Genomic DNA, 108,842 nt, shown 5'->3' on the forward strand with positions numbered 1-108,842 from the left:
TCCAGTCCGTCTCCAAGGACCTGTACGAGGCCGCCGAGGTCGACGGCGCCAGCCGCATCAAGCAGTTCTGGCACATCACGCTGCCGCACCTGAAGGACGCCATCATCCTGTCCACGCTGCTGCGCGCGGTGTGGGAGTTCAACAACGTCGACCTGCTCTACACCCTGACCGGCGGCGGACCCGCGGGCGAGACCACCACCCTGCCGCTGTACATCGCCAACACATCCGTCGACGCCCACAACTTCGGCTACGCGTCGGCCCTGACCACGGTGGCGTTCGTGATCCTGCTCTTCTGCTCGATGGTCTACCTGCGGCTGAGCAAGTTCGGAGGCGAGAGCAAGTGAGCGTCAAGGAAGCGACCAAGACGGCGCCCGCCCCCGTGCGCGCCACCCCCGAACCGCCCCGGCCCGCGCAGAGGAAGCGCGCCTGGGACGAGGCACCCCGCTGGCAGATCTACCTGCCCCTGGGCATCTACCTGCTCTTCACCCTCATCCCCTTCTACTGGATCCTGCTGTTCTCGCTGCGCCCGGCCGGCTCGACCTCGCTCGTGCCCTGGCCGATCACCTTCGACCACTTCGAGAAGGTCTGGACGGACCGCAGCTTCGGCACCTACTTCGCCAACAGCGTCCTCGTCGGCATCGCCACCCTGGTCATGACGACCCTCGTCGCCCTGGCCGGCGGCTACGCCCTCGCCCGGTTCGACTTCAAGATCAAGCGGGCGTTCATGCTCGCGCTGCTGTGCTCCCAGTTCGTGCCCGGGGCGCTGCTGCTGGTGCCGCTGTTCGAGATCTTCGCCGAACTGCAGATGATCAACTCGCTCGGCAGCGTCATCCTCGCCGAGACGGTCTTCCAGCTGCCGCTGTCGATGATCCTGATCAGCAACTTCATCAAGAACGTGCCGTACTCCCTGGAGGAGGCGGCCTGGGTGGACGGCTGCGGCCGCATGACGGCCTTCCGGATCGTGGTGCTGCCCCTGCTGCGGCCCGGCCTGATCGCCGTCGGCTCCTTCGCCTTCGTACACTCCTGGAACCACTTCCTGTTCGCCCTGATGTTCCTCAACGCCCAGGACAAGCAGACGATCCCGGTCGGCCTGAACTCGCTGATGAGCGCCGACAGCGTCGATCTGGGCGCGCTCGCCGCGGGCGGCATCATCGCGGCCGTGCCGGTCGTGATCGTCTTCGCCTTCATCCAGAAGTGGCTGATCACCGGCTTCAGCGCGGGGGCGGTGAAGGGATGAGAACGGGACGACCGGCCGTCGCGGCCGGCCCGCCGGGGGCGCTGCGCCTCCCCGCGCACGCGGAGGGCCGGGACACCGGCCGCGACACCCTGTACGGGCCGGTGGACGGCGCGGCCGCGGCCGACCGGGCGGTGGCCCGCGGTGCGGGAGCGGGGAGGATCCCGTGACCGGCCGCATGATCGACGCCATGACGACACCTGTGCCCCTCGTCCTCGCCGGCGCCCGCGGTCACGGCCGCTGGCACCTGGAGAACATCCGCCGCCTGCAGCGGCAGGGCCTCGTCCGGCTGGCCGGCGTCTGCGAGCTGACCCCGCTGACCGCGGACGAACTCGGCGGCCTGGGCGCCCCCGAGCAGTCCGCCGACTTCGGCGCCCTGCTGGACGCCACCGGCGCCCGGGCCGCGGTGATCTGCACGCCGATCCCCACCCACACCGACCTGGCGCTCACGGCGGCCGAGCGCGGTGTGCACCTGCTGCTGGAGAAGCCCCCGGCCCCCTCCTACGCGGAGTTCCGCCGGATGGCCGACGGGGTCGCCGCCGCCGGGGTCGTCTGCCAGATCGGCTTCCAGTCGCTGGGCTCGCACGCCCTGCCCGCCGTCCGCGCGCTGATCGCCGAGGGCGCGATCGGCACGCTGGTCGGGCTCGGCGGGGCCGGTGCCTGGGTGCGGGACGAGGACTACTTCCGCCGGGCGCCCTGGTCGGGCAAGCGGCGGCTGAACGGCGCCGACGTCATCGACGGGGCGCTGACCAACCCCCTCGCGCACGCCGTCGCCACGGCCCTCGCCCTCGGCGGCAGCACCCGCGCCGAGGACGTCCTCGCCATCGAGACCGAGCTGCTGCGCGCCAACGCCATCGAGTCCGACGACACCTCCTGCGTCCGGATCACCACCGCCCAGGGCCACCCGGTCACCGTCGCGGCGACCCTGTGCGCCGAGCGGGCGGACGAACCGTACGTCCTGGTGCACGGCAGCAGCGGCCGCATCACCTTCTGGTACAAGCAGGACCGCGTGCTGCTGCAGCGCGCGGGGCACGGCCCGCAGGAGTTCGAGCACGGCCGCACCGACCTGCTGGAGAACCTCGTCGAGCACCTCACCACCGGCGCGGCCCTGCTGGTCCCACCGGACGAGACCGGCGCCTTCATGCGGGTCGTGGAGGCCGTCCGCACCGCTCCCGACCCGGTACCGCTGCCCGACACCGCCTGGCACCGCGTCCCCGCCGAGAACCGCCGGGTGGTGCCCGGCATCGACGGCCTCGTCGCGGCCGCCGCCGACACCCTCTCCCTCTACTCCGAGCTGGGCGCCCCCTGGGCTGCGGCGGCGGAGCACCTGTCGAAAGAGGTGAGCACCCGATGACCAGCAACGACACCGCCGTCCTGCGTGTCGCGGGCCGGCCGGTCGGCCGGTACGTCACCCGGCCCGAGCTGCCCGCCCGGCTCTCCCCGCGCCCCTATCTGCATCCCGTCACCACCCTGGCCGGCACGGCGGTCACCGAGCTGAGCCCCGCCGACCACGCACACCACCTCGGCGTCGGTGTCGCCGTTCCCGACGTCGAGGGGTTCAACTTCTGGGGCGGGCGCACCTACGTCCGCGACCAGGGCCCGACCGAGCTGGACAACCACGGCTCCCAACGGCACGTCGCCTTCCAGCTGCGCGACCCCGACGGCTTCGTGGAGGAGCTGCGCTGGGTCGCCGCGGGCGGCGAGCTGCTGCGCGAGCGCCGCACGGTCGCGGCCACCGCACTCACCGACCGGGCCTGGGCGCTGGACCTCACCTTCTCGCTCACCAACGTCACCAAGGCCCCGCTGTCCATCGGCAGCCCGGCGACCAACGGCCGCCCGGGCGCGGCCTACGGCGGCTTCTTCTGGCGGGCCCGCAAGGAGGCCGCCGCGCCGGAGGTCTTCACCGCCGACGGCGAGGGCGAGGCGGCGGTGCACGGCGAGCGCGCCGACTGGCTCGCGCTGGCCGGGGCCGGCTGGACGCTGGTCTTCGCCGGGGCCACCGAACGGACCCGGCGCGACCGGTGGTTCGTGCGGACCGGGGAGTACCCCGGTGTCGGCTCCTCGCTGGCGTACGGCGAACGGCTGCCGGTCCCGCCGGGCGAGACCGTCGTCCGCCGGATCGTGACCGTCGTCGCCGACGGCCGCCTCGGCCGGGACACCGCGGCGTCCCTCGTCCGCAAGGCGGTGAGCCCGTGACCGCCGGGACGGCCGAAGAGACCTACACCAACCCCGTCCTCGACGCCGACTGGTCCGACCCGGACGTCGTCCGCGTCGGCGACGACTTCTACCTGACCGCCTCCAGCTTCGGCCGCGTCCCCGGGCTGCCTCTGCTGCACTCCCGCGACCTGGTCAACTGGACCCTGGTCGGGCACGCCCTGGAACGGCTGGAACCGGCGGCGGCGTTCGCCACGCCCCGGCACGACTGCGGAGTGTGGGCCCCGTCCCTGCGCCATCACGACGAACGCTTCTGGATCTTCTGGGGCGACCCCGACCAGGGCGTCTTCCAGATCAACGCCCCTTCGATCAGGGGCCCCTGGAGCCGTCCCCACCTGCTGAAGGCGGGCCAGGGCCTGATCGACGCCTGCCCGCTGTGGGACGAGGAGACCGGCGAGGCCTATCTGGTGCACGCCTGGGCCAAGTCCCGCTCCGGGGTCAAGAACCGCCTCACCGGCCACCGGATGCGCCCGGACGGCACCGGACTCCTCGACGAGGGCAAGGTGATCGTCGACGGCGACCGCATACCCGGCTGGTTCACCCTCGAAGGCCCCAAGCTCTACCGGCACGACGGCTGGTTCTGGATCCTCGCCCCCGCCGGGGGAGTGGAGACCGGCTGGCAGGGCGCCTTCCGCTCGCGCGGCTTCTTCGGGCCGTACGAGGAGCGGATCGTCCTGGAGCAGAAGGACACCGACGTCAACGGGCCCCACCAGGGCGGCTGGGTGCGCACCCCGTCCGGCGAGGACTGGTTCCTGCACTTCCAGCAGCGCGGCCCCTACGGCCGGGTCGTGCACCTGCAGCCGATGTCCTGGGGGCAGGACGGCTGGCCGGTGCTCGGGGACGACGGCGCCCCCGTCGCCGTGCACCGCCGCCCCGCCCTGCCGCCCCAGCCGCCCGCCGCCCCGGCCACCGGCGACGACTTCCCCGGCGGACGGTTCGGGCGCCAGTGGCAGTGGACGGCCAACCCGGGCGAGGGCTGGGCCACCCAGCACTCCGGCGACGGGCTGCGGCTGACCTGCGTCCGCTCGGCCGACGCCCACGACCTGCGGAAACTGCCTCATGTGCTCACCCAGCGGCTGCCCGGCAAGCCCTGCGCGGCCGAGGTGGAGCTGCGTCTCGACAGCGAGGAGCCCGGGGCGCGGGCCGGACTCGCGGTGCTCGGCGACGCGTTCTCCTGGATCGGCCTGCAACGGGGCACGGACGGCACCGTGCACCTGGTGCACCGGTTCGCCGAGGGCGTCGCGGAGGCCGAGCGGGACGCCGCCCACCCGCGGCTCGCCCCCGGCGGACGGGCCCGGCTGCGCGTCGAGATCGGCGCGGGCGCCCGCTGCCGCTTCTCGGCCGACACCGGCGACGGCTTCCGGCCCTCAGGTCCCGTCTTCGCCGCCACCCCGTGGCGCTGGGTCGGCGCCCTGCTCGGCCTCGTCGCCCTCGCGCCCGCCGGACCCGGGCACGCCGGTGCCGCGACCTTCACACGGTTCAGCGTCACGCCCTCGTAAGTCACCACGTCCGTCAGCCTGTTGGGAGCCGCAATGACGCACTTCCGTAGCAAGCGCTGGTCCGGACCGGGGCGGCCCGGCACGGTCGTGGCCGCCGTGTTCGGTCTCGTCGCCGCGCTGGGCCTCGGGGCGATCGGGGACGCCCGGGCGGCCGAGGCGCGGCGGACCGCGCCCGTGGCGGACCGCTGGAGCGACCGGCCGCACGGCTTCGCCTCCCTCGCCGGCGGCACCTCCGGCGGGGCGGGCGGCAAGGTCGTCACCGCCGCCTGCCCGAAGGGCACGGACGACCGGGCACCCCACGCCCACCACTGACCCCCCACACCTTCCGAGTTCCGCTGGATCCAGAAGAAGAAGAGAGCCGACCAATGAAGATCAGCAATCGCAGAAGCAGGCGCGCCGCCACGGCCGTCGCCCTGGGGGCCGTGCTCGCGCTGACCGCGACCGCCTGTGGCGACGACGGCAGCGGGGCGGGCGGCGACAAGGGCGCCGAGGGAAGCGGCAAGGGCAAGATCGTCTTCTGGGACAACAACGGCGGTGTCCGCACCGAGATCTGGAAGGAGATCATCGCCGACTTCGAGAAGGCCAACCCGGACATCGACGTCGAGTACGTCGGGATCGCCTCCACCGAGTACCAGTCGAAGGTCGACACCGCGCTCCAGGGCGGCGGCCTGCCGGACGTCGGCGGCGTGGGATCGGCGATGATCGCCGGTTTCGCCGCGCAGGGCGCGCTGGAGCCGCTCGACGAGCGGCTGGCCGAGTCGTCCCTGGACGGCAAGCTGAACAAGGACATGGTCGAGTCGCTGAAGGCGGCCGGCGGCGGCGACGACAAGCTGTACTCGATCCCGACCTCCGCGAACAACGGCGTGCTGTACTACCGCACCGACCTGTTCGAGAAGGCCGGGCTGGAGGAGCCCACGACCTGGGACCGGTTCTACGAGGCCGCGGACAAGCTGACCGACAGGGGCAAGAACGAGTTCGGCTACACCATCCGCGGTGGTGCCGGCTCGATCGCCCAGGCGCTGGACGCGATGTACGGGCAGTCCGGGATCACCTCGTTCTGGGACTCCAGCGGTGAGAAGACCACGCTCAACGACCCGAAGAACGTCGAGGCGCTGGAGAAGTACGCGGCGCTGTACAAGAAGGTCACACCGGCCGCCGACCTCAACAACGACTTCACGAAGATGGTCGCGCAGTGGGACTCCGGCACCATCGGGATGCTGAACCACAACCTCGGGTCGTACCAGGACCACGTGAAGGCGCTCGGGGTCGACAAGTTCCGCGGCATCCCGCAGCCGACCGGGCCCGGTGGCAAGCGGGTGCAGGTGTCCAACCCGGTGGACGGGCTGGGGCTGTTCAAGAGCGGCAAGAACAAGGAGGCCGCCTGGAAGTTCATCGAGTTCGCCACCTCCAAGGCGGAGAACTCGAAGTTCAACGAGGCGGCGGGGCAGGTGCCCTCGAACACCGACGCGGCGCAGGACGAGTGGATCTCGAAGGCGGAGCCGACGAAGCTGGCCGCGGGCGCGCTGTCGGACGGTTCCACGACGATCGTGCAGCTGCCGTACTACCTGCCGGACTGGAACACGATCTCCAAGGCCGACAACGAGCCGAACTTCCAGAAGGTGCTGCTCGGGAAGATGAGCGCGAAGGACTTCCTGGACACGATGGCGGAGCAGCTGAACACCGCGCAGGAGGAGTGGAACCAGCAGAACGGGTGAGTGGCTGCCGGGTTCCGCCGCGGGGCGGCCCGTGCGTCTGCACGGCGCGGGCCGCCCCTGGCCGATGGCGCAGTTCCCCGCGCCCCTCGGGCGTGGACCTCACCCCTTTCGAAAGGAACTCGCGTGTCTCTCAGCCGTAGACGAGTGGCTGCCGCCGGAATGGCCGCTGTTCCTCTCGCGCTGGCGTTCGGCGGTGGCGCGCAGGCGCATGGCCGCCGCACCCTCCATATCGCCGGCGACTCCACCGCCGCACAGAAGTACGCCGACGCCGCACCCGAGACCGGGTGGGGGATGGCGCTGCCGTTCTTCCTCCGCAAGGACCTGGTGGTCGCCAACCACGCCGTCAACGGGCGGAGTTCCAAGAGCTTCGCCGACGAGGGGCGCCTCGACGCCCTGCTCTCCGCGACACGGCCCGGCGATCTCCTCTTCATCCAGTTCGGGCACAACGATTCCAAGACGGCGGATCCCGCCCGTCACACCGAGCCCTGGTCGACGTATCAGGAGTATCTGCGGCTGTATGTCGACGGGGCCCGGGCCCGGGGAGCGCGGCCGGTGCTGGCCACGTCCGTGGAGCGGCGCAGGTTCGACGCGAGCGGGACGGCCCAGCCGACGCACGGGGAGTACCCGGCGGCAATGCGGGCGCTCGCCGGGCGGGAGGGGGTCGCGCTGCTGGACCTCCAGGCGCTGTCCCTGGCCCTGTGGCAGGAGCTGGGGCCCGAGGAGACGAAGAAGTACTTCAACTGGACCGCCACCGAGCAGGACAACACGCACTTCGACCCACCGGGAGCCATCGCCGTCGCACGGCTCGTGGCGCGCGAGGCGCTGCGCCGCCGGGTGCTCGGCCCCCGGGACGTGCGGCGGCTGGACGAGCCGGTCCCCGAGTCCTGGATCGGCTGGCCGGAACCCACCGCGTAACACCCCCGACCACGAAGGAAGAGAGCCGCACCATGAACATGCGGAAGTGTCATGATCATGCCATGGGGAGAGCGCTGGTGCTGACCGGCTGCACCGCGCTCGTCCTCGCCCTGACCGGCACCGGCGCGCAGGCCCAGCCCCGGGACCCGGCACGCCAGACCCTGGGGGCCGGCGACGGCTGGGGCTCCTACGGCACGGGCACCACGGGCGGGGCCGCCGCCGACGCCGCGCGCGTCCACACCGTCACCACCTGGGAGCAGTTCCGGGCCGCCCTGCAGGAGGGCGGCACGGCGCCCAGGATCATCAAGGTGAAGGGGATGATCGACGCCGTCTCCCAGGGCTGCGAGGCGTTCGCGGCCGAGGGGTACGACCTGCAGAAGTACCTCGCCGCCTACGACCCCGCCGTCTGGGGCCACGACCAGCCGGTCAGCGGCGAGCAGGAGGACCTGCGGGCGGCGTCCGCGGCGAGCCAGGACCGGGCCGTCAAGGCGAACGTCCCGGCCAACACCACGATCATCGGGGTCGGCAAGGGCGCGGGCATCCTCGGCGGCAGCCTGCAGATCAAGGGCGTCGACAACGTCATCGTCCGCAACCTCACCTTCGAGGCGCCGGTCGACTGCTTCCCGCAGTGGGACCCGACCGACGACAACAAGACCGGTGCCTGGAACTCCGAGTACGACGGCGTCGTCGTCCACGGCTCCACCCATGTGTGGATCGACCACAACACGCTCACCGACGGCCGCCACCCCGACAGCTCCCTGCCGTCGTACTTCGGCAAGACCTACCAGCAGCACGACGGGCTGCTCGACGTCGTGCGCGGCTCCGACCACGTGACCGTGTCCTGGAACTCGTTCCGCGACCACGACAAGACCATGCTGATCGGCAACAGCGACAGCGCCACCGCCGACGACGCCGGCAAGCTGAAGGTCACCCTCCACCACAACCGCTTCGAGGGGATCGTCGAGCGGGCCCCGCGGGTGCGGTTCGGGCAGGTCGACTCGTACAACAACCACTTCGTCGTCACCAAGGACCAGAAGTGGGGCTACGTGTACGGCATCGGCAAGGAGTCCCGGCTCGTCGCCGAGCACAACGCGTTCACGCTGGCGCAGGGCCTGAGCCCGGCGAAGATCCTCAAGAAGTGGAGCGAGGCGCCGGTCACCGCGAACGGCAACGTCGTCAACGGCAGGACCGTCGACCTGATCGCGGTGCACAACGCGGAGATCCCCGCCGAGACGCTCCAGCCGGACGCCGGCTGGACGCCGACGCTGCGCACCCGGGTCGATCCCGCCAAGGCCGTACCGGGCATCGTCGGCGCCCGCGCGGGCGCCGGACGCGTCTGCTGAACCGCCCCACCCGCACCGGCCGGGGCGGGCGCGCACCGCGTCCCCGCCCCGGCCCTTCCTCCCCGACCCGCCGCACCGCGTCAGGAGCAGCCGCATGCCCGCGCAGCCTCATCGTCCCGTCTCCCGCCGGGGGTTCCTCGCCGCGAGCGCCGCGGCCGGCGCCGCCCTCGGCCTCGCCCCCGGCCCGGCGCGGGCCGCCACCCGTCCGCGCCCCTTCGGCCGGTACGGCTCACCGGCCGCCCGCCTGCACCCCAGGACCCTGTACGTCCACCCGGGCGGCGCCGGCGACGTCACCACCGTGCGCGACGCGGTGGCCGCCGCGGACGGCAGCGGTCACACCCTCGTCATCGCCCCCGGCGTCTACCGGCAGACGGTGGCCGTCGACCCGTCCCGCACCGGGATGACCTGGATCGGGGCGAGCGAGGACCCCCGCGACGTCGTCATCGTCCACGACAACGCGGCCGGGACGCCCAAGCCGGACGGTGGCACCTACGGCACCAGCGGCTCCGCCACCGCCACCGTGCAGGCCGACGGGTTCACCGCTCACGCGATCACCTTCGCCAACGACTGGCTGCGCGCCGACCACCCCGGTGTGACCGGCACCCAGGCCGTCGCCCTGAAGGTCCAGGGCGACCGGTCCGCCTTCTTCCACTGCCGGTTCCTCGGCCACCAGGACACCCTGTACGCCGACTCCATGGCGCTCGGCACCGTCGCCCGCCAGTACTTCGCCCACTGCTACGCCGAGGGAGACGTCGACTTCGTCTTCGGGCGCGCCACGGCCGTGTTCGAGCGGTGCCACTTCCGCACCCTGGCGCGGACCGACCTGGCCGGAGCCCCGTGGGGGTTCGTCTTCGCGCCCTCGACCGCCGCGGCGAATCCGCACGGCTACCTCGTCACGCGCAGCCGCGTCAGCAGCGAGGCCCCCGACGGCTTCTACAAGCTCGCCCGGCCCTGGGTGCCCAGCTCCGACCCCACCGCCCGGCCCATGCTCACCGTGCGGGACACCTGGCTCGGCCCGGGCATCGACGCCCTCGCGCCCTACGCGAACATGCGCGACACCCACCCCTGGCAGAGCATGCGGTTCGCCGAGTACCGCAACACCGGGCCGGGGGCCGCCGTCCCCGTGCCGGAGAACCGGCCCCTGCTCACCCGGGACCAGGCCCGCTCGCACACCGTGCGGAGCCACCTCGGCGACTGGCGGCCCGCCGCGCCGGGTGCGGCCGGGCGGAACGCCGGAGCGGGGAGGCCGGATGGACGCCCGTGAGCGCCTGGGGCGGCGGACGTTCGTGGTCGGCGCCGGCACGGCGCTGCTCGGCGGTGCGGCGGTGAGCGGGGCGGAGGCGGCCGTCGTGGACGGTCCGCTGCCCGACTTCCACCCGGCGCTCAAGGACGCCCTGACCTTCCCGCTGGCCTGGGGCCGGTCCCCGGTCCGCGACCCCCGCGCCTGGCGGCGGGCCGCCCGCGCGACCGTCGAGGAGCACCTGCTCGTCGAGCGGCAGGACGGGGTGCCGTTCGCCCCCGTGTTCACCGGCCGCGCCCCGGGCGGCGGTTACGACCGCGAGCTGGTGACCGTCTCCCTCACCCGCTACGAACGCGTGCGCGGCGCCCTGCTCACCCCGCACGGCCGCGGGCCCTTCCCGGCCGTGCTGCTCCTGCACGACCACGGCGCCCGGTTCGACATCGGCAAGGAGAAGCTCGTCCGGCCCTGGTACGACGACACCCGCCTCGCCTCCGCCGCCGCTTGGGCGGACACGTACTTCAGCGGGCGGTTCGTCGGCGACGAACTGGCCCGGCGGGGCTATGTGGTGCTGTGCCTGGACGCGCTGGGCTGGGGCGACCGGGGGCCCCTCGCCTACGAGCAGCAGCAGGCCCTGGCGGCCAACTTCCTCAACCTCGGCTCCTCGCTCGCCGGGCTGATGGCCCGGGAGGACCAGCGCGCCGCCGCCTTCCTGGCCGGGCTCGACCGGGTCGACGCCCGGCGGGTCGCGGCCGCCGGCTTCTCCATGGGCGGCTACCGGGCCTGGCAGACCGCCGCCCTCAGCGACCACGTGGCGGCCGCGGCGAGCGTCTGCTGGATGACCGGGCTGAAGGAGATGATGGTGCCCGGCAACAACACGCTGCGCGGCCAGTCGGCGTACTACATGCTGCACCCCGGGCTCGCCCGGCATCTCGACATCCCGGACGTGGCGGGCATCGCCGCCCCCAAGCCGACGCTGTTCTTCCACGGCGGGCTGGACACGCTGTTCCCGGCCGAGGGCGTGCGCGTCGCCCGGGACAAGCTGCGCGCCGTCTGGCGGGCACACCACGCCGAGGACCGGCTGCGGACGAAGACGTGGCCGGAGCTCGGCCACGTCTTCACCGCCCCGATGCAGGACGAGGTCTTCGACTGGCTCGACGACGTCCTGTGAGGCTCACCGCCGTACCGGCCCGATCCCCTCCAGCGTCGGTGTCACCGGCTTGATGGTGCCGTCGGCCGCGAACTCCATGCGGTCGACGGTCGTCTCACGGTGCATGCCGTCGCCGCCCGGGCGGCCGGGGCCGTCGAGGGCGAAGCGGTGGTAGACGGCGTACCAGTCGTCGGTGCCGGGGGCGTTCACCACCGAGTGGTGACCGGTGCCGAGGATGCCGTACTCGGGCCGCTTCTGCAGGATCGTCCCGCGCCTGGTCCACGGGCCGAGCGGGGAGGGTCCGGTCGCGTACGCCACGTGGTAGTTCTCGCTGCGCGTGTCGTCCTCGGACCACATGAAGTAGTACGTGCCCTTCCGCTTGATCACGAAGGAGCCCTCGCGGAAGTCGTCCGGGGTGATGTCCCGCACCTTCGACGCGTCGTACGACACCATGTCGTCGTTCAGCGGCACCACGTACCCACGGCCGTTGCCCCAGTACAGGTAGGCCTGGCCGTCGTCGTCCGTGAAGACGGCCGGGTCGATCATCTGGCCCGGCAGCGAACCGCCCTTGGGGACCAGCGGCTTGCCGAGCGCGTCCCTGAACGGGCCCGCGGGGGAGTCCGCCACCGCCACGCCGATCTGCTGCTCGGCGCAGAAGTAGAAGTAGTACCTGCCGTTGCGCTCGGCGATCGCGGGCGCCCAGGCGTACGTGTCGGCCCAGCTCACGTCGGGCCCGAGGTCCAGGATCTCGCCGTGGTCCTTCCAGTGGACCAGGTCCTTCGACGAGTACGCCTTGAACGTGGTGCCGCTCCAGCCCTGGAAGCCGTCCGTCGTCGGGTAGATCCAGTACCGGCCGTCGAGAAAGTGCACGTCGGGGTCGGCGTTCAGGCCCGGCAGCACGGGGCTGCGGGTGCGGACCGCCTCGACCGTCCAGGTCCGCTCGGTGCCGTCGGCCGCCGTCACCGTGTACCTCTGCGGCGTGCGGAAGTCGCGGCGGGTACCGGACCTCGGGCTCAGCGTGGCGCCCTCACCGACCCACAGCTTCGGGGCGAGGCGCCGCAGATCGGTCCCGGGCTCCATCGGCAGGACGACCTTGGAGGCGCTGTCCGTGACGATCGCATAGCCCTTCTGGTGCCGCGCCGTCGCGTCCACCACCGAGGTGGGCGTCGACGGGTACGCGGCCAGCAGGCGGTCGTACTCCTCCTGCGTCACCGGCAGGACCGTGCCGTGCCGGGGGCTCGCCGGCAGCCGGTAGCCGGTCGACGGGGTCCACTTGCCGGAGGCGAGGTCGGTGGTCTCGAACGGGAGGTAACCGCGGCCGCCGTACTCGTCGATGAACAGGTACCACTTCTCCTCGGTGTTCGACTTGAACACCGTCGGGCCCTCGCCGCGGTCCATCGCGCCCTTGCCGATGCAGTCGGCCACGAACTCGTACGCCGTCGACGTCAGGGACGTCGACCTCTCCCCGGTGATGAACTTCGAGCAAGGGCCGGCCGAACCGGGGTCCCGCTCGTCCTTGGTATAGCGGTAGTACGTGCCCTCGTCCTTCACGACCGTGGAGTCGATCACCGAGTAGCCCGGGTCGTTCCAGACCTTCGGCTCGCTGAAGGTGCGGAAGTCCTTCGTGGTCGCGTACAGCATCTTGTTGTACGTGTCGCCCTTGTGCTCCGGGTCGTCGTCGGCGTACAGCTTCGACGCCCAGAAGACGACGTAGGCATCGAGCTCGTCGTCCCAGTAGGCCTCCGGCGCCCAGGTGTTGCCCGCGCTGTCCGGGGAGACCCGCACCAGGCGCTGGTCGGTCCAGTGGACCAGGTCGGTGGACTCCCACACCATGATCGACTTGCTGCCGTGCCGCTGGACCTGGTCCCAGCTGCCGCTGGAGTTCCGGTACATCCGCAGGTCGGTGGCGATCAGGTAGAACCTGTCGCCCCCGGGGGAGCGGATGACGAACGGGTCGCGCAGGCCCTTCTCGCCGATCGTGGAGGTCAGCACCGGCTTGCCGGCGTTCAGTTCGCGCCAGTGCAGCGGGTCGTTGCCCCGGCTGAGGGCGTAGCGGATCTGCTCGCCGTCGGCGGTGCCCTCGCCGGTGAAGTAGGCGAAGAGGTAGCCGGCGTAAGGGGAGTGCTGCACGGGTGGGGCTCCGGGGTCGGCGGTGCTGTGGGGTGCGGTGAGGAGGGTCAGCAGGAGGCCGGCCAGGGCGAGGAACGGGAGCAGGAGCGTGCGGGCGATGCGGGGGCGCATGACACTTCCTGTCGGAGTATGGGGGATTCTGTTGGATGGCGGCCCTCGGAGTCTCACCGCAGGGGGGCAGGGCGTCAACGGGTGTGCCGGGGGCCGGAGGTTCCGAAAATTTCGAAAGGCCCTCGCGGCCCGCGCACACGACGACGCCCCCGCCGGGTGCGAACCGGCGGGGGCGTCACGCGAACCGGCCGAGGGGGGCTCGACCGGTGCCGTCCGACCGTCCGGAGGGGGGCTCCGGAGGGTCGTGGTGCCGGGGCGGCCGGCTGGGGGGCCGGGCACCCGGCGTCCGGCTCGGCCCAGGGGGGACCGCGGCCGGCCGGGGTCACAACGGGACGGGCGCTACTGGTAGCTCACGTCCGAGGCGGTGAACTTGCAGGTCTTGCCGTCCGGACCGGCCGGCTTCAGCTCCTTGGGCTCCTTGCCGGTGTTGTTGCCCTCGAAGCGCACGCACGTCTTGATCTTCTTCTTGCTGTCGCCGTGGATGCGGATCCTCGACAGCGTGGCCGTGTCGCCGTAGTTGGCGTTCACACCGACGATCGAGTTCATCGGGGCCGTCACGTCGATGTCGTCCAGCACGATCGTGCGCTTGTACTGCGTCTTGCAGTTGCCGCAGGAGCGGACCAGCTTGCCGGCGTCCTGCACCTGGAAGCCCGAGACGTTCAGGGTGCCGGCGCCGTTGAACTGCAGCACCTTGTCGTCGGCGTTCCGCGCGCCGCCGCCGATCACCCTGTACACCGCCGAGGAGGACTTGCCCTTGAAGCTGGCCGCGTCCTCGCCGACATCCGTCCACCACACGTTCTGCAGTGTGCAACTGCCCTTGCAGTGCACGCCGTCGGCGGCCGGGGTGCCGATGATGACGTTCTTCAGGACCGCACCGTCGGCGAGCTCGAAGAGCGGGTCCTGGCCCTCGTCCTGGCTGTCCCCGCCGAGCGCGCCGGTGCCGTAGAACATCTTCATCCCGCCGTCGCGGACACCGGAGACCGCGATGGTCTTCGACACGGGCGTCTTGCCCTTGTCCGTGGGCCAGGAGGACGCGGCGCCCGCCGTCGACAGCATCGACGTCGTGATGATCGCCGCTCCCGTGATGCCGAGCGCCGAGACGCCGGCGATCACCGCGCGCCGCTTGGAGACCCGGCGGCGATGGCGGACGCGCTGTTCTGCTGGTGCAGTCATGTACCGATTCCTCAGATGGGTGGTGACTCTTGCGCGAAGTGGTCGCCACCGGTGCGGAAAGGGTTGCCGCGTCTTCCGATCTTTTTCACGAGTCGCCGTCGCCGTCGTCCACGGCGGCGAAACCGCCGCCCACGGACAGCTGCAGGGAACCGTTCGAGGCCGTCACCGTGTAGCGGTCCGCACCCGCGTCCCGGCCCCCGCGCTCGTGGTCGTACTGCCCCGCGAACACCCACTCGCCCGCCGGGACCGTACGGCCCTTCCTGAGCGTCCAGGTGTAGACGAGGAAGCCGTCCTCCTCGGCCACCGTGAGCCCGAAGTCGGCCTCGGGCAGGGAGCGCCAGGCGCCCGCCTCGGAGACACCGCCGGTCTGCGCGATCCGCAGCCGCACGGTCAGCGCGGTCAGCCGCTCGCGGTTCTTCACGGTGACGTTGCTCTGCGCCCAGAAGTCGTTGCTGTGCGGGTCGACCGAGCCGTCCGACCACAGCGGTCCGTCCTCGGTGGCGGCGCCCGGCGGCCGTTGCGCGGTGGAGGCGCTCGGCGTGCGCGAGGGCGGCGGGCTGCTCGACCCGCGCTCCTCGGGCGGGCTGCTCGGCGCCGGGTCCACCGGCGGCGCGGGCGCCCGGCTCGTCGCGTCCGGCGACGGCGTGGGCGTGGGTGTGGGCGACGTGGCCACCTCCCGCTCGCGCGGGGCGGCCTCCTCCTGCACCGCGGACGCGACCGCGTACCCGCCGACCGCGAGCACACCCGCCACCGCGGCCGTCGCGCCCGCCACCCGCACCCAGCCGAACACCGGCCCCCGCACCGCCCGGTGGCCGGAACCGGCCCCCGCGGCCATCCCGCGCTCGACCCGGGCCAGCATCCGCTCCCGGTCCGGCTCGTGTTCCCCGGCCGCCTCGTGCAGCCGGGCGCGCAGCTCCTCGTGCACGTCCCGCCGCATCGTCATCGGTCCCTTCCTCCGCCCTCGCCGGTGCGCAAGCCTTCCACGGCGGGCGAGCGGGGAGCGCCCAGCGCCGCGTGCATCCGCTGCGGTACCCCCCGCGTACCCAGCAACCGCTGGAGTTCGGCCATCCCCTTGGAGGTCTGGCTCTTCACCGTACCCACCGAGACGCCGAGGGCGAGCGCGGTGTCCTTCTCCGAGAGGTCGAAGGCGTGGCGCAGCACCACGCAGGCCCGTTTGCGGAACGGCAGCCTGCGCAGGGCCTCCCGGACGTCGACGACGCCCGCGACGTCCGGGTTCTCGGTGTTCTCCTCGCGCTGCGACCAGAACAGCGCGACCCGCCGCCGCTCGCGCACCGCGCTGCGGATGCGGGTGCGGGCCAGGTTGGCCACCACCCCGCGCGCGTACGCCGCCGGATGGTCGGCCGCGCGCACCCGGTCCCAGCGGTGCCACAGCGCCAGCAACGCGTCCGCCGCCAGGTCGTCGGCGATGTCCGGTTCGCCCGTCAGCAGGGAGGCCAGCCGGGCCAGTTCGGCGTAGTGGCGCTCGAAGAAGGCGTGGAACTCCACGGAGGCGGCGTCGTCGACGACTGTGCCCACGGGCGACCTCTCCTCGCAGCGGCGCGGGCACTCCCGGACGGGGGCGCCCTGTGAGTGTCATGTAGATGACATGTGATCATCCGGAGGTGGTCCGGACGAGATCCGGAAGCGTAGCAGCGTTCCCGGGATGGTTCGTACGGAGCTTCGAACGGCGTGTGACGGGCCGGACTTCCATTCCGTAACACGGAGAAAACCTGAACCGGGTTCGACACGGGCACAATCCGGCCAGCATCCGCACACCGATCACCCGGCACCGAGGAGCACGCACCATGTCCGAACCGCAGCAGGTCACCGGCCGGCCGGCCGCCGGCCCACCCCCGGCGCACGGCGTCGACCGCTTCTTCCGGATAACCGAGCGGGGCTCCACCCTCGGCCGGGAGATACGCGGCGGCTTCGCCACCTTCTTCACGATGGCCTACATCCTCGTCCTGAACCCCATCATCCTGGGCAGCGCGAAGGACAAGTTCGGGCACCAGCTGGACGCCGTGCAACTCACCACCGCCACCGCCCTGGTGGCCGCGGTCATGACGATCATCATGGGCGTCGCCGGCAACCTCCCCCTCGCGCTCGCCGCCGGACTCGGCCTGAACGCCGTGGTCGCCTTCCAGATCGCCCCCCTGATGAGCTGGGACGACGCGATGGGCCTGATCGTCCTCGAAGGCCTGCTGATCTGCGTGCTGGTGGTGACCGGGCTGCGCGAGGCCGTCATGCACGCCATACCCCAGCCGCTCAAGCAGGCGATCAGCGTCGGCATCGGCCTGTTCATCGCCTTCATCGGCTTCGTCGACGCCGGGTTCGTCAGCCGCATCCCGGACGCCGCGAACACCACCGTGCCCGTCCAGCTGGGCGGCACCGGCGCCCTCACCGGCTGGCCCATCCTCGTCTTCTGCCTCGGCGTGCTGCTGACGGTCGGCCTGCTCGCCCGCAAGGTCAAGGGCGCCATCCTGATCAGCATCGTCGCCATGACGGCCGTGGCGCTGGTGATCAACTCCGTGGCCGACGTCAAGACCTGGGGCCTGACCACACCCTCCTGGCCCGACAGCGTCGTCGACACCCCCGACTTCGGACTCCTCGGCGACTTCGACCTGTTCGGCGCGTTCAGCGCCCCCGGCGTCGGCGTCGTCACCGTCGTCCTGCTGGTCTTCACCCTGATCCTGTCCGACTTCTTCGACACCATGGGCACCGTCGTCGGCGTCAGCGCCGAGGCCGGACTGCTGGACGAGGACGGCAAGGTCCCCCACCTCGGCCGGGTGCTGCTCATCGACGGTGCCGCGGCCGTCGCGGGCGGAGCCGCCTCCGCCTCCTCCGCGACCTCCTACATCGAGTCCGCGGCCGGCGTCGGCGAGGGCGCGCGCACCGGCTTCTCCAACCTCGTCACCGGCGGCCTGTTCGGCCTCGCGCTGTTCCTGACGCCACTGCTCACCATCGTCCCGCTGCAGGCGGCCGCCCCGGCCCTGGTCGCCGTCGGCTTCCTGATGATGACCCAGGTCAAGCACATCGACTGGGACCGCTACGACATCGCGATCCCCGCGTTCCTCACCATCGCCGTGATGCCGTTCACCTACTCCATCACCAACGGCATCGGCGCCGGCTTCCTCGCCTACGTCGTCATCACGTCCGTCCTCGGCAGGGCCAGGGAGGTGCACTGGCTGCTGTGGGCGACCTCGGCGCTGTTCCTCGTGTACTTCGCCATCGACCCGATCGAGCAGCTCCTGGGAGCGAAGTGACGTACGACGGGCCGCCCCCGGGGGGAAGGGGGCGGCCCGTCGTACGTACAGACGGCTTTCACGCCGCCGGGGTTCAGTCCCGCAGCGCCGCTTCCATCATCGCCTTGGCGACCGGTGCCGCGAGGCCGTTGCCGCTGACCTCCGAGCGGGCCGCGTCCGACTGCTCCACGACCACCGCGACCGCGACCTGCTGGCCCGACGACGCGGACGTGCCGTAGGACGTGAACCAGGCGTACGGCACCTGGCTGTTGTTCTCGCCGTGCTGCGCCGTACCGGTCTTGCCGCCCACCGTCGCGCCCGGGACCCGGGCGTTGGTGCCCGTGCCCTTCTCCACGACCGTGCGCATCGCCGACCGCAGCTGCTCGGCGGTCGAGGAGGAGAGGATCTGCCGGGTGCCCGCCTCGTCGTCGTAGTCCTGCAGCACCGCGCCGTCGCTGCCGGTGATCTGCGACACCATGTGCGGCGAGACCAGCTTGCCGCCGTTGGCAATGGCCGCCGACACCATGGCCATCTGCAGCGGCGTCGCGGTGACGTCGAACTGGCCGATGCCCGTCAGGGCCGTCTCCGACGGGTACATGCCGGAGGGGTAGACGCTCGTGTACGCCCGGACCGGCACGTCCTGCGCGTCGTCGTTGAAGCCGAACTTCTCGGCCATCGCCCTGACCTTGTCCTGGCCGAGCTTCACCGCCATCTTCGCGAAGACGTTGTTGCACGAGTACTCCAGCGCCGTGCGGATCGTGGCGTCGGTGCAGGGCGCGGCGGGGTTCTCGTTGGTCAGCTGCCGCGAGGTGCCCGGCAGCGTGTACGGGTCCGGGCTGTCGGTCGGTTCGTCCACCGACGTGTACAGCCCGTCCTCCAGCGCCGCCGCGGCCACGACCAGCTTGAAGGTCGAGCCGGGCGGCAGCGGCTGCCGCAGGGCCCGGTTGGTCAGCGGCTTGTCCGGGTCCGCGTTGAGCTTCTTCCAGGCGGCCCCGGCCGTGTTGGCGTCGGTCAGCGCCGAGGGGTCGTACGACGGCGTCGACACGACCGCCAGGATCCGCCCGGTCGCCGGGTCGACGGCGACGGCCCCGCCCTTCTTGTCGCCGAGCGCCTCGTACGCCGCCTTCTGCACGTCCGGGTCGATCGTCGTCACCACGTCGCCCGGATCGGCCCGCTCGCCGGTGAGGGTGTCCAGCACCGACTTCAGCCGGGTGTCCGTGCCGTTGAGCAGGTCGGTGTAGATGCCCTCCAGCTGGGTCGGCGCGTAGGCCTGCGACGCGTATCCCGTCACCGCCGCGTACAGCTCGCCGTCCGTGTACGTGCGCTTGTACCTGAGGTCGCCCGTCTTCGTCGGCGCGGAGCCGGTGACCGAGCGGCCGCCCACGATGATGTTCCCGAGCGGCGCCGAGTACGTCAGAATCGCGTTCCGCCGGTTGTCCTTGTCGTCTGCGAGCGCCCGGCCCTCGTAGAACTGCACCCAGGTCGCCCTGCCCAGCAGGGCCAACACCAGCAGCAGCGTGAAGACCGATGCGCGCCTGATCGTCTTGTTCATGCCGCACATAAGGACGAGCCGCGCGGGACGGATCGTTCCCGTCCGTCCGTTTTCTCATCCGCCGTTCAGAAAGCCCGCCTCGTACGCCGCGATCACCGCCGCACCTCCGCCTCACGCGTGGTGAGCCTCGCCACCCAGGCGGGCGGGGCCGGGTGCGCGCGGGCGTGCTCGGTGGCCAGGGCGCGCACGGCCGCGGGGAACAGCAGGCTGTCGCTGCGCGCCACCAGCCGGACCGCGGCACCCGCAGGCCCCACGGCCGGGTCAGCGCCAGCGCCAGCACGATCACCGCGCTGTCCAGCAGCACGGAGACGCCGTTGATGACGGCCACGGCGAGGCGGTCGTCCAGCAGCGCGCTGCCCCGCGGGATCCAAAGGTGACTCCCCGCGATCCAGGCGGTCTTGAGCCCGAGGTAGGGCAGGCAGGACAGGACGGCGACGGCACGGAGGAACCGCCGGGGGCGGCTGAGGCCGGCGGCGGTGCGGGGAGCGGGCGACGGGGGCATGCGCCCAGGCTCCCGCGGCGGGACCGGGCGGCACCTCCTGCGCGGCGACGATCCGCCTCCGCCGGACGGGGGAGGGGTCCTCAGCCCCCCGGGGCCGGGCGGTGTCTGCCCGCGCTCAGGCCTCCAGGAGCAGCACGGTCTCGTCGATCTCGGCGCCCCGGGCGTGCGCGTACCCGCTGGCCGCGGCCACCACGCGGAACCCGCACTTCTCCAGCACCCGCAGCGACCCCACGTTGTCGGCGGCCGCCCTGGCGTACAGGGGACGCTCCGGCACCTGAGCCAGCAGGGCCCGCAGAGCGGCCGTGGCGAGGCCCTTGCCCCAGTACGCGCGGTCGATCCAGTACGTCACCTCGCGCTCGCCCGGCACCCCGTACACCGCGGCGCTGCCGACCACGTCGCCGTCGGCCAGCACCGTGCGGACCACGTCCGAGGAGGAGCGGATCCGGGCCCAGTGGGCGTCGAAGGCGTCCCGGTCGGACGGATCCGCCGGGGTGAAGGCCGCCATGTGGAGCGCCTCGGGGTCGTTCATCTGCCGGAAGAAGACCGGCAGATCGCTGTCGTGGACCGCGCGCAGCTCGACATTCATGCCTCAGAGCCTACGGGTGGCCAGGGTGAGCCGGTCCCGGGCGTCGAACAGCGCGTCCTTGACGAGCTGCTCGTGCGCCGGCGTCAGCCGGGCCACCGGCACCGAGCAGCTGATCGCGTCCCGCGCAGGCGTGCGGTACGGGATCGCCACGCCGAAGCAGCGCAGCCCGAGCGTGTTCTCCTCGCGGTCCACGGCGAAGCCCTGCTCGCGCACCTGGTGCAGCTCCTCGATGAGCTTCTCCCGGTCGGTGATCGTGTTCTCGGTCAGCGCGGGCAGCGTCTCCGGGAGCATCTTGCGGACCTGCTCGTCGGAGTACGTGCTCAGCAGGGCCTTGCCGAGGGACGTGGAGTGCGCGGGCAGCCGGCGGCCGACCCGGGTGAAGGGCCGCAGGTAGTGCTGCGACTGGCGGGTGGCCAGGTAGACGACGTTGGTGCCGTCGAGGCGGGCGAGGTGGATCGTCTCGGTCGTGTCGTCCGAGAGCCGGTCCAGGGTCGGGCGGGCCGCCGCGACGACCTCGTCGCCGTCGATGTAGGACGTGCCCACCAGCAGGGCCCGCACGCCGATGCCGTAGCGCGTGCCCGTCGCGTCCGTCTCCACCCAGCCCAGTTCGACGAGCGTGCGCAGCAGCATGTAGAGGCTGGACTTGGGGTAGCCGACGGCCTCCTGGACCGCCGCGAGCGAGTGCATACCGGGACGCCCGGCGAAGTATTCGAGCAGTTCAACCGTGCGTACCGCGGACTTGACCTGCGCCCCGCCGCCCGTCTCGCCAGCCGACATCGCCCTTGACCCCTTCGTTCGACGGGAAATAGTCTCCCCAGCATATTCACCATCGGAGACAGCGTTCAGTATATCGAACGCCCCTGGTGGGTGACCCAGTACTGCGGCATTACATGTGTGGAGGGACCCGCGGTGGCAGCAGCACCAGTCTGGAGTGTCGACCCCCGAACCGGGAAGCAGCGCGAGCAGGTTGCGGTGGAGGCCACAGCCCAGGAGGTGGACGCCGCCGTCCGGGCCGCGCACGAGGCGCGCGGCTCGCTCGCGGACCGCGCCGTCCGCGCGGCCTTCCTGCGCAGCGCCGCCGAGGAGCTCCAGGCGGCCGAGGACGGCCTCGTCGAGACCGCCGACGCCGAGACCGCGCTCGGCCCGGTCCGGCTGACCGGCGAGCTCGCGCGCACCCGCTACCAGCTGCGGGCCTTCGCCGACATCGTCGACGAGGGCGCCTTCCTCGACGTCGTCATCAACCACCCCGACGACACCGCCACCCCGCCGATCCCGGACCTGCGCCGCTACAAGGTGCCCCTCGGCGTCGTCGCCGTCTACTCGGCCTCGAACTTCCCCTTCGCCTTCTCCGTCGCCGGCGGCGACACCGCGAGCGCCCTCGCGGCCGGCTGCCCCGTCGTCGTCAAGGCCCACCCGGACCACCCGGCCCTGTCCGAGTACGTCGCCAAGGTGCTGCGCCGCGCCGCCGCCCGGCACGACATCCCCGAGGGCGTCGTGGGCCTGGTCCACGGCTTCGAGGCCGGCGTCGAACTCATCAGGCACCCGCTGGTCGCGGCGGCCGGCTTCACCGGCTCCGTGCGAGGCGGCCGGGCCCTGTTCGACGCGGCGGCCGCCCGCCCCGTGCCGATCCCGTTCCACGGCGAGCTGGGTTCGCTCAACCCGGTCGTCGTCACCGAGGCCGCGGCCGCCGAGCGCGCCGAGGCCATCGGCTCCGGCCTCGCCGGTTCGATGACGCTGGGCGTCGGCCAGTTCTGTGTGAAGCCCGGCCTCGTCCTCGCGCCGTCCGGCGCCGCCGGAGACGCCCTGCTCAAGTCGCTGACCGACGCCGTCAGCGACACCGACGCCGGGGTCCTGCTCGACCACCGCATGCGCGACAACTTCGTCGCCGGTGTCGCCGAACGGGCCGAGCTGCCCGACGTCGAGTCGCCGGTCACGCCCGGAGCGGGCGGCGAGCACACCGTCAGTGCGGGCTTCCTCACCGTCCCCGCCAGCAGGCTGGCCCGGGAGGGCGAGCACGACCTGCTGCTGGAGGAGTGCTTCGGACCGGTCACCGTGGTGGCCCGCTACGAGGACGAGGACGAGGTCAAGGCCGTGCTGTCGCGGCTGCCGGGCAACCTGACCGCCACGGTGCAGCTGTCCGAGGAGGAGGCCGCCGGCCAGGGCCGCGGCGCCGAGCTGCTGCAGGAACTGACGCCGCTGGCCGGGCGGGTGCTGGTGAACGGCTGGCCGACGGGGGTCGCGGTCGCGCCCGCGCAGCACCACGGCGGGCCGTACCCGGCGACGACGTCGACGTCCACGTCGGTGGGCGGCACGGCGATCGAGCGGTGGCTGCGGCCGGTCGCCTACCAGAACGCCCCGCAGGCGCTGCTCCCGGCGGAGCTGCGGGACGAGAACCCGCTGGGGCTGCCGCGGCGGTTCAACGGGCGGCTGGAGCGCTGAGCTCGGCGGGGGTGCGGGTGGAGCGCGGGCTGCCGGTGCGCCGTGGCCGTTCGCGCAGTTCCCCGCGCCCCCGAAGGGCGCGTCTGGAAGAGTGGGCCGAATGGATCTCGAACTTCCCGAACTGCCGTTCCCGCTGCGCTCCTACGGGCCCGAGGCGCACTGGTCCTACGAGGACGGCGTGCTCACCGGGTGGGCCGGGGCGCGGCAGGACCGGTTCGTGCCGCCCACCGGGGAGGGGCTGGACCCGGCCTCCGACGCGCCGCGGCTGCTGGGGGCGCCCGGCGGGGACTTCCAGCTGATCGCCAGGGTCACGGTCGGGTTCGCGGCGGCCTTCGACGCGGGGGTGCTCTACGTCCACGTGGGCGAGCGTGCCTGGGCCAAGCTCTGCCTGGAGTACTCCCCGGACGTCCCCACCGTCTGCACGGTGGTCACCCGCGGCCACTCGGACGACGCCAACTCCTTCACGGTGGAGGGCAGTTCCGTCTGGCTCCGGGTGAGCCGCACCGGCCGGGCCTTCGCCTTCCACGCCTCACGCGACGGGGAGCGCTGGACCTTCGTCCGCCTGTTCACCCTGGGCGACGAGAAGGAGACGGCCGCCGCCCTGGCCGGCTTCATGACGCAGTCGCCGATGGGGGCGGGCTGCGTGGTGACCTACGACCACATCGAGTTCAGGCCGCACTGGCCGGACGACCTGCGGGACGGCAGCTGAGGCCGGGCGGGGAACCGCCCTCCCGGCCGGGTACGTCCTTCGTTCCATGATCAGGGACAGAGTGACCTCCGGCCGCGTGATCCGCACGGTGCTGCCCTCCGAGGTGGAGCACGTCGTCGCGCTGCACGCCCGGGCCCGGGCGACGTACTACCCCGGCGGGGCGCCGCAGGACGGCACCGACTGGCACGCCTCCTGGCGCAGCGCCCTCACCCGGCCGGACGGGCGGGTGCTGTGCGTCGTGCAGGAGGGGCGCATCGTCGGCCTGGCGTCCTTCCGCACCCCCGAGGACGCCCCGCCGGACACGGTGAAGCTCTTCCAGTTCCACGTCGACCCCGGCCACTGGCGCCGGGGCGTGGGCAGCGCGCTGCACGCCGCCTGCGTCGAGGAGTGGCAGGCCGACCGCAGACACACCGCCGTGCTCGACGTGCACGTGGACAACCGGCGGGCGCAGGGCTTCTACCGGCGGCAGGGCTGGGTGCCCGAACCGGCGGAGCCGGGGGACCACCACCTGCGGATGCGGTTGGTCCTGGGCGGGGAATGAAACGTCCTGCTTGAACGTTCATGTACCCGGCGGAGGGAGCCTCCGTACCCCGAGAGCTGGAGAGAGCCGAAGTCATGCGCGTCGAGATCTGGAGCGACATCGCCTGCCCCTGGTGCTACGTGGGCAAGGCCCGCTTCGACAAGGCGCTGCGGGAGTTCCCGTACCGCGACCGGGTCGAGGTGGTGCACCGCTCCTTCGAGCTGGACCCGGGGCGCGCCAAGGACGATGTCCAGCCCGTGATCGACATGCTCACCAGCAAGTACGGGATGAGCCCCGCGCAGGCCGAGGCCGGTGAGGACAACCTGGGCGCCCAGGCCGCCGCCGAGGGGCTCGACTACCGCACGCGCGGCCGCGACCACGGCAGCACCTTCGACATGCACCGCCTGCTCCACTTCGCCAAGGAGCAGGGCCGCCAGGAGCGGCTGCTCGACCTGCTGTACCGGGCCAACTTCGCCGAGGAGCGCTCCGTCTTCGCCGACGACGAGCGGCTGGTGGAGCTCGCCCTCGCCGCGGGCCTTCCGGAGGAGGGCGTGCGGGCGGTGCTCGCCGACCCCGGCGCGTACGCCGACGACGTCCGCGCCGACGAGCGGGAGGCCGCGCAGCTCGGCGCGAACGGGGTGCCGTTCTTCGTCCTCGACCGCAAGTACGGCGTCTCCGGCGCCCAGCCCGCCGAGGTCTTCGCCCGGGCCCTCGCCCAGGCCTACGGCGAGCCCGCGCCGCTGGAGATCGTCGGCGGAGCGGACGCCGACGGTGCCTGCGGCCCGGTTGGATGCGCCGTGCCCCAGCGCTGAAACGCCCAGCTCGGAGCGGTTCCATAAGCGTTTCTTGGCCATATCACGCAGAAATCGGCAATGGACGGGGGGATCCGGGGGTCGCAGAGTGGTCCCATGGAGACCTTCGAGAACCTCGTCCGTGCCGAGTTCACCCCGAAGCACACCTACCTGAACACCGCGAGCAACGGGCTCCTGCCCGCCCGTACCGTCACCGCCGTGCAGCAGGCGGTGCGGATGCGGGCCGAGGGCACACCCCTGGGTCCCCTGTACGAGGACGTGGAGGCCGCCCGCGCCTCCTTCGCCCGGCTCGCCGGTGTGCCCGCCGAGCGGGTCGCGACCGGGACCTCGGTCGCCGAGTACGGCGCCCTGATCGCCGCCTCGCTGCCCGCCGGGGCCGAAGTCCTCACCGCCGAGGGCGACTTCGCCTCCCTGGTCAACCCGTTCCACGAGCGCGGCGACCTCAAGCTGCGGGCCGTGCCCCTGGAGCGGCTCGCCGAGTCCGTCCGGCCCGGCACCGCGCTGGTCGCGGTCAGCAGCGTCCAGTCCGCCGACGGCCGGCTCGCGGACCTGCCCGCGGTGCGCGACGCGGCCCGGACCCACGGGGCGCGCACCTACGTCGACGTCTCCCAGTCCGCCGGCTGGCTGCCGATGGACGGCGACGCCGACGACTTCCTCGCCTGCGTCGGCTTCAAGTGGCTCCTCGGGCCGCACGGCGCCGCGTTCTTCGTCGCCCCCCGGGACCTCGGCGGCCTCACCCCGCTGCTCGCCGGCTGGGTCGCCGGCGAGGTGCCCTGGGACAGCTGTTACGGACCGGTGCAGGAACACGCCCGCTCCGCGCGGCGGTTCGACGTCAGTCCGTCCCTGTTCAGCCACGCCGGGCTGCGCGCCTCCCTCGCCCTCGTCGAGGAGATCGGCGTCGACGTCCTGCACGCCCACGACGTCGGGCTCGCGGACCGCTTCCGGGCGGGGCTCGCCGAGCTGGGACACCGGCCGGTGCCCGCGCCGGGCTCGGCGATCGTGTCCGTTCCCGGTCTCGGCCACCGGCAGCGGGAGCTGAGCGCGGCGGGCATCGAGGTGTCCGACCGGGCGGGGAACCTGCGCGCCGCGTTCCACCTCTACAACACGGCGGCGGACGTCGACCGGCTGCTGGACGCCCTCAAGGGGTGAGGGCGTGGAAAAACCGGGTGGGGCCTCCCGTCCCACACGAGGAGGCCCCACCCGGCAGCTCGTTCACACGGCCAGTGCACCGCGACCCGCGCTCACTTCACCGGCGTGAAGTCCCGCGCCCCGATGAACTCCGGGCGTCGCACCGGTGCCGCGAACGGTTCCACCGCCGTGTTCTCGACGCTGTTGAACACGATGAACACGTTGCTGCGCGGGAACGGCGTGATGTTGTCGCCGGAGCCGTGCATGCAGTTGCAGTCGAACCAGGTCGCCGAACCGGCCTTGCCCGTGAACAACTTGATGCCGTGCTGGGCGGCGAACCCGGTCAGCGCCTCGTCCGAGGGCGTGCCCGCGTCCTGCATCTGCAGCGACTTCTTGTAGTTGTCCTTCGGCGTGGCCCCCGCGCACCCGAGGAACGTCTTGTGCGACCCCGGCATGATCATGAGACCGCCGTTGGTGTCGTGGTTCTCGGTCAGCGCGATCGAGACCGACACCGTGCGCATCCGCGGCAGACCGTCCTCGGCGTGCCACGTCTCGAAGTCCGAGTGCCAGTAGAAGCCGCTGGCGCCGAACCCGGGCTTGACGTTGATCCGCGACTGGTGGACGTAGACGTCCGAGCCGAGGATCTGCCGCGCCCGGCCCACGACCCGCTCGTCACGGACCAGCCGGGCGAAGACCTCGCTGATCTTGTGCACCTCGAAGACCGAGCGGATCTCCTTGGACTTCGGCTCGACGATCGACCGCTCGTCGGCACGGATGTCCGGGTCGTTCACCAGCCGGTTCAGCTCGTCGCGGTAGACGGCGACCTCGTCGTCCTCGATGAGCTGGTCGATGGCGAGGAAGCCGTCGCGCTCGAAGGACAGCAGGTCGGCCGGGACGATCGGCCCGGGCGCGTCGGGCGCGCCCCAGACGACCGGGTCCTGGCGCGGGGTGAGCACCTCGGTGGCCCCGCGCGTCGGATAGAGGTCCGGGATGCCGGTGGTGGTGGTCGTGTCGGTCGTGGCGGTCATGGAAACGTCACACCTCCTCGGTGAGCAGCGGGTAGACGCCGTTCTCGTCGTGGTCCTCCCGTCCGGTCACGGGCGGGTTGAACACGCAGAGGCAGCGGAAGTCCTGCTTGACCCGCAGCGTGTGCCTCTCGTGCCCGTCCAGGAGGTACATGGTGCCGGGCGTGATGATGTGCTTCTGCCCGGTCTCGTGGTCGGTCAGCTCGGCCTCGCCCTCGACGCAGACGACGGCCTCGATGTGGTTCGCGTACCACATCGACGTCTCCGTACCCGCGTACAGGATCGTCTCGTGCAGGGAGAAGCCGACCTTCTCCTTGGCGAGGACGATGCGTTTGCTCTCCCACGTGCCGGACGCCGCCTTCACGTGCCGGTCGGTACCTTCGATCTCCTTGAACGAACGGACAATCACGGTGCTGCGATGCCTCCTAGGTGGGTGGTGCTGTGTGGTCAGGCGGTCTCGCGGACGGCGCGGGCCAGCGTGCTGAGGCCCTCGTCCAGCTCCTCGGGCGTGATGGTGAGGGCGGGAAGCAGCTTCACGACCTCGCTCTCCGGGCCGGACGTCTCGATGAGCAGCCCGAGTTCGAAGGCGCGCTTGGCGATCATCCCCGCGCGGGCCTTGTCGTGGAACTCCATGCCCCACACCAGGCCGCGGCCCCGGTACTCCTTCACGTCGGCCAGGTTCTCCTCGGTGATGGAGATCAGCGCCTGCTCGACCTGCTCGCCGCGCGTGCGGGTCTGCTTCTCCATCGCGGAGCCGTCGGCCCAGTACGTCTCCAGGGCCGCGGTCGCCGTGACGAAGGCGGGGTTGTTGCCGCGGAAGGTGCCGTTGTGCTCGCCGGGCTCCCAGACGTCGAGCTCGGGCTTGAACAGGCACAGCGACATGGGCAGGCCGTAGCCGCTGATGGACTTGGAGACGGTGACGATGTCCGGCGTGATGCCCGCCTCCTCGAAGGAGAAGAACGCGCCGGTACGGCCGCAGCCCATCTGGATGTCGTCGACGATCAGCAGCATGTCCTGCCGCTCGCACAGGTCGGCCAGGGCGCGCAGCCACTCGGGCCGGGCCACGTTGATGCCGCCCTCGCCCTGCACGGTCTCCACGATCACGGCGGCCGGCTTGTTCAGGCCGGAGCCCTGATCCTCCAGGAGCCGCTCGAACCACAGGAAGTCCGGGACCTGGCCGTCGAAGTAGTTGTCGAACGGCATCGGCGTGCCGTGCACCAGCGGGATGCCGGCGCCGGCGCGCTTGAAGGCGTTGCCGGTGACGGCCAGCGAACCCAGCGACATGCCGTGGAAGGCGTTGGTGAACGACACGATCGCCTCGCGCCCCTTCACCTTCCGCGCCAGCTTCAGCGCGGACTCCACGGCGTTGGTGCCGGTCGGGCCCGGGAACATGACCTTGTACGGCAGGTCGCGCGGGCGCAGCAGCAGGTTCTGGAAGGTCTCCAGGAAGCGGCGCTTGGCGGTGGTCGACATGTCGAGGCCGTGCGTGACGCCGTCCCGCTCCAGGTAGTCGATCAGCGCGCGTTTGAGGACCGGGTTGTTGTGCCCGTAGTTCAGTGACCCGGCTCCGGCGAAGAAGTCGAGGTACTCGTGGCCGTCCTCGTCGTACATGCGGCTGCCCACCGCACGGTCGAAGACGGTGGGCCAGCCGCGGCAGTAGCTGCGCACCTCGGACTCCAGGGTCTCGAAGACGCTCAGGTCGGGCTGGGTGATGGTCACGACGAATCGCTCCTCGGTGCGTGGGGGAAGTCTGCGAAGTCTGTGAAGTCTGCGGGGTCGGGCGGGAGGTCTCAGCGGGGCAGAGGGCCGATGCGGTACAGGACCTCCGGGTCGTGCGGCCCGTCGGGGAACAGGCCCGTGTCGAACAGCACCTCGCGCTCCAGCGGCGCGCCGTGCCGCTCGGCGAAGGACGTGAACAGGCGCTCCGAGGCGGCGTTGCCCGGAGTGATGGTCGTCTCCACCGTCGTCACCGCGCGCTCGGCGACGGTCCGCGCGACCAGGCCGTCGAGCAGCGCCGCGGCCAGACCGCGGCCGCGGTGCGCCTCGTCCACCGCGACCTGCCACACCAGCAGGGTGCGCGGGCTGTCCGGTCGTACGTACCCGGTGATGAAGCCCATCGGCTCGCCGCGCTCGTCACGCGCGACGGCCGACGTGGCGGCGAAGTCGCGGCACCACAGCAGATAGCTGTAGGACGAGTTCACGTCGAGAACCTTCGAGTCCTTCGCCATCCGCCACAGTGCGGCTCCGTCGGCCACCGTGGGTCGGTCGATTTGCGGATCTGCTTGTACGGCGGTCATGCGAATTGAACTTACCCAGCGAAATTCAAAATTGCATCGCCGATCGGGGTTACATATGGGCTCGGCCTGTGTTATCACGCGAGCGCGAGACGTGGGGCACCCTGGCGGCGGGATGCCCTGTATTGTCCGGGTATTACCGGGCAAAATGGTCACTGTGTGTAACGCGTCACAGGCAGGTAACCCCCACGAGATCCGCCAGAATTACCTCGCGGAAGGTCCTCGAAATCTGCGCGTTTAGGACCAGGAAAAGCGGGCAGAAGAATACGGGAAGCTGTTCTTGAAAGAATTCTTAATTGTGTTCCGGCTTACATGTGGGACAATTCGAAAAGCGCATGGAATTCAGGCCCCGGTCATCCCGCCGACACGTTCCCGCGGGACCTCGGCGTGACCGTCGTGCCGCGCGAGGCCCGGGCGGGATCGGGCGGTGGTCAGCGCCACGCCTCCTCGGCGGAGCGGAGTGCCGCCTCCACGTTCACCGGCAGGCCCTGCTCCGACAGGGCCGCGCCGAGCGCCGCCAGGCTCGCGCGGACGGCGCCCGGTGTCGCGTCGGGGCCGTAGTGGTTGACCCGGATCATCTCCCCGGCCAGCGCGCCGCCGCCCGCGGCGACCGGCAGCGCCGGATCCGCCGCCAGGGCCCGCGCCACCAGCTGCGAGGCCACCACCCCGGCCGGGACGCGCAGGGTCGTGGCGACCGGGGCCGCGTCCCGGGCGTCGCGCACGTACGGCTCCAGGCCGCCGCCGAGCGCGACCGCCCCGGCGCGGGTCGCCGCCGCGGCCGCCGCGTGCCGCGCCATCACCGCGTCCGGACCGACCGCCTCGATCCGCTGCACGCACGCCTCCAGCGCGAGCATCTCCAGCTGCGCCGGCGCGTGCAGCAGCGCCTTGCGGCCGCCGTCGATCCAGCGCTCCTTCCAGTCGAGCAGCGACAGGTACGACCGCCGCGGCGCCCGCGGGTTCGCCGCCATCCGGGCCCAGGCCCGCTCGCTCACCGACACCGCCGACACCCCGGCCGGCCCGCCCATCGCCTTCTGCGCGCCGATCACGCACAGGTCGACGCCCCACGCGTCCGGCAGCACCGGCTCGGCGCCGATCGACGCCACCGCGTCCAGGTAGAACAGCGCCCCGTGCGCCCGCACCACCTCGCCGATCTCCGCGACCGGATTGGTGTTGCCGGTCGCGGCCTCCGCGTGCACCAGCGACACGAAGTCGATCTCCGGGTGCGCGGCGAAGGCCTCCCGGATCTGCTCGGCCCTCACCGCCGTGTGGAAGGGCACGGCCAGGTCGACGACCGTCGCGCCGCAGTCCCGCAGCCAGTCGCCGAAGGTCTGCCCGTAGGGACCCGTGATGACGTTCAGCGCCGTCGTCCCCGGACCGGCAGCGGCGCGGATCGCGCCCTCCAGCGGCAGCAGCGCCTCCCCCTGCATGATCACGACGTCCTGCTCGGTGTTCAGCAGCCGCGCCACACGGTCCTCGATCGCGGCGAAGCGGTCCGCGCCGAGCGGGGCCAGGTCCAGAAACGGATGCGTCACAGCAATGCTCTCTTCACTCACAGGTTCGACGGCAACGAGGGTAACCGGCGGGTCCCGCGGCCCCCGTACGCGCGGCCCGGGGCGACCGGCCCCCTTCGAGACGCCGCCCGCGGCTCACTAAGGTGCGGTGCATGAGCGATCACGCGGTGCTGCACGTGAAGGGACGGGTGCTCGTCGGGCCCGAGGACGTCCGGGACGAACTGTGGGTCGTCGACGGCCGTGTCTCCTACGACCGCCCCACCGGCGCCCGCGACGTCCGCACGGTCGAGGGCTGGGCCCTGCCCGGCCTCGTCGACGCGCACTGCCACGTCGGACTCGACCGGCACGGCGCGGTGCCGCGGGACGTCGCCGAGAAGCAGGCGCTGACCGACCGGGACGCGGGCACCCTGCTGATCCGTGACGCGGGCTCGCCGTCCGACACCCGCTGGGTCGACGACCGCGAGGACCTGCCCAAGATCATCCGCGCGGGGCGGCACATCGCCCGCACCCGCCGCTACATCCGCAACTACGCCTGGGAGATCGAACCGGACGACCTGGTCGCCTACGTCGCCCAGGAGGCCCGGCGCGGCGACGGCTGGGTCAAGCTCGTCGGCGACTGGATCGACCGCGACCTCGGCGACCTGTCGGCCTGCTGGCCGCGCGGCGCGGTGGAGGCGGCCATCGCGGAGGCGCACCGCCTGGGCGCCCGCGTCACCGCGCACTGCTTCGCCGAGAGCTCCCTGCGGGACCTCGTCGAGGCCGGCATCGACTGCATCGAACACGCGACGGGACTGACCGAGGACCTCGTCCCGCTCTTCGCCGAACGGGGCGTCGCCATCGTGCCGACCCTCGTCAACATTGCGACCTTCCCTCAGCTCGCCGACGGCGGCGAGGAGAAGTTCCCGCGCTGGTCGGCCCATATGCGGCGGCTCCACGCCCGCCGCTACGACACGGTCCGGGGCGCCTACGACGCCGGCATCCCCGTCTTCGTCGGCACCGACGCCGGCGGCGGGCTCGCCCACGGCCTCGCGGCGGCCGAGGTCGCCGAACTCGTCACCGCGGGCATCCCGCCCGTCGAGGCCCTGGCCGCCGGCACCTGGAGGGCGCGCGCCTGGCTCGGCCGGCCCGGCCTGGACGAGGGCGCCCCGGCCGACCTCGTCGTCTACGACGAGGACCCGCGCGCGGACGTGCGCGTCCTGGCGGCGCCGCGCCGCGTGGTGCTCAACGGGCGTGTGGTGGGCGGGGCGTGAGGGTGACGCCGGGGAACGCCTGTGCCGGGGGATTCGAATACAGCGGCGATTCCGCCACGTTGGGGTGAAGAGGCGTCGGATCGCTGACGGGGGGCGCGCGGCGGGGCGATTCTTTCCGGGTCCCGAGCCTGTCTCTTCTGGGAGTCCCCACCGTGAACAGCCCTTCCTTCCGCATGCCCGCACGCCGTCCGGCGGCCGTCGCCATGGCGGCGGCCCTCGCCGCCGGGCCCGCGGTCCTCGCCGGCGCGAGCCCGGCGCACGCCACCGGCGACCACGGGCGTGCGAGCGCCGTCGTCCTGCGCACCGGCCTCGACGTCTCGCTGCTGAACAAGACGGTCGAGGTCCCGCTCGCCGTCTCGCTCAACCAGGTCGAGGCCCCGGGCAGCGCCGAGAAGACCACGCTGACGGCCCGGCTGGACGCGGTGGACGGCGGCCGGCCCTTCAGCGTGCTGCGCGCGGACGTGGCCCGCGCGACGGCCACCACGACCGCCACGAAGGCCGAGGGGAGCACCACCCTGGCCCACGCCCGCCTGCACGTCCCGGGCCTGCCGCTGCTGTCGCTGATCGAGGTCGAGCAGGTCACCTCCACGGCCACCTGCGAGGTGGGCAGGAAGCCGGTCGCCACGACCGACCTGCCCGGCTCGGTCACCGTGCTCGGCAAGCGCGTGAACCTCACCGCGGGCGGCCCGACCGTCGTCACGGTGCCGGGCGTCGGCGAGGTGCGCCTGGACCTGTCGAACACCCGGACCACGGCCCGCTCGGCCGCCGCCACCGCCCTCGAACTGAAGGTGTCGGTCGACCCGTTGAAGCTGAACGTCGCCGAGGTCGACGGCACGCTCACCCTGGCCGAGGCGACGTGCAGGACACCCGTCCCCGCGACGGAAACCTCCGCCCCGCCCGCCGGCGTCGAACCCCAGGGCGCCCCCGCCGAGGCCAACCTGGCCGAGACGGGCGGCAGTTCGGCCACCCCCTATCTCGTGGGCGGCGCTGTGGCCCTGCTGGCCGGGGGTGGGGGAGCGGTGCTCCTGACCCGGCGCCGCGGCTGACCGAGAGGGCCCGGGCGGCGGGACGGGCCCAGGCACGGCGAGGTCCCGCGGGAGCCCGTCCCTCTCGTGGACGCGGGGCCGTCTCCCTCCGGTCGTCGGGCGGGGCAGTGGGGACCGGTCCCGCGTCGCCCCGGGGTGTCCGCAGGCGGCGGGTGAGCGCCAGGCCGGTCACGGCCCGGGGCGGCGGGACGGGCCCAGGCACGGTGAGGTCCCGCGGGAGCCCGTCCCTCTCCGGGACGCGGGGCCGTCTCCCTTCGGTCGTCGGGCGGGGCAGTGGGGGCCGGTCCCGCGCGGCTCGGGGTGTCGGGATGCGGCGGGTGAGCGCCGGGCCGGTCACGGCCCGGGGCGGCGGGACGGCGCCATGGCGAGGTCCCGCGGGAGCCCGGCCGTCTCCGGGACGCGGGGCCGTCTCTCTTCGGTCGTCGGGCGGGGCAGTGGGGGCCGGTCCCGCGTCGCCCCGGGGTGTCGGGATGCGGCGGGTGAGCGCCGGGCCGGTCACGGCCCGGGGCGGCGGGACGGCGCCATGGTGAGGTCCCGCGGGAGCCCGGCCGTCTCCGGGACGCGGGGCCGCCTTCCTCCGGTCGACGGGCGGGGCAGTGGGGGCCGGTCACGCGTCGCCCCGGAGTGTCCGCAGGCGGCGGGTGAGCGCCCAACCGGTCACGGCCCTGGGCAGCCCGCCAGCCCGGGGCAGCCCGTCGCCCTGAGGCTGCCATGCCAGCTCGGGGCTGCCCGTCGGCCCGGGGCTGTCCGCCGGTCCGGTGGCATGTGGGCCCGGCGGTATGCGGGACCGCTGTCCGCCGGTCCGGTGGCATGTGGGCCCGGCGGTATGCGGGACGCGACCGGGGCGGCGGTCCGTCAGTGCTCCAGGGCGCGCTCCAGGGCCTCCAGGAAGCCGTCCGCGGTCGCCCGGTCCCGCACCGCCAGGCGCAGCCAGTCCTCGTCGAGGCCGGGGAAGGTGTCCCCGCGGCGCACGGCGTAGCCGAGGTCGCGCAGGCGTCGGCGCACGACAGCCGCCCGCGGCAGGCGGATCAGGAGGAACGGGCCCTGCGCGGGCCCGGCCACCCGCAGCCCGGCCGGGGCGAAGCGGGCGAGACCCGCCAGCAGGTGCGCGCGGTCCGCAGCGACACGGTGCGCCACCTGCGCAGCCTCGGCCAGCGCTCGGGGCCCCACGCACGCCTCGGCCGCGGCCAGCGCCGGCGTCGACACCGGCCACAGCGGCTGGGCCCGCTCCAGGTCCTCCACGGTCTCCGGCGCAGCCAGCACGTACCCGATGCGCAGCCCCGCCAGCCCCCAGGTCTTGGTCAGGCTGCGCAGCACCACGAGACCGGGCACGTCGGCCCGCCCGGCCAGGGACTCCCGCTCACCGGGCACGGCGTCCATGAACGCCTCGTCCACCACCAGCACCCGCCCGGGCCGCGCGAGGGAGGCGACGGCGTCCGCCGGGTGCAGCACCGACGTCGGGTTCGTGGGGTTGCCGATCACCACCAGGTCCGCGTCCTCGGGGACGGCCGCCGGGTCCAGCCGGAAGCCGTCCTCCTCCCGCAGCAGCACCCGCCCGACCGTGTGCCCCGCGTCCCGCAGCGCCGCCTCCGGCTCCGTGAACTGCGGATGCACCACGACCGGCCGCCGCACCTTCAGCGCCCGGGCGAGCAGCACGAACGCCTCCGCCGCGCCCGCCGTCAGCAGCACCCGCTCCACCGGCAGACCGTGCCGGGCGGCGACCGCAGCGCGGGCGGCCCGCCCGTCCGGGTAGGCCGCGAGCCCGCCCAGCGACGCCGCGATGTGCTCGCGCAGCCACGCCGGCGGCGTGTCCGCGCGGACGTTCACGGCCAGGTCGACCAGCGAGTCGCCGTCGTCCCGGACCTCCGCGTCCCCGTGGTGGCGCAGGTCGTGCCCGGTCTCAGTGCGCATGCGAGTGCGCGCCGTGGTGGTGCCCGTGCCCGTGCCCGTGGTGGTGGTCGTCGTCGTCCGGGTGGAAGTGCGGCTGCTGCGGCATCCCCACCTTGTCCTCGAAGCCCGGCAGCGCGATGCGGTACACGCACGAGTCGCAGTTCATCCGCAGGTCACCCTTGACGGCCTCCTCGTACCGCTCCCACACCAGGTCGAGCAGCTCCGGCTCCGGCCCGATGACGTCGGCCGAGCGCACCTCGACCTCCGGGTGTGCCGCCGCCCAGCCCTCCGTCTGCTGCCGCACCCGGTCCGGCAGGATGCCCGTGAACAGGAAGTAGGGCAGCACCACGATCCGGCGCGCGCCCAGCCGCACGCACCGGTCGAGGCCGCTCGGCACGTCCGGCGCCGCCAGCGACACGAACGCCGTCTCGACCCCCGCGTAGCCGCGCCCCTCCCACAGCAGCCGCGCCGCCTTGTGCACCTCGGCGTTGGCGTCCGGGTCCGTCGACCCGCGCCCCACCAGCAGCACCGTCACGTCCGAGCGGTCCCCGGGCGTGCGCCCGGAGCCGGCGCCCAGCGCCTCCTCCAGCCGCCGCTCCAGCACGCTCAGCAGCGCCGGGTGCGGGCCCAGCGGGCGCCCGTAGGTGTAGGAGATGCCCGGGTGCCGCTCCTTCTCGCGGGCCAGCGCGGCCGGGATGTCGCCCTTGGCGTGCCCGGCCGACACCAGCATCAGCGGCACCGCGGCGAAGCGCCGGACGCCCTGCTCCACGAGCGCGGTCACGGCCTCGCCCAGCGGCGGCGGGGACAGCTCGATGAAGCCGCCCGCGACGGGCAGCTCGGGGTGGCGGGCCCCCAGTTCCCGTACGAAGTCGCGGAACGCCTCGGCTCCGGCGTCGTCCCGGGTGCCGTGGCCGGCGATGAGCAGGGCGGGCGGGGTGGTCACAGTTTCTCCTCGGCGGAAGTGGGGTGGTACAGCAGGGCGTTGAGCGCGGCGGCGGCGACCGCCGAACCGCCCTTCTCGGACACGTTGCTCACGGCGGGCAGCCCGCTCTCGCGCAGCGCGGCCTTCGATTCGACGGCGCCGACGAACCCGACGGGCAGGCCGATGACGAGCGCCGGGTCGGCGTCCAGGGTCAGCAGTTCCTCCAGCGCGGTGGGGGCGTTGCCGATCACCCACAGGGCGCCCGGGCCGACCTGCTCGTAGGCGAGCCTGATGGCGTGCGCGGACCGGGTCAGCCCGGGTCCGGCCTCGGCGTCCCGCAGCCGGCAGACGGTCTCGCGGCGGGTGATGCCGGCCCCGACCATCTCCACGTCCACGACGACGGGCGCCCCGGCGTGCAGAGCGGCGTGCGCCTTCTCCAGGTCGGCCTCGGCCATGACGAGGTCGGTGGCGTAGTCGAGGTCGGCGGCGGAGTGGATGACCCGCTCCACGACCGCCCGGGTCAGCGGCGGGAAGTGCGAGGTGTCCAGCCGGGCACGCAGCCGCCGGTAGGACTCCACCTCGATGGGATGCACGACGCGGTTCACTCGGCGCCCTCCCGCCCGGTCTGCCAGCGGTAGCCGCGCGGCGTGACCATGCGCCCCGCGATGTCCCGGGTCGCCGTGTTGCCCACGGTCACGACCGTCATCATGTCGACCGTCGCCGGGTCGAGGGCCTCCAGCGTGGTGAGCCGGGCGGACTCGTCCGGCCGCGAGGCGTTGCGGACGACACCGACCGGCGTCCCGGGCGCGCGGTGCCCGGCGAGGATCGCCAGGGCCTTCGGCAGCTGCCAGTCCCGGCCGCGGGAGCGCGGGTTGTAGAAGGTGACCACGAGGTCCGCCTCGGCCGCCGCGCGCACCCGGCGCTCGATGACCTCCCACGGCGTGTGGAGGTCGGACAGGCTGATCGACACGTGGTCGTGGCCGAGCGGCGCACCGAGGATCGCGGCCGCCGCGAGGGCCGCCGTCACCCCGGGCACACCGACCACGTCGATGTCGTCGGAGGCCTCGGCGAGCGCGGGGGAGGCCATGGCGTACACGCCCGCGTCGCCGCTGCCGATCAGCGCGACGGCCTGACCCTTGCGGGCCTCCTCGACGGCGGTGCGGGCCCGCTCCTCCTCGGCCCCGAGCCCCGACTCCAGCACCCGGGTGCCGGGCCGCAGCAGGTCCCGGATCTGGTCGACGTACTGGTCGAGCCCGACGAGCACCGCGGCGCGCCGCAGTTCGGCCTTCGCGCGCGGCGTCAGCAGGTCCCGGGCGCCCGGCCCGAGCCCGACCACGGCGAGCCGCCCGCGCCCGGGCCGGCGTACGACGGCGCAGGTCGCCATCGCCGCGGTCCCGTCGGCGCGCCGCGACTTCCGCTTGGGCACGAGCAGTTCACCGCCGCGCAGCAGCGCGGAGGCCTCCGCGACGGAGGGCGTGCCGACCGCGGCCAGGGGCGCGTCGGACGGGTTGGGCACGTCGACCGCGGACAGGTCCTCCGCCGGGTACGTCACCAGCGGCACGCCCAGGTGCCGCGCGGCCTCGACGATGCCGGGCTCCTCGGCCTTGGCGTCGACCGTGGTGAGCTCGGCGAGGCTGCGGGCCGACAGCCCCGCCTCCCGCAGCGCCGTCCCGATCAGCTCCAGCACCTCTTCGGCGGGCACGCCCGAGGACGCACCCACGCCGACGACGAGGGACGGGGGCCGCAGCACGACTTCGCCCGGCACCGGCGGGACGAGCCGGTCGGTCAGCCGGATCGCGTACGCGCCCTCGGCGGCCACCGGCAGCGGCGGCAGCGGCCAGGCCACCTCGGCCCGCAGCGCCACCGGTTCGCCGTCGAGCAGGGCCCGCGAGACCACGGCGACATCGCCCTCCACGGGGAGCCCGAGCGTGTCGAGGCCGGGCAGACCCACCGCGTCGGTCGCGGTGGTCACGACGGGTTCGGCGCCCAGCACCTCACCGACCTCGCGGGCCAGTGCGTTGGCGCCGCCGCCGTGCCCGCCGGCCAGGGACACGGCGAACCGCCCGCCCTCGTCGACGCAGACCACGCCCGGGTCGCTCGCCTTGTCCGCCAGCAGCGGGGCGACGATCCGCACGACCGCGCCGGTCGCCAGGAAGCACACGAGCTGCTCGCACTCCGCGAACGCCCGGCGGACGGCGTCCCCCACGGGCCCTTCGTACACGCGGGTGCGGTCCGGCCACGCCGCGGCCAGCCGGTCCCGCGCCGCCGCCCCCGCCGCGGTGGCGGAAATGAGGCCGATCACTGGGCAACTCCCTCACGATCCAGGGGCTCACGGACGCCCCACAACAGGAAAACCGGATTGGTCGCCGCCAGCCGGGTCACGTCACCCGGCAGCGGCGCGAGCCGGGACGACTGCAACAGCACCCCGTCGCAGGAGAACCCGGAGCTGGTCAGGGCCTCGCGCGCGGCCGGCACCCGGTCGAGCGCGGCCATCGCGACGACCACCGCGCGCCGGGCCCGCCGGGCGCACGCGGCGACGATGCCGGGCAGCTCCCGCCCGCCGCCCCCGACGAACACGGCGTCCGGGTCGTCGGCGAGCTCCGCCAGCGCGGCCGGCGCGGCGCCGTGCACCACGCGCACGTCCACGCCGTGCGCGGCGGCGTTCGCGCGGATGCGCTCCACGCCGTCGGGCGCCTTCTCCACGGCGACGACCGCCGCGCCGAGCCGCGCGCACTCCACGGCCACCGAGCCGGACCCCGCGCCCACGTCCCACACCAGGTCGCCCAGCCGGGGACCGAGCCGGGCCAGGGCCAGCGCCCGCACCTCGAACTTGGTGATCATCGAGTCGCGGTGCGCGAACTCCGCCTCGGCCAGGGCCCAGCCGGCCGGCCGCTCCCCAGGTCCCGCGATCGTCCGCACGGGCCCGAGCGCCCGGCTCTCGTCCAGGCACAGCACCACGTTCACCGCCGTGCCCCAGTCCCGGGCGGCTGCCTCGGCGGGCGTCACCCGCTCCACGCGTTCGTGCCGCGAGCCGAGCCCCGACGCGACGATCAGCACCCGGTCCTCGCCCGCCAGCGCGGCACCCAGCTCGGCCGGGCCGGCGCCGGGGCCGGTCAGCACGGCCGTCTTCGGCCGCGCCCGGCACACCTGGACGGCCGTCCGCAGATCCCGTCCGTGGGCGCTCACCACCACGGCGTCGTCCCACGGCAGCCCGGTCCGCGCGAAGGCGGCGGCGACGGACGACACCCCGGGCCGCACGTCCAGCCGCTCCGGCCCGAACCGCTCGGCCAGCACCCGCGCGATCCCGAAGAACCCGGGGTCCCCGGAGGCCAGCACCAGCACCGGGCGGTCCTTCGCGACGTACTCCCCGATGGTGTCGAGGGCCGGGGCGAGCGGCCCGAGCACGATCCGCTCCACCCCGTCGGGCAGCCGTACGGCGTCCAGATGCCGCCGCCCGCCCACGACCAGCTCGGCACCCGCGAGGACGGCGTCGCCGGGCGCCGTCCCCGTGCCCGTGCCGACCACCGTGATCACGTACTCGCCCCCCGTTCACGCAGCGCCCGGCGCGCCTCGGGGTCGGCCTTGCGGTAGCCGTGGAAGTGCCCCGGGTGGTACAGGTGCGAACGGGTGCCGTGCGCGTCGAGGGCCGGGCCGACCAGGAACAGCGTGTGCTTCCAGAGCTTGTGCTCCTTGACCGTCTCCTCCAGCGTGCCGATCGTGCACTTCACGACCAGCTCCTCCGGCCAGGTCGCCTGGTACGCCACCACGACCGGGGTCGTCGTCGGGTAGCCGCCCTCCAGCAGCTCCCGCACCAGCTGCCCGCTGCGGGCGGCGGACAGGAACACCGCCATGGTCGTGCCGTGCTTGGCGAACTCGCGGACCTCCTCACCGGGCGGCATGGGCGTCTTGCCGCCGCCGAGCCGGGTCAGCACCACGGACTGGGCGACCTCGGGGATCGTCAGCTCGCGCTGCGCCAGCGCCGCCACGGCGGAGAAGGAGGAGACACCGGGCACGATCTCGGTCGCGATGCCCAGCTCGGCACACCGGTCGAGCTGCTCCTGCGTACCGCCCCACAGGGCGGGGTCGCCCGAGTGGATGCGGGCCACCTTCAGGCCCTCGCCGCGGGCCCGCTCGTACACGGCGACGACGTCCTCCAGGGACATGGTCGCCGAGTCGAGGATCTCCGCGTCCTCGCGCGCGTGGTCGAGGACCTCGGCCTGGACCAGGCTGGCCGCCCAGATCACGACGTCGGCCTCGGCGATGGCGCGCGCGGCGCGGAACGTCAGCAGGTCGGCGGCGCCGGGGCCGGCACCGACGAAGGTCACTTTGCCGGCGGGGGCGTCGGCCATGGGGTGGGTCCTCTCGTACAGGGGGTGGGTCGGTGACGAACGGGCGGGCGGCGTCAGAGCTTTCCGCCCCGGCCGCCCTCACGCCGGGCGGGCGCGATGAGCGTCGACAGATAGGGCAGGGGAGCGCCGTCGAGGTCGGCGGCCGGGCGGATCGACTCCTGCGCCAGGCCCAGCGCCGAGCCCCACACCGCGTCCTCGATCCGCCCGGTCTCGCGCAGCGCCTCGGCGACCTCGTGCGCCTGCCGGCCGAACTTGTAGGCGACGACCGTGCCGGGCCCGGCGAGGGCCTCCTTCAGCACGGTCGCCCCCGCGGTGACGGGCACCAGCGTGAGCGGCTCGGTCCCCTCCGTCAGCACGGCACCCGACCGCGCGGCGAGGTCCTGCATGGCGGTGATGCCGGGCACGGTCTCGACGACGGTGCCGGGCACCAGCTCGGCGATGGTCTGCGCGAGGTAGGTGAAGGTCGAGTACACGTTGGGGTCGCCGATGGTCGCGAAGGCCACCGCGGCGTGCTCGCGCAGCAGTTCGGCGACGCGCGCCCCGGCCGCGTCCCAGGCGGCCTCACGCCGGCCCCGGTCGCTCCGCTCGTTCAGCGCGAACACGACCCGGACGACCTTCTCCTCGGGCACGTAGTGCACCACGGTCGCCTCGGCCCGCCCGCGCTCCCCGGTGTCCATCACGGGCACGACGACCACGTCCGCCGCGCGCAGGGCGTTGACGCCCTTGACGGTCACCAGCTCCGGATCACCGGGCCCGACCCCGATCCCGACCAGCCTGCTGCTCATGACGTCCGGCACCTCTCCACGAACCGACGGGCGACACCGGGCTCGGACGCCCAGTGCGTGTGCAGATAGCTCGCGTGCACACCACGCTGTACGAAACCCTCGACCCGCGGCCGGGGGGTGCGGACGCCCCAGGCGGGCTCCGCCCCGGAGCCGGGCTCCACGACGGTGCGGTGGAACTCGTGCCCGCGCATCCGCGTCCCGGCCGCCGCGAGCACACTGTCGCCGACCGCGACGGCGTCCCGGTAGCCCAGCGTGAGCCGCTCGCTCATCCGCGCCCCGGCGTCCAGCACCCCGCACATCGGCAGCCCGTCCAGCTCCCGGCACAGGTACAGCAGCCCGGCGCACTCGGCGGCCACGGGAGCACCGGCGCGCGCCAGCTCGGCGACGGCCTTGCGCAGCGGTTCGTTGGCGGACAGCTCGGCGGCGTACACCTCGGGGAAGCCGCCCCCGATCACCAGCCCGCGCGTCCCCTCGGGCAGTTCCCCGTCCCGCAGCGGATCGAACCGCACCACGTCGGCCCCGGCGGCGGCGAGCAGCTCGGCGTGCTCGGCGTAGGAGAAGGTGAAGGCCTCACCCCCGGCGACGGCGACGACCGGCCGGTCCGGCGCTTGCGGACGAGGCGGCCGGGGCGAGGCAACGGCCTCGGCCGCGTCCCATGGCGCACACGGCAACGCACCCGCACTCCGTGCCAGGCCCGCCAAAGCGTCGAGGTCGCACCCGGCGGCGACCTGCGCGGCCATCGCCGCCACGGCCTCCACCGCCGCGGCCCGCCGCTCGGCGACCGGCACCAGACCCAGATGCCGCGACGGCGTCTCCACCTGCCCCACGCGCCGCAACACGCCCAGCACGGGCACCCCGGCCGAGTCCAGCGCCTCCCGCAGCAGCTCCTCGTGCCGGTCGGAGCCGACCTTGTTCAGGATCACGCCCCCGATCCGCACCTCGGGGTCCCAGGACGCGAACCCGTGCACCAGCGCCGCCACCGACCGCGACTGCGACGACGCGTCGACGACCAGCACCACCGGCGCCCGCAGCACCTTCGCCACCTGCGCGGTGGAGGCCAGCTCCCCCTCCCCGGCCGCCCCGTCGTACAGCCCCATCACGCCCTCCACGACGGCCAGGTCGCAGCCCCGCGCCCCGTGCAGGAACAGCGGCCCGACCAGGCCGGGTCCGCACAGGTACGCGTCGAGGTTCCGCCCCACCCGCCCGGTGGCGAGCGCGTGGTACCCGGGGTCGATGTAGTCCGGCCCGACCTTGTGCGGGGACACGGCGAGCCCCCGCGCGGCGAACGCGGCCATCAGCCCCGTGGCGACGGTGGTCTTGCCGCTGCCCGAGGAGGGCGCGGCGACGACCAGCCGGGGGACGGAGGAACTCACCACTCGATGCCCCTCTGCCCCTTCTGCCCGACGTCCATGGGGTGCTTCACCTTGGACATGTCGGTCACCAGGTCGGCGAAGTCCACGAGCCTCTCGGGCGCGTTCCGCCCGGTGATCACCACATGCTGGGTGCCCGGCCGGTTCCGCAGGACGTCGACGACCTCGTCGGTGTCGACCCAGCCCCAGTGCATCGGGTACGCGAACTCGTCGAGCACGTACAGCCGGTACGTCTCGTTCGCCAGGTCCCGCTTGACCTGCTCCCAGCCCTCCCGGGCCTTCTCCTCGTTGTCCATCTGCGCGTCGCGCTGCACCCAGGACCAGCCCTCGCCCATCTTGTGCCAGTCGACGGACCCGCCCTCCCCGGACGCCCCCAGCACCCGCAGCGCGTTCTCCTCGCCGACCTTCCACTTCGCCGACTTGACGAACTGGAACACCCCGATCGGCCACCCCTGGTTCCAGGCCCGCAGCGCGAGCCCGAACGCGGCGGTGGACTTGCCCTTGCCGACGCCCGTGTGCACCACGACCAGCGGCCGGTTGCGCCGCTGCCGGGTCGTCAGTCCGTCGTCGGGCACCACACTCGGCTGTCCCTGCGGCATTACGCGGCCCTCCTCTGCACGTCCTTCACCAGCCCTGCGATGCTGTCCGCCCGCAGCTCGTCCAGCGTCACGGCCGTACCGCCCAGCTCGCCCGCGAGCTGCCCGGCCAGCCCCAGCCGCACGGGTCCCGACTCGCAGTCCACGACCACGGAGGCGACCCCGTCGGCCGCGAACAGCCGCGCCGCGCGCCCGGCCAGGGCGACCGGCTCGGGGCCGCCGGTGGCCCGCCCGTCCGTCACCACCACGACCAGCGCCCGCCGCGCCGGATCCCGCAGCCGCTCCACCCGCAGCACGTCGTGCGCGCGCAGCAGCCCCGCCGCGAGCGGCGTCCGCCCACCGGTCGGCAGCGACTCCAGCCGGGCCGCCGCCGCGTCCACCGACGAGGTCGGCGGCAGCGCGACGTCCGCGCCGGTGCCCCGGAAGGTCACCAGCCCCACCTTGTCCCGCCGCTGGTAGGCGTCCAGCAGCAGCGACAGCACCGCGCCCTTCACGGCGCTCATCCGCTGCCGGGCCGCCATCGAACCGGAGGCGTCCACGACGAACAGCACGAGGTTGCCCTCGCGGCCCTCGCGGGTGGCCTGCCGCAGATCGTCCCGGCGCACCACCAGGCCCGGCCCGGACCGCCCACGCGCCCGCTGGTGCGGGGCGGCGGCCTGCACGGTCGCCGCCAGGTGCAGCTTGGTGAGCGCGCCGCGCGGGCGCCGCGCCCCGGTGGTGCGCCCGTGCTCGGTCCGCGCCCGCGAGCGCCGCCCGGCCGCGCCCTCGCCGATGCCGGGCACGCTCAGCACCTTGGTGCGGAACGGCTCGGAGGGCCGTGCGGCCGCCTGCTCGCCGCCTCCCGACGGCTGCGGCTGCCCGCCCTCCCCGGCCTCGGGCCGCGCGCCGGTGTCACCGCCCTCGGGGCCCTCGCCGGGGTCCGGCTGCCCGCCGCCCCCGCCGGGCCCGTCCGGCCCCGGGTCCGGGTCGTCGTCCTCGGAGCCGCCGAACTCCTCCAGCGTCTCGTCGAGCTTGTCCTCGTCCAGCCCGGGAGCGTCGAAGGGGTTGCGCCGCCGCCGGTGCGGCAGCGCCAGCAGCGCCGCCTGCCGGACGTCCTCCGCGAGCACGTCCGTCCGCCCGGCCCAGGCCGCCAGCGCGGTCGCGGTGCGGGCCATCACGATGTCGGCGCGCATGCCGTCCACCTCGAAGGCCGCGCAGGTCGCCGCGATCTGCCGCAGCGCCCCGTCACCCAGCCGCACCGACGGCAGCAGCTCCCGCGCCGCCACGATCCGCGCCCGTACGGCGGCCTCCTCCTCGGCCCAGCGGGCCGCGAAGGCGGCCGGGTCGTCGTCGTAGGCCAGCCGCCGGCGCACGACCTCGACCCGCTGGTCCGGCTCCCGGGAGGCCGCGACCTCGACGGTCAGCCCGAACCGGTCCAGCAACTGCGGCCGCAGTTCGCCCTCTTCGGGGTTCATGGTGCCGACGAGCAGGAACCGCGCGGCGTGCCGTACCGAGACGCCCTCGCGCTCGACGTAGGAGGCGCCCATCGCGGCCGCGTCCAGCAGCAGGTCGACCAGGTGGTCGTGGAGGAGGTTGACCTCGTCGACGTAGAGGATCCCGCGGTGCGCGTCGGCGAGCAGGCCCGGCTCGAAGGCCTTCACGCCCTCCGACAGCGCCCGCTCGATGTCCAGCGCGCCCACCAGCCGGTCCTCGGAGGCGCCGACGGGCAGCTCGACCATGCGGGCGGGCCGTTCGGCCCCGGCGCCCGGCTCGTGCGGGCCATCCGGGCAGCCCGGGTCGGGGGCTGCCGGGTCGCAGGAGAAACGGCACCCGGGAACGACGGAGACCGCCGGCAGCAGCGCCGACAGCGCCCGCACCGCCGTCGACTTGGCGGTGCCCTTCTCGCCGCGCACCAGCACACCGCCGACCGCCGGCGAGACGGCGTTCAGCAGCAGCGCGAGCCGCAGGTCGTCCTGGCCGACGACGGCCGTGAACGGAAACGGGGTGGTCACTTGTCGTCGCCCTCCAGGTCGCCTTCGAGCTCCAGGTAGGTGGCGCGCAGCCGCTCCAGCGTCTCGGCGTCCGGCTCCGCCCACAGCCCGCGCTCCGCGGCCTCCAGCAGCCGCTCGGTGATGCCGCGCAGCGCCCACGGGTTGGACTTCTTCATGAAGTCCCGGTTCTCCGGGTCGAAGACGTACTCGGCGCTGAGCTTCTCGTACATCCAGTCGTCCACGACCCCGGCCGTGGCGTCGTACCCGAACAGGTAGTCGACGGTGGCCGCCATCTCGAAGGCGCCCTTGTAGCCGTGCCGCCGCATGGCCGCCATCCAGCGCGGGTTGACCACCCGGGCCCGGAAGACACGGTGCGTCTCCTCGCCCAGGGTGCGCGTCTTCACCTGGTCCGGCGTGGCCGAGTCGCCGACGTACGCCTCGGGGCTCGTGCCCGTCAGATGGCGGACCATGGCGACCATGCCGCCGTGGTACTGGAAGTAGTCGTCGGCGTCGACCAGGTCGTGCTCGCGGGTGTCGACGTTCTTCGCGGCGACCGCGATCCGCCGGAACGCCGTCTCCATGTCCCCGCGCGCGGCCCGCCCGTCGAGCCCCCGCCCGTAGGCGTAACCGCCCCACACCGCGTACACCTCGGCGAGGTCCGCGTCGGAGCGCCAGTTGCGGGCGTCGATCAGCGGCAGCAGACCGGCCCCGTAGGCGCCCGGCTTGGAGCCGAAGATCCGGGCGGTGGCCCGGCGCCGGTCACCGTGCTCGGCGGTGTCCTCGTCGGCGTGCGCCCGGACGTAGTTGGACTCGGCCGGCTCGTCCAGCTCGGCCACCGTGCGCACGGCGTCGTCGATCAGCCCCACCACGTGCGGGAAGGCGTCCCGGAAGAACCCGGAGATGCGGACCGTGACGTCGATGCGCGGCCGGCCGAGCTCCGCGAGCGGAACCACCTCGAACCCGGTCACGCGCCGCGAGGCGTCGTCCCACACCGGCCGGCAGCCCAGCAGCGCCAGGATCTCGGCGATGTCGTCGCCCTGGGTGCGCATCGCCGAGGTGCCCCACACCGTCAGGCCGACGGACTCCGGGTACGCGCCGGTGTCCTGGAGGTAGCGCTGCACCAGCGAGTCCGCGAGCGACTGCCCGACTTCCCAGCTGAGCCGGGACGGGATCGCCTTGGGGTCGACGGAGTAGAAGTTGCGGCCCGTCGGCAGGACGTTGACCAGACCGCGCGTGGGCGAGCCGGAGGGGCCGGCCGGGACGTAACCGCCGTCCAGGGCGCGCAGGATGTGCCCGATCTCGTCGGTGGTCCGCTCCAGCCGGGGCACGACCTCGGTGCAGGCGAACTCCAGCACGGCGACCGCCTCGGGCAGTTCGCCGCCGAGGACCTCCCGCACCAGCGGCGCGCTCTCCTCGACCGCCCAGCCGCGCTCCTCCATGCCCTCCGCGATCCGCCGGCACAGCTGTTCCAGCAGGTCGATCGCGTCGGCGGCGCTGCGAGCCGGGCCGTCCACCAGCTCCGTCAGCTCGACGGGCACCTTCACCGCCGCGCCCGGCTCGGCCAGCAGTTCCTTCTCCACCAGCCCGAAGTGCTGAGCCAGCGACGCCCGCAGGCCCGGCAGCGCGTTGGCCTGCCCGCCCCACACCTGCGAGGCGCGCAGCACGGCCAGCACGAGGTTCACGCGCGGCTCGCCGACCGGCCCGCCGCCCAGGATGTGCAGGCCGTCGCGGATCTGCACGTCCTTGATCTCGCACAGATAGCCGTCGATGTGCATGACGAACTCGTCGAACGCCTCGTCGTCCGGCTGCTCGTCGACGTGCAGGTCGTGGTGGAGCTCGGCCGCCTTCACCAGCGTCCAGATCTGCGCCCGCACGGCCGGGGCCTTGGCCGGGTCCAGGTCGGAGACGAGCGCGTACTCGTCGAGGAGCTGCTCCAGCTTGGCCAGGTCGCCGTAGGTGTCGGCGCGCGCCATCGGCGGCACCAGGTGGTCGACGACCGTGGCGTGGCCGCGGCGCTTGGCCTGGGTGCCCTCGCCCGGGTCGTTGACGATGAACGGGTAGATCAGCGGCAGGTCGCCGAGGACCGCGTCCGGGGCGCAGCCGCCGCTGAGCCCGAGGCCCTTGCCCGGCAGCCACTCCATGGTGCCGTGCTTGCCCATGTGGACGATGGCGTCGGCGCCGAAGCCCCCCTCCGATGTCGCAGCCTCCAGCCAGCGGTAGGCCGCCATGTAGTGGTGCGACGGCGGCATGTCCGGGTCGTGGTAGATCGCGATCGGGTTCTCGCCGAAGCCGCGCGGCGGCTGGATCATCACCACGACGTTCCCGAACTGCAGGGACGCCAGCACGATGTCGTCCCCGTCGACGTAGAGGCTGCCCGGCGGCTCACCCCACGCCTCGGTCATGGCGTCCTTGAGCTCCGGGTCGAGCTTGTCGAACCAGGCCCGGTAGTCCGCCAGCGGCACCCGCGCGGGCGCGGCGGCCAGTTGCTCCTCGGTCAGCCACTCCACGTCGTGCCCGCCGGCGCTGATGAGCCGGTGGATCAGCTCGTCGCCCTCGTCCGGGTGGCCCTCGACGGCGTACCCGGCGTCCCGCAGCGCGTCCAGCACCCGCACCGCCGAGGCCGGGGTGTCCAGCCCGACCGCGTTGCCGACCCGCGAGTGCTTGGTCGGATAGGCGGTGAAGACCAGCGCGAGCTTCTTCTCCGCGTTGTCCTTGTGCTTCAGCCGGGCGTGCCGCACGGCGACACCGGCGACGCGCGCGGCCCGCTCCGGGTCGGCCACGTACACGGGCACGTCGTCCGGGCCCTGCTCCTTGAAGGAGAACGGCACGGTGATCAGCCGCCCGTCGAACTCCGGGATCGCCACCTGCATCGCGGCGTCCATGGGGGAGAGGGCGGCGTCCGACTCCTGCCAGGCCTGCCGCGAGGAGGTCAGGCACAGGCCCTGCAGCACGGGCACGTTCATCTCGGCCAGCGCGCCGATGTCCCAGGCCTCCTCGTCCCCGCCCGCCGAGGCCTGCGAGGCGTGCGTGCCGCCGGCCGCCAGGACGGTGGCGACCAGGGCGTCCGCCCGGCCCAGGATCTCGTACAGCCCCTCGTCGGCGCCGCGCAGCGAACCGCAGTACACGGGCAGGGCGTTGGCGCCGTGCGCCTCGATCGCGTCGCACAGGGTGTCCACGAAGGCGGTGTTGCCGCTCAGTTCGTGGGCCCGGTAGAAGAGCACGCCGACGGTGGGGCGGCCGGCGTGGTGCGCCCGCTCGCCGTGGACGCCGTACTCGGGCATCTTGCGCGGCGCGGCGAAGCCCTCACCGGTGAGCAGCACGGTGTCGGACAGGAACCGGGCCAGCTCGGTGAGGTTCTCCGGCCCGCCCTCCACGAGGTACTTCAGCGCCTCGGCGACGACCCCGGCGGGCACGGACGACTCGGCCATCAGCTCCGCGTCGGGCACCGCCTCGCCGCCCAGCAGCACGGTGGGGATCCCGGCGGCCCTCAGCGCGGCGAGCCCGTCCTCCCAGGCCCGCTTCCCGCCGAGCAGCCGCACGACGGCGAGGTCGGCACCGTCCAGCAGCGCCGGCAGCTCCTCGCGCACGTCCACGCGGGTCGGATTGCCGATCCGGTAGTCGGCACCGGAGGCGGCCCGGGCCGCCAGCAGGTCCGTGTCGGCGGTCGACAACAACAACACTGTGCTCATGCGGGTGCTCCCGGTGGAATGAAGGGCAGTCCTTGCGGCGCGCCGGACTCGATGAGCCGCCACAGCGCGTCCGTGTCCGCGTGCTGTTCGATCAGGTCGCCGAGCCGGTCGAGCTGCTCCTCGCGCAGCGCGGCGAACGAGGTGTCCGGAGCCGGCACGAAACGGCGGCCCGCGGCGGCCGCCACCTCGCGCAGGAACGCCCGCCGGAAGCCGTCCGACTCCAGCGAGCCGTGCCAGTGCGTGCCCCAGGTCTGGCCGACCCGGCAGCCGTCGAGGAAGGGTTCGCCGCCGGTGACGTCGGCGACCCCGTGGTGGATCTCGTAGCCCTCCACCCGCTCGCCGAGGGCCTCGCCCTCCGGCCGGGTGAGGGTCTTCTCGCGGGCGAACCGCACCCGCACGGGCAGGATCCCGAGCCCGTCGACCCGGCCCCGGCGGCTCTCGACGTCGTCCTCGATGTGCTCGCCGAGGATCTGGAAGCCGCCGCAGACCCCGAGCACGGGCCGCTGTTCGGCGGCCCTGCGGGCCAGGGCGTCGGCGAGCCCCCGCTCGTGCAGCCAGTCCAGCGCCCGGACCGTCCCCCGGGTGCCGGGCACGACGGCGAGGTCGGCGTCGGCCAGCTCCTCGGGCCGGTCCACGAACCGCACCACGACGCCCGGTTCGGCGGCCAGCGCGTCGACGTCCGTGAAGTTGGACATGAGGGGGACCGCGCACACGGCGACGCGCAGCACGTCCTGACCGACGGGCGGCGCGACGACGGACTCGCGCACCGCACCCCGCAGGGACACGCGCAGTCCGTCCTCCTCGTCGATCCCCAGCCCGTGCCGGAACGGCAGCACGCCGTACGTCTTCCGGCCCGTCAGCCCGTGCAGCATGTCCAGGCCCGGTTCCAGCAGGGAGACGTCCCCACGGAACTTGTTGACCAGGAACCCGGCGACGCACGCCTGGTCCTCGGGGGACAGCAGCGCCACCGTCCCGAAGAACGAGGCGAACACCCCGCCCCGGTCGATGTCGCCGACGACGAGCACCGGCAACCCGGCGTTGCGGGCGATGCCCATGTTGACGATGTCGGTCCGCCGCAGGTTGATCTCGGCGGGAGAACCGGCCCCCTCACAGATCACCGCGTCATACGTGCCCCGCAACTGCTCCAGGCAGTCCAGCACCGTCCCGAGCAGCTTCTGCTGCCGCCCGCCGTGGTAGCCGCGCGCGCTCAGCTCACCCACCGGCTTGCCCAGCAGCACGACCTGACTGCTCTGCTCGCCCCCGGGCTTGAGCAGCACGGGGTTCATCAGCGCGGTCGGCTCGACCCGGCAGGCCTGGGCCTGCATGGCCTGCGCCCGCCCGATCTCGGCGCCCTCCCGCGTCACGAAGGAGTTCAGGGACATGTTCTGCGCCTTGAAGGGCGCGACCTTGACGCCCTGGCGCACCAGCCACCGGCAGATCCCGGCCGTCACGACGCTCTTGCCCGCGTCGGAGGTGGTCCCGGCGACGAGAAGCCCACCGCTCATGCTCACTTCCCCCTCTTCAGCAACCGCGCTCCGGCGCACACGCCGAGCGCCAGCCAGGTGACGCGGCGCGAGAGCCGCACGGCCCGTTGGACGTCGCGCCGGGCGACGGCACGCCCCCCGGAGTTCAGCACGGGCCGGTGCTCCACCCGCCCGCCGTAGGAGAGCGTCCCGCCCAGGCGCACGCCGAGCGCCCCCGCGAACGCGGCCTCCACGGGCCCGGCGTTGGGACTCGGATGCCGCGCCGCGTCCGCCCGCCAGGCGCGCACGGCTCCGCGCGGGTCCGGTCCGGCCGGCACCGCGAGGACGGCGGTCAGCCGCGCCCCCGGCCACCCCGCGAGGTCGTCGAGACGCGCGGAGGCCCACCCGTAGCGCCGGTAGCGGGCGGACTTGTGCCCGACCATGGCGTCGAGGGTGTTGACGGCGCGGAACCCGAGCAGCCCCGGCACCCCGGCGACGGCCCCCCACACCAGCGCCCCCACGACCGCGTCGGAGGTGTTCTCGGCGACGGACTCGACCACGGCCCGGGCGATGCCGTCGGCGTCCAGGGCCTGCGGGTCGCGTCCGCACAGATGCGGCAACCGCGCCCGGGCCGCCTCGATGTCGCCCGCCTCCAGGGCACGCCCGACGGCCTCGGCCTCCCGGGCGAGCGAAGTGCCCCCGACGACCGCCCAGGTGGCGGCTCCGGTCAGGGCGACGGAGGCGACGGCGGAGCTTCGCACCGCACGCTCGGCGGCGGCTCCGAGGGCGACGGCTCCCGACACGCAGACGAGGGTGTGCAGCGCGCCCCACCCGCGGTGGTCCCGCCACAGCACCCGTTCCACGGCAGCCGCGGCCCGCCCGAACGCGGCGACCGGATGCCCCCGGCGGGGATCGCCGAGCAGCAGGTCACCGATCAGGCCGGCGGCGGCACCGTACGCGAAGACGCGACCGGCACCCATGGGGTCAGCCGCCCAACGGGGCAGGCAGGGGTGGGGTGCTGAACCTCGATCGGCAGCCGCGCATGGCGATACGTGTCCTCACTCAGGGTGTCCGCGCCCTGGTTCGACGTGACCGGCGGTGAGAGTTCCTGGCTCCCGGGGGATGGCTACCCCGGTGACAGTGGCGGGACCGCGCCGGACTCACACCGGCTTCCTCTCCTGCCGCCGTACTGGCCCCGGAAGTCCACCACGGCCGCGAACCGCCGTCAACTTGCCCTTGACCTGCGAGGGGAGAGTGTGGAGAACCCCACACCGGCCCCCTGGCGCACACGACGACCGGGCGGCACGGGACCGAGGTCCCGTGCCGCCCGGCGGACACGATGTGCGGTCGGGCCGTCAGGCCACGATCAGGTAGATGCCGTACCCGACGGCCGCGGCGCACGCCGCGAAGCACGCGTAGGCGCCCGTGACGGCGAGGCCCGCGGACCCGCCCTGGGCCACCGCGCGCTCGCGGCGCGACAGGCCGGTGATGCCGAGGGTGAACAGACCCACGAGGGCCACGGTGACCACGAGGCTCACCCCGAAGACGGAGCCGAGGGCCGCCCAGTCGATCTTCATCTCTGCTTCTTCCTTGTCGAGCGGTGGGCGGGGTCAGACCGTGGTGGTCGTGGAATGCGTCCGCTCGGCGGTCGCCTGGGCCGGGAACGGCGGTACGTCGCCCGCCGGCGGGGGCGTCACCGCGGCCATCGCCGTGGTCACCACGCCGGCCGGCTCCGCGTCGCCGGTGTCGTTGACGTTGGTGTGGTCGACGACCTCGCGGCGGGAGAGCTTCCAGATCGCCGCCGAGGAGGCGACGAGGAAGACGGCCACCACGGCGGTGCCCCAGCTCCCGAAGCCGGTGACGTACTCGGCGAGCGCGCCCACCAGGGCGGCCGCCGGCAGGGTCAGGCCCCAGGCGACGAACATCCGCGTCGCCGTGGACCAGCGCACGACACCGCCCTTGCGGCCGAGGCCCGCGCCCATCACGGCGCCGGAGACGGAGTGGGTTGTGGAGAGGGAGAAGCCGAGGTGCGAGGAGGCCAGGATGACCGTGGCCGCGCTGGTCTGGGCGGCGAAGCCCTGCTGCGGCTGGAGGTCGGTCAGGCCCTTGCCCATGGTGCGGATGATGCGCCAGCCGCCCAGGTAGGTGCCGAGCGCGATCGCGACGCCCGCGGAGAGGATGACCCACATGGGCGGGTCGGAGTCGGGGGCGACGGCGCCGCCGGCGACCAGGGCCAGGGTGATGACACCCATCGTCTTCTGCGCGTCGTTGGTGCCGTGTGCCAGGGAGACCAGGCCCGCCGAGGCGATCTGACCGGCCCGGTAGCCCTTCTCGGACGCCTTGCCGTCGGCCTTGCGGCCCAAGGAGTAGGTCAGGCGCGTGGCCAGCATCGCCGCGAGGCCCGCGACCAGCGGGGCGGCGATCGCCGGGATCAGCACCTTGGTCACCAGCACGTCGCCGTGCACCGCGCCGACGCCCGCCGAGGCGATCGTGGCGCCGATCAGGCCGCCCATCAGGGCGTGCGAGGAGCTGGACGGCAGGCCGACCAGCCACGTCAGCAGGTTCCACAGGATCGCGCCGACCAGGGCGGCGAAGATGACTTCGGGACGGATGCCGGCCTCGTCGACGAGGCCCTTGGAGATCGTGTTGGCGACTTCGACGGACAGGAAGGCGCCGACCAGGTTCAGGACCGCGGACATGGCGACCGCGACCTTCGGTCGCATGGCGCCCGTGGAAATGGTCGTGGCCATCGCGTTCGCGGTGTCGTGGAAACCGTTCGTGAAATCGAACGCGAGTGCGGTTACCACCACAATCGCGAGGATCAGCGAGAAGCTTTCCATTTACCCAGGCAATCGTTCGAGGTCATTGGCTGGACGAACGTAAGTAACCCGAGTGAACGGAAGATGAACTGGGAGGGGCGCATGGGTGTCCACAACGGGGGTTCGACGTTCCGCCCTGCCGTCAGGCTCCCCGCACCCCCGCGACCTAGGCTCCCGGCGCGCCCCTCTTCAGCCGATCGAGTGACCCGCCGAGGACGCTCCGTCACCGCCGCGCGGCACCGGAGCCGCCCGTCCGCACCGCAGCCGCATCGCATACGACCCGTACGCCGGTGCGCCGGACCGCCGCCTGGCAGGATCGCGGCATGGCTGAGCAGCGAGACGGCGAACGCGACACGCGGGGCGTCCGGGGCGGCGGACCGCAGGCGGGACAGGAGCGGCGCGGGAGCGCCCGCCCCGAGGAGGCACGTGCCTGGGAGGACCTCGTCGCGACCGCCCGCCGCACGGTCGCCGAGGGGCTCGTCGTCGGCACGTCCGGCAACGTCTCGGTTCGGGTCGGGGACACCGTCCTCGTCACGCCCTCCGGCGTCCCCTACGACCGCCTCACGCCCGGCGACGTGACCGGCGTCGGCCTCGACGGCCGACAGGTCCTCGGCACGCTCGTCCCCACCAGCGAGCTGCCCATGCACCTCGCCGTGTACCGCACGACCGACGCCCGTGCCGTCGTGCACACCCACGCCGTGCACGCCACGGCCGTGTCCACGCTCGTGACCGAGCTGCCGCTGATCCACTACATGGCCGCCGCGCTCGGCGGACCGGTCCGGGTCGCGCCCTACGCCACGTACGGCACCGACGAGTTGGCCGAGAACATGCTGCGCGCCCTCGCCGGCCGCTCCGGCTGCCTGCTGCAGAACCACGGCACCGTCACCCACGGCGCCACCCTCGACCAGGCCTACGACCGCACGGCGCAGCTGGAGTGGATGTGCCGCCTGTGGCTCACCGCCGCGTCGGTGCCGGGCCGCACCCCGAGCCTGCTGTCCGGGCAGCAGCTCGCGCAGGTGCAGGAGCGGCTGCGCGGCTACGGCCAGCGCCGCTGACCCCGCGCGGAGTCACCCCGCCGCCGCGCTCCACTGGTCGCCCGGGGACCGCGCCGGGACACTGGAGCCGTGCGCACTGCCAGAGCGACGGCCGCTGCCGTCACCGCCGTGCTGGGGGCCGGTGCCGCGGCGGTGGCCGCCGGCCGGCTCGCCAGCGACGCCGCGCTCAAGGCGCCCCCCGGCCGGCCCCTGCCGACCGAGCCCCGGCTCACCGTGCACGGCACGGCCGCCGGGCAGATCACCCTCACCCGGGACCTGGCCGCCCTGCGGCCCGGCCGCTACGGCCTGTCCGGCGACGGCTCCCACGCGATCGTCGGCCCCGTGCTGGCCGGCGCCCCGCACACCGCGGACACCGTCGTACGCCGCCTGGAGAGCGTCACGCACGGCACGCTGAAGCCCGGCGACAAGGCCTGGCTCACCCCGAACGTGCACGTCGGCGACCCCGGCTCCGCCCTCGGACTCGAACACGCCGACGTCGACGTACCCGGTGAACTCGGCGCCCTGCCCGCGTGGTTCGTCCCCGGCGCCCGGGACACCTGGGTGATCGCCGTGCACGGCCTGGGCGCCACCCGCGAGCTCGCGCTCAACGTCCTGGGCTTCCTGCACCGCAGCCGCTTCCCGGTGCTCGCCCTCGCCTACCGCGGCGACCTCGGCGCCCCGCGCCCGCCCGACGGCCTGAACCACCTCGGCGAGACCGAGTGGCGCGACCTGGACGCCGCGATCCGCTACGCCGTGCGCTACGGGGCCCGGCAGGTCGTCCTGCACGGCTGGTCCACCGGCGCCACCATGGCCCTGCGCGCCGCCGAGCGCTCCGGACTGCGCGAGCGTGTCTCCGGACTGGTCCTGGACTCCCCGGTGCTCAGCTGGGAGACCACCCTGCGCGCCCTGGCCGCGGCCCGGCGCACCCCGGGCGCGCTGCTGCCCCTCGCCGTGCGCGCCGCCCAGGGCCGCACCGGCCTGTCCGGCGACCGCCGCACGGCCCCCGTCGCCTCCGACGGCCTCCGCGTGCCGGCCCTGCTCTTCCACGGCCCCGGCGACACGGTCGCCCCCTGGCGGCTCTCCCGGCGGCTCGCCGACGCCCGCCCCGACATGGTCTCCCTGCACACCGTCGGCAACGCCCCGCACGGCGCCATGTGGAACGCCGACCCCCAAGGCTACGAAGAGGCCCTGAGGCGCTTCCTCACCCCGCTCATGTGACCCGGCCTCCCGCCGCCCACCGCGCCACGGCCGGACGCACCCCCGGTTCACGCCCCCTTCGCCCCCTCGCAACCACGTCCCGGCCCCGCCCTTCACCGACCGGTCGCGAGGATTCCGTTTAGCGCCGTACCACTGGCCGGTTCCCGGCCCTCGACCGTTCCCGGGAACCGGTGCCTTGGCCTTCCCCGTCGCCCGCCGTGACATTCCGTTTGGGTTTTCGGACCGTCAACCGGAAGACTGCCCCCGTGACGTCCCGTATCCCGCGCGACTCCAGGCTCCGACTCGTCCGCCCGCGACCCCTGGCCGCCGCCCCCCGAGCGATGAACCAGCAGCGCTCGCGCCGACCCGCCCCGCGCCCCCCGGAGGGCACCCCGGCACCGGCGGAGCTGGCCAGAATGGCACGCTCAGGTCTGGCCGACGCGGCCCGCGTCGCCCGCTGGGCCGACGCCGCCCTCGGCCCCGGAGGGGACAGCGCCACCGCCGACGGCAAGGCCACCCTCTCCGAGGCGACCGCCGAACGGGCGGCTCGCGATCTCGGCCTGACCCCGGCTCAGGTCAGAGCCGACTGGGACACCGCCCGGCTCGCCGGCCTCATCGAGGTGCACGGCGACAGCGCCCGCCCCGGCTGGCGGCTGCGCGCCTGGAACCGCGACGACAGCGCCGTCCTGCGCGGCTGGGTCGCCCTCTTCGACGCCTGGTCGCTGGCCAGCCCGGAACCCCAGGAGCACGAGCCCGCGGCCGTCGCCGAGGTCGTCTCGGCCATGCCGCAGGTGCTCTCCTTCCTCCAGCTGTCCGCCGGTCCCGTCCCGGTCGAGCAGCTCCTCGACCTGCTGGAGCAGCGCGTCACCGAACTGCGCACCGAGCGCTGCGAGATCCCCTACGGCCCCCAGCCCGAGCCCGTGGCCGAGCCGGCACCCACCGACGCCCCGCTCGCGCCCCTGCTCGACTGGGCCCTGCGCGCCCTGGCCTCCGTCGGCGCCCTCACCTACGGCGACGGCCAGGCCACGCTCACCCCGCTCGGCAGTTGGGCCGTCTGGGTCAAGCTGGAGCAGATCTGCGTCGCCGCGCAGAGCCCCGCGGGGAACATCGAGCAGGGCGCCGAGGACATGCTCCGCGGCTGCGCCCAGCTGCGCCCGAACGCGGCCCGCGCCGAGTACCGCGCCTGGCTCGCCGCCCGCACCGTCGGCAGCGCCGTCACCGAGCTCCTCGACGCCGCCCGCGGCGAGGACGCCCTGCTGCGCGGCCTCGCCTTCGAGGCGCTGCGCGTGGTCGGCGCCCCCGCCGAGCCGGACGTCCGCGCCGTGCTCGACGAGCCCACGCTGAGGCCGTACGCGCTGCTGTGGCTGGCCGAGCACGACGGCGCCGACCCGGAGGACGCCCACGAGGTCCTCACCCGGCAGGAGGCGACGTGGCTGTGGGTGGACACCGCCGCCGCCGTCGCCGACCACGGGGAGGCCCCGCTGCTGGTGCGGCACCTGGAGTCCGCCGTGCAGCCGACCGTGCCGATGCTGCTGGACGAGGTACGGGCCGTGGGGCATCCGCGCACCGTGCAGGTGCTGGTCGCGCTCGCCGCCGCCCACCCCGACCCGGCCCTGGCCAAGGCCGTGCGCCGGGCCGCCTTCCAGGTGCACACGGGCGGCAGCTAGCCGCCCGTCTCGGGCGCGTACGTGCCGAAGCTCCACACATTGCCCTCGACGTCCCGGGCCATGTAGTCCCGGGAGCCGTAGTCCTGGTCCGTCGGGGGCATCAGGATCTCCACGCCGTGCTCCACGGCGCGGCGGTGGTGCGCGTCGACGTCGTCCACCACCACGTACACCCCCGTGGTGCCGGCGCCCTTCATGGCCCGGTCGAAGACGCTGCCGGTGCCGCGGGTGCCGATCATCACCGCGCCGTTGCCCTGCACCAGCTCGGCGTGCAGCACCGAGCCGTCCTCGCCCTCGTACACCGACAGCTCCGTGAAGCCGAGGGCCTCCGTGAGCTGGCGGATCGCCGCCTTCGCGTCCCCGTAGAGCAGCGTCGGGTAGATGCTGGGGCGCCCGCCGGACGTGCCTGCCATACCGATCACTCCCTCGTGCCCGGTCGTCGCAGGTCTCGACGATCCGGATGCCTCGTCCAGTCTGGCAGCGGGCACCGGCGACGACCCGTCGAGACGAACCGAACACCCGCACACAGAAAAAGTGCTTGCACGGCCCCGTTAGAATGTCCCCCATGGCCATTCTCCTCGCGCATTAGACGGCGGGAACGTCCTCAGCCGCCCTTCCCGCCCCCGCATCCGCCCTGGAGTCTGTCCGTGATCTCCGCCTCCGGTATCGAGCTGCGCGCCGGTGCCCGCGTCCTCATCGAAAACGCCTCCTTCCGCGTCGCCAAGGGCGACCGCATCGGCCTGGTCGGCCGCAACGGCGCGGGCAAGACCACCCTCACCAAGTGCCTGGCCGGCGAGGGCATGCCCGCCGGCGGCACCATCACCCGATCCGGCGAGGTCGGCTACCTCCCGCAGGACCCGCGCACCGGGGACCTCGACATCCTGGCGCGCGACCGCATCCTCTCCGCCCGCGGCCTGGACGTCCTGATCCGCAAGATGCGCGAGAACGAGCAGCGCATCGCCAACGGGCAGGGAGCCACCCGCGAGAAGGCGCTCAAGCAGTACGAGCGCCAGGAGACGGAGTTCCTCACCAAGGGCGGGTACGCCGCCGAGGCCGAGGCCGCCACCATCGCCGCCGCGCTCAACCTGCCCGACCGCGTGCTCGGCCAGCCCCTGCACACCCTCTCCGGCGGTCAGCGGCGCCGTATCGAGCTGGCCCGGATCCTGTTCTCCGACGCGGACACGCTGCTGCTCGACGAGCCGACCAACCACCTCGACGCCGACTCGATCGTCTGGCTGCGCGACTACCTCAAGACCTACCGCGGCGGCTTCATCGTGATCTCCCACGACGTCGACCTGGTCGAGACGGTCGTGAACAAGGTGTTCTACCTGGACGCCAACCGCGCCCAGATCGACGTCTACAACATGGGCTGGAAGCTCTACCAGCAGCAGCGCGAGGCCGACGAGAAGCGCCGCAGGCGCGAGCGCGCCAACGCCGAGAAGAAGGCCGCCGCGCTGCACTCGCAGGCCGACAAGATGCGCGCCAAGGCCACCAAGACCGTCGCCGCGCAGAACATGGCCCGCCGTGCCGACAAGCTGCTCTCCGGCCTGGAGGCGGTCCGTCAGTCCGACAAGGTCGCCAAGCTCCGCTTCCCCGAGCCCGCGCCGTGCGGCAAGACCCCGCTGATGGCCGAGGGCCTGTCGAAGTCGTACGGCTCGCTGGAGATCTTCACCGACGTCGACCTGGCCATCGACAAGGGCAGCCGCGTCGTCATCCTCGGCCTCAACGGCGCCGGCAAGACCACCCTGCTGCGGCTGCTGGGCGGCGTGGAGCAGCCCGACACCGGCATGGTCGTCCCCGGCCACGGCCTCAAGCTGGGCTACTACGCCCAGGAGCACGAGACCCTCGACCCGGACCGCACGGTCCTGGAGAACATGCGCTCCGCCGCGCCCGACATGGACCTCGTCGAGGTCCGCAAGGTGCTCGGCTCGTTCCTGTTCTCCGGCGACGACGTCGACAAGCCGGCCGGGGTCCTCTCCGGCGGCGAGAAGACGCGTCTGGCCCTCGCCACCCTCGTGGTGTCCTCGGCGAACGTGCTGCTGCTGGACGAGCCGACCAACAACCTCGACCCGGCCAGCCGCGAGGAGATCCTCGGCGCGCTGCGCACCTACAAGGGCGCCGTCGTCCTGGTCACGCACGACGAGGGCGCGGTCGAGGCGCTCCAGCCGGAGCGCATCATCCTGCTGCCGGACGGCGTCGAGGACCTGTGGGGCGCGGACTACGCGGATCTCGTCGCGCTGGCGTGAGCGTCAGCACCACTTGATCGAATACGTGATCAACAGCGTATGGATCATTCGGCCCATCGGTGATCCATCATCTGTGTGAGATCTCCTCGTACCGAGGTGTGTCCTACATCGATTTCGCGGCCGAGCCCCTGATCCTTCCGGGCTCGGCCGCGACGTCTTTCTGACCTGGCATTTCCCGGGGCGCTACAGCGGGCCGCCGGCGCGGCGTTCTTCGGAATCATCAATTCCGCTTGTGGGGATGTGCTCCCGTCGTCACAACCTTGTCTCACGGACCTTGCCGAATGGGTGGCCATCAGGGCCCGGAGGGGTGATCATGAGGAGACCAGAGCGCACTTCCCATGAGGAGGCACGGGTGGCCGAGACTCTGAAGAAGGGCAGCCGGGTGACCGGCGCCGCGCGCGACAAGCTCGCGGCAGACCTGAAGAAGAAGTACGACGCCGGTGCGAGCATCCGGGCGTTGGCCGAGGAGACCGGCCGCTCGTATGGCTTTGTGCACCGCATGCTCAGTGAGTCGGGCGTCACGCTGCGAGGGCGTGGCGGGGCGACCCGGGGCAAGAAGGCCACGGCCTGACCCCGGGTGGCCCCTCGGCTTCGATGGTGGCCACCCGGTCGTTCGCCTGATCGACCGGGTGGTTACTGTGCAGTCACTTAGCTGTGTCGTGCTCCGGTGCACCAGCCGGCGTACGGCATGGAAGACGACCGCACGCATCGGAGGCGTCCCATGGCTTCGCCCGACAAGGACCTCGTTCCCGTACTCGACAAGGACGGCGTACGGCTCACCGTCGACGACGCGATCGCCACGGTGACGCTGACCAACCCGGCCAAGCGCAACGCGCAGAGCCCCGCTCTGTGGCGGGCGCTGACCGAGGCCGGGCGGCAGCTGCCGGGCTCCGTCCGTGTCGTGGTGCTGCGGGCCGAGGGCAAGTCCTTCTCGGCCGGACTCGACCGGCAGGCGTTCACGCCCGAGGGCTTCGACGGGGAACCGTCGTTCATCGACCTCGCGCGCGGCGGCGACGCCGAGTTGGACGCGACCATCGCCGGATACCAGGAGGCGTTCACCTGGTGGCGGCGCAGCGACATCGTCTCCGTCGCCGCCGTCCAGGGGCATGCCATCGGGGCGGGATTCCAGCTCGCCCTCGCCTGCGACCTGCGCGTCGTCGCCGACGACGTGCAGTTCGCCATGCGTGAGACCAGCCTCGGACTCGTGCCCGACCTGACGGGCACGCATCCCCTGGTCGGACTCGTCGGATACGCCCGCGCGCTGGAGATCTGCGTGACCGGGCGCTTCGTCACGGCCGAGGAGGCCGTGCACACCGGGCTCGCCAACGTGGCCGTGCCCGCCGATCAGCTCGACGACACGGTGCGCGACCTCACCGCGGCCGTCCTCGCGGCGCCCCGCGACGCCGTCATCGAGACCAAGGCCCTGCTGCGCGGTGCCCAGGACCGCACCTACGAGGAGCAGCGGCGCGCGGAGCGCCAGTCCCAGGCCCGCAGGCTGCGGGACCTCGCCGGCGTCGGCGACTGAGACCGCCGCCCCGGCCGGGAGCGCGCTCAGCCGAGCGCGCTCACCACGACCGCCACCGTGGGGTGGTCCGGCAGGGCCGCCCCGACCGCCGCGCGGACCGCGCGGGCCACGTCACCGGCCCGGTGGCCGGTCGACACCGCCACCTCCAGCCGGACGTGGCGGTGTGTCAGCGCGGCCTCGGCGGGCACCTCCTCGATGTGCACCGGATGGCCCAGCGCCCCGGTCAGCCGGAGCACGCCCGGCACCTCAAGCGCGGCGGCGGCCACGCGGCCCTCGTCGCCGTCCGCCACCCGCTCCGCCCGCGGCAGTTCGGCGGGCGCCGCCTCGGCCGCCGCTGCCGCGTCCTTCTCCAGCAGGCCCGTCACCTTCAGGTCCACCTCGGTCACCGCCAGGCCGACCTGCCGCGTCGCCGCGCTCGCCAGCGCCTCCCGCAGCAGCGCCGCCGTCGCCGGCAGCGGCTGCGCGGCCGTGGCCGCGAACTGCGCCGTCACCCGCAGCGGCCCCGGCGGCAGGGCGCTCGGGGGCGCCGGCACGGCCGGCTCGCGCGTGTCCGCGGCGTCCGCCGGCGCGATCCGCAGCGCGTCCAGGCGCACCCCCGGAGTCTCCCGCGCCGCGCGCCTCAGCACCGCCTCCACCGCCCGCTCGGTGATCCAGGCGCCGTCCCGCGCCTCACCCAGCGGCAGAAGCCTGCCCAGACCCAGCTGATGTCTCACTGCTTGCGTCCATCGGTCGGCCGTCATTCCTCCAGCCTGCCGCATCAGAGGCGCGCTTCCGCGTAACCGTGCTTACCGTGGTCGCAGGACGACGACCGAAAGGGACGTGCGGCGATGACTGACATGACCGAGAACCGGGGCGGGGAGAGCGAGACGGCGGCGACGCGCAGAAGCCCCCTGGCCAAGCGCGGCGGCGGGGGAGACCCGGGCTCCCGGGGCCGGACGACCATCGCGGACGGCGTCGTGGAGAAGATCGCCGGGCTGGCCGCACGGGACGTGGACGGCGTGCACGCCATGGGCAGCGGGCTGTCCCGCACCTTCGGAGCCGTACGCGACCGGGTGCCCGGCGGGCAGAAGTCCGGGGTGACCCGCGGGGTGAAGGCCGAGGTGGGCGAGGTGCAGGCCGCCCTCGACCTGGAGATCGTCGTCGTGTACGGCGTGTCGATCGCGGACGTGGCCCGGGACGTGCGGGAGAACGTCATCACGGCCGTCGAGCGGATGACTGGGCTCGAGGTCGTCGAGGTCAACATCGCGGTGAGCGACGTGAAACTGCCGGACGAGGAGGAAGAGGAACCGGAGCGCCGGATCCAGTGAGGCACGGGCCAGGGCACGGCACAGCGGATGAGGAGCTGAGGAGCGCATGAGCATGGGCGTGGCCGGGATGATCGCCGGCATGGCGCTGGCCTTCGCCGGATACTTCGGCGGGTTCGGGGCGTTTCTGCTGGTGGCGGCGCTGGGCGCCGTAGGCTTCGGCGTCGGCCGGTTCCTCGAGGGGGACATGGACTTCGGCGACTTCTTCCGCAGCCGTCGTGACGAACGGCGGCGGTGACGCCCGTGAGCACGCGGGCCGGTGAGCTCGACACAGCACGGGGCGTCGTCGCGCCGGGCGAGCGGGGTGCGACCAGCATCGCCGACCGGGTCGTGGCGAAGATCGCCTCGCAGGCGGCCCGCGAGGCCGTCGGGACGCTGCCGCCCGACGTCGACCGGCCGTCGGCGAGCGTCACCGTCCACCACGACGTCGTCCACGTCCGTGTGCACGTGGAACTCGACTACCCCTGCGACATCGGCGACCGCTGCAGCCGCGTGCGCCGCCGGGTCGTCGAGCGGGTGGGCACTCTGGTGGGCATGCAGGTGCCGGAGGTCGTGGTCCAGGTCGAAGGGCTGCATCTGCCGGGGACGCCCGGCGCCGGACAGCGGAGGACGCGATGAGCGAACCCGGGGGCACGGAACCCGAGGGCACCACACAGCGCCTGCCCGTCCTGCAGAAGCCGGAGCCCGACGAGGCTGCCGGAGCCGGCCGGCCCGCGCCGCCGGCCGAAGGAGAGGGCGGCGGCCGCACGGGCCGCTTCTGGTCGGCGCGCCGCATCCCCGCGGGCATCGTCGCGCTGCTGCTCCTGGGCCTGGCGGGACTGTTCCTCTACGACATCGTCTCGGTGCGCGTCGGCCGGCCCGGCATGGGCTGGCGCCGGGACCTGGCCCGGGAGCTCGCCGAACGGCCCCTGGACGACACCTGGGTGCTGGTCGGCGCCGGGGTCGCCGCGGCGCTCGGCCTCTGGCTGCTCCTGCTGGCCCTCACCCCCGGTCTGCGGCACGTGCTGCCGATGCGCCGCACGCACGCCGGGGTCCGCGCGGGGCTCGACCGGGACGCCGCCGCGAGCGCGCTGCGCGACCGGGCCATGGAGGTGGCCGGTGTGCAGTCGGCACGGGTCAAGGTGCGCCGGCGCCGGGCGAAGGTCCGCGCCGTGTCGCACTTCCGGGAAGTGGACGAGGTGCGCACCGACTTGGACGCCGTGCTCGCCGACGCGGTGCACGGCCTGGGACTGTCCCGGCCGCCCTCGCTGTCGGTGCGGGTGCGGCGCCCGGGCCGGAAGGGGTGACGGGGATGCTCAGAGGAGTCAACCGCGTGGTGCTCGGCGTCGTGGGCCTGGTGCTGCTGGTGCTGGGCGGCTCGGTCCTGGCCGCCGGCCTCGGCGTGTCGCTGCCGTCCTGGTGGATCCACGACAGCGAGCGCGACGTGCTGCTCAGCGACGCCGAGCGCACCCGCTGGCGGGACTCCGGCTGGTGGTGGCCGGTCGTCATCGCCGCCCTCGCGGTCCTGCTGCTGCTCGCCCTGTGGTGGCTGGTCGCGGTCCTGCGCAGGCGCCGCCTCGCCGAGGTCCTGGTCGACACCGGCGACGGCGAGGGCGCGCTGCTGCGCGGCCGGGCCCTGGAGCAGGTCCTCACCGAGGAGGCGGCGCGGATCGACGGCGTCGACCGGTCCCGGGCCCATCTCCGGGGCCGCCGCACCGCCCCGGAGGCCCACGTGCGCCTCGCCCTGGAGCCGCACGTGGCCCCGGGTACCGCCCTGGACGAGTTCACGACCGGTGCCCTGACCCACGCCAGGACCTCGGCCGGGCTGGCCTCGCTCCCGGCGGAGGTGCGCCTGCGCGGGGTCAAGCACGGCGCCGAACGGGTCAGTTGAGCGGGGCGCTCAGAAGCCGTGCCGCGCCCCGCCGTCCACCGGCACCATGACCCCGGTCAGATAGGACGCGGCCGGCGACAGCAGGAACGCGGCCACCCGTCCGAACTCCTCGGGCGCCCCGTACCGCCGCAGCGGGATCCGCGACTCGGAAGCGGCCCGGGTGGCCCCCGGGTCGGCCGACAGCGAGTCCAGCTCGCGCACCCGGTCGGTGTCGATCCGCCCGGGCAGCACCCCGACCACCCGGACGCCGCGCGGCCCGAGCTCGGCGGAGAGCGACTTGGCGAACCCGGCCAGGCCGGGCCGCAGCCCGTTGGAGATGGTCAGGCCGGGGATCGGCTCGTACACCGAGCCGGACAGCACAAACCCGATGACGCCCCCGGCGTCCAGCTCGGCCGCCGCGGCGCGCGCCAGCCGCACCGCGCCGAGGAACACCGCCTCGAACGCCGTCTGCCACTGCTCGTCGGTGTTGTCGGCGACGAACCCGGCCGGCGGTCCGCCCACGCTGACGAGGACACCGTCGAAGCGCCCGAAGTGCTCCCGGGCGGCGCCGATCAGCCGGGCCGCCGCGTCCGGGTCCGCGTTGTCGACGGCCACCCCGACCGCGTTCGGGCCCAGCGCGGCGGCCGCCTCGGCGACACCCTCCTCGTCCCGCCCCGAGACGACCACCTTCGCCCCGTCCGCGACCAGCTCGCGCGCGGAGGCGTTGCCGAGGCCCCGCGTGGCCCCGGTCACGACGTACACCCGGTCCTTCAGTCCAAGATCCATGGCCCTATCCTGCCCCGTCCTCGCCGAACAGGGCGAGGGCGGTGTTCACCAGGCCGATGTGGCTGAACGCCTGCGGGAAGTTGCCGAGCTGCCGGCCGGCCACCGGGTCGTACTCCTCGGACAGCAGGCCGACGTCGTTCGCCAGCCCCACCAGCCGTTCGAACAGCTCGCGGGCCTCCTTCGCGCGGCCCGTCATGTACAGGGCGTCCGCGAGCCAGAACGAGCACACCAGGAAGGTGCCCTCGCTGCCGGGCAGCCCGTCGACGTCCGGGACCTCCGACGGGGTGGTGCTGTAGCGCCGCAGCAGGCCGCCGTGGTCCAGTTCCGCGCGGACCGCGTCGATCGTGCCGACCACCCGGGGGTCGTCCGGGGGCAGGAAGCCGACGCGCGGGATGAGCAGCAGCGCGGCGTCCAGCTCCCGCGAGCCGTAGGACTGCGTGAAGGTGTTGCGCTCGGCGTCGTAGCCCTTCTCGCACACCTCGCGGTGCACCTCGTCGCGCAGCGCGCGCCAGGCGTCCAGGTCGCCGTGCAGCTCCGGGTGGTGCTCCAGGGTGCGCACGGCGCGGTCGGCCGCCACCCACACCATCACCTTGGAGTGCACGAACTGGCGCCGGCCGCCGCGCACCTCCCACAGCCCCTCGTCGGGCTGCTGCCAGTTGGTCCGCAGGAAGTCCATCAGGGCCGTCTGCAGTGCCCACACGTCCGGCTGCGGCGACAGGCCCGACTCGCGGGCCAGCGACAGGGAGTCCATGACCTCGCCGTAGACGTCCAGCTGGAGCTGGTTGACGGCGTCGTTGCCGATGCGGACGGGCGTGGACTCGTCGAAGCCGGCCAGCCAGGGCAGCTCGAACTCGGGCAGCCGCCGCTCGCCGGCCAGGCCGTACATGATCTGCAGGTCGGCGGGGTCGCCCGCGACCGCCCGCAGCAGCCAGTTCCGCCAGGCCTCGGCCTCCTCCTGGTAGCCCGCGGCGAGCAGCGCGCCCAGGGTGAGGGTGGAGTCGCGCAGCCAGCAGTAGCGGTAGTCCCAGTTGCGCACGCCGCCCGGCTCCTCGGGCAGCGAGGTGGTGGCGGCGGCGACGATGCCGCCGGTCGGCGCGTAGGTGAGGGCCTTGAGGGTGATCAGGGAGCGGACGACCTCGTCCCGGTACGGCCCGTCGTAACGGCAGCGCGCCGCCCAGGCCTGCCAGTCCTCCACGCTGTGCCGCAGCGACTCGTAGGGGTCGACGAGCGGCGGGCGCGGCTCGTGGGAGGGGTGCCAGGTCAGGACGAACGCGACCTTCTCCCCCTTCTTCACCGTGAACTCCGCGTGCGTGCCGAAGTCCTCGCCCCAGCTGTTCACTTCCGGCTCGCTGCGCAGCCAGGTGGAGTCCGGCCCGGCGACGGCGACCCGGTGGCCGTCGGAGCGGCGCATCCACGGGACGATCGAGCCGTAGTCGAAACGCAGCTTGAGGACGCTGTGCAGCGTCACCTCGCCGTCCAGGCCCTCGACGATGCGGACCAGGTCGGGCGCCTCGTCGCGCTGGGGCATCAGGTCGGTGACCCGCACCGCCCCCTGCCCGGTCTCCCACTCGGTGTCCAGGACGAGGGTGTCGCGGCGGTAGGCGCGCCGGGTGCACCGGTCCGCTCCCACGGGGGCGATGCGCCAGTAGCCGTTGTCCTCGTCACCGAGCAGCTTGGCGAAGCAGGCAGCGGAGTCGAAGCGGGGCAGGCACAGCCAGTCCACCGATCCGTCCGTGCCGACCAGGGCCGCGGTCTGTTCGTCGCCGATGATCGCGTAGTCCTCGATGGTGGGGTGCACGCAGTGCGGGTTCCCGGCAAGTCGGCCCCGCAATCAGGGCGGGGGCCGGGGGAGTGACATTCCGTCGGCGGCCCCGGCCGGGCCGCCTACGGCCGGGTCAGACCGCCGCCGGTTCCGCCTCGTCGGCGTCCTGCTTCGCGGCCGCCGCCTGGGCGCGCTCGCGGGCCTCGCGGCGGGCCAGGATCACCCAGCCGACCGGGACGGCCGCCGAGAACAGCCACCACTGGACGGCGTACGCGTAGTTCAGCGCCGCGTCCTCCTTGCCGGGATTGCCCAGCAGCTGCGGGGTGTCGCCCGTGGGCTCGGGCGCCGTCAGGGCGATGTAGCCGCCCAGCACCCGGGCGTCCAGGCGGCGGGCCTGCTGCTCGCTGTTGATCAGCATGATCTGCCGGTCCGGCAGGTCGCTCAGGTTCTTGATGCCGCTCGCCGCGGTCGTCTCGCTGGGCATCAGCCGCCCGCGGACGGTGATCTCGCCGGCGGGCGGCGCGGGGACCTTCGGGAACGTGGTCTGGGTCGGGCCGGAGGGCACCCAGCCCCGGTTGACCAGCAGCACCTTGCCGTCCTTCAGGACGAACGGGGTCAGCACGTGGTAGCCGACCTCGTCGTCGGAGTTGGTGCGGCGGCGGACGACCACCTCGTCACCCGCGTCGAAGCGGCCCGTCGCGGTCACGGTCCGGTACCGCTCCCGGCTGGTCACGGTGTCGCCGGGCGCGGTCAGCCGCTCCACGGGCACGGGGTCGGCGGCCAGCGCGTCGGTGACCAGCTGGTTCCGGGCGGTGCGCTCCTCGTAGCGGTGCATCTGCCAGATGCCCAGTCTGATCATCGTGGGGATGAGGAGCAGGGCGATCAGCGAGAGGATCACCCACTGCCGGGACATCAGGAAGCGGTACACCCCACGACCGTACAACTCGGTCGTGGGGTGCATTCAGGCGGGTACGGGTTCAGACCTTGTCGACAATTCCCACCTTTCCCTCCGCGCGGGCGCAGTGGGCGCCGCAGTACCAGTGCCCCTCGACCTCCACGCCCTGCCCGATGATCTGCACCCGGCAGTGCTCGCACAGGGGAGCCATGCGGTGGATCGCGCAGGCGAAGCAGTCGAAGACGTGCACCGCGCCCTGCGCGTGCACCTCGAAGGTCATTCCGTACTGATTGCCACAAACCTCACAGGTCGCCATGGGCCACAGGGTGGGCCGTGGCCCGGGGCCGGGCCAGCGGCCGCCGGGCGAGTCGCCCGGCAATCACCCGTCCGTACGGTCGCCCCGCGCTCAGCCCTCGGACGCCGGCTCCACATCCGCGAGGAGCTGGCCGAAGGCCGCCTCGTCCACGACCGGCGTGCCGAACTGGCGGGCCTTGACCACCTTGGAGGTGCCCGAGTCCGGGTCGTTCGTGACGAGCAGGCTCGTCAGCCGGGACAGGCTCGTGGCCACGTGCAGCCCGGCCTCGGTCGCGCGGTCCTCCAGCAGCTCCCGCTCGGTCGAGGTGTCACCCGAGAAGGCGATCCGCATGCCCTGCTTCAGTCGCCCGCCCGGCTCGTAGCGCCCGGGGTTGGGGTAGGGACAGGCGGGGCGCTTGCGCGAGGGGCGCCAACTGGTCGGCCGGTAGCCGCCGTAGCCGGCCTGCTGCCCGATGCGGGGCGTGGCGGGGCGGTCCGACCACTCCGTCAGCGGCCGGCACTCGTGCAGCGGCAGCCGTACGTTGTTCGCGGCGGCGGCCCGCAGGCTGGGGCGGAACGCCTCCGCCAGTACGCGCGCGTCGTCCAGCGCGTGGTGCGCCCGCTGCTGCACGACGCCGAAGTGCGCGGCGAGGGACTCCAGCTTGTGGTTGGGCAGTGGCAGCCCCAGCTCCTTGGAGAGCGCGATGGTGCACAGCCGCTGCCGTACCGGCGCCTCGCGCCGGGCGCGCGCGTACTCCCGGGCGATCATCTGCCAGTCGAAGACCGCGTTGTGCGCGACCAGGACCCGCCCGGACAGCCGGGCCGCGAACTCCTCGGCGATGTCCTGGAACAGGGGAGCGCCCTCCAGCGCCTCGCTCGTCAGTCCGTGGATCCACACCGGGCCCGGGTCGCGCTCGGGGTTGACCGTCGTGTACCAGTGGTCCTCGACCTCGCCGCGCGCGTCCAGCCGGTAGACGGCCGCGGAGATGATGCGGTCGTCCCGGGCCAGGCCCGTGGTCTCCACGTCAACGACCGCGTATCCCTGGGGATACGCGGCCGGCCACGCCGTGGCGGAGAACGCTGCGGTCGTCAGGTCTTCGAGCATGGTTCCTGAGGATACGGGCCCCGACTGACACCGCCGTCCGCCAGGTGCGCTCGCGCGGTCTTTCCGATGCCCCCTCAGGTGGGTTGTCCGGTCTGTCCGTTCGCGGGGCGTACGTCTGCTCGATCGGGGTCGGTTTGGCGGAGATCGCCAAGAAGCAAGCGCGTACCGTCGGTAATACTTGTCGGTAACAACGTCTGGTGGGGCCGGGACAGCGGTCCTACGGTGCTTGCATGCCGAACCTGCCCGATGTCGTGCTGTGGTCGATACCCGCCTTCGTGCTGCTCACCGTGGTCGAGATGGTGAGCTACCGCCTCCACCCCGACGAGGACGCCGCGGGGTACGAGGCGAGGGACGCCGCGACGAGCGTCGGCATGGGGCTCGGCAGCCTCGCCTTCGACTTCCTGTGGAAGATCCCGATCCTCGCCGTCTACACGGCCCTGTACGAACTCACGCCGCTGCGCGTGCCCGTGCTGTGGTGGACCATCCCGCTGATGCTGCTCGGGCAGGACTTCTTCTACTACTGGTCCCACCGCGGCCACCACGTCATCCGCATCCTGTGGGCCTGTCACGTGGTCCACCACTCCAGCCGGAAGTTCAACCTCACCACCGCGCTGCGCCAGCCCTGGACGTCCCTGACGGTGTGGCCGTTCTACGTGCCGCTCGTCCTCCTCGGCGTGCACCCGGCCGCCCTCGCGTTCTGCTCCTCGGCCAACCTCGTCTACCAGTTCTGGATCCACACCGAGCGGATCGACCGGATGCCCCGCTGGTTCGAGTTCGTCTTCAACACGCCCTCGCACCACCGCGTGCACCACGCCTCCCAGGGCGGTTACCTGGACCGCAACTTCGGCGGCATCCTCATCGTCTGGGACCGGCTGTTCGGCTCGTTCGTCGCGGAGACCGAGCGGCCCCGCTACGGGCTGACCAAGAACATCGACACGTACAACCTGCTGAAGGTGGCCACCCACGAGTACGTGGCGATCGCCAGGGACCTGCGGGCGGCGCGCAGTTGGAGCGAGCGCGCGGGCCGGGTGTTCCGCGGTCCGGGCTGGGGACCGGCCCGGACCGCCGCCCCGGCTTCCCCGTCGGCCTCCGCCCCGGCTTCCCCGTCGGCGACGGCCGCCCCGACGGCTGCGGCATCGCCGACGGTCTCCACGACGGCTGCGGCTTCCCCGGCGGGCGCCCCGACGGCCCCTGCCTCGACTCCGGCCGGGAAGACCCCGCCGGCGTGAACCGTTCGCGCCTCGTCCTGGCCGCCTTCGGGTTCACCGCGGCCGTCGACCTCGCCAGTCTCGCGGCCGGCTTCGACGCCGGGCACACCGTGGCCAAGCCCCTGCTGATGCCGCTGCTGGTGCTCTGGGCCGCCCTGCGCCGGGCGCCCCGGCCGCTGCCGGCCGCCCTGCTGTTCGGCTGGGGCGGGGACGTCCTGCTGCTGTCCGACGCCGAGCCTGCCTTCCTCGCCGGCATGGCCTCCTTCGCCGCGGGACACGTCTGCTACCTCGTGCTCTTCCGCACGCACGGCAGCCGCTACGCCGTACCGCGTGCGCGGGCCGGACTCCTGGCCCTGGGGTACGCCGTCGCGCTCGTCACGACCGTCGTGCTGCTGTGGCCGGACCTGCCCGCGCAACTGCGCGGACCGGTCGCCGGGTACAGCCTCCTGCTCACGGCCATGGCGTACGGGGCCGGCGTCCGGCTCGGCCTGTTCACCGGCCTCGGCGGGGCGCTCTTCCTGCTCTCCGACACGCTCATCGCGACCGGCGTCGCGAACTGGCCGCAGCCGCCGCGGCCCGACTTCTGGGTCATGCTCACCTACATCGCCGCGCAGGCCCTGCTGGCCGGCGGCGCCGTCGGGGCGATCGACGCGCGCCGCGCCCCGGCCGCGACCTACGGCGAGATGCGGACGGCCTGAGACCGGTACGGCCCCGGGCGGGCGCGGCGGCGGGGGAGCCGGCCTACCAGCGGATGGGGACCGGCAGCGCCGTCAGCAGCCCGGACGCCGCGACCACCAGGCCGAGCACGACGACCTCCGCCCGGGCCGGCGCGCAGGCGGTCAGCGGATCGGCCGCCCGGCGCAGCCGTCGCCGGGCCCACAGGGCGAGCGCGGCGACGACGGCCACCAGCAGCACCTTGGCCAGCAGCGCGCGCCCGTACGCCGTCGCCGTCAGCTGCTCCAGGATCGTCCCGGGCGGCATCCGCCGCAGCGAACTGCACACCCCCGTCGCGGTGATGGCGGCGAGCAGGACGGCCGCCACGCGCGCGTAGCGGCCCAGCAGGGCCGCGCCCGCCGGGTCGCGCCGCAGCCGCAGGACGCGCAGGGCGTGCAGCAGACCGCCCACCCACAGCGCCGCACAGGTCAGGTGCACGAGCGTCAGCCCGGAGCCGGTCAGGGGACTGAGCTCGGTCGTGGGATGGGCGCGCAGGGCCTCGGCGACGATCACGGCGGCCAGCGGCAGCAGCTGTGTGGCCGGGCGCCGGGACACCGCGCACAGGCCCGCCAGCAGGAACGCGTTCACCTCCAGCAGGGCGAGCTTGCCGTCCCGGGTGGCGTAGAGGCCGCCGACGTCGATGTCCGACAGGCCGCCCGGCACGAGATTGCCCGTGGCGACGACCGAGGCGAGACCGAGGGCGGCGAGGAAACCGGCGGCGGCCGCCCCGGGCGACCAGCTGCGGGGCACTCCCGGGGAAGCGGCCCCCGCCCCCGGCACGGACCGCGCCAGCCGGTTCACGAACACCTCGCCGACCGGTATGCACAGCGCCGCGAACAGCACCGTGCGCAGCAGGGCTATGCCCCCGGCGCCGGGCGCCTCGGCCTCCCCGGTGCCGTGCAGCGCGGCGGACGGGCCGAGCAGCGGTATGAGCGCGGCCAGCGCCACGAGCACCAGGACGGCGGCCGCCCGCCCGGCACCGACGCGCTCCCTCGCCCCGGTCGCCCCGGGCGCAGATCTTGTCAAGGTCACCCCAGGATCTTCACCAACCTCCACAGGGCCGGGCAAGTCGGAAGACCGGACGGGGCGCACCTCCCGGACGCGGAACGGGCCGGGCGGGTGTCCCCGCCCGGCCCGGCTCGCCTGACCCGTGTGCTACTTGGTCACCGCGTCCAGCGCGTCCGTGATGCCCCAGCCGTAGAAGCCGTTGCGGTTCTTCGGACCCTCGCACACCGCGTCGACCTTGCCGTCGGCGTCGATGTCGTACGGGTCCGTGCACGCCTTGGCGTCGGCCTGCGCGTACAGCAGGGCCTTCACCAGGGCCGGGGAGGCGTACGGGTGCGTCGACTTGATGAGCGCGGCGACGCCCGCGACGTGCGGGGACGCCATCGACGTACCGGCCATGTAGCCCCACTTGCCGCCCGGCAGCGTGCCCAGGATCAGACCGCTGGTGGCCGGCGGCTCCGGCTTCTGGTAGGCCGTCGAGTCACCGCCCGGCGCGGCGATGTCGGCCACGCCCAGACCGTAGTTGGAGAAGGACGACTTGATGCCCTTCGCCCCCGTCGACGCGACCGTGACGACACCCGGCAGCTGGGTCGGTATGTCGAGGCACTCCGAGGGGTCGACGACCCGCTCGCCCGGCGTGGTGTCGTTCGGGGAGGACGGGTCGGTGATCTCGTCGGAGGCGAGGTCGTAGTTCTCGTTGCCCGCCGCCGCGACGTTGACCGCGCCCTTCTTCTCCGCGTACCGCGAGGCGCGCGTGACGGCCTCCACGAGCGCCTTCTGGTCCGGGTCGTTCTTGCAGTTGAAGTACCACGGGTCGGTGTAATAGCTGTTGTTCGTCACGTCGACCCCGTGCTCGGCCGCCCACACGAAGCCGCAGACCACGGCCTCCGTGTAGAAGAAGCCGGCCGTGGTGGACACCTTGATGCCGGAGACCTTCACGCCGGGCGCGACACCCGTCATGCCGACGCCGTTCTTGGCCGCGGCGATCTCACCGGCCACGTGCGTCCCGTGCGGGCTCTCCGCTGCGCTCGGCCGCCAGGCCCCGTCGGACGTGTCCGGCTTGCCCGTCACGCAGTTGACCGACGCCTTGCGGTCGAAGTTGGGCGCGATGTCGGGGTGGGTGTCGTCCACACCGGTGTCGATCACGGCGACCGTGACCTTGTCGCTGCCCAGCGACTTCTCGTGCGCCTTGTCCGCCTTGATGGCGGGCAGGTCCCACTGCAGGGACTCCAGCGGGTCCTGCCCGGCCGCCGCCTCGGCCTTCGCGACCTCGGCCGCGCTCAGCACCTTCGGCGCGCCCAGGTCGCCCGTCGACGCCGCGGGCAGCGGCGCGGTGCGGGTGGCACCGGCCGACTGCACGCCGCGCACCGTGCGGATGCTCTTGGCGAAGTCGGGGTTCGAGGAGTGGACGACGATGACGCCGATCTGGTCGTACGACGTCACGATCGTCCCGCCGGCCTTGCCGACGGCCTTCTTCACGTACGCCGAAGTGCCGTGCCCCGGCTTGACGTTGACGACGTAGCTGAGCGGGGTCGCGTCGGCCGAGACCGCCGCGGGGGTGTCCTCGGCGGCCGTGGCGGTGACGTTCGGCAGGAACGCCAGGGCCGTGGCCATGGCCATTCCGGCCGGGATGGCGACGGCGCGGCGGTAACGCGCGTGCGGCGCGGTCATGGTGTCTCCAGTTCGTTCGCGGTACGAGAGGGCTGTGCGGGTGGTCCCCAGGACGCGGGTCACCTGACCGCGCGCAGCGCGTTGACGATGCCGTGGCCGTAGAAGCCGTTGACGCGCTCGCCGCCCTCGCACACCGCGTCCTGGGTGCCGTCGCCGTCCTGGTCGTAGGACGTGGGGCAGGCGGTCCGGTCGGCCTGCGCCTTGAGCATCGCCTGGAGCTGGGCCGGCGAGGCCCAGGGGTGCTTGGACTTCAGCAGCGCGGCGACGCCCGAGGCGTGCGGCGAGGCCATCGAGGTGCCCTGCAGGAAGGCCCACGCGCCGTTCGGCATGGTGGACAGGATGCGGCCGTCCTTGGAGGGCGTGTCCGGGATCTGGTAGCGGCGGTCGCCACCCGGCGCGGCGACGTCCACGACGCCCTTGCCGTAGGTCGAGTAGTACGACTTGACGTTCTGGACGCCGGTCGCGCTGACCGTGACGACACCCGGCAGCTGGGTCGGGATGTCGAAGCACTCGTGCGGGTCGATGGTCCGCTCGACGGGCGTGGTGTCGTTCGGGCTCGAGTCGTCCAGGATCGCGTCCGCGTCCAGGTCGTGGTTGGAGTTGCCCGCCGCGGCGACGTTGAGCGTGCCCTTCTTCTGGGCGTACAGCTGCGCCCGGTTGACCGCGGTGACGACGGCCCGCTGGTCGGGATCGTCCATGCAGTTGTACAGCCACGGGTCGACGTAATAGCTGTTGTTGGTGATCTCGACGCCGTGGTCGGCGGCGAACACGAACGCGCAGACGACGCTCTCCGGGTAGAAGAGGCCGTTCGCCCGGTCGGTCACGTTGATGCTGGACACCTTCACACCGGGAGCGACGCCGGCGACGCCTATCCCGTTGCGGGCGGCGGCTATCTCACCGGCGACGTGGGTGCCGTGGTAGTCCTCGGGCGTGTACGGCCGCCAGGCGCCCTCGCTGGTGTCGGGCTTGCCGCCGGCGCAGTTGGCGGACTGGGAGGCGGAGAAGTTCGGGGCGATGTCCGGGTGGGTGTCGTCCACGCCGGTGTCGATCACGGCGACCGTGACCTTGCGGCTGCCCGGGTTGATCTTCGCGGCCCGGTCGGCGCCGATCGCGCGCAGGTCCCACTGGTCGGCTTCGAGGGGCTCGCTCTCGGGCGTCTTCGCGGAGGCGGCCTCGACCCGCTCGGCCTGCGCGGCCGTCAGGTACTGGGCGGCGCCCTCCTCCGTCGTCCCCGCGGCGGTCAGCGGCGCCGTGCGCGTCGCACCGGCGGAGTGGACTCCGCGCACCGTGCGGATGCTCTTGGCGAAGTCGGGGTTCGAGGAGTGGACGACGAGGACGCCGATCCGCTCGTACGTCGCCACGACCGAGCCGCCGGCCTTCCCGACCGCCTTCTTCACCGACGCGATCGTGTGCCGGTCCACCTTGGTGTTGACGACGTACGCCAGCTGCGGCGCGTCAGCCGCCCGGGCGACCTGCTCCGCCTGCGGGGCCGCCGAGGCGGCGGCGGGCAGGAAGCCGAGCGAGGCCGTCAGCGACAGCACGACGGGCACGGCGAGAGCGAGCCGGCGTCTGGAACGCAAGTGAGACATGGGGTCTCCACATCCTCCGGAAACGAAACCGGCCCGAGGCACAGGTGGTGCTCGGGCAGGTACATGACGAGGTGGTGCAGGGTGAAGCTATCCCGGCCTCTCGCTGGCCAGCAACGTTTTGCCGAAACGACTTCGGAAAGAACACGACGCGGTTGAACCGCTCCTCGCGTGCCGCCGTGACGTTGGACAAGGAGCGCGAGGACACTCGCCTCCGTCCCCGTACCCACCGCTTTCGTCATTGCGAGGAGACTCCGTGGCCACCGACGCACCGCCCCCCTCGAAAGAGCAACACAAACTCCCCTCACCCGAGGAGTTCACCGAGGTGCAGCAGAGCGCGGAGTTCGGTGAACTGCGCCGCTCCTACCGCTCCTTCGCCTTCCCCCTGACCGTCGCCTTCATCGCCTGGTACCTGCTGTACGTCCTGCTGTCGAACTACGCGGGCGGCTTCATGGGCACCAAGCTGTTCGGCAACATCAACGTCGCCTTCGTCCTCGGCGTCGCCCAGTTCGTCACCACGTTCCTCATCGCCTGGTGGTACTCCAAGCACGCCGCCGCGAAGCTCGACCCCAAGGCCGAGGCCATCAAGTCCCGGATGGAGGGCGGCGCATGAGCACCGCACAGCAGACCCTGCTCGCCGCGAACGAGGCCAGCGAGCACCGCCCGCTGATCATCACCCTGTTCGCGCTGTTCGTCCTCGCCACGCTCGGCATCACCGTCTGGGCCGGCCGCCAGACCAAGGACGCCGCAGACTTCTACGCCGGCGGCCGCCAGTTCAGCGCCTTCCAGAACGGCCTGGCCGTCTCCGGCGACTACATGTCCGCCGCGTCCTTCCTCGGCATCGCCGGCGCCATCGCCATCTTCGGCTACGACGGCTTCCTGTACTCCATCGGCTTCCTGGTCGCCTGGCTGGTCGCCCTGCTCCTGGTGGCCGAGCCGCTCAGGAACTCCGGCCGCTACACCATGGGCGACGTCCTCGCCTACCGCATGCGCCAGCGCCCGGTCCGCACCGCCGCCGGCACCTCCACGATCGTCGTGTCGATCTTCTACCTGCTGGCCCAGATGGCCGGCGCCGGCGTCCTCGTCTCCCTGCTGCTCGGCATCACCTCCGACGCGGGCAAGATCCTCATCGTCGCCCTGGTCGGCCTGCTGATGATCGTCTACGTCTCCATCGGCGGCATGAAGGGCACCACCTGGGTGCAGATGGTCAAGGCCGTGCTGCTCATCGGCGGCACCCTCCTGATCACCTTCCTGGTGCTGCTGAAGTTCGACTTCAACATCTCCGACCTGCTCGGTACGGCCGCCGAGAACAGCGGCAAGGGGGCCGCCTTCCTGGAGCCGGGCCTCCAGTACGGCGCGACCGGCACCTCCAAGCTGGACTTCATCTCCCTGGGCATCGCCCTGGTGCTCGGCACCGCCGGCCTGCCGCACATCCTCATCCGCTTCTACACGGTGCCCGACGCCAAGGCCGCCCGTAAGTCGGTGAACTGGGCGATCGGCATCATCGGCGGCTTCTACCTGATGACCATCGCGCTCGGCTTCGGCGCCGCCGCGCTCATCTCGCAGGAGGAGATCCTCGCGTCCAACCCGTCCGGCAACACGGCGGCACCCCTGCTCGCCCTGCACCTCGGCGGTGTCGACTCCACCTGGGGCGCGATCCTGCTCGCCACGATCTCGGCGGTCGCCTTCGCCACGATCCTCGCCGTGGTCGCCGGCCTCACCCTCGCCTCGTCGTCCTCCTTCGCGCACGACATCTACGCCAACGTCATCCGCAAGGGGCAGGCCTCCGGCGCCGAGGAGGTGCGCGCGGCCCGCTGGGCGACCGTCTTCATCGGCGTGATCTCCATCGGCCTCGGCGCCCTGGCCCGCGACCTGAACGTGGCCGGCCTGGTCGCCCTCGCCTTCGCCGTCGCGGCCTCCGCCAACCTGCCGACGATCCTCTACAGCCTGTTCTGGAAGCGGTTCACCACCCAGGGCGCCCTGTGGTCGATCTACGGCGGTCTGATCGTCGCCGTCGGCCTGGTGCTGTTCTCGCCCGTGGTCTCCGGTGACCCCAAGGCGATGTTCCCCGACGTCGACTTCGCCTGGTTCCCGCTGAAGAACCCGGGCATCATCTCCATCCCGTTCGGTTTCCTCATGGGCTGGCTCGGCACCGTCCTGTCCAAGGAGGAGCCCGACGCCAAGAAGTACGCCGAGCTGGAGGTCAGGTCCCTGACCGGCACCGGCGCCCACTGAGCACGAACGGCCAGACGCGGCCGCGTCGTAGGAACCTCCAGGTCCCTGCGGCGCGGCCGCCGTCCACGTCGTGGGATCGGGTCTGTGGCGTTGTCGGTGGGGTCACGTAGGCTCACAGGTGTCGGACAACCGTGCTCCGGGCACGATCCGCGTCGAGGGAGGGGGCCCACGTGCTCATCGACACCTACGGCCGAGTGGCCACCGACCTGAGGGTCTCGCTGACCGACCGCTGCAATCTGCGCTGTACGTACTGCATGCCCGAGGAGGGCCTGCAGTGGCTGGCCAAGCCGGACCTGCTGACGGACGACGAGATCGTCCGCCTGATCGACATCGCGGTCACGTCCCTCGGGATCGAGGAGGTCCGCTTCACCGGCGGCGAGCCCCTGCTGCGCCCCGGACTGGTCGGCATCGTCGAGCGCGTCGCGGCCCTGCAACCCCGCCCCCAGATGTCGCTGACCACCAACGGCATCGGCCTCAAGCGCACGGCGGCGGCCCTGAAGGCGGCGGGCCTGGACCGGGTCAACGTCTCGCTGGACACGCTCCGGCCGGACGTCTTCAAGACCCTCACCCGCCGCGACCGCCACAAGGACGTCCTGGAGGGCCTGGACGCGGCCCGCGACGCCGGCCTGACCCCGGTCAAGGTCAACTCGGTCCTCATGCCCGGGCTCAACGAGGACGAGGCCCCCGACCTCCTCGCCTGGGCCGTGGAGCACGAGTACGAGCTGCGGTTCATCGAGCAGATGCCCCTGGACGCCCAGCACGGCTGGAAGCGCGACGGCATGATCACGGCAGGCGACATCCTGGCCTCCCTGCGCACGAGCTTCGAGCTGACGCCCGAGGGCGAGGAGAAGCGCGGCTCGGCCCCGGCCGAGCGCTGGCTGGTCGACGGCGGCCCGCACGTGGTCGGTGTGATCGCCTCCGTCACCCGCCCGTTCTGCGCGGCCTGCGACCGCACCCGCCTCACCGCCGACGGCCAGATCCGCACCTGCCTGTTCGCCCGGGAGGAGACGGACCTGCGCGCCGCCCTGCGCTCGGACGCCCCGGACGAGGAGATCGCCCGCATCTGGCGCCTGGCGATGTGGGGCAAGAAGGCGGGCGCGGGCCTGGACGACCCGACGTTCGTGCAGCCGGACCGCCCCATGTCGGCGATCGGCGGCTGAGGGCCTAGGCCGTCGCTTCCCACTCGACGAGCAGGACGACGTCCTTCAGAAATCCCCGCACCCCGAGGAACTGCGACAGATGCTCGCGGTGCTCCTCGCAGGCCAGCCACGTCTTGCGCCGCTCAGGCGTGTGGATCTTCGGGTTGTTCCACGCCAGCACCCACACGGCATCGGCGCGGCAGCCCTTCGCGGAACAGATGGGCGTCTCGTCACTCACAGGTTCATCTCACCACTGCACACAGAAAAGGCGACGCCGAGCAGCCACGGGGGGAGCTGCCCGGCGTCGGTCCGTCGCTCCGACGGGGGATGCGGAGCGCGTACGAAGTATGTCACGGGTAACCCCGGACCCGGCACCGGAACAACATGATTGATCTGAGCTTTTCCCGAGCTTGGCGGGAAGCCGACTTCCGTTTGTGAGCGGAATCCGCAAGCCCGGGGGGAGCCCCTACCGTTCGGGTGTGTCGCTCCGCGCCCCCGGCACCGTCCCCGACACGGCGTCTTCCGGGGCGGTCTGCGCCCGGCCGTCCGGAGCGCCCGGCGGCCCGATCATCGGCCGCACCGGCGGCGCCACGAACGTCGACGGCAGAGACGGCGCGTTCTCGCGCCCGGCGTTCGCGATCACCACCGCGATGTACGGCAGCACCAGCCCGAGCACCAACGCCACGACGGCCACGTGCCGTTCGACGTTCCACAGGGTCGCCGCGAGGATCACGGAGAGCGTGCGCACCGACATCGAGATCACGTACCTGCGCTGCCGCCCGCGCACGTCCTCCTGCAGCCCCGTGCGGGCGCCGGTGATCCGGAAAACCTGGACGTTGCCACCGCCATGCTGCTTCCGCATCGGATTCCACCATCCGCCCGTGTCGTGCCGTCCCCGCCCCGTAGCCGCCCGGGCGGTGGGGGAGGCCGGCCAGGGCACCTCCCACGTTACGCCGCGTCTGCGCCGCCTACGAGACCGGGGCGGGTCCGGCCGGTGCGGTCCGTCTGCGCCGTACCCCGTACGGCGGCGTCGGCATGCGGCGTACCGCAGCTCGGCCGACACTGGCCGTAGAGCTCAGGTCGAGCCGGACGAGGAGGCACCGATGGGCTGGTTGTGGGCGATCATCGTGGGACTGGTGCTCGGTTTGCTCGCCAAGGCGATCATTCCGGGCAAACAGCATATTCCGCTGTGGCTGACCGTCATCCTGGGCATGATCGGCGGTATCGCCGGCAACGCCATCGCCCGGGCGGCCGGTGTCGAGGCGACGGCCGGCATCGACTGGTGGCGGCACATCTTCCAGCTGGTCGCCGCGCTCATCCTCGTGGGTCTCGGCGACCGAGCCTGGACGGCGGCCAGGGGAAGCAGACGCAGGGCATGACAGAAGGCGGGTGAAGGGGGCGGCCTCCGGCTTCGGAGACCGCCCCCTTCCCGCGCCGGGCGCTCAGCCGCCCGTGACCTCGACCGCGGCCAGGTTCTTCTTGCCCCGGCGCAGCACCAGCCAGCGGCCGTGCAGCAGGTCCTCCTCGGCGGGGACGGCGTCCTCACCGGTGACCTTCACGTTGTTCACGTACGCGCCGCCCTCCTTGACCGTGCGGCGCGCGGCCGACTTGCTGGCCACCAGGCCGACCTCGGCGAACAGGTCGACGACCGGGCCCAGCTCGGCGACCCGGACGTGCGGGACCTCCGACAGGGCCGCGGCCAGCGTCCGGTCGTCGAGCTCCGCCAGCTCGCCCTGCCCGAAGAGGGCCTTGGAGGCGGCGATCACGGCGGCCGTCTGGTCGGCGCCGTGCACCAGCGTCGTCAGCTCCTCGGCCAGCGCGCGCTGCGCGGCCCGGGCCTGCGGACGCTCCTGCGTCTGCCGCTCCAGCTCCTCCAGCTCCTCGCGGGACCGGAAGGAGAGGATGCGCATGTACTTCGAGATGTCCCGGTCGTCCACGTTCAGCCAGAACTGGTAGAACGCGTACGGCGTCGTCATCTCCGGGTCGAGCCAGACGGCGCCGCCCTCGGTCTTGCCGAACTTGGTGCCGTCCGCCTTCGTCATCAGCGGCGTCGCCAGCGCGTGCACGGTGGCGTCCGGCTCCAGGCGGTGGATCAGGTCCAGGCCCGCGGTCAGGTTGCCCCACTGGTCGCTGCCGCCCTGCTGGAGCGTGCAGCCGTGGCGCCGGTAGAGCTGCAGGAAGTCCATGCCCTGCAGGAGCTGGTAGCTGAACTCCGTGTAGCTGATGCCCTCGGAGGACTCCAGGCGGCGGGCCACGGAGTCCTTCGTCAGCATCTTGTTGACGCGGAAGTGCTTGCCGATGTCCCGCAGGAACTCGATCGCGGAGAGGTTCTGCGTCCAGTCGAGGTTGTTGACCATGACGGCCGCGTTCTCGCCCTCGAAGTCGAGGAACGGCTCGATCTGGGCGCGCAGCCGGTCGACCCAGCCGCCGACCGTCTCCGGGTCGTTCAGCGTGCGCTCCGCCGTCGGGCGGGGGTCGCCGATCAGGCCTGTGGCACCGCCGACCAGCGCCAGCGGCCGGTGACCGGCCTGCTGGAGCCGGCGCACGGTGAGCACCTGCACCAGATGCCCCACGTGCAGCGACGGCGCGGTCGGGTCGAAACCGCAATAGAACGTGACGGGACCGTCCGCGAGCGCCTTGCGCAAAGCGTCCTCGTCAGTGGACAGGGCGAACAGCCCGCGCCACTTCAGCTCGTCGACGATGTCCGTCACGGTTCTCGTATCTCCTCGATTGGGCTTGTGGTGCGTACGAGGTTATACGCCCTGGCTGACAGAGCTCATATTGAAATCGGGCACCCGCAGGGCGGGCATCGCGGCCCTGGTGAACCAGTCGCTCCACTCCCGCGGCAGCGTCTTCTCGGTCCGCCCGGCCTCCGTGGCCCGCCCCAGCAGGCCCACCGGCGACTCGTTGAACCGGAAGTTGTTCACCTCGCCCGTCACCTCGCCGTTCTCGACCAGGTAGACGCCGTCCCGGGTCAGGCCCGTCAGCAGCAGCGTCGCCGGATCGACCTCGCGGATGTACCACAGGCAGGTCAGCAGCAGCCCCCGCTCGGTGGCCGCGACCATCTCGTCCAGGGAGCGGTCCTCGCCGCCGTCCAGGATCAGGTTCTCGATGCCCGGCGCCACCGGCAGCCCGGTCAGGGCCGCGCTGTGGCGGCTGGTCGTCAGGTGCCGCAGCTCGCCCTCGCGCATCCATTCGGTGGCCGCGAGCGGCAGCCCGTTGTCGAACACCGACTGGTCGCCCCCGGAGGAGTGCGCGATCACGAAGGGCGCCGTCTGCAGGCCGGGCGCGTGCGGGTCGCTGCGCAGGGTCAGCGGCAGGTCGGTGAGCTTCTCGCCGATGCGCGTGCCCCCGCCCGGCTTGGAGAAGACCGTGCGGCCCTCGACCGCGTCCCGGCCCGACGCCGACCACAGCTGGTAGATCAGCAGGTCCGCCACGGCCGTCGGCGGCAGCAGCGTCTCGTACCGCCCGGCGGGCAGCTCCACCCGCCGCTCGGCCCAGCCGAGCCGCACGGCCAGCTCGGCGTCCATGGCCGCCGGGTCGACGTCCTTGAAGTCCCGCGTGGAGCGCCCGGCCCACGCGGACCGGGTCCGGTCGGGCGACTTGGCGTTCAGCTCCAGCGTCCCGTTCGGCTGGTCGTGCCGCAGCCGCAGCCCCGTGGACGTGCCCAGGTAGGACGAGACCAGCTGGTGGTGGGCGAAGCCGTACAGCTCGCGGCCGCCCGCACGCGCGCGTGCGAAGGCCTCACCGAGCGCCGGGGCGAAGTCGGCGAACACGGCCGAGGAGGTCTCGGCGGGTGCCTCCGTGAACTCCGGCGACCGCTCCACGCCCGTGACCAGCGGCTGCGCGTCCTCCGCCGGTCCGGCGCCGCGCGCGGCCGCCTCGGCGGCCCGCACCAGGGGCTCCAGCTCGTCGGCGGTCACGGCGGACCGGGACACGACCCCCGAGGCCGTGCCCTCCTGGCCGTCGACCGTGGCGACGACGGTGAGGGTGCGCCCGCGCGTGACGCCGTTGGTGGTCAGGGCGTTGCCCGCCCAGCGCAGGTTGGCGGAGGAGTGCTCGTCGGCGATGACGACACAGCCGTCCGCCCGGGACAGTTCGAGGGCGCGCTCGACGACCTCGTGGGGCTTGCTGGTGCGCCCGCTCATCGACCGGCCTCCTGCGTGGTGTTGAGGATGTTGACGCCCTTGAACAGCGCCGAGGGACAGCCGTGCGACACGGCGGCGACCTGGCCCGGCTGGGCCTTGCCGCAGTTGAAGGCGCCGCCCAGCACATAGGTCTGCGGGCCGCCCACCGCGGCCATCGAGCCCCAGAAGTCGGTGGTGGTCGCCTGGTAGGCCACGTCCCGCAGCTGCCCGGCGAGACGCCCGTTCTCGATGCGGTAGAAGCGCTGACCGGTGAACTGGAAGTTGTAGCGCTGCATGTCGATCGACCAGGACCGGTCCCCGACGACGTAGATGCCGCGCTCCACGCCCCCGATCAGGTCCTCGGTCGACATGCCGGCCGGGTCGGGCCGGAGCGAGACGTTGGCCATGCGCTGCACCGGCACATGGCCGGGGGAGTCGGCGAACGCGCAGCCGTTGGACCGCTCGAAACCGGTCAGTCGCGCGATGCGCCGGTCCAGCTGGTAGCCGACGAGCGTGCCGTCGCGCACCAGGTCCCAGGACTGGCCCTCGACGCCCTCGTCGTCGTAGCCGATGGTGGCCAGGCCGTGCTCGGCGGTGCGGTCGCCGGTGACGTTCATCAGCTCCGAGCCGTAGCGCAGCCTGCCCAGCTGGTCGAAGGTGGCGAAGGAGGTGCCGGCGTAGGCCGCCTCGTAGCCGAGCGCCCGGTCGAGTTCGGTGGCGTGGCCGATGGACTCGTGGATCGTCAGCCACAGGTTGGACGGGTCGACGACCAGGTCGTACAGGCCCGGCTCGACGCTCGGGGCGCGCATCTTCTCGGCCAGCAGCTCCGGGATCCGCTCCAGCTCGCCCTCCCAGTCCCAGCCGGTGCCCCGCAGGTACTCCCAGCCGCGTCCGACCGGCGGCGCGAGGGTGCGCATGGAGTCGAACTCGCCGCTCGACTCGTCCACCGACACGGCGTTGAGGACCGGGTGCAGCCGCACCCGCTGCTGCGTGGTCACCGTCCCGGCCGTGTCCGCGTAGAACTTGTTCTCGTGGACGGTGAGCAGGGAGGCGTCGACGTGGTCGACCCCGCGCGCCGCCAGCAGCCGCGCGCTCCACTCGGCGATCAGCCCGGCCTTCTCCTCGTCCGGCACGGTGAACGGATCGATCTCGTACGACGAGATCCACGTCCGGTCCGCGTGCACCGGCTCGTCGGCCAGCTCCACACGCTCGTCCGAACCGGCCGCCCTGATCACCTGGGCGGACAGCTTCGCCATGGCCACCGCCTGCCCGGCGACCCTGGCGGCGGCGTCCATGGTCAGGTCGACGCCGGACGCGAAGCCCCACGTGCCGCCGTGCACCACCCGCACCGCGTACCCGAGGTCGGTCGTGTCCGACGACCCGGCGGGCCTGGCGTCCCGGAACCGCCAGGAGGCGCTGCGCACCCGCTCGAAGCGGAAGTCCGCGTGCTCGGCGCCCAGGGCACGCGCGCGTGCGAGGGCCGCGTCCGCGAGGGCGCGTAGGGGGAGGGCCGTGAAGGCCTCGTCGATGGTATGAGGCACCGCCGTCTCTTTCTGTCGAGGTGACCGTGGCTGCCGTTCTTCGTGACTGCTCCGATCATGTCGCCCATCCCGCGCGCGGGCCACGACTTTCCGGGGCGGAGAGCGCGGCCTTCTGTAGAGACCCGACAGTGAGTCCCCTACGCCACTGTCGGTGCCCGATTGTCCGCAGGCGTGCCGGGACCGATAGGTTTTCGAGGAAGCCGCCTGCTCATCGCCGCCTGTCGTCAGGCGCCCGGGCGGAGTATCAGACCGCAAAGGAAAGGGTGATCCGTTGAGCCGCTCGGTTCTCGTCACCGGAGGCAACCGGGGCATCGGCCTCGCCATCGCCCGCGCATTCGCCGATGCCGGCGACAAGGTCGCCATCACGTACCGCTCGGGTGAGCCCCCGGCGGCCCTGACCGACCTGGGCTGCCTCGCCGTCAAGTGCGACATCACCGACACCGAGCAGGTGGAGCAGGCCTACAAGGAGATCGAGGAGGCCCACGGCCCGGTCGAGATCCTCGTCGCCAACGCCGGCATCACCAAGGACCAGCTCCTGATGCGCATGTCCGAGGAGGACTTCACCTCGGTCGTCGACACGAACCTCACCGGCACCTTCCGGGTGGTCAAGCGCGCCAACCGCGGCATGCTGCGCGCCAAGAAGGGCCGCGTCGTGCTCATCTCCTCGGTCGTCGGGCTGCTCGGCTCCGCGGGGCAGGCCAACTACGCCGCCTCCAAGGCCGCCCTGGTCGGCTTCGCGCGTTCCCTCGCCCGGGAGCTGGGTTCGCGCAACATCACCTTCAACGTCGTCGCGCCCGGCTTCGTCGACACCGACATGACCAAGGTGCTCACCGACGAGCAGCGCTCCGCCATCGTGTCGCAGGTGCCGCTCGGCCGGTACGCCCAGCCGGAGGAGATCGCCGCGGCCGTGCGGTTCCTCGCCTCGGACGACGCCTCGTACATCACTGGAGCCGTCATCCCGGTTGACGGCGGACTGGGAATGGGTCACTGATCACCATGAGCGGAATTCTCGAGGGCAAGCGCGTCCTGATCACCGGTGTGCTGACGGAGGCCTCCATCGCCTTCCACACCGCCAAGCTGGCCCAGGAGCAGGGCGCCGAGGTCATCCTCACGGCGTTCCCGCGGCCCACGCTGACCGAGCGCATCGCCAAGAAGCTCCCCAAGCCCGTCAAGGTCATCGAGCTCGACGTGACCAACGACGAGCACCTCGGCCGCCTGGCCGACATCGTCGGCGAGGAGCTCGGCGGCCTCGACGGTGTCGTGCACTCCATCGGCTTCGCCCCGCAGGACGCCCTCGGCGGCAACTTCCTGAACACGCCGTTCGAGTCGGTCGCCACCGCCATGCACGTCTCGGCGTACTCCCTGAAGTCGCTGACCATGGCCTGCCTGCCGCTGATGCAGAACGGCGGCTCGGTCGTCGGCCTGACCTTCGACGCGCAGTTCGCCTGGCCGCAGTACGACTGGATGGGTCCGGCCAAGGCCGCCCTGGAGGCCACCAGCCGCTACATGGCCCGTGACCTGGGCAAGCAGAACATCCGCTGCAACCTGGTCTCGGCCGGCCCGCTCGGCTCCATGGCCGCCAAGTCCATCCCGGGCTTCAGCGAGCTGGCGTCCGTGTGGGACTCCCGCTCCCCGCTGGAGTGGGACCTGAAGGACCCGGAGCCGGCCGGCCGCGGCGTCGTCGCCCTGCTGAGCGACTGGTTCCCGAAGACCACCGGTGAGATCATCCACGTGGACGGCGGTCTGCACGCCATCGGCGCCTGACCTCCCCGTACGCCGCCGACGCCCCGTCCCCCGCACGCGCGGGGAGCGGGGCGTCACCCGTTCGGCTCAGCAGGCCGGGCGGGCCGGGCCGCAACTGGGCAGTGTGGGATGTGCGTTCACCTCGCGAGCCCCTCCCCAGCACGGCCGAGGAGGTCCCCTTGTGCGCTTGTCCCGCCGAACGGCCTCACTGTCCCTCGCCGTCGCTCTCGTGCTGATCCCGGCGTACGAGGCGGTGTCCCACGCGCGCGTGCCCGCCGGCGACCAGAAGCCGGCGGAGCCGTTCGGGGCCGCCTGCCGCATCAGGGTCACCGGCTCCACGGTGACCGCGTACTGCCACAACCCCTATCCGGAGCCCGACCGCGTGAGCCTGCACGTCGAGTGCGCCCGCTGGTGGGACATCGACACCGACAGCGCGCCGGTGGCGACCGCGCCCGCACAGACCGTGCGGCTGACCGGGCGCTGCTGGAAGGAGGTCGACGAGGTGTGGATCAGCCACCGGAAGGAGAGCTGATCCCGCCCAGGCGGCACAGGAACGGATAGCGCGCGGCCTCCGCCGCGGCCCGCTCCGCGTCTCCCGCCCGGATCGCGTCGAGCAGCCGTCCGTGGTCCATGTACGTCTCCGGTGTCAGCTCCTCGCCGACGTCCTCGCGCAGCCAGTCCCGCAGCACCTCGCCCAGGTCCGCGTACATAGCCGTCATCACGTCGTTGTGCGAGGCGGACACCACGGCCAGGTGGAAGGTCGAGTCCGCGGTCACGAAGGCCTCCGCGTCGCCCGACTCCCAGGCCTCCTCGCGCCGCAGCAGCAGCGCGTCGAGCTGCTTGAGGTCCTTCTCCGTGCGCCGCTCGGCGGCCAGCCGGGCGGCCGAGGACTCCAGCGTGGAACGCAGCTCGGCGATGTGCCGGGGGTCGGCGTCGGCGAACCGCCGCTGCATCACGCCCGCCAGCTCGCTCGTCGCCACGACGTAGGTGCCGGAGCCCTGGCGGATGTCCAGCAGGCCGTTGTGCGCGAGGGCGCGGACGGCCTCACGGACGGTGTTGCGCGCGACGCCGAGCTGCTCGACCAGCTCCGGCTCGGTCGGGATGCGGGAGCCGACCGGCCACTCGCCCGAGGTGATCTGGGCCCGCAGCGCGGCGATGACCTGCTCGGAGAGGGCCGAACGTCGGGGATGGCTCAGGGGCATGGCTCACCTTCGCACGAACGGCGGCCCGGAGGGCGTCCGGGGGCCGGACAGGAATGGACAGTCAATCATCCCATGATTCTATGATGAGCCTCATGGCTCGTGAGGAAACCCGGACGAAGACCCCGACGAAGACCCGGACGGCGGCGGTCCCGGCCGCGCGCGGTGCGGCCGGGCAGGACACCCGGCTGACGGCCGGGCGGGAAGGGCGGGACCCGGGCGGCGCGTCCCCGCGCGCGTGGACGGTGCGGCTGCTCGTCGCGGGCATCGTGCTGTCCGCGCTGAACCTCCGCCCGGCCATCACCAGCCTCGGCGCCCTCCTGGAGGAGGTGCGCGACGGGCTCGGCATGAGCGGCAGCGTGGCCGGGCTGCTCACCTCCGTGCCACCGCTGTGCTTCGCCGTCTTCGGCGTCATGGCCCCCCGGCTCGCCCGCCGCTTCGGCGCGGGCGCCGTGGTCTGCGCGGGCATGGCCGCCATCGCCACCGGCCTGCTGCTGCGGCCGTACGCCGGGGGCACGGCCGGCTTCCTGGCCGGCAGCGCCCTCGCGCTCATGGGCATCGCCGTCAGCAACGTCCTGATGCCGGTCATCGTCAAGCACTGGTTCCCCGACCGCGTCGGTTCCATGACCGGCCTGTACTCCATGGCCCTCGCCCTGGGCACCGCCCTCGCGGCGGCGGTCACCGTGCCCCTGACCGACGCGCTCGGCGGCAACTGGCAGTCGGGTCTGGCCCTGTGGGCGGCGCCGGCGGTCGCGGCGGTCCTGCCGTGGCTGCCGTTCGTCCGGGGACGCGCCACGGCACCCGGGCCCGGGGCGGAGGGCCGAGCGGGGGAGCGGGCCGGGGAGCCCGGGACCGACGGCGACGGGCCCGCACCGGACGCCGCCGAGTCCCGCGGCAGCCGCGTGGCGGAACCCGCGCGTGGGGCGGCCCCGCCGCTGCGGATCACCCGCAGCCGCACCGCCTGGGCCCTGGCCGTCTTCTTCGGGCTCCAGGCCACCGCCGCCTACATCACCATGGGCTGGATGGCGCAGATCTTCCGCGACGCCGGTGTCCCCGCCGGCACCGCGGGGCTGCTGCTGGCCGTCACCATGGTCATGGGCGTGCCCCTCGCCTTCGTGATACCCCGCCTGGCCACGCGGCTGCCGCACCAGGGCCCGATCGTGCTCGCCCTGGGCGTCTGCGGCCTCGCCGGCTACGCCGGGCTGTACCTCGCGCCCGCCGCCGGCGCCTGGGCCTGGGCCGTGCTGCTCGGCATCGCGAACTGCGCCTTCCCGCTCGCCCTGACCATGGTCGGCATGCGGGCCAGGACGGGCCCGGGCGTGGCCCAGCTGTCGGCGTTCGCCCAGAGCACCGGTTACCTCATCTCCATCCCGGGACCGCTCCTGGTCGGCGTCCTCTACCAGCACAGCGGCGGCTGGGGGCTGCCGATCGCGCTGATGAGCGCCCTGATGGTCCCGCAGATGGTGGTCGGGTTCGTGGCGGGCCGGGACCGCACGGTGGAGGACGAGGCGCGCGGCTGAGCGGCACTCCGGGTCGCTCGACGCCGTGCCGGGTGTCCCGGTGCCACGCCGGGGTGTCCGGCGCGCCCGAAGCGACCCCGGGGCGCCCGGCGCGCGCGGCGGGTGGGACACTTGCCCCATGCCAGTGCTCGACCCGAATCCCCAGCACGGTCAGAAGAAGATGCTGCTCGTGTTCGGCGCCTTCTTCGCGATCTTCATCGTCATCGCCGTCATCGCGACCATCGCCTCGCCCTGACCCGCGCCCGCGCGGCCGGCGGGCCGGCACGCACGGTGGGACCGGCGTGCCCGACGGGGCCGGCACGCACGGTGGGACCGGCAGCCCCCATGGTGGGGCTAACCCCCCGTCCCCTAGGGGGTGAGGCTCAGGGTCAAGTGGGTGGATCACCGGATGGGTTGACGCCCGCGCATTCCGTAGCTTCGAGGTGTGACCACGCCAGGCGGGTCACCGACCCCCCGAAGAGCGGAGGCAGACATGTCGGCTCCTGTGCACACCCGGCCCCACCCGGCGACCCGGGCCGGTGCCGACAGCCGCCTGCCCTGGTGGGCCCTCGCCCTGCCCGCGCTCGCCTTCACCGCCCTGCTCCTGCTGATCCTGCACCCGTCCGACGCCCACGCGGCCGCGGGCGATCCCGCGATCACCCACCTCTTCGAGCGGATACAGCAGCTGACAGCCCGCTGAGCACGGCCGCAGCCGCCGGTCAACTCCCTGCGCCCCGTGGCGTGTTTCATGCGAAGCTGGATCTCATGAGCGTCGCAGAACTCCGCAGGATTGTCCTCTTCCGCCATGCGAAAGCCGACTGGCCGCAGGTGACCGACCACGAGCGTCCGCTCGCGGACCGGGGCCGTATGGACGCGGCGGAGGCCGGGCGCAGGCTCGCCGACACCGGCATCCCCTTCGACCTGGCCCTGTGCTCCACCGCGGTCCGGACCCGGGAGACCTGGAAGCTCGCCGTCCAGGAGTTCCCGCAGCGGCCGAAAACCATCTACGAGGAGCGGATCTACGAGGCCTCGCCGGGTGAGCTGATCGCCGTGCTCAACGAGACCCCCGACGACGCGCGGAACCTCCTCATGGTCGGCCACAACCCGGGCATCCAGGGCCTCGCCGACGTCCTGGCGGGCTCCGCCGAGGGCGACGCCCGTGAGCGGATGGCCCGCCGCGGGTTCCCGGCCGCCGCCTTCGCCGTGCTGACGTTCACGGGCTCCTGGAAGAGCCTGGAGCCCGGCCTGGCGACGCTGCGGGACTATTGGGCACCGGCCGAGTGACCCGCTCTGCCCGTTCCGCCCGCTCCGCGTGAGCGGACCGGGCCGGGGCGGCTGACCGCGTCGCGTGACTCCGCACGCGAGGAGCCCGGCGTGTCCGGCGCCGGGCCTTGCGGGTGCCGGGCCCGGGTGCCGGAACCGGGTGCCGGGCCTGCGGGACGTCTCAGACCGTCTCGACGGTGTCCGCCGCCTCGACCTCTTCGCGCGTGATGCCCAGCAGGTACAGGACCGTGTCGAGGAAGGGGAAGTTCACCGCGGTGTGCGCCGCCTCGCGCACCACCGGCTTGGCGTTGAAGGCCACCCCCAGACCGGCCGCGTTCAGCATGTCCAGGTCGTTCGCCCCGTCACCGATCGCCACCGTCTGCGACAGCGGCACACCCGCCTCGGCGGCGAACCGGCGCAGCAGCCGCGCCTTGCCCGCGCGGTCGACGATCTCGCCGGTGACCCGGCCCGTCAGCCGGCCGTCCACGATCTCCAGCGTGTTGGCGTGCGCGAAGTCCAGCCCGAGCCGCTCCTTCAGGTCGTCCGTGACCTGTGTGAAACCGCCCGAGACGACCCCCACCTGGTAGCCGAGTCGCTTCAGCGTGCGGATCAGCGTGCGGGCGCCCGGCGTCAGACGCACCTCGCTGCGCACCTTGTCCACGACGGAGGCGTCCAGGCCCTCCAGCAGCGCCACGCGCGCATGCAGGGACTGCTCGAAGTCCAGCTCCCCGCGCATCGCGGCGGCCGTCACCTCGGCCACCTTGTCCTCGCAGCCGGCGTGCGCGGCGAACAGCTCGATGACCTCGTCCTGGATGAGCGTGGAGTCGACGTCCATGACCACCAGGCGCTGTGCGCGCCGGTAGAGGCCGGCGCCGACCACCGCCACGTCGATGCCGAGCTTCGCCGCGTCGGTCACCAGGGCGGTGCGCAGCGGCTCGGTCTCCACGCCGGAGACGGCGAACTCCACCGCCGTGACCGGGTACTTGGCGAGCCGGAAGATACGGTCGATGTTGCCGCCGGTCTTCGTGATCCGCGCGGCGATCGCCGCGGTGGCCTCGGCGGTGAGCGGGTGCCCGAGCACGGTGACCAGGGAGCGGCCCAGGCCGCGCGGCCGGTTGTCGCCGAGCCCGGAGATGATCTCCGCCTGCATCTTCATCGACTCGGCCCAGCTGTGGACGGTCGCCCGCAGATCTCCTTCGAGGCCGGGAGGCGGCTCGGTCACGAGCGCGCACAGCACCATTCGGCCACGGGTGACGACCTGCTCGATGTCGACGACGTCGACGGAGTAGGCGGCGAGGGTGTCGAAGAGGCCGGCCGTGATGCCGGGCCTGTCCTTGCCGAAGATCTTGACCAGCAGGGTGGGGACGTCGGCAGGGACATCGGAAGTCGAGGTCTGCGAAGCGCTCATGGTGGTTCCACCGTATCCGGCGGGCGGCGCCCACCGCCCGTGAGGTCCGTCTGGCGGACAGGGAACAGTGGGTGTCGGGTGAGTGGCGTGAAACTTACGTCCCAGGTGGTGGGGCCGGGACCGGTGCGGCCGCGGCCGGGGGAGCGGCGAGGACCGGGCGGCCTCACCTTCCGCCGCGGGGTTTCCGTGGCGGTGGGGGAGGCGGCGGCGGTGGTGGCGGCCCGTCGTCCGGCCGGGCGGGCGGACCGTTCCCGTTCCCGGGCCCGGGAGACTGGCGCGGGCCGCGCGGCGGGGGTCCGACGGGCCGGACGACGGTGGGGGCGCCGTAGATGTCACCGTCGCCCGGGGTGTCGGAGCCGTCGCTGGGCGGAGCGCCGCTGGGCCGAGCGCCGCTGGGCCGAGCGCCGCTGGGCCGAGCGTCGCCGGGCCGGGCGTCCTCCGGCTCCCGCAATCCGTCCGGCACCCGCAGGTACGGGTTGGTGTCCGGGTTCGGTGGGCGGTACGGCACGCCAGGCGTGTACGGCCCGGATTCCTCGCCGGGCGATGCCTGTTCACCCCGGTGAGCACCCCGGCTCCCGGCCTCTCCGGTGCCGTAGCCCGACGAGGCCGTTCCCGCCCGCCCCGCTCCTTCACCTGCGACTTCCGGGCCGGACGCCCCGGCACTCCTGCCGTCTCCCGGGGGCGTGGTGGCCGCTCCCGGCCGGGCCCGCCCCCTTGCCTCGTCAACGGTGTGCGGCCCGGACGCCCCGGGACCCTCGGCGTGCCCCGAGGGCGAGGGAAACACCCCAGGCGGCCCTGTCCGACCCGGCTGCGGTCCGGGCCACCCGGCGTTCCCGTCGTACCCCGGCCTCACCGTCCCGCCCCCTGCCCCCACCTGCCCGGCGCTCCCGCCACCGCCCGGGCTTCCGCCCTCACCGATACGCGCAACCCCACGGACACTCGCGTCCCCACCGTCCTTTCGGCCGCCCCCGGCGTCTCCGTCACCGCCCCCGGCACCCCCGTCGTACGCCCACCCCGGACCACCCGCTCCCGGCCCCGCCGTGGGCCCCGCCGTCAACCCGGCGCCCGCCCCGTACACGCCGCCCGAGACCCCCGCCCCGCGGCCCGCCCCGCCCTGTGCGCGCACCGCCGCGGAGCGCCCCGGCACCCCGCACGCCCACGCCAGCAGCGCCCCCGCGCCCCCGGCCCCGGCGCCCCACACCGCGCCCAGCAGCAGGGCCATGCCGAGGTCGCCGTGCAGGGCGATGGCCGCGCCGAACGCGTCGAAGCCGAGGATGGACAGGGACGCGGTCACGGAGACGTCCGTCAGCCAGGCCAGCAGCGGCAGGGCGAGCGCGGTCGCCGCCCCCAGCCGCAGCGCGCAGCGGCCCGCGAAGGCGAGGGCGCCCGGCCGGCCGGGGGCGTCGGGCACGACCGGCGTCCGGACCGCCGTCAGCACCCCGGCCAGCAGCATCATCAGCCCTGCCGCCACCGCCAGCAGCCACACGCGCCCGTCCAGCTCGGCCAGCCGCCCCAAGGTCACCGGCCGGCCCGTGCCGGCGCCGAGCAGGTCGTCCAGGGGGTCGGGCAGGAAGCGGATCAGTGCGCCCGTGGCCCGGCCGTCCCACGGCACGAACAGGCCCAGCGGGACACCCAGCCACACCCCGTTCGGCGCCCCGAGCAGCGCCGCTCCGGCGATCCGGCGCGGATGCTCGTCGCCGACCGCCGCGTACGCCGCCGCCGCGAGCCCCGCCGCCACGGCCACCAGCAGGACCGTCACCAGCGCGGACACCGCCGGCCTGACCACCCGGTGCACGGCGTCCCAGCCCGGCGGCAGCGGCGTGCGGCGGGAGGCCAGCAGGGCGATGAGGAGGATCCCGGCCGACCAGCCGAGCCCGCCGAGCAGGGTCGGTGCCGTGTCCACCGTGAAGCCGACCGCCGCCTGCGCGTCGACCAGCTCGCCGAGCCGGTCCGGCAGCAGCCCTCCGATGTCCCCCAGCCCGGGGACCTCGACGCCCCCGCCCCCGCCGGGCACGTCGTCCAGGCCCAGCGACCCGCCGTCGATCGTGATGACATCGTGCCCCGCCCACGCCAGCCCGCCCAGCATGGCCACGAACAGCGCGACGATCGCACCCGCCCGCGCGGCGAGTTCGGCCGGTGAGACCACAACTCCCGCCGCGCGCAAGGACCGCAGGAAGAACCACGACAGCAGCACCGCCCCGACCAGGCTCACCCCCAGTGGCGTGATCTCGATGGCCGTATCCGCCTGCGCGCCCGACAGGCCGAACGCCGACACGTCCCCGGACGGCGTGACCGACCCGCCCGCCGCGAGCGCCACCACCGCCGCGGTCATCGGCCCCGACGAGCCCGCCGCGTCGGCCTCCAGCAGCCGCAGCCCCAGCGCCGCCGTCCCCGCCATCCCGATCAACGCCCAGCTCACCGCGGCGACGGCGGACATCACGACGTCCCCCCACGGCACGCGCGCACCGTTCCTCGCCGGTTCCACACCGGTCGCAGCACCCATGGCAGACCCCCCGATCCGCTCCGCGGCGGGAACACCGCGCATGTCCCCCTCGCGTCGAAATACCACTCTCCGGCCCGTTTTCAACCCCGTCAACGGAATCGGCTGATGCGTCGGCGCGCCCTCTTCACAAGGCCCGACTTTCGGTCAGGGGGCCGCTCCTGAAATAGTTCCCCCCGATGTTCGACATCCCTAGACTCCCCATGTCGGGGGATAACTCGGGGGACAACTCAGTGGGGCATGGAGTGCCGGAACTCGTACTGGAATCAAACGGACGTACCTGGACGCTCGATCCGTCCAGGTCATACACCCTCGGACGCGATCCGCAGGGGGACGTCGTCTTCGACGACGCCAGGGTCTCCTGGCGTCACGCCACGGTCAGCTTCAACGGCCGCAGTTGGGTCATCGAGGACCACGGCAGCACCAACGGCACGTTCGTGCAGGGGCAGCGCATCCATCACATGGAGCTCGGCCCCGGTTCGGCGGTCAACCTGGGCAACGCGACCGACGGCCCGCGCCTGAACCTGTCCGGCGCGGCGGCCTCCGTCGCGGCGCCGCAGGCCCAGCCCCAGCAGCAGCCGTACGCGGCGCAGGGCGCGAACCCGGGCTGGGCGCCGCAGGCCCCGGCCCCGCAGACGCCGCCGCAGCAGCAGGCCCCGCAGGTTGGCTGGCAGCAGTCGCAGCAGGCGGCGGCGCACATCCCGCAGCAGCAGGGTCCCGGTGGTGTCGCGGGGGCACCGCCGGTCTACGGCGACCGCAGCCCGACCACGTTCCACCAGTTCTCGCTGGGCCGTGTGATGCGCATCGGCCGTGCCCTGGAGAACGAGCTGGTCGTCTCCGACCTGCAGGTCTCCCGGCACCACGCCGAGTTCCACGCCACGCCCGACGGGCGCATGGAGATCCGTGACCTCGGCTCGCACAACGGCACGTACGTCAACGGCCAGCCGATCGCCAAGGGCGGCTCGCAGCTGCTCGGCCCGACCGACGTCGTCGGCGTCGGCCACTCGACGTTCCGGATCGTCGGCGACCGCCTCGAGGAGTTCGTCGACACCGGTGAGGTGTCCTTCTCCGCCCGGCACCTGACCGTCACGGTCGACGGCGGCAAGCAGATCCTCAAGGACGTCTCCTTCGGTGTCCCGGAGAAGTCGCTGATCGCGGTCATCGGCCCGTCCGGCTCCGGCAAGTCGACCCTGCTCAAGGCGCTCACCGGCTACCGGCCCGCCAACCAGGGCGAGGTCCTCTACGACAACCGCAACCTCTACAAGCAGTTCGCCGAGCTGCGCCAGCGCATCGGTCTGGTCCCGCAGGACGACATCCTGCACAAGGAGCTGACCGTCAAGAAGGCCCTCAAGTACGCGGCCAAGCTGCGCTTCCCCGCCGACACCACGGCGGCCGAGCGCGAGGCCCGCATCGACGAGGTGCTGCGCGAGCTCAAGCTCGACATCCACAAGGACAAGAAGGTCACGTCTCTCTCCGGCGGCCAGCGCAAGCGCGTCTCGGTCGCCCTGGAGCTGCTGACCAAGCCGTCGCTGATCTTCCTGGACGAGCCGACCTCCGGCCTCGACCCGGGCATGGACCGCGACGTCATGCAGCTGCTGCGCGGCCTGGCCGACGACGGCCGTACGGTCCTCGTCGTCACCCACTCGGTGGCCGAGCTGGCGATCTGCGACAAGCTGCTTGTGATGGCGCCCGGCGGCTCGGTCGCGTACTTCGGCCCGCCCGAGGAGGCGCTGAACTTCTTCGGCTACGACACCTGGGCCGACGTCTTCTCCGCCTTCGAGAACTACCGCGACTACGACTGGGCGGGCCGCTGGAAGGGCTCGCAGCACTACCAGATGTACGCCGCGGACCTGGACGCCGTGGCGCCGCAGTCCGTACAGGTTCCGCAGATGCAGGCGATGAAGCCGCCGAAGCCACAGGGCTGGATGTCCCAGTTCGTCACGCTCGTCCGGCGTTACGTCTCGGTGATCGCGTCCGACAAGGGCTTCCTGGCCCTGATGGTGATCCTGCCGGCCGTGCTCGGCGCGGTGAGCCTGCTCATCGACGCGGACAAGGGCCTGCTGCCGAACCCGGCCAACCCGCAGACCGGCCGGATCATCCCGAACGGCACGGCCACCACGGTCCTGCTGATCCTCGCGGTCGGCGCCTGCTTCGCCGGCGCGGCGAACTCGGTCCGCGAGCTGATCAAGGAACGGGTCATCTACGAACGGGAGCGCGCCACCGGCTTGTCCCGCTCGGCGTACCTGATGTCGAAGGTGTTCGTGCTCGGCATGATCACCGTGCTGCAGGGTCTGCTGGTCGGCGTCATCGGCTTCTCCAGCCGGGAGATCCCCGAGGAGGGCCTGATCTTCGGCAGCGCCACGCTGCTGGAGCTGTCCGTGCCGATCATGGCCCTGGGCTTCACCTCGATGATGTTCGGCCTGATCATCTCCTCGCTGGTGAAGACCGCAGAGAAGACCATGCCGCTGCTGGTGATGTTCGCGATCATCCAGGTCGTCTTCACCGGCTGCCTGTTCGCGCTGCACGGCTCGATCGGCGTCAACCAGTTCTCGTTCCTGATGCCGTCGCGCTGGGCGGTCGCCGCGGCCGGCGCCACGCTGGACTTCAACAAGATCAGCCCGCCCGAGACGGCCGGTGACACCGACCCGCTGTGGGAGCACACGGCCGGGGCCTGGGCCATGGACATGGGCGCGCTGCTCGTGCTCGGTGTGATCTGCGGCTTCTTCGTGGCCCGCTTCCTGCGCCGCCACGAGCCCGAGGTCATGCGCAAGTAGGTTCCGCCTCACCGCGCCCGAAGGGCGGCACCCCGTCAGGAGGGTGCCGCCCTTCGGCGTTCGTTCAGCGAAGCAGAGGCCCGCGCCAGCCTCAGTACGCGCTGTCGACGTTGTCCATCGAGCCGTACTTGTCGGCCGCGTAGTTGCAGGCGGCGGTGATGTTGGCTACCGGGTCGTAGATGTCCCAGGAGGTGCCGGGGACGTGCCAGTGCTTGAAGGTCGGCGGGATGACCTGCAGCAGGCCCTTCGACGGGATGCCGTTGATGGCGTTGATGTCCCAGTTGTTGATCGCGCGCGGGTTGCCCGAGGACTCGCGGATGATGTTGCGCTTGATGCCCTCGTAGGAGCCCGGGATCCCGTGCTTCTTCATGACGTCGAGGGACTCGCGGATCCAGCCGTCGAGGTTGTTCGGGTAGCTCTTCTTGGCGGCGGCGCGCTTGGCGGCGCGGCTCGCGGCCTCCTTGGCCTTGCGCTCGGCCTCGGCCTTCTTCGCCGCCTCGGCGGCGGCCTTCTTCTTGGCGGCGGCAGCGGCCTCGGCCTTCTTCTTGGCCGCTATCTGCTCCGCCTTCACGCTCGCACCGGCCATCTGGTCGGTGACGCTCGCCTTGACGTCCTTGATCTGCTCGGTGCTGAACGCCACCGCAGCCGGCTGAGCGGCCTCGGTCGTGGTCGTCGTCGACGCGCCGCTGGGCACCGCGGAGAAGCCGATGGCGGCGGCACCCAGGGTGGCGACACCCGCCATGGCGATCTTGTGGTGACGGGTCAGGCTACGACTCTGAGCACGGCTGAAGATGTTCTTGGGCATGCTGGTGTGGACCTCTTCGAATAGCGCGGGAGTCGCTCGGCGTCCGGCGTTGGACTCGGTGTGTTTCCGACACGAACGCCGCGGGGCAGAACCCACGGCGCTGAGCGACGAGAGCAATTCTTAGCGGCCGCAAAATGGCGTGGCAAAGGTGTGACGTACGAAGGAAGATAGTGGATCAGGGAGGGGCAAATAGGGGCAGATTGGACGATCCGCGCCGCTCAATAGGGGAGCCTTTGTCTCCTATGCACTTTCGTACGTGACGTGCGCCCTATGCGCGGGCTCACACCGGGGCTCCTGCGTTCTCACCGCTTGTTGCACAAGCGATGCTCTATGTGAGGCCCTTTCAGGGTCGTACGAGGGGGGCAGGTCCCCGAACTCGTGCCACAGGTGGCGGCCTTGCGCCGCGGCCTCGTAGCCCCGGCCAGCAGCCCGACCACCACCCGCCCCCGGCGCTCCGGCATGAGGACGAAGTCCGTCCGTCCATCCCGTACGCGCGCGTGCGGGATGGACGGACCCCACCGCCGACCTCCGGCCCGCACGTGGTCGCCCCGAGCGCCACCACCCGGCCCCCGCCCGTCTTCGCGGCGCCGACCAGCCGCGCCGACGCCTCCGGCACCGCGAACCGCTCCGGATACGGCGGCTCGTGCGCCTCCGCCGACGCCACCCCCGTGTGCAGCGTGACCGGCGCGAAGCACACCCCCCCGGCTCACCAGCTCCGCGACCAGCCGCGCCGTGAAGGGCCGCGCCGCACTCGGCGTCTCCGCACTGCCCGCCCCGTCCGCCGACGGCAGCGCGAACACCGTCCGGTGGACGGACAGCGGCTGGTCCCTTCGCTCCGCGCACGCGGAGCGAAGGGACCGCCCGCGCTCGCGCAGCAGCCCCGGTATCCCCGCCCGGTGTACCCGCGCCCCTTACGGCCGCCTTTTGCGCCTGCCGAGCCCTCCCCACGGCCGCTTACCGCGCCTGCTGAGCCCTCCCCACGGCCGCTTACCGCGCCCGCTGAGCCCTCCCCACGGCCCACTGCGCCCCCTGAGCCTTCCCCCCGGCCCACTCACTGCGCCCGCTGCCCCCCCACGGCCGCTCACTGCGTCCCGCCACAGCCCGCCACAGCCCGCCACAGCCGCTCACTGCGCGCCCGCTGAGCGGCTCCTCCAGCATCAGCCGCACACCAGCGGGCAGGCACACCTCACTCCCCGCGGGCTCGCCCGCCCGCACGCGCGCGTGCGGGCCTATCGGGCTCCCGCGGCTCCACCGCCCAGCGGCCGCTGTCCCCGCGCGTGGAGAAGCACACCACCACGCGCGCGTGCCCCGCCCACCCGTCGACGGCCGCCGCCGACGTGACCGGGGTGCTGACCACGAGCGCACCCCCGGCCCGCAACAGCCGCGGCAGCTCCGCGCACGGGTCGCGGGCCACCTCGGTACCCCGTGACACCGGCAGCCGTACGGCGTCCCGGTTCCGGCCCGGGTCCCCGCTGCCCGGCCGGCACCCTTGCCGACGACAGCTCATCCGGCACACGCCTGCGCGAGCGTCACACGGAGCCGTCCACCAGGGCCGCGGCCGCGTACCGACCGCTCGCCGGACGCTCGTCCAGCAGCCGCAGGAACCCCGGCACCACCGTCTCCGGCGCGGGCCGCGGCTCCCGGTCCTCCGGCACGGCGGCCGCGTACAGGTCCGTGTCCATGTCCCCGGGGTCCACCGCCCACACCCGCAGCCCCGGCTCCTCCACGGCGAGCACCGCCGCGAGCTGGTCCAGGGCCGCCTTCGACGCCCCGTAGCCGCCCCACGTCTCGTACGCCTCCGCCGCCGCGTCCGAACTGACCACGACGACCGTGCCCGCCTCGGAGGCCCGCAGCAGCGCCAGTCCCTCCTGCACCAGGCCCAGGCAGGCCACCAGATTCACCTCCAGCGCCCGCCGCAGCCCCGGAAGGGGCAGCTCCTCCAGCCGTACCAGCGGCTCGATGCCCAGCGCACTCGCGTTGTGCACCACCAGATCGAGCCCGCCCAGCCGCCACGCCGCCTCGACCAGCGCCGACCGGTGGGCGGCGTCCGCGACGTCCCCCGGCAGGGCCCTCACCCGCGTGCCGTGCGCGGAGAGGGCCCACGCCGTCTCCGCCAGGGCCTGTGCCCCCCGCGCGTCGAGCACCAGGTCCCAGCCCCGCTCCGCCAGGGCCTCGGCGAGCGCCCGGCCCAGTCCCTTCGAGGCCCCGGTGATGATCGCAACCGGCATGATCGCTCCCTCCTCGTGATCGAAGTGCCCTCAACGTAGGAACACCGCCGCCCGGACCGCCTCCGCCGCGGGGAGCAACCCATCGGGTCCCTTCGCCCTACGCCACCGGCCCACCGTCCCCGGGCCTAGGCCGGGAGACGGCCCGCCCCCGGCCCTGGGACCCGGGCCCTGGGCCGTCCCCGCCGCGCCTCCTTCCCGCGACCTAGGCCCAGCGGACGGGTACCAGCGGCCACCGGTCCGATCCGCGGTGTCACAGCCCGCCGGTACCGTGAGGACATGAGCCACGGTCCTCGGTCCGGCCTCGCCGCGGTGAGTTCCGCGCTGCTGGCCATGAGCAGGCACCTCGAGGTGCGCGACGTCCTCAAGACGATCGTCGCCTCGGCCCGTGAGCTGCTCGACGCGCAGTACGCGGCGCTCGGCGTCCCGGACGACCACGGAGGCTTCGCCCAGTTCGTCGTCGACGGCGTCAGCGAGGAGCAGTGGAAGGCCATCGGCCCCCTCCCGCGCCAGCACGGCATCCTCGCCGCGATGCTGCACGAGGCCAGGGCCGAGCGCCTCGCCGACGTCCGCAAGGACCCCCGCTTCGAGGGCTGGCCCAAGGCCCACCCCGACCTGGTCGACTTCCTGGGCCTGCCGATCCGGGACGGCGACGAGGTGATCGGCGCCCTGTTCCTCGCGAACAAGAACTGCACGAAGCCCGAGGGCAGCTGCGGCTTCACCGAGGACGACGAGGAACTGCTCGGCATCCTCGCCCAGCACGCCGCGATCGCCCTCACCAACGCCCGCCTCTACGAGCGCAGCCGCGAACTCACCATCGCCGAGGAGCGCTCACGCCTGGCCCACGAACTGCACGACGCCGTCAGCCAGAAGCTGTTCTCGCTGCGCCTGACGGCCCAGGCGGCGGCCCGGCTGGTGGACCGCGACCCCTCCCGCGCCAAGGGCGAACTGCAGCAGGTGGCGCTCCTCGCCGCCGAGGCCGCCGACGAACTGCGGGCGGCCGTGGTGGAGTTGCGCCCGGCCGCACTCGACGAGGACGGCCTGGTCGCCACCCTGCGCACACAGATCCAGGTCCTCGACCGCGCCCACAGCGCCCGCGTGACCTTCACCGCCCACGGCGTCAAGGCCCTGCCCGCCTCCCAGGAGGAAGCCGTCCTGCGCGTCGCCCAGGAGGCTCTGCACAACGCCCTGCGCCATTCCGGCGCCGACCACGTCGACGTGACCCTGGAGCGCCGCGGCGCAGGCGCCGTCCTGCGGGTCGCGGACGACGGCGGCGGCTTCGACCCGCGGGCCGTCCGGCACGCCGGGCGCCACCTCGGCCTGGTCTCGATGCGGGACCGGGCGAGCGGCGCCGGCGGCTCACTGACGGTGGAATCGGCGCCCGGCAAGGGCACCACGATCGAGATGGAGGTCCCCGGTGGCTGACGCGATCAAGGTCCTGCTCGTCGACGACCACCAGGTCGTCCGCCGGGGCCTGCGCACGTTCCTGGAGGTGCAGGACGACATCGAGGTCGTCGGCGAGGCCGCCGACGGCGCCGAAGGAGTCGACCGCGCCGAGGAGTTGCGGCCCGACGTCATCCTCATGGACGTCAAGATGCCGGGCATGGACGGCGTCGACGCCCTGCGCAGACTCCGCGAGCTGGACAACCCCGCGCGCGTGCTGGTCGTCACCAGCTTCACCGAACAGCGCACGGTGGTCCCGGCCCTGCGCGCGGGCGCCGCCGGGTACGTGTACAAGGACGTCGACCCCGACGCCCTCGCCGGAGCCATCCGCTCGGTGCACGCCGGGCACATCCTGCTCCAGCCGGAGGTCGCCGGTGCGCTGCTCTCCCAGGAGGAGTCCAACTCCGGCTCCGGCCGAGGCGGTTCCCTCACCGAGCGGGAGCGCGAGGTGCTCGGCCTGATAGCGGACGGCCGCTCCAACCGGGAGATCGCCCGCGCCCTCGTCCTCTCCGAGAAGACCGTCAAGACCCACGTCTCGAACATCCTGATGAAGCTCGACCTGGCCGACCGGACGCAGGCCGCCCTGTGGGCCGTTCGCCATGGCGTGACGGGCTGACACGCTCAGGCCCACGGCAACACGGAAGGTTGCGTTCCAAACAGAGATTCATACTGTCGTGGGAACGTCCCCCATATGGCGCATCCTCGATGGATCTCCGCCGTTCTCCAGTGCGTGCCGCGGCGCCTGCCGCGGCAATCGCAAGGAGGGCTCAGAAGTGAAGAACCTGAAGAAGGCGGCGGCCGTGACGATGGTGACCGGTGGCCTGCTGGCCGCGGGCGCGGGCATGGCCTCCGCCACCAGCGCGCACGCCGACGGCCAGGCCGCGGGCTCCCCGGGCGTCGGCTCGGGCAACGTCATCCAGGCCCCGGTGCACGTCCCGGTCAACGTCTCCGGCAACAGCGTGAACGTCGTGGGCATCCTGAACCCGGCCTTCGGCAACCTCGCCGTCAACCACTGACGCTCCGCCTCCGTCTCCGAGCCGGAGGTGACACCGGCCTCCCAGTAACACCTGGGAGGCCGGTCGGCTCAGCTGCGGGCATGTGTGCCGCCAAGGGCGGCACGGGTGGGCGCAGCAGCACCCCGCAGCGCCGGGTCGCGCAACGCCGTGACCCCAGCCGCGACGCCGGGCACGACTCACCCCCCGTCACCGCGCAACCTCACCGCACTCCCCGCTCCCGCTCCTCCACAACGGAGTTGTACGCCGCGACCTGCGCCCGCCGAGCCGTTCGCTCCACCGGCCGCAGCGCCTCCCGCCGCGCGGAGATCTCGGCCGCGCTCACCGCACCCCCATGGCCGCTCTCGGTCGCCACGGTGATGAGCGTCCCCACCCGCTGCGCCAGCTCCAGCACCCGCACCGCCCGCGGCGGATACCCCGGCGCCAGCACCTCACGTCCCCGTTCGGCCCGGGCCCGGTACGCGTCGACCGCCGCCTCCGCCACCGGCCCCGACCCGGCCACGTCCAGCCGGGTCAGCACCTCGGTCGCGTCCCGCAGGGCCTCCGCGAGTTCCCGCTCCGCCTCACTCAGCGACGGCACGTCCGCCGGCGGCGCCTCCCGCACGGGCAGCACATGCCACACCACCTCGTCCCGCACATGCTCGGGCCCGGCCTCGTACACGTCCGGCACCAGTCCGAGGGCGGCCCCGTGACAGACCACCGCCTCCTCGGCCTCCAGCGCCCGCGCGTTGAACTCCGGCGGCCCGCTCAGCCCCAGCGGATGCCCCGGCGCCGGCAGCGCCACCCGCAGCCCGGTCACGCCGCGCGCCCGCAGCCGCCCCAGCGCCAGCGTCAGCCCGACCTGCCCCGGCTCACCGGGCAGCCCCTCCACCCGGTGCACCGCGTCCTCGCCGACGATGGCGAGCACGGCGTCATCCGGCGAGACAAGTCCGGCCAAAAGGGCATTTCCCCAAGCTGCGAGACGTCCAGCGCGCGGTTCCGTGAGCATGCTTCCACCCTAGGACCCTCCAAGGACCGGACCGAGGGAATGCCCGGGCCGACCAGTGGCGTAGATTTCATGGAGGGCTGCGCCCACCGGCGCGGCGGACCGAGCCACAGGCGTACGCGACAGCCGAGACCGGCCACACTGCAAGGGGAGACAACGCGCTCATGAGCGATGTTCTGGAGCTTCAGGACGTATCCGTGGTCCGCGAGGGCCGGGCTCTGGTGGACCAGGTCTCCTGGTCGGTCAAGGAGGGCGAGCGCTGGGTCATCCTGGGCCCGAACGGCGCCGGCAAGACCACCCTCCTGAACCTCGCTTCCACCTACCTCTACCCGAGCTCCGGCACCACCACCATCCTCGGCGAGACCCTCGGCCGCCCCGGCACCGACGTCTTCGAACTGCGCCCCCGCATCGGCATGGCGGGCATCGCCATGAGCGAGAAGCTCCCCAAGCGCCAGACGGTCCTGGAGACGGTCCTCACCGCCGCCTACGGCATGACCGCCACCTGGCACGAGGACTACGAGGAGGTCGACGAGCGACGCGCCCGCGCCTTCCTGGACCGCCTCGGCATGAGCGAATACCTGGACCGCAGGTTCGGCACGCTCTCCGAGGGCGAGCGCAAGCGCACCCTCATCGCCCGCGCCCTGATGACCGACCCCGAGCTGCTGCTGCTCGACGAGCCCGCCGCCGGTCTCGACCTCGGCGGCCGCGAGGACCTCGTCCGCCGCCTCGGCCGCCTCGCCCGCGACCCCATCGCCCCCTCGATGCTCATGGTCACGCACCACGTCGAGGAGATCCCGCCGGGCTTCACCCACGTCCTCATGATCCGCCAGGGCAAGGTCCTCGCCGCCGGCCCGCTGGAGCTCGAACTCACCTCCCGCAACCTCTCCCTCTGCTTCGGCCTCCCGCTCGTCGTCGAACAGGTGGGCGAGCGCTGGACCGCCCAGGGCTTTCCGCTGTCCTGACCCGGCCCACATCCCGCAAATCCCGCCGCCGCAACGGCATTTCACACGCTGGGCGCCCTGTCGGCGACAGGGGACTCGGTCCTACGATGACCACGTGGACATCGACGCATGGCTGTGGTGGCTGATCGGCGCGACTGCGCTCGGCATCGCACTGGTGATCACCGCGATGCCGGAACTGGGCATGCTCGCGGTGGGCGCCATCGCCGCGGCGGTGGTCACCGGCGTCTTCGGCGGCGGAGCCGTCGCCCAGGTGGCCGTCTTCGCCGTGATCTCGACCGCGGGCATCGCCGTCGTCCGGCCCATCGCGAACCGGCATCGCTCCCAGCGCCCCCAACTCGCCACCGGCGTGGACGCGTTGAAGGGCAGACAAGCCGTCGTCCTGGAACGCGTCGACGGCTCCGGCGGCCGGATCAAGCTGGCCGGGGAGGTCTGGTCGGCCCGCGCCCTCGACACCGACCGCGCGTACGAAGCAGGCCAGGAAGTGGACGTCGTGGACATCGAGGGAGCCACCGCGATCGTCATGTGACCTCGCACGACGTAACTGGAGTGAACTCCTCGCCAGCTACGCGACGGTCTGTCAGACTCGACCAGCAAGATCTTCGACAACCATAAGATCTGCCGAAGACGCCGCAGCGGAGAAGGGACACGGGGAACGACGATGGAACCGGTCATCATCGTCCTGATCATTCTGGTGGTGTTGGTCTTCATCGCCCTGATCAAGACGATCCAAGTCATCCCACAGGCCAGCGCGGCCATCGTGGAGCGGTTCGGCCGCTACACGCGAACGCTCAACGCGGGCCTCAACATCGTCGTCCCGTTCATCGACACCATCCGCAACCGCATCGACCTGCGCGAACAGGTCGTGCCGTTCCCGCCGCAGCCGGTGATCACCCAGGACAACCTGGTCGTCAACATCGACACCGTCATCTACTACCAGGTGACCGACGCGCGGGCCGCGACCTACGAGGTCGCCAGCTACATCCAGGCGATCGAGCAGCTCACCGTCACCACGCTGCGCAACATCATCGGCGGCATGGACCTGGAGCGGACCCTGACCTCCCGCGAGGAGATCAACGCGGCCCTGCGCGGCGTCCTCGACGAGGCCACCGGCAAGTGGGGCATCCGCGTCAACCGCGTCGAGCTCAAGGCGATCGAGCCGCCCACCTCCATCCAGGACTCGATGGAGAAGCAGATGCGCGCCGACCGCGACAAGCGCGCCGCGATCCTCCAGGCCGAAGGTGTCCGGCAGTCCGAGATCCTGCGCGCCGAGGGCGAGAAGCAGTCCCAGATCCTGCGCGCCGAAGGTGAGGCCAAGGCGGCCGCCCTGCGCGCCGAGGGCGAGGCCCAGGCCGTCCGTACGGTCTTCGAGGCCATCCACGCCGGCGACCCGGACCAGAAGCTCCTCTCCTACCAGTACCTGCAGATGCTCCCGAAGATCGCCGAGGGCGACGCCAACAAGCTCTGGATCGTCCCCAGCGAGATCGGCGACGCCCTCAAGGGCCTGTCCGGCGCGATGGGCAACTTCGGCGGCATTGGCGGAGGTTCAGGCGGCAACGGCGGCGCGTCCGGCGGCCACGTGCCCGCGCAGGAGCGCCGCGAGAAGCCGTCCATCGACTGACCTCGCGCACAGGCAGCACATGAAGGGGGCCCGCTTCGCCGAGAAGCGGGCCCCCTTCACGCGGGCCGGGCACGCGGGCCGGTCAGGCGGCCGGCTGGGCCAGCCAGTCCGGCAGCGCGTCGAAGTCGTCCTGCCCCAGCGCCAGCAGCATCGCGTCCGCCGGAGTCGGCTCGAACGGCTGCCGCAGCAGCGGCATCCCGGCCTCCTCCGGAGTCCGGTTCGCCTTGCGGTGATTGTCCTCGGCGCACGAGGCCACCGTGTTCAGCCACGTGTCCTGCCCACCCTGCGACCGCGGCACCACGTGGTCCACGGTCGTCGCCCGCCTGCCGCAGTACGCGCACCGGTTCCGGTCCCGGACCAGCACACCCCGCCTCGACCACGGAGCTCGTCTTCGGAACGGCACCCGTACGTACTGGCAGAGCCTGATCACACGCGGCGCCGGTATGTCGACCGCGGCTCCCCGCATCCGCAGTTCGGGGTGGGCCTGCTCGACGACGGCCTTGTCCTGAAGCACCAGAACGACGGCTCGGTTCAGCGTCACCGTCGACAGCGGCTCGAAGCTCGCGTTGAGTACCAGCGTGTCCCGCATACCAGCCCACCTCCCGTGTGCACCGGCCCACCCCCTGGCGGGCTGGGATCAACTCTGGCCGGGCACGCCGAGATGGACAACGCAATATCTGCTGCTCCCACGGGAGGTGACTCCCGCGACCCCCGGCAACAAAAATGCCCGCTCCTGATCAATTCCAAGACCAGGAGCGGGCAAACGTTCCATGAACTCCGGGATCGCGCGGGCGACCGGCTCAGCTCTCGGCGGGCACCTCGTACTCGCCGATCAGCTGAGCCCGCCCGATCGTGTGGAACCGCAGGTTGAAGCCCACGAACGCGGGCGACGCGTCCGCGTCCGGACCGAGCTTCTCCTGGTCCACCGCGTAGACGGTGAACACATACCGGTGCGGCCCGTCCCCGGCCGGCGGCGCCGCCCCGCCGAAGTCCCTGCTGCCGTAGTCGTTACGGGCGTGGATCGCGCCCTCCGGCAGCCCCTCGAACTTGCCGCTGCCCGCACCCACCGGCAGCTCCGTCACCGAAGCCGGGATGTCGAACAGCACCCAGTGCCAGAACCCGCTGCCCGTCGGGGCATCGGGGTCGTAGCAGGTCACGGCGAAGCTCTTGGTCTCGGGCGGGAAGCCCTCCCACCGCAGCTGCGGCGAGGTGTTGCCGGCCGCGTAGACCTGAGCGTCCTTGAGCGTCGCCCCTTCCTTGACGTCCTCACTCGTCACCGTGAACGAGGGCACGGGCGGATGGAAGTCGTGGGGGAGCGGCCGCCGCTTGAGCTCGGTCACCTCGGTACCTCCTGATCGGTTCTTGCAGTCGACCCCGAGCCTAGGGCCTGTCCTAGAACCAGTTGCGCTTGCTGCCGACCTCGGAGAGCCACTGGTTGAGGTACGCCGTCCAGTCCGTGCCCTGGTAGTCGTTCAGGCCCACCTGGAACGAGCGGAAGGTGTCGCTGCCCTCGCTGAAGAGCCCCGGCTTCTTGTCCATCTCCAGCACCACGTCCATGGCGTGCTCGTCGGCCACGAAGCTCAGCTCCACCTGGTGCAGCCCCCGGTACTGCTGCGGCGGGAAGAACTCGATCTCCTGGTAGAACGGCAGCTTCTGCCGCGTGCCCCGGATCACACCCCGCTCCATGTCCGCGTTCTTGAACCGGAAGCCCAGCTGGATGAACGCGTCGAGGATCGCCTTCTGCGCCGGCAGCGGATGCACGTTCACCGGGTCGAGGTCACTGGAGTCCACCGCCCGCGCGATCTCCAGCTCCGTGGACACCCCGATGTTCATGCCGCGCAGCGCCTGACCGTCGATCATCGTGATCGGCGTCTCCCACGGGATCTCCAGCCCGAACTGCACCGCGTGCACCGCGTTCGCCTGCAGCTCGAACGCCCCACCCAGGCGCGACTTCGTGAACTCGATGTCCTGCTTGTACTCCTGGTCGCCGCTCTCCACCTCGACCTTGGCCTGCAGCCCGACCGAGAGCCCCTCGATCTGCTGGTTCACGGACCCGCCCTGGATCCGCACCTCACCCTGGACGACACCGCCGGGCACGACGTTGACCTCGTGCAGCACCGTCTCGACCGAAGCCCCGCCGGCCCCCAGGCTCGCGAGCAGCTTCTTGAACGCCATGTCTCTCCCTCTCGCCCACTACGGGTGGATCCCTGATCCCTCTAAACGCGATCCGACCGTGGCCGGTTCCACTCCCTCAGCCTGGCAAGGCCGGCGCCCACGGGCCACCCCGCCGCACCACACGTCTCCAGTACCCTCGGACGGCATGATCGCGACCCCCGACCGTACGCCCCTGCCCAGGGAGTTCTTCGACCGGCCCGTCCTCGATGTCGCGCCCGACCTCCTCGGCCGCATCCTGGTCCGCACCACCCCGGACGGTCCGATCGCCCTCCGCCTCACCGAGGTCGAGGCCTACGACGGCGCCGACGACCCCGGCTCCCACGCGTATCGCGGTCGCACGGCCCGCAACGAGGTGATGTTCGGCCCACCCGGACACGTGTACGTCTACTTCACCTATGGCATGTGGTTCTGCATGAACCTCGTGTGCGGCCCCGAGGGCCGGGCGAGCGCGGTCCTGCTGCGCGCCGGCGAGATCATCGAGGGCGCCGAACTGGCCCGCACCCGTCGACTCTCGGCCCGCAACGACAAGGAACTGGCCAAAGGCCCGGCCCGGCTGGCCACGGCCCTGGACGTGGACCGCTCCCTCGACGGCACGGACGCGTGCACCGCAGGGGACACCCCCCTGCGCATCCTGACCGGCACCCCCGTGCCCTCCGACCAGGTACGCAACGGTCCGCGCACCGGAGTCGCCGGCGAAGGGGCCGTGCACCCCTGGCGCTTCTGGGTCGCCGACGACCCGACGGTCAGCCCCTACAGGGCCCATGTCCCGCGGCGCCGCCGAAGTTGACGCGTGCAGGCGGGATGCGTAATGTATCCCGAGCCGCTGAACCGGGTACGGCGTTCGCCTGCAGCCGGAAGCGGCCAAACCACTACCTAGCTACCCCCTCAACAGGGGTGAATTCTGCGTGCCCGCACGTCTGAATTCGACGCCGACAGACTCGATTATGAGTTGGACAGCGAATCGGCTAACGTAGTGAATGTCGAAAGGCCGACGGGCGAAAGCCCAGGCCGGAAGGCAATTCCCGCCGACAGGGAATCGGATCGGAAAAGGATCTGATAGAGTCGGAAACGCAAGGCCGAAGGGAAGCGCCCGGAGGAAAGCCCGAGAGGGTGAGTACAAAGGAAGCGACCGTTCCTTGAGAACTCAACAGCG

The 108,842-nt window shown here is 72.8% G+C and carries 103 protein-coding genes, 2 pseudogenes and 1 riboswitch (1 of these 106 cut by a window edge); of the genes and pseudogenes, 52 read left to right on the plus strand and 53 right to left on the minus strand.

Features of this window, described 5'->3' with window-relative positions; genetic code table 11:
- The 12 genes from ACPXCS_RS29210 to ACPXCS_RS29265 form a co-directional block, all read left to right on the plus strand.
- On the plus strand, positions 1–344 hold the 3' end of the coding sequence (locus tag ACPXCS_RS29210) for a carbohydrate ABC transporter permease (protein WP_309097561.1). It extends 592 nt beyond the left edge of the window; the window shows 344 of its 936 coding nt (coding positions 593–936); its start codon lies beyond the left edge, outside the window; the stop codon is at positions 342–344.
- The gene (locus ACPXCS_RS29215) at positions 341–1,237 is read left to right on the plus strand and encodes a carbohydrate ABC transporter permease (protein WP_425945662.1); all 897 of its coding nucleotides are present in this window, start codon (positions 341–343) and stop codon (positions 1,235–1,237) included. Before ACPXCS_RS29210 ends, ACPXCS_RS29215 begins: the two co-directional genes overlap by 4 nt.
- The gene (locus ACPXCS_RS29220) at positions 1,234–1,404 is read left to right on the plus strand and encodes a hypothetical protein (RefSeq protein WP_425945663.1); all 171 of its coding nucleotides are present in this window, start codon (positions 1,234–1,236) and stop codon (positions 1,402–1,404) included. The genes ACPXCS_RS29215 and ACPXCS_RS29220 overlap by 4 nt, the downstream gene beginning before the upstream one ends.
- Before the next feature lie 20 nt (positions 1,405–1,424).
- Positions 1,425–2,588 (plus strand): Gfo/Idh/MocA family protein, encoded by a 1,164-nt coding sequence (locus ACPXCS_RS29225; RefSeq protein WP_425945664.1) that lies wholly within the window; start codon positions 1,425–1,427, stop codon positions 2,586–2,588.
- The gene (locus tag ACPXCS_RS29230) at positions 2,585–3,430 is read left to right on the plus strand and encodes a PmoA family protein (RefSeq protein ID WP_425945665.1); all 846 of its coding nucleotides are present in this window, start codon (positions 2,585–2,587) and stop codon (positions 3,428–3,430) included. Before ACPXCS_RS29225 ends, ACPXCS_RS29230 begins: the two co-directional genes overlap by 4 nt.
- Positions 3,427–4,947, plus strand: coding sequence for a family 43 glycosylhydrolase (locus ACPXCS_RS29235; protein ID WP_425945666.1), 1,521 nt, complete (start codon positions 3,427–3,429; stop codon positions 4,945–4,947). Before ACPXCS_RS29230 ends, ACPXCS_RS29235 begins: the two co-directional genes overlap by 4 nt.
- Positions 4,948–4,980: 33 nt before the next feature.
- On the plus strand, positions 4,981–5,259 hold the full coding sequence (locus ACPXCS_RS29240; RefSeq protein WP_425945668.1) for a hypothetical protein: 279 nt from the start codon (positions 4,981–4,983) through the stop codon (positions 5,257–5,259).
- Positions 5,260–5,312: 53 nt separating this feature from the next.
- Complete coding sequence (locus ACPXCS_RS29245; protein ID WP_425945669.1) at positions 5,313–6,662, plus strand: ABC transporter substrate-binding protein; 1,350 nt, start codon at positions 5,313–5,315, stop codon at positions 6,660–6,662.
- 123 nt (positions 6,663–6,785) lie between these two features.
- Positions 6,786–7,577: a rhamnogalacturonan acetylesterase gene (locus tag ACPXCS_RS29250; RefSeq protein ID WP_425945670.1), complete on the plus strand. Its 792-nt coding sequence runs from the start codon at positions 6,786–6,788 to the stop codon at positions 7,575–7,577.
- 32 nt (positions 7,578–7,609) lie between these two features.
- On the plus strand, positions 7,610–8,920 hold the full coding sequence (locus tag ACPXCS_RS29255; RefSeq protein WP_425945671.1) for a pectate lyase family protein: 1,311 nt from the start codon (positions 7,610–7,612) through the stop codon (positions 8,918–8,920).
- Between the two features lie 94 nt (positions 8,921–9,014).
- Positions 9,015–10,184, plus strand: coding sequence for a pectinesterase family protein (locus ACPXCS_RS29260; RefSeq protein WP_425945672.1), 1,170 nt, complete (start codon positions 9,015–9,017; stop codon positions 10,182–10,184).
- Positions 10,171–11,328, plus strand: coding sequence for a dienelactone hydrolase family protein (locus tag ACPXCS_RS29265; protein WP_425945673.1), 1,158 nt, complete (start codon positions 10,171–10,173; stop codon positions 11,326–11,328). The genes ACPXCS_RS29260 and ACPXCS_RS29265 overlap by 14 nt, the downstream gene beginning before the upstream one ends.
- A 3-nt stretch (positions 11,329–11,331) precedes the next feature.
- Here ACPXCS_RS29265 and ACPXCS_RS29270 read toward each other — a convergent pair whose 3' ends face one another.
- From ACPXCS_RS29270 to ACPXCS_RS29285, 4 genes are all read right to left on the minus strand, one after another.
- Entirely contained in the window at positions 11,332–13,548 is a 2,217-nt protein-coding gene (locus ACPXCS_RS29270) for a family 43 glycosylhydrolase (protein WP_425945674.1), read from the minus strand.
- 339 nt (positions 13,549–13,887) lie between these two features.
- Complete coding sequence (locus ACPXCS_RS29275; RefSeq protein WP_425945675.1) at positions 13,888–14,721, minus strand: pectate lyase; 834 nt, start codon at positions 14,719–14,721, stop codon at positions 13,888–13,890.
- An 85-nt stretch (positions 14,722–14,806) separates the two neighbouring features.
- Complete coding sequence (locus ACPXCS_RS29280) at positions 14,807–15,664, minus strand: hypothetical protein (RefSeq protein ID WP_425945676.1); 858 nt, start codon at positions 15,662–15,664, stop codon at positions 14,807–14,809.
- Positions 15,661–16,257, minus strand: a complete 597-nt coding sequence (locus ACPXCS_RS29285; RefSeq protein ID WP_425945677.1) for a SigE family RNA polymerase sigma factor — start codon at positions 16,255–16,257, stop codon at positions 15,661–15,663. The genes ACPXCS_RS29280 and ACPXCS_RS29285 overlap by 4 nt, the downstream gene beginning before the upstream one ends.
- A 269-nt stretch (positions 16,258–16,526) precedes the next feature.
- On the opposite strand from ACPXCS_RS29285, the gene ACPXCS_RS29290 reads away from it, so the two are divergent.
- Positions 16,527–17,984: an NCS2 family permease gene (locus ACPXCS_RS29290; protein WP_425945678.1), complete on the plus strand. Its 1,458-nt coding sequence runs from the start codon at positions 16,527–16,529 to the stop codon at positions 17,982–17,984.
- Positions 17,985–18,057: 73 nt separating this feature from the next.
- Here ACPXCS_RS29290 and ACPXCS_RS29295 read toward each other — a convergent pair whose 3' ends face one another.
- The 4 genes and pseudogenes from ACPXCS_RS29295 to ACPXCS_RS29310 all read right to left on the minus strand — a co-directional run bounded on the left by ACPXCS_RS29295 (position 18,058) and on the right by ACPXCS_RS29310 (position 21,380).
- Positions 18,058–19,515 (minus strand): peptidoglycan D,D-transpeptidase FtsI family protein, encoded by a 1,458-nt coding sequence (locus ACPXCS_RS29295; protein WP_425945679.1) that lies wholly within the window; start codon positions 19,513–19,515, stop codon positions 18,058–18,060.
- A gap of 95 nt (positions 19,516–19,610) precedes the next feature.
- Positions 19,611–19,751, minus strand: a pseudogene (locus ACPXCS_RS29300) (DNA-binding response regulator); the annotation flags it as partial.
- 381 nt (positions 19,752–20,132) lie between these two features.
- Positions 20,133–20,603, minus strand: a complete 471-nt coding sequence (locus ACPXCS_RS29305; protein ID WP_425945680.1) for a GNAT family N-acetyltransferase — start codon at positions 20,601–20,603, stop codon at positions 20,133–20,135.
- Between the two features lie 3 nt (positions 20,604–20,606).
- Positions 20,607–21,380 (minus strand): IclR family transcriptional regulator, encoded by a 774-nt coding sequence (locus tag ACPXCS_RS29310; RefSeq protein ID WP_010037854.1) that lies wholly within the window; start codon positions 21,378–21,380, stop codon positions 20,607–20,609.
- Between the two features lie 132 nt (positions 21,381–21,512).
- Between ACPXCS_RS29310 and ACPXCS_RS29315 the strand changes: the two genes are divergently transcribed.
- From ACPXCS_RS29315 to ACPXCS_RS29335, 5 genes are all read left to right on the plus strand, one after another.
- Entirely contained in the window at positions 21,513–23,042 is a 1,530-nt protein-coding gene (locus tag ACPXCS_RS29315) for an aldehyde dehydrogenase (NADP(+)) (protein ID WP_425945681.1), read from the plus strand.
- A gap of 100 nt (positions 23,043–23,142) precedes the next feature.
- Positions 23,143–23,751, plus strand: a complete 609-nt coding sequence (locus tag ACPXCS_RS29320) for a DUF1349 domain-containing protein (RefSeq protein WP_425945682.1) — start codon at positions 23,143–23,145, stop codon at positions 23,749–23,751.
- A gap of 46 nt (positions 23,752–23,797) precedes the next feature.
- Entirely contained in the window at positions 23,798–24,292 is a 495-nt protein-coding gene (locus ACPXCS_RS29325; protein ID WP_425945684.1) for a GNAT family N-acetyltransferase, read from the plus strand.
- Positions 24,293–24,366: 74 nt separating this feature from the next.
- A complete protein-coding gene (locus ACPXCS_RS29330) occupies positions 24,367–25,083 on the plus strand; it encodes a DsbA family oxidoreductase (protein WP_425945685.1) in 717 nt (238 codons plus the stop codon).
- A 96-nt stretch (positions 25,084–25,179) separates the two neighbouring features.
- On the plus strand, positions 25,180–26,232 hold the full coding sequence (locus tag ACPXCS_RS29335; RefSeq protein WP_425945686.1) for an aminotransferase class V-fold PLP-dependent enzyme: 1,053 nt from the start codon (positions 25,180–25,182) through the stop codon (positions 26,230–26,232).
- A gap of 92 nt (positions 26,233–26,324) precedes the next feature.
- Here the strand turns inward: ACPXCS_RS29335 and thpD are convergent, their stop codons facing one another.
- The 5 genes from thpD to ACPXCS_RS29360 form a co-directional block, all read right to left on the minus strand.
- Positions 26,325–27,239, minus strand: coding sequence for an ectoine hydroxylase (thpD, locus tag ACPXCS_RS29340; protein ID WP_425945687.1), 915 nt, complete (start codon positions 27,237–27,239; stop codon positions 26,325–26,327).
- A gap of 7 nt (positions 27,240–27,246) precedes the next feature.
- Positions 27,247–27,645 carry an ectoine synthase gene (locus ACPXCS_RS29345; protein WP_425945688.1) on the minus strand — a complete coding sequence of 133 codons (399 nt, stop codon included), beginning with the start codon at positions 27,643–27,645 and terminating at the stop codon, positions 27,247–27,249.
- 38 nt (positions 27,646–27,683) lie between these two features.
- Positions 27,684–28,955 (minus strand): diaminobutyrate--2-oxoglutarate transaminase, encoded by a 1,272-nt coding sequence (ectB, locus tag ACPXCS_RS29350; protein ID WP_425945689.1) that lies wholly within the window; start codon positions 28,953–28,955, stop codon positions 27,684–27,686.
- 71 nt (positions 28,956–29,026) lie between these two features.
- Positions 29,027–29,533 (minus strand): diaminobutyrate acetyltransferase, encoded by a 507-nt coding sequence (gene ectA, locus ACPXCS_RS29355; protein ID WP_311683799.1) that lies wholly within the window; start codon positions 29,531–29,533, stop codon positions 29,027–29,029.
- 428 nt (positions 29,534–29,961) lie between these two features.
- Positions 29,962–31,062 carry a pyridoxal-phosphate-dependent aminotransferase family protein gene (locus tag ACPXCS_RS29360; RefSeq protein WP_425945690.1) on the minus strand — a complete coding sequence of 367 codons (1,101 nt, stop codon included), beginning with the start codon at positions 31,060–31,062 and terminating at the stop codon, positions 29,962–29,964.
- 131 nt (positions 31,063–31,193) lie between these two features.
- On the opposite strand from ACPXCS_RS29360, the gene ACPXCS_RS29365 reads away from it, so the two are divergent.
- Positions 31,194–32,291 carry an amidohydrolase family protein gene (locus ACPXCS_RS29365; protein WP_425945691.1) on the plus strand — a complete coding sequence of 366 codons (1,098 nt, stop codon included), beginning with the start codon at positions 31,194–31,196 and terminating at the stop codon, positions 32,289–32,291.
- A 152-nt stretch (positions 32,292–32,443) separates the two neighbouring features.
- The gene (locus ACPXCS_RS29370; protein WP_425945692.1) at positions 32,444–33,337 is read left to right on the plus strand and encodes an SCO1860 family LAETG-anchored protein; all 894 of its coding nucleotides are present in this window, start codon (positions 32,444–32,446) and stop codon (positions 33,335–33,337) included.
- A gap of 855 nt (positions 33,338–34,192) precedes the next feature.
- Here the strand turns inward: ACPXCS_RS29370 and cobC are convergent.
- The 15 genes from cobC to ACPXCS_RS29445 all read right to left on the minus strand — a co-directional run bounded on the left by cobC (position 34,193) and on the right by ACPXCS_RS29445 (position 53,211).
- Positions 34,193–35,248 (minus strand): Rv2231c family pyridoxal phosphate-dependent protein CobC, encoded by a 1,056-nt coding sequence (gene cobC, locus ACPXCS_RS29375; RefSeq protein ID WP_425945693.1) that lies wholly within the window; start codon positions 35,246–35,248, stop codon positions 34,193–34,195.
- Positions 35,238–36,170: a sirohydrochlorin chelatase gene (locus tag ACPXCS_RS29380; protein ID WP_425945694.1), complete on the minus strand. Its 933-nt coding sequence runs from the start codon at positions 36,168–36,170 to the stop codon at positions 35,238–35,240. The genes cobC and ACPXCS_RS29380 overlap by 11 nt, the downstream gene beginning before the upstream one ends.
- Positions 36,167–36,754, minus strand: a complete 588-nt coding sequence (locus ACPXCS_RS29385) for a precorrin-8X methylmutase (RefSeq protein ID WP_037756942.1) — start codon at positions 36,752–36,754, stop codon at positions 36,167–36,169. The genes ACPXCS_RS29380 and ACPXCS_RS29385 overlap by 4 nt, the downstream gene beginning before the upstream one ends.
- Positions 36,751–38,451, minus strand: a complete 1,701-nt coding sequence (cobJ, locus tag ACPXCS_RS29390; protein WP_425945695.1) for a precorrin-3B C(17)-methyltransferase — start codon at positions 38,449–38,451, stop codon at positions 36,751–36,753. The genes ACPXCS_RS29385 and cobJ overlap by 4 nt, the downstream gene beginning before the upstream one ends.
- A complete protein-coding gene (cbiE, locus tag ACPXCS_RS29395) occupies positions 38,448–39,683 on the minus strand; it encodes a precorrin-6y C5,15-methyltransferase (decarboxylating) subunit CbiE (protein WP_425945696.1) in 1,236 nt (411 codons plus the stop codon). The genes cobJ and cbiE overlap by 4 nt, the downstream gene beginning before the upstream one ends.
- On the minus strand, positions 39,680–40,498 hold the full coding sequence (gene cobM, locus ACPXCS_RS29400) for a precorrin-4 C(11)-methyltransferase (protein ID WP_425945697.1): 819 nt from the start codon (positions 40,496–40,498) through the stop codon (positions 39,680–39,682). Before cobM ends, cbiE begins: the two co-directional genes overlap by 4 nt.
- A gap of 53 nt (positions 40,499–40,551) precedes the next feature.
- Positions 40,552–41,283: a precorrin-2 C(20)-methyltransferase gene (cobI, locus tag ACPXCS_RS29405; protein WP_425945698.1), complete on the minus strand. Its 732-nt coding sequence runs from the start codon at positions 41,281–41,283 to the stop codon at positions 40,552–40,554.
- Positions 41,280–42,656: a cobyrinate a,c-diamide synthase gene (locus ACPXCS_RS29410; RefSeq protein ID WP_425945699.1), complete on the minus strand. Its 1,377-nt coding sequence runs from the start codon at positions 42,654–42,656 to the stop codon at positions 41,280–41,282. Before ACPXCS_RS29410 ends, cobI begins: the two co-directional genes overlap by 4 nt.
- Positions 42,653–43,252: a cob(I)yrinic acid a,c-diamide adenosyltransferase gene (gene cobO / locus ACPXCS_RS29415; protein ID WP_425945700.1), complete on the minus strand. Its 600-nt coding sequence runs from the start codon at positions 43,250–43,252 to the stop codon at positions 42,653–42,655. Before cobO ends, ACPXCS_RS29410 begins: the two co-directional genes overlap by 4 nt.
- Positions 43,252–45,240, minus strand: a complete 1,989-nt coding sequence (locus tag ACPXCS_RS29420) for a putative cobaltochelatase (RefSeq protein ID WP_425945701.1) — start codon at positions 45,238–45,240, stop codon at positions 43,252–43,254. The genes cobO and ACPXCS_RS29420 overlap by 1 nt, the downstream gene beginning before the upstream one ends.
- On the minus strand, positions 45,237–48,908 hold the full coding sequence (cobN, locus tag ACPXCS_RS29425; protein WP_425945702.1) for a cobaltochelatase subunit CobN: 3,672 nt from the start codon (positions 48,906–48,908) through the stop codon (positions 45,237–45,239). Before cobN ends, ACPXCS_RS29420 begins: the two co-directional genes overlap by 4 nt.
- Complete coding sequence (locus ACPXCS_RS29430; protein WP_425945703.1) at positions 48,905–50,413, minus strand: cobyric acid synthase; 1,509 nt, start codon at positions 50,411–50,413, stop codon at positions 48,905–48,907. The genes cobN and ACPXCS_RS29430 overlap by 4 nt, the downstream gene beginning before the upstream one ends.
- A 2-nt stretch (positions 50,414–50,415) precedes the next feature.
- Entirely contained in the window at positions 50,416–51,351 is a 936-nt protein-coding gene (locus ACPXCS_RS29435; RefSeq protein ID WP_425945704.1) for a cobalamin biosynthesis protein, read from the minus strand.
- 100 nt (positions 51,352–51,451) lie between these two features.
- Positions 51,452–51,610: riboswitch (cobalamin riboswitch) on the minus strand.
- A 116-nt stretch (positions 51,611–51,726) separates the two neighbouring features.
- On the minus strand, positions 51,727–51,948 hold the full coding sequence (locus tag ACPXCS_RS29440) for a hypothetical protein (protein ID WP_059422310.1): 222 nt from the start codon (positions 51,946–51,948) through the stop codon (positions 51,727–51,729).
- 33 nt (positions 51,949–51,981) lie between these two features.
- Positions 51,982–53,211, minus strand: a complete 1,230-nt coding sequence (locus tag ACPXCS_RS29445; RefSeq protein WP_425945705.1) for an anion permease — start codon at positions 53,209–53,211, stop codon at positions 51,982–51,984.
- A gap of 302 nt (positions 53,212–53,513) precedes the next feature.
- On the opposite strand from ACPXCS_RS29445, the gene ACPXCS_RS29450 reads away from it, so the two are divergent.
- From ACPXCS_RS29450 to ACPXCS_RS29460, 3 genes are all read left to right on the plus strand, one after another.
- On the plus strand, positions 53,514–54,245 hold the full coding sequence (locus ACPXCS_RS29450; protein ID WP_425945706.1) for a class II aldolase/adducin family protein: 732 nt from the start codon (positions 53,514–53,516) through the stop codon (positions 54,243–54,245).
- Positions 54,246–54,314: 69 nt separating this feature from the next.
- Positions 54,315–55,442 (plus strand): alpha/beta hydrolase, encoded by a 1,128-nt coding sequence (locus ACPXCS_RS29455; RefSeq protein ID WP_425945707.1) that lies wholly within the window; start codon positions 54,315–54,317, stop codon positions 55,440–55,442.
- A gap of 245 nt (positions 55,443–55,687) precedes the next feature.
- On the plus strand, positions 55,688–57,088 hold the full coding sequence (locus tag ACPXCS_RS29460) for a hypothetical protein (protein WP_425945708.1): 1,401 nt from the start codon (positions 55,688–55,690) through the stop codon (positions 57,086–57,088).
- Here the strand turns inward: ACPXCS_RS29460 and ACPXCS_RS29465 are convergent.
- Positions 57,085–57,498 carry a VOC family protein gene (locus tag ACPXCS_RS29465; protein ID WP_425945709.1) on the minus strand — a complete coding sequence of 138 codons (414 nt, stop codon included), beginning with the start codon at positions 57,496–57,498 and terminating at the stop codon, positions 57,085–57,087. The genes ACPXCS_RS29460 and ACPXCS_RS29465 overlap by 4 nt on opposite strands.
- Positions 57,499–57,732: 234 nt before the next feature.
- Here ACPXCS_RS29465 and ACPXCS_RS29470 point away from each other — a divergent pair, with 234 nt between their 5' ends.
- From ACPXCS_RS29470 to ACPXCS_RS29480, 3 genes are all read left to right on the plus strand, one after another.
- Positions 57,733–59,331: an ABC-F family ATP-binding cassette domain-containing protein gene (locus tag ACPXCS_RS29470; protein ID WP_425945711.1), complete on the plus strand. Its 1,599-nt coding sequence runs from the start codon at positions 57,733–57,735 to the stop codon at positions 59,329–59,331.
- 352 nt (positions 59,332–59,683) lie between these two features.
- A complete protein-coding gene (locus tag ACPXCS_RS29475; protein WP_010037790.1) occupies positions 59,684–59,902 on the plus strand; it encodes a helix-turn-helix domain-containing protein in 219 nt (72 codons plus the stop codon).
- A gap of 150 nt (positions 59,903–60,052) precedes the next feature.
- Positions 60,053–60,856: an enoyl-CoA hydratase/isomerase family protein gene (locus ACPXCS_RS29480; protein ID WP_425945712.1), complete on the plus strand. Its 804-nt coding sequence runs from the start codon at positions 60,053–60,055 to the stop codon at positions 60,854–60,856.
- A 26-nt stretch (positions 60,857–60,882) separates the two neighbouring features.
- On the opposite strand, the gene ACPXCS_RS29485 is transcribed toward ACPXCS_RS29480, so the two are convergent.
- Positions 60,883–61,596 (minus strand): nucleopolyhedrovirus P10 family protein, encoded by a 714-nt coding sequence (locus ACPXCS_RS29485; RefSeq protein WP_425945713.1) that lies wholly within the window; start codon positions 61,594–61,596, stop codon positions 60,883–60,885.
- 87 nt (positions 61,597–61,683) lie between these two features.
- On the opposite strand from ACPXCS_RS29485, the gene ACPXCS_RS29490 reads away from it, so the two are divergent.
- The 5 genes from ACPXCS_RS29490 to amaP are packed head-to-tail and all read left to right on the plus strand — an operon-like array spanning position 61,684 to position 64,030.
- Positions 61,684–62,163 (plus strand): Asp23/Gls24 family envelope stress response protein, encoded by a 480-nt coding sequence (locus tag ACPXCS_RS29490; protein WP_425945714.1) that lies wholly within the window; start codon positions 61,684–61,686, stop codon positions 62,161–62,163.
- A 46-nt stretch (positions 62,164–62,209) separates the two neighbouring features.
- The gene (locus ACPXCS_RS29495; RefSeq protein ID WP_425945715.1) at positions 62,210–62,398 is read left to right on the plus strand and encodes a hypothetical protein; all 189 of its coding nucleotides are present in this window, start codon (positions 62,210–62,212) and stop codon (positions 62,396–62,398) included.
- The gene (locus ACPXCS_RS29500) at positions 62,395–62,778 is read left to right on the plus strand and encodes a hypothetical protein (protein ID WP_425945716.1); all 384 of its coding nucleotides are present in this window, start codon (positions 62,395–62,397) and stop codon (positions 62,776–62,778) included. Before ACPXCS_RS29495 ends, ACPXCS_RS29500 begins: the two co-directional genes overlap by 4 nt.
- On the plus strand, positions 62,775–63,446 hold the full coding sequence (locus ACPXCS_RS29505) for a DUF6286 domain-containing protein (protein WP_425945717.1): 672 nt from the start codon (positions 62,775–62,777) through the stop codon (positions 63,444–63,446). The genes ACPXCS_RS29500 and ACPXCS_RS29505 overlap by 4 nt, the downstream gene beginning before the upstream one ends.
- Positions 63,447–63,451: 5 nt before the next feature.
- Positions 63,452–64,030 carry an alkaline shock response membrane anchor protein AmaP gene (gene amaP / locus ACPXCS_RS29510; protein ID WP_425945718.1) on the plus strand — a complete coding sequence of 193 codons (579 nt, stop codon included), beginning with the start codon at positions 63,452–63,454 and terminating at the stop codon, positions 64,028–64,030.
- Between the two features lie 9 nt (positions 64,031–64,039).
- On the opposite strand, the gene ACPXCS_RS29515 is transcribed toward amaP, so the two are convergent.
- The 5 genes from ACPXCS_RS29515 to ACPXCS_RS29535 all read right to left on the minus strand — a co-directional run bounded on the left by ACPXCS_RS29515 (position 64,040) and on the right by ACPXCS_RS29535 (position 68,851).
- On the minus strand, positions 64,040–64,795 hold the full coding sequence (locus tag ACPXCS_RS29515) for an SDR family oxidoreductase (RefSeq protein WP_425945719.1): 756 nt from the start codon (positions 64,793–64,795) through the stop codon (positions 64,040–64,042).
- A gap of 4 nt (positions 64,796–64,799) precedes the next feature.
- Entirely contained in the window at positions 64,800–66,593 is a 1,794-nt protein-coding gene (locus tag ACPXCS_RS29520; protein ID WP_425945720.1) for a glycoside hydrolase family 15 protein, read from the minus strand.
- 97 nt (positions 66,594–66,690) lie between these two features.
- A complete protein-coding gene (locus ACPXCS_RS29525; protein WP_425945721.1) occupies positions 66,691–67,485 on the minus strand; it encodes an SURF1 family protein in 795 nt (264 codons plus the stop codon).
- Between the two features lie 49 nt (positions 67,486–67,534).
- Positions 67,535–67,768: a hypothetical protein gene (locus ACPXCS_RS29530; RefSeq protein ID WP_425945722.1), complete on the minus strand. Its 234-nt coding sequence runs from the start codon at positions 67,766–67,768 to the stop codon at positions 67,535–67,537.
- Positions 67,769–67,858: 90 nt separating this feature from the next.
- On the minus strand, positions 67,859–68,851 hold the full coding sequence (locus ACPXCS_RS29535; protein ID WP_425945723.1) for a DEDDh family exonuclease: 993 nt from the start codon (positions 68,849–68,851) through the stop codon (positions 67,859–67,861).
- Positions 68,852–69,081: 230 nt separating this feature from the next.
- On the opposite strand from ACPXCS_RS29535, the gene ACPXCS_RS29540 reads away from it, so the two are divergent.
- A complete protein-coding gene (locus ACPXCS_RS29540) occupies positions 69,082–70,080 on the plus strand; it encodes a sterol desaturase family protein (protein ID WP_425945724.1) in 999 nt (332 codons plus the stop codon).
- A complete protein-coding gene (locus tag ACPXCS_RS29545; RefSeq protein WP_425945725.1) occupies positions 70,077–70,757 on the plus strand; it encodes a lysoplasmalogenase in 681 nt (226 codons plus the stop codon). The genes ACPXCS_RS29540 and ACPXCS_RS29545 overlap by 4 nt, the downstream gene beginning before the upstream one ends.
- Positions 70,758–70,800: 43 nt before the next feature.
- On the opposite strand, the gene ACPXCS_RS29550 is transcribed toward ACPXCS_RS29545, so the two are convergent.
- The 3 genes from ACPXCS_RS29550 to ACPXCS_RS29560 all read right to left on the minus strand — a co-directional run bounded on the left by ACPXCS_RS29550 (position 70,801) and on the right by ACPXCS_RS29560 (position 75,038).
- A complete protein-coding gene (locus ACPXCS_RS29550) occupies positions 70,801–71,805 on the minus strand; it encodes a CopD family protein (RefSeq protein WP_425945726.1) in 1,005 nt (334 codons plus the stop codon).
- Positions 71,806–71,928: 123 nt separating this feature from the next.
- Positions 71,929–73,449, minus strand: coding sequence for a S8 family peptidase (locus ACPXCS_RS29555; RefSeq protein ID WP_425945727.1), 1,521 nt, complete (start codon positions 73,447–73,449; stop codon positions 71,929–71,931).
- Positions 73,450–73,508: 59 nt separating this feature from the next.
- Positions 73,509–75,038: a S8 family peptidase gene (locus ACPXCS_RS29560; protein ID WP_425945728.1), complete on the minus strand. Its 1,530-nt coding sequence runs from the start codon at positions 75,036–75,038 to the stop codon at positions 73,509–73,511.
- 253 nt (positions 75,039–75,291) lie between these two features.
- Between ACPXCS_RS29560 and ACPXCS_RS29565 the strand changes: the two genes are divergently transcribed.
- The 3 genes from ACPXCS_RS29565 (at position 75,292) to moaA (ending at position 78,430) form a co-directional block, all read left to right on the plus strand.
- Positions 75,292–75,648: a DUF485 domain-containing protein gene (locus tag ACPXCS_RS29565; protein WP_425945729.1), complete on the plus strand. Its 357-nt coding sequence runs from the start codon at positions 75,292–75,294 to the stop codon at positions 75,646–75,648.
- On the plus strand, positions 75,645–77,270 hold the full coding sequence (locus ACPXCS_RS29570) for a solute symporter family protein (protein WP_425945730.1): 1,626 nt from the start codon (positions 75,645–75,647) through the stop codon (positions 77,268–77,270). Before ACPXCS_RS29565 ends, ACPXCS_RS29570 begins: the two co-directional genes overlap by 4 nt.
- 170 nt (positions 77,271–77,440) lie before the next feature.
- Complete coding sequence (gene moaA / locus ACPXCS_RS29575; RefSeq protein WP_425945731.1) at positions 77,441–78,430, plus strand: GTP 3',8-cyclase MoaA; 990 nt, start codon at positions 77,441–77,443, stop codon at positions 78,428–78,430.
- A 4-nt stretch (positions 78,431–78,434) separates the two neighbouring features.
- Here the strand turns inward: moaA and ACPXCS_RS29580 are convergent, their stop codons facing one another.
- Together ACPXCS_RS29580 and ACPXCS_RS29585 are read right to left on the minus strand one after the other, a co-directional pair.
- Entirely contained in the window at positions 78,435–78,647 is a 213-nt protein-coding gene (locus tag ACPXCS_RS29580; RefSeq protein ID WP_425945732.1) for a hypothetical protein, read from the minus strand.
- A gap of 228 nt (positions 78,648–78,875) precedes the next feature.
- On the minus strand, positions 78,876–79,271 hold the full coding sequence (locus ACPXCS_RS29585; protein ID WP_425945733.1) for a DUF3099 domain-containing protein: 396 nt from the start codon (positions 79,269–79,271) through the stop codon (positions 78,876–78,878).
- A gap of 241 nt (positions 79,272–79,512) precedes the next feature.
- On the opposite strand from ACPXCS_RS29585, the gene ACPXCS_RS29590 reads away from it, so the two are divergent.
- A complete protein-coding gene (locus ACPXCS_RS29590; protein WP_425945734.1) occupies positions 79,513–79,788 on the plus strand; it encodes a GlsB/YeaQ/YmgE family stress response membrane protein in 276 nt (91 codons plus the stop codon).
- A 63-nt stretch (positions 79,789–79,851) separates the two neighbouring features.
- On the opposite strand, the gene tyrS is transcribed toward ACPXCS_RS29590, so the two are convergent.
- From tyrS to ACPXCS_RS29605, 3 genes are read right to left on the minus strand one after another with little or no spacing between them, the layout of a single operon-like run.
- Positions 79,852–81,120: a tyrosine--tRNA ligase gene (tyrS, locus tag ACPXCS_RS29595; RefSeq protein WP_425945735.1), complete on the minus strand. Its 1,269-nt coding sequence runs from the start codon at positions 81,118–81,120 to the stop codon at positions 79,852–79,854.
- Between the two features lie 42 nt (positions 81,121–81,162).
- On the minus strand, positions 81,163–82,557 hold the full coding sequence (locus ACPXCS_RS29600; RefSeq protein ID WP_425945736.1) for a metallopeptidase TldD-related protein: 1,395 nt from the start codon (positions 82,555–82,557) through the stop codon (positions 81,163–81,165).
- Complete coding sequence (locus ACPXCS_RS29605; RefSeq protein ID WP_425945737.1) at positions 82,554–84,077, minus strand: TldD/PmbA family protein; 1,524 nt, start codon at positions 84,075–84,077, stop codon at positions 82,554–82,556. The genes ACPXCS_RS29600 and ACPXCS_RS29605 overlap by 4 nt, the downstream gene beginning before the upstream one ends.
- A 271-nt stretch (positions 84,078–84,348) precedes the next feature.
- Between ACPXCS_RS29605 and fabG the strand changes: the two genes are divergently transcribed.
- The 3 genes from fabG to ACPXCS_RS29620 all read left to right on the plus strand — a co-directional run bounded on the left by fabG (position 84,349) and on the right by ACPXCS_RS29620 (position 86,352).
- On the plus strand, positions 84,349–85,068 hold the full coding sequence (gene fabG / locus ACPXCS_RS29610; protein ID WP_425945738.1) for a 3-oxoacyl-[acyl-carrier-protein] reductase: 720 nt from the start codon (positions 84,349–84,351) through the stop codon (positions 85,066–85,068).
- A 5-nt stretch (positions 85,069–85,073) separates the two neighbouring features.
- On the plus strand, positions 85,074–85,841 hold the full coding sequence (gene fabI / locus ACPXCS_RS29615) for an enoyl-ACP reductase FabI (protein ID WP_086854510.1): 768 nt from the start codon (positions 85,074–85,076) through the stop codon (positions 85,839–85,841).
- A gap of 160 nt (positions 85,842–86,001) precedes the next feature.
- The gene (locus tag ACPXCS_RS29620; protein ID WP_425945739.1) at positions 86,002–86,352 is read left to right on the plus strand and encodes a hypothetical protein; all 351 of its coding nucleotides are present in this window, start codon (positions 86,002–86,004) and stop codon (positions 86,350–86,352) included.
- Here ACPXCS_RS29620 and ACPXCS_RS29625 read toward each other — a convergent pair.
- Entirely contained in the window at positions 86,330–87,022 is a 693-nt protein-coding gene (locus ACPXCS_RS29625; protein ID WP_425945740.1) for a FadR/GntR family transcriptional regulator, read from the minus strand. The two genes, ACPXCS_RS29620 and ACPXCS_RS29625, sit on opposite strands and share 23 nt — an antisense overlap.
- Positions 87,023–87,102: 80 nt before the next feature.
- Here ACPXCS_RS29625 and ACPXCS_RS29630 point away from each other — a divergent pair, with 80 nt between their 5' ends.
- The 4 genes from ACPXCS_RS29630 (at position 87,103) to ACPXCS_RS29645 (ending at position 89,802) form a co-directional block, all read left to right on the plus strand.
- A complete protein-coding gene (locus tag ACPXCS_RS29630; protein ID WP_425945741.1) occupies positions 87,103–88,539 on the plus strand; it encodes a CynX/NimT family MFS transporter in 1,437 nt (478 codons plus the stop codon).
- A 118-nt stretch (positions 88,540–88,657) separates the two neighbouring features.
- Positions 88,658–88,774, plus strand: coding sequence for an SGM_5486 family transporter-associated protein (locus tag ACPXCS_RS29635; RefSeq protein WP_097215821.1), 117 nt, complete (start codon positions 88,658–88,660; stop codon positions 88,772–88,774).
- Positions 88,775–89,011: 237 nt separating this feature from the next.
- Positions 89,012–89,218 carry a hypothetical protein gene (locus ACPXCS_RS29640; protein ID WP_425945742.1) on the plus strand — a complete coding sequence of 69 codons (207 nt, stop codon included), beginning with the start codon at positions 89,012–89,014 and terminating at the stop codon, positions 89,216–89,218.
- Between the two features lie 65 nt (positions 89,219–89,283).
- Entirely contained in the window at positions 89,284–89,802 is a 519-nt protein-coding gene (locus ACPXCS_RS29645) for a SixA phosphatase family protein (RefSeq protein WP_425945743.1), read from the plus strand.
- A 160-nt stretch (positions 89,803–89,962) separates the two neighbouring features.
- Here ACPXCS_RS29645 and serB read toward each other — a convergent pair whose 3' ends face one another.
- Entirely contained in the window at positions 89,963–91,189 is a 1,227-nt protein-coding gene (gene serB / locus ACPXCS_RS29650) for a phosphoserine phosphatase SerB (protein WP_425945744.1), read from the minus strand.
- Between the two features lie 163 nt (positions 91,190–91,352).
- Positions 91,353–93,692: a streptophobe family protein gene (locus ACPXCS_RS29655; protein ID WP_425945745.1), complete on the minus strand. Its 2,340-nt coding sequence runs from the start codon at positions 93,690–93,692 to the stop codon at positions 91,353–91,355.
- A 242-nt stretch (positions 93,693–93,934) separates the two neighbouring features.
- Between ACPXCS_RS29655 and ACPXCS_RS29660 the strand changes: the two genes are divergently transcribed.
- Positions 93,935–96,463: an FHA domain-containing protein gene (locus ACPXCS_RS29660; RefSeq protein WP_425945746.1), complete on the plus strand. Its 2,529-nt coding sequence runs from the start codon at positions 93,935–93,937 to the stop codon at positions 96,461–96,463.
- Positions 96,464–96,554: 91 nt separating this feature from the next.
- Here ACPXCS_RS29660 and ACPXCS_RS29665 read toward each other — a convergent pair whose 3' ends face one another.
- The 3 genes and pseudogenes from ACPXCS_RS29665 to ACPXCS_RS29675 form a co-directional block, all read right to left on the minus strand.
- The gene (locus ACPXCS_RS29665; protein ID WP_425945747.1) at positions 96,555–97,268 is read right to left on the minus strand and encodes a transglycosylase SLT domain-containing protein; all 714 of its coding nucleotides are present in this window, start codon (positions 97,266–97,268) and stop codon (positions 96,555–96,557) included.
- A 240-nt stretch (positions 97,269–97,508) separates the two neighbouring features.
- Positions 97,509–98,161, minus strand: a pseudogene (locus ACPXCS_RS29670) (S-adenosylmethionine:tRNA ribosyltransferase-isomerase); the annotation flags it as partial.
- Between the two features lie 636 nt (positions 98,162–98,797).
- A complete protein-coding gene (locus ACPXCS_RS29675) occupies positions 98,798–99,496 on the minus strand; it encodes an SDR family NAD(P)-dependent oxidoreductase (RefSeq protein WP_425945749.1) in 699 nt (232 codons plus the stop codon).
- Positions 99,497–99,772: 276 nt separating this feature from the next.
- Here ACPXCS_RS29675 and ACPXCS_RS29680 point away from each other — a divergent pair, with 276 nt between their 5' ends.
- From ACPXCS_RS29680 to ACPXCS_RS29690, 3 genes are all read left to right on the plus strand, one after another.
- Complete coding sequence (locus tag ACPXCS_RS29680) at positions 99,773–100,918, plus strand: GAF domain-containing sensor histidine kinase (protein ID WP_425945750.1); 1,146 nt, start codon at positions 99,773–99,775, stop codon at positions 100,916–100,918.
- Positions 100,911–101,552: a response regulator gene (locus ACPXCS_RS29685; protein ID WP_425945751.1), complete on the plus strand. Its 642-nt coding sequence runs from the start codon at positions 100,911–100,913 to the stop codon at positions 101,550–101,552. The genes ACPXCS_RS29680 and ACPXCS_RS29685 overlap by 8 nt, the downstream gene beginning before the upstream one ends.
- A gap of 157 nt (positions 101,553–101,709) precedes the next feature.
- Positions 101,710–101,952, plus strand: coding sequence for a chaplin (locus ACPXCS_RS29690; protein ID WP_425945752.1), 243 nt, complete (start codon positions 101,710–101,712; stop codon positions 101,950–101,952).
- Between the two features lie 199 nt (positions 101,953–102,151).
- Here the strand turns inward: ACPXCS_RS29690 and ACPXCS_RS29695 are convergent, their stop codons facing one another.
- Positions 102,152–102,937, minus strand: a complete 786-nt coding sequence (locus ACPXCS_RS29695) for a hypothetical protein (protein ID WP_425945753.1) — start codon at positions 102,935–102,937, stop codon at positions 102,152–102,154.
- 161 nt (positions 102,938–103,098) lie between these two features.
- Here ACPXCS_RS29695 and ACPXCS_RS29700 point away from each other — a divergent pair, with 161 nt between their 5' ends.
- From ACPXCS_RS29700 to ACPXCS_RS29710, 3 genes are all read left to right on the plus strand, one after another.
- On the plus strand, positions 103,099–103,896 hold the full coding sequence (locus ACPXCS_RS29700; RefSeq protein ID WP_425945754.1) for an ABC transporter ATP-binding protein: 798 nt from the start codon (positions 103,099–103,101) through the stop codon (positions 103,894–103,896).
- A 94-nt stretch (positions 103,897–103,990) separates the two neighbouring features.
- A complete protein-coding gene (locus ACPXCS_RS29705; protein WP_425945755.1) occupies positions 103,991–104,422 on the plus strand; it encodes an NfeD family protein in 432 nt (143 codons plus the stop codon).
- A 132-nt stretch (positions 104,423–104,554) separates the two neighbouring features.
- Positions 104,555–105,514, plus strand: a complete 960-nt coding sequence (locus tag ACPXCS_RS29710) for an SPFH domain-containing protein (RefSeq protein WP_397626739.1) — start codon at positions 104,555–104,557, stop codon at positions 105,512–105,514.
- An 82-nt stretch (positions 105,515–105,596) separates the two neighbouring features.
- Here the strand turns inward: ACPXCS_RS29710 and ACPXCS_RS29715 are convergent, their stop codons facing one another.
- From ACPXCS_RS29715 to ACPXCS_RS29725, 3 genes are all read right to left on the minus strand, one after another.
- Entirely contained in the window at positions 105,597–106,103 is a 507-nt protein-coding gene (locus ACPXCS_RS29715) for an HNH endonuclease (protein WP_425945756.1), read from the minus strand.
- A gap of 211 nt (positions 106,104–106,314) precedes the next feature.
- On the minus strand, positions 106,315–106,854 hold the full coding sequence (locus ACPXCS_RS29720) for a YbhB/YbcL family Raf kinase inhibitor-like protein (RefSeq protein ID WP_425945757.1): 540 nt from the start codon (positions 106,852–106,854) through the stop codon (positions 106,315–106,317).
- 52 nt (positions 106,855–106,906) lie between these two features.
- Entirely contained in the window at positions 106,907–107,689 is a 783-nt protein-coding gene (locus tag ACPXCS_RS29725) for a sporulation protein (protein ID WP_344542743.1), read from the minus strand.
- 145 nt (positions 107,690–107,834) lie between these two features.
- Between ACPXCS_RS29725 and ACPXCS_RS29730 the strand changes: the two genes are divergently transcribed.
- Positions 107,835–108,476 (plus strand): DNA-3-methyladenine glycosylase, encoded by a 642-nt coding sequence (locus tag ACPXCS_RS29730; protein WP_425945758.1) that lies wholly within the window; start codon positions 107,835–107,837, stop codon positions 108,474–108,476.
- Positions 108,477–108,842 lie beyond the last annotated feature (366 nt).

This window comes from Streptomyces sp. DT190, assembly GCF_049846985.1.
Taxonomy (GTDB): domain Bacteria; phylum Actinomycetota; class Actinomycetes; order Streptomycetales; family Streptomycetaceae; genus Streptomyces.

Bases quoted from the DNA above. Each gene is read 5' to 3' on its own strand.
- ACPXCS_RS29220 (WP_425945663.1), top strand. From the start codon at position 1,234: ATGAGAACGGGACGACCGGCCGTCGCGGCCGGCCCGCCGGGGGCGCTG.
- ACPXCS_RS29225 (WP_425945664.1), top strand. From the start codon at position 1,425: ATGACGACACCTGTGCCCCTCGTCCTCGCCGGCGCCCGCGGTCACGGC.
- ACPXCS_RS29230 (WP_425945665.1), top strand. From the start codon at position 2,585: ATGACCAGCAACGACACCGCCGTCCTGCGTGTCGCGGGCCGGCCGGTC.
- ACPXCS_RS29240 (WP_425945668.1), top strand. From the start codon at position 4,981: ATGACGCACTTCCGTAGCAAGCGCTGGTCCGGACCGGGGCGGCCCGGC.
- ACPXCS_RS29245 (WP_425945669.1), top strand. From the start codon at position 5,313: ATGAAGATCAGCAATCGCAGAAGCAGGCGCGCCGCCACGGCCGTCGCC.
- ACPXCS_RS29255 (WP_425945671.1), top strand. From the start codon at position 7,610: ATGAACATGCGGAAGTGTCATGATCATGCCATGGGGAGAGCGCTGGTG.
- ACPXCS_RS29260 (WP_425945672.1), top strand. From the start codon at position 9,015: ATGCCCGCGCAGCCTCATCGTCCCGTCTCCCGCCGGGGGTTCCTCGCC.
- ACPXCS_RS29265 (WP_425945673.1), top strand. From the start codon at position 10,171: ATGGACGCCCGTGAGCGCCTGGGGCGGCGGACGTTCGTGGTCGGCGCC.
- ACPXCS_RS29270 (WP_425945674.1), bottom strand. From the start codon at position 13,548: ATGCGCCCCCGCATCGCCCGCACGCTCCTGCTCCCGTTCCTCGCCCTG.
- ACPXCS_RS29275 (WP_425945675.1), bottom strand. From the start codon at position 14,721: ATGACTGCACCAGCAGAACAGCGCGTCCGCCATCGCCGCCGGGTCTCC.
- ACPXCS_RS29280 (WP_425945676.1), bottom strand. From the start codon at position 15,664: ATGACGATGCGGCGGGACGTGCACGAGGAGCTGCGCGCCCGGCTGCAC.
- ACPXCS_RS29290 (WP_425945678.1), top strand. From the start codon at position 16,527: ATGTCCGAACCGCAGCAGGTCACCGGCCGGCCGGCCGCCGGCCCACCC.
- ACPXCS_RS29295 (WP_425945679.1), bottom strand. From the start codon at position 19,515: ATGAACAAGACGATCAGGCGCGCATCGGTCTTCACGCTGCTGCTGGTG.
- ACPXCS_RS29305 (WP_425945680.1), bottom strand. From the start codon at position 20,603: ATGAATGTCGAGCTGCGCGCGGTCCACGACAGCGATCTGCCGGTCTTC.
- ACPXCS_RS29310 (WP_010037854.1), bottom strand. From the start codon at position 21,380: ATGTCGGCTGGCGAGACGGGCGGCGGGGCGCAGGTCAAGTCCGCGGTA.
- ACPXCS_RS29320 (WP_425945682.1), top strand. From the start codon at position 23,143: ATGGATCTCGAACTTCCCGAACTGCCGTTCCCGCTGCGCTCCTACGGG.
- ACPXCS_RS29325 (WP_425945684.1), top strand. From the start codon at position 23,798: ATGATCAGGGACAGAGTGACCTCCGGCCGCGTGATCCGCACGGTGCTG.
- ACPXCS_RS29330 (WP_425945685.1), top strand. From the start codon at position 24,367: ATGCGCGTCGAGATCTGGAGCGACATCGCCTGCCCCTGGTGCTACGTG.
- ACPXCS_RS29335 (WP_425945686.1), top strand. From the start codon at position 25,180: ATGGAGACCTTCGAGAACCTCGTCCGTGCCGAGTTCACCCCGAAGCAC.
- thpD (WP_425945687.1), bottom strand. From the start codon at position 27,239: ATGACCGCCACGACCGACACGACCACCACCACCGGCATCCCGGACCTC.
- ectA (WP_311683799.1), bottom strand. From the start codon at position 29,533: ATGACCGCCGTACAAGCAGATCCGCAAATCGACCGACCCACGGTGGCC.
- ACPXCS_RS29365 (WP_425945691.1), top strand. From the start codon at position 31,194: ATGAGCGATCACGCGGTGCTGCACGTGAAGGGACGGGTGCTCGTCGGG.
- cobC (WP_425945693.1), bottom strand. From the start codon at position 35,248: ATGCGCACTGAGACCGGGCACGACCTGCGCCACCACGGGGACGCGGAG.
- cobM (WP_425945697.1), bottom strand. From the start codon at position 40,498: ATGGCCGACGCCCCCGCCGGCAAAGTGACCTTCGTCGGTGCCGGCCCC.
- cobI (WP_425945698.1), bottom strand. From the start codon at position 41,283: ATGAGCAGCAGGCTGGTCGGGATCGGGGTCGGGCCCGGTGATCCGGAG.
- cobO (WP_425945700.1), bottom strand. From the start codon at position 43,252: ATGCCGCAGGGACAGCCGAGTGTGGTGCCCGACGACGGACTGACGACC.
- cobN (WP_425945702.1), bottom strand. From the start codon at position 48,908: ATGAGCACAGTGTTGTTGTTGTCGACCGCCGACACGGACCTGCTGGCG.
- ACPXCS_RS29430 (WP_425945703.1), bottom strand. From the start codon at position 50,413: ATGAGCGGTGGGCTTCTCGTCGCCGGGACCACCTCCGACGCGGGCAAG.
- ACPXCS_RS29435 (WP_425945704.1), bottom strand. From the start codon at position 51,351: ATGGGTGCCGGTCGCGTCTTCGCGTACGGTGCCGCCGCCGGCCTGATC.
- ACPXCS_RS29440 (WP_059422310.1), bottom strand. From the start codon at position 51,948: ATGAAGATCGACTGGGCGGCCCTCGGCTCCGTCTTCGGGGTGAGCCTC.
- ACPXCS_RS29445 (WP_425945705.1), bottom strand. From the start codon at position 53,211: ATGGAAAGCTTCTCGCTGATCCTCGCGATTGTGGTGGTAACCGCACTC.
- ACPXCS_RS29450 (WP_425945706.1), top strand. From the start codon at position 53,514: ATGGCTGAGCAGCGAGACGGCGAACGCGACACGCGGGGCGTCCGGGGC.
- ACPXCS_RS29465 (WP_425945709.1), bottom strand. From the start codon at position 57,498: ATGGCAGGCACGTCCGGCGGGCGCCCCAGCATCTACCCGACGCTGCTC.
- ACPXCS_RS29480 (WP_425945712.1), top strand. From the start codon at position 60,053: ATGGCTTCGCCCGACAAGGACCTCGTTCCCGTACTCGACAAGGACGGC.
- ACPXCS_RS29485 (WP_425945713.1), bottom strand. From the start codon at position 61,596: ATGACGGCCGACCGATGGACGCAAGCAGTGAGACATCAGCTGGGTCTG.
- ACPXCS_RS29490 (WP_425945714.1), top strand. From the start codon at position 61,684: ATGACTGACATGACCGAGAACCGGGGCGGGGAGAGCGAGACGGCGGCG.
- ACPXCS_RS29495 (WP_425945715.1), top strand. From the start codon at position 62,210: ATGAGCATGGGCGTGGCCGGGATGATCGCCGGCATGGCGCTGGCCTTC.
- ACPXCS_RS29505 (WP_425945717.1), top strand. From the start codon at position 62,775: ATGAGCGAACCCGGGGGCACGGAACCCGAGGGCACCACACAGCGCCTG.
- amaP (WP_425945718.1), top strand. From the start codon at position 63,452: ATGCTCAGAGGAGTCAACCGCGTGGTGCTCGGCGTCGTGGGCCTGGTG.
- ACPXCS_RS29515 (WP_425945719.1), bottom strand. From the start codon at position 64,795: ATGGATCTTGGACTGAAGGACCGGGTGTACGTCGTGACCGGGGCCACG.
- ACPXCS_RS29530 (WP_425945722.1), bottom strand. From the start codon at position 67,768: ATGGCGACCTGTGAGGTTTGTGGCAATCAGTACGGAATGACCTTCGAG.
- ACPXCS_RS29535 (WP_425945723.1), bottom strand. From the start codon at position 68,851: ATGCTCGAAGACCTGACGACCGCAGCGTTCTCCGCCACGGCGTGGCCG.
- ACPXCS_RS29540 (WP_425945724.1), top strand. From the start codon at position 69,082: ATGCCGAACCTGCCCGATGTCGTGCTGTGGTCGATACCCGCCTTCGTG.
- ACPXCS_RS29555 (WP_425945727.1), bottom strand. From the start codon at position 73,449: ATGACCGCGCCGCACGCGCGTTACCGCCGCGCCGTCGCCATCCCGGCC.
- ACPXCS_RS29560 (WP_425945728.1), bottom strand. From the start codon at position 75,038: ATGTCTCACTTGCGTTCCAGACGCCGGCTCGCTCTCGCCGTGCCCGTC.
- ACPXCS_RS29570 (WP_425945730.1), top strand. From the start codon at position 75,645: ATGAGCACCGCACAGCAGACCCTGCTCGCCGCGAACGAGGCCAGCGAG.
- ACPXCS_RS29585 (WP_425945733.1), bottom strand. From the start codon at position 79,271: ATGCGGAAGCAGCATGGCGGTGGCAACGTCCAGGTTTTCCGGATCACC.
- ACPXCS_RS29590 (WP_425945734.1), top strand. From the start codon at position 79,513: ATGGGCTGGTTGTGGGCGATCATCGTGGGACTGGTGCTCGGTTTGCTC.
- ACPXCS_RS29600 (WP_425945736.1), bottom strand. From the start codon at position 82,557: ATGAGCGGGCGCACCAGCAAGCCCCACGAGGTCGTCGAGCGCGCCCTC.
- fabI (WP_086854510.1), top strand. From the start codon at position 85,074: ATGAGCGGAATTCTCGAGGGCAAGCGCGTCCTGATCACCGGTGTGCTG.
- ACPXCS_RS29625 (WP_425945740.1), bottom strand. From the start codon at position 87,022: ATGCCCCTGAGCCATCCCCGACGTTCGGCCCTCTCCGAGCAGGTCATC.
- ACPXCS_RS29630 (WP_425945741.1), top strand. From the start codon at position 87,103: ATGATGAGCCTCATGGCTCGTGAGGAAACCCGGACGAAGACCCCGACG.
- ACPXCS_RS29635 (WP_097215821.1), top strand. From the start codon at position 88,658: ATGCCAGTGCTCGACCCGAATCCCCAGCACGGTCAGAAGAAGATGCTG.
- ACPXCS_RS29640 (WP_425945742.1), top strand. From the start codon at position 89,012: ATGTCGGCTCCTGTGCACACCCGGCCCCACCCGGCGACCCGGGCCGGT.
- ACPXCS_RS29645 (WP_425945743.1), top strand. From the start codon at position 89,284: ATGAGCGTCGCAGAACTCCGCAGGATTGTCCTCTTCCGCCATGCGAAA.
- serB (WP_425945744.1), bottom strand. From the start codon at position 91,189: ATGAGCGCTTCGCAGACCTCGACTTCCGATGTCCCTGCCGACGTCCCC.
- ACPXCS_RS29655 (WP_425945745.1), bottom strand. From the start codon at position 93,692: ATGGGTGCTGCGACCGGTGTGGAACCGGCGAGGAACGGTGCGCGCGTG.
- ACPXCS_RS29665 (WP_425945747.1), bottom strand. From the start codon at position 97,268: ATGCCCAAGAACATCTTCAGCCGTGCTCAGAGTCGTAGCCTGACCCGT.
- ACPXCS_RS29675 (WP_425945749.1), bottom strand. From the start codon at position 99,496: ATGCCGGTTGCGATCATCACCGGGGCCTCGAAGGGACTGGGCCGGGCG.
- ACPXCS_RS29680 (WP_425945750.1), top strand. From the start codon at position 99,773: ATGAGCCACGGTCCTCGGTCCGGCCTCGCCGCGGTGAGTTCCGCGCTG.
- ACPXCS_RS29695 (WP_425945753.1), bottom strand. From the start codon at position 102,937: ATGCTCACGGAACCGCGCGCTGGACGTCTCGCAGCTTGGGGAAATGCC.
- ACPXCS_RS29700 (WP_425945754.1), top strand. From the start codon at position 103,099: ATGAGCGATGTTCTGGAGCTTCAGGACGTATCCGTGGTCCGCGAGGGC.
- ACPXCS_RS29710 (WP_397626739.1), top strand. From the start codon at position 104,555: ATGGAACCGGTCATCATCGTCCTGATCATTCTGGTGGTGTTGGTCTTC.
- ACPXCS_RS29715 (WP_425945756.1), bottom strand. From the start codon at position 106,103: ATGCGGGACACGCTGGTACTCAACGCGAGCTTCGAGCCGCTGTCGACG.
- ACPXCS_RS29725 (WP_344542743.1), bottom strand. From the start codon at position 107,689: ATGGCGTTCAAGAAGCTGCTCGCGAGCCTGGGGGCCGGCGGGGCTTCG.
- ACPXCS_RS29730 (WP_425945758.1), top strand. From the start codon at position 107,835: ATGATCGCGACCCCCGACCGTACGCCCCTGCCCAGGGAGTTCTTCGAC.